The sequence below is a fragment of the Halobellus sp. GM3 genome (genome assembly GCF_052545375.1).
Window position 1 is genome coordinate 283,098 of sequence record NZ_JBQWLT010000003.1, and the last position, 110,223, is coordinate 393,320.

Annotated in this window: 109 protein-coding genes and 3 pseudogenes (2 of these 112 running past the window's edge); 60 read left to right on the forward strand and 52 right to left on the reverse strand. The window is 66.6% G+C overall.

What is annotated here, in order from left to right; translation table 11 throughout:
* The 14 genes from ACT3HL_RS06745 to ACT3HL_RS06810 all read left to right on the forward strand — a co-directional run.
* Positions 1-1,093 carry the 3' portion of a flippase activity-associated protein Agl23 gene (locus ACT3HL_RS06745; RefSeq protein WP_445086050.1) on the forward strand. The gene continues 1,007 nt to the left of window position 1, outside the view, so only the last 1,093 of its 2,100 coding nucleotides appear in the window; its start codon lies beyond the left edge, outside the window; the stop codon is at positions 1,091-1,093.
* Positions 1,094-1,236: 143 nt separating this feature from the next.
* Complete coding sequence (locus ACT3HL_RS06750) at positions 1,237-2,424, forward strand: 5-(carboxyamino)imidazole ribonucleotide synthase (protein ID WP_445086051.1); 1,188 nt, start codon at positions 1,237-1,239, stop codon at positions 2,422-2,424.
* 105 nt (positions 2,425-2,529) lie between these two features.
* Positions 2,530-3,180 carry a 5-(carboxyamino)imidazole ribonucleotide mutase gene (purE, locus tag ACT3HL_RS06755; RefSeq protein WP_445086052.1) on the forward strand — a complete coding sequence of 217 codons (651 nt, stop codon included), beginning with the start codon at positions 2,530-2,532 and terminating at the stop codon, positions 3,178-3,180.
* Positions 3,181-3,271: 91 nt separating this feature from the next.
* Positions 3,272-3,685 carry an NADH-quinone oxidoreductase subunit A gene (locus tag ACT3HL_RS06760; protein ID WP_445086053.1) on the forward strand — a complete coding sequence of 138 codons (414 nt, stop codon included), beginning with the start codon at positions 3,272-3,274 and terminating at the stop codon, positions 3,683-3,685.
* Complete coding sequence (locus tag ACT3HL_RS06765; protein ID WP_445086054.1) at positions 3,682-4,392, forward strand: NADH-quinone oxidoreductase subunit B; 711 nt, start codon at positions 3,682-3,684, stop codon at positions 4,390-4,392. The genes ACT3HL_RS06760 and ACT3HL_RS06765 overlap by 4 nt, the downstream gene beginning before the upstream one ends.
* Positions 4,389-6,059 (forward strand): NADH-quinone oxidoreductase subunit D, encoded by a 1,671-nt coding sequence (locus ACT3HL_RS06770; RefSeq protein WP_445086055.1) that lies wholly within the window; start codon positions 4,389-4,391, stop codon positions 6,057-6,059. The genes ACT3HL_RS06765 and ACT3HL_RS06770 overlap by 4 nt, the downstream gene beginning before the upstream one ends.
* Positions 6,059-7,117: an NADH-quinone oxidoreductase subunit H gene (locus ACT3HL_RS06775; protein ID WP_445086056.1), complete on the forward strand. Its 1,059-nt coding sequence runs from the start codon at positions 6,059-6,061 to the stop codon at positions 7,115-7,117. Before ACT3HL_RS06770 ends, ACT3HL_RS06775 begins: the two co-directional genes overlap by 1 nt.
* The gene (locus ACT3HL_RS06780) at positions 7,114-7,575 is read left to right on the forward strand and encodes a 4Fe-4S binding protein (RefSeq protein ID WP_445086057.1); all 462 of its coding nucleotides are present in this window, start codon (positions 7,114-7,116) and stop codon (positions 7,573-7,575) included. Before ACT3HL_RS06775 ends, ACT3HL_RS06780 begins: the two co-directional genes overlap by 4 nt.
* A gap of 110 nt (positions 7,576-7,685) precedes the next feature.
* Positions 7,686-7,946, forward strand: coding sequence for an NADH-quinone oxidoreductase subunit J (locus ACT3HL_RS06785; protein ID WP_103992159.1), 261 nt, complete (start codon positions 7,686-7,688; stop codon positions 7,944-7,946).
* Entirely contained in the window at positions 7,943-8,299 is a 357-nt protein-coding gene (locus ACT3HL_RS06790) for a proton-conducting membrane transporter (RefSeq protein WP_445086058.1), read from the forward strand. Before ACT3HL_RS06785 ends, ACT3HL_RS06790 begins: the two co-directional genes overlap by 4 nt.
* Positions 8,299-8,601 carry an NADH-quinone oxidoreductase subunit NuoK gene (nuoK, locus tag ACT3HL_RS06795; protein WP_445086059.1) on the forward strand — a complete coding sequence of 101 codons (303 nt, stop codon included), beginning with the start codon at positions 8,299-8,301 and terminating at the stop codon, positions 8,599-8,601. Before ACT3HL_RS06790 ends, nuoK begins: the two co-directional genes overlap by 1 nt.
* Before the next feature lies 1 nt (position 8,602).
* Positions 8,603-10,624: an NADH-quinone oxidoreductase subunit L gene (gene nuoL, locus ACT3HL_RS06800; protein WP_445086060.1), complete on the forward strand. Its 2,022-nt coding sequence runs from the start codon at positions 8,603-8,605 to the stop codon at positions 10,622-10,624.
* Complete coding sequence (locus ACT3HL_RS06805) at positions 10,621-12,147, forward strand: NADH-quinone oxidoreductase subunit M (protein ID WP_445086061.1); 1,527 nt, start codon at positions 10,621-10,623, stop codon at positions 12,145-12,147. The genes nuoL and ACT3HL_RS06805 overlap by 4 nt, the downstream gene beginning before the upstream one ends.
* Complete coding sequence (locus ACT3HL_RS06810) at positions 12,147-13,661, forward strand: NADH-quinone oxidoreductase subunit NuoN (RefSeq protein ID WP_445086062.1); 1,515 nt, start codon at positions 12,147-12,149, stop codon at positions 13,659-13,661. The genes ACT3HL_RS06805 and ACT3HL_RS06810 overlap by 1 nt, the downstream gene beginning before the upstream one ends.
* Positions 13,662-13,683: 22 nt before the next feature.
* Here the strand turns inward: ACT3HL_RS06810 and ACT3HL_RS06815 are convergent, their stop codons facing one another.
* From ACT3HL_RS06815 to ACT3HL_RS06825, 3 genes are all read right to left on the reverse strand, one after another.
* Positions 13,684-14,244 carry a DUF2249 domain-containing protein gene (locus ACT3HL_RS06815; RefSeq protein WP_445086182.1) on the reverse strand — a complete coding sequence of 187 codons (561 nt, stop codon included), beginning with the start codon at positions 14,242-14,244 and terminating at the stop codon, positions 13,684-13,686.
* A 293-nt stretch (positions 14,245-14,537) separates the two neighbouring features.
* On the reverse strand, positions 14,538-14,777 hold the full coding sequence (locus tag ACT3HL_RS06820; RefSeq protein WP_445086063.1) for a DUF2249 domain-containing protein: 240 nt from the start codon (positions 14,775-14,777) through the stop codon (positions 14,538-14,540).
* 60 nt (positions 14,778-14,837) lie between these two features.
* Positions 14,838-15,074, reverse strand: coding sequence for a hypothetical protein (locus tag ACT3HL_RS06825; protein WP_445086064.1), 237 nt, complete (start codon positions 15,072-15,074; stop codon positions 14,838-14,840).
* 141 nt (positions 15,075-15,215) lie between these two features.
* Between ACT3HL_RS06825 and ACT3HL_RS06830 the strand changes: the two are divergent.
* Positions 15,216-16,005, forward strand: a pseudogene (locus ACT3HL_RS06830) (RNA-guided endonuclease InsQ/TnpB family protein).
* A 58-nt stretch (positions 16,006-16,063) separates the two neighbouring features.
* Here the strand turns inward: ACT3HL_RS06830 and ACT3HL_RS06835 are convergent.
* The 5 genes from ACT3HL_RS06835 to ACT3HL_RS06855 all read right to left on the reverse strand — a co-directional run bounded on the left by ACT3HL_RS06835 (position 16,064) and on the right by ACT3HL_RS06855 (position 19,100).
* Entirely contained in the window at positions 16,064-16,675 is a 612-nt protein-coding gene (locus ACT3HL_RS06835; RefSeq protein WP_445086065.1) for a hypothetical protein, read from the reverse strand.
* Between the two features lie 216 nt (positions 16,676-16,891).
* Positions 16,892-17,215: a CGCGG family putative rSAM-modified RiPP protein gene (locus ACT3HL_RS06840; protein WP_445086183.1), complete on the reverse strand. Its 324-nt coding sequence runs from the start codon at positions 17,213-17,215 to the stop codon at positions 16,892-16,894.
* Between the two features lie 260 nt (positions 17,216-17,475).
* On the reverse strand, positions 17,476-17,829 hold the full coding sequence (locus tag ACT3HL_RS06845) for a CGCGG family putative rSAM-modified RiPP protein (protein WP_445086066.1): 354 nt from the start codon (positions 17,827-17,829) through the stop codon (positions 17,476-17,478).
* A gap of 57 nt (positions 17,830-17,886) precedes the next feature.
* Positions 17,887-18,300, reverse strand: coding sequence for an SRPBCC family protein (locus tag ACT3HL_RS06850; protein WP_445086067.1), 414 nt, complete (start codon positions 18,298-18,300; stop codon positions 17,887-17,889).
* A gap of 146 nt (positions 18,301-18,446) precedes the next feature.
* The gene (locus tag ACT3HL_RS06855; RefSeq protein ID WP_445086068.1) at positions 18,447-19,100 is read right to left on the reverse strand and encodes a helix-turn-helix domain-containing protein; all 654 of its coding nucleotides are present in this window, start codon (positions 19,098-19,100) and stop codon (positions 18,447-18,449) included.
* Between the two features lie 1,033 nt (positions 19,101-20,133).
* On the opposite strand from ACT3HL_RS06855, the gene ACT3HL_RS06860 reads away from it, so the two are divergent.
* From ACT3HL_RS06860 to ACT3HL_RS06870, 3 genes are all read left to right on the forward strand, one after another.
* The gene (locus ACT3HL_RS06860; RefSeq protein WP_445086069.1) at positions 20,134-20,487 is read left to right on the forward strand and encodes a DUF7344 domain-containing protein; all 354 of its coding nucleotides are present in this window, start codon (positions 20,134-20,136) and stop codon (positions 20,485-20,487) included.
* 177 nt (positions 20,488-20,664) lie between these two features.
* Positions 20,665-22,131, forward strand: coding sequence for a DHHA1 domain-containing protein (locus ACT3HL_RS06865; RefSeq protein WP_445086184.1), 1,467 nt, complete (start codon positions 20,665-20,667; stop codon positions 22,129-22,131).
* Positions 22,132-22,272: 141 nt separating this feature from the next.
* The gene (locus tag ACT3HL_RS06870) at positions 22,273-23,058 is read left to right on the forward strand and encodes a CBS domain-containing protein (RefSeq protein WP_445086070.1); all 786 of its coding nucleotides are present in this window, start codon (positions 22,273-22,275) and stop codon (positions 23,056-23,058) included.
* An 11-nt stretch (positions 23,059-23,069) separates the two neighbouring features.
* Here the strand turns inward: ACT3HL_RS06870 and ACT3HL_RS06875 are convergent, their stop codons facing one another.
* The 4 genes from ACT3HL_RS06875 to ACT3HL_RS06890 all read right to left on the reverse strand — a co-directional run bounded on the left by ACT3HL_RS06875 (position 23,070) and on the right by ACT3HL_RS06890 (position 27,114).
* Positions 23,070-23,246, reverse strand: a complete 177-nt coding sequence (locus ACT3HL_RS06875; protein WP_445086071.1) for a hypothetical protein — start codon at positions 23,244-23,246, stop codon at positions 23,070-23,072.
* A gap of 93 nt (positions 23,247-23,339) precedes the next feature.
* Entirely contained in the window at positions 23,340-24,542 is a 1,203-nt protein-coding gene (locus ACT3HL_RS06880) for an AAA family ATPase (protein WP_445086072.1), read from the reverse strand.
* Between the two features lie 10 nt (positions 24,543-24,552).
* Positions 24,553-26,715 carry an acetate--CoA ligase family protein gene (locus tag ACT3HL_RS06885; RefSeq protein WP_445086073.1) on the reverse strand — a complete coding sequence of 721 codons (2,163 nt, stop codon included), beginning with the start codon at positions 26,713-26,715 and terminating at the stop codon, positions 24,553-24,555.
* Positions 26,716-26,796: 81 nt separating this feature from the next.
* Complete coding sequence (locus ACT3HL_RS06890) at positions 26,797-27,114, reverse strand: hypothetical protein (protein ID WP_445086074.1); 318 nt, start codon at positions 27,112-27,114, stop codon at positions 26,797-26,799.
* Between the two features lie 306 nt (positions 27,115-27,420).
* Between ACT3HL_RS06890 and ACT3HL_RS06895 the strand changes: the two are divergent.
* Together ACT3HL_RS06895 and ACT3HL_RS06900 are read left to right on the forward strand one after the other, a co-directional pair.
* Positions 27,421-27,954: pseudogene (locus tag ACT3HL_RS06895) on the forward strand (histidine kinase dimerization/phospho-acceptor domain-containing protein); the annotation flags it as partial.
* Between the two features lie 137 nt (positions 27,955-28,091).
* Complete coding sequence (locus ACT3HL_RS06900; RefSeq protein WP_445086075.1) at positions 28,092-28,415, forward strand: ATP-binding protein; 324 nt, start codon at positions 28,092-28,094, stop codon at positions 28,413-28,415.
* Between the two features lie 31 nt (positions 28,416-28,446).
* Here ACT3HL_RS06900 and ACT3HL_RS06905 read toward each other — a convergent pair.
* Positions 28,447-28,910, reverse strand: a pseudogene (locus tag ACT3HL_RS06905) (YbaK/EbsC family protein).
* Between the two features lie 186 nt (positions 28,911-29,096).
* Here ACT3HL_RS06905 and ACT3HL_RS06910 point away from each other — a divergent pair.
* The gene (locus tag ACT3HL_RS06910) at positions 29,097-29,942 is read left to right on the forward strand and encodes a ZIP family metal transporter (RefSeq protein WP_445086076.1); all 846 of its coding nucleotides are present in this window, start codon (positions 29,097-29,099) and stop codon (positions 29,940-29,942) included.
* 45 nt (positions 29,943-29,987) lie between these two features.
* Here ACT3HL_RS06910 and ACT3HL_RS06915 read toward each other — a convergent pair whose 3' ends face one another.
* The 5 genes from ACT3HL_RS06915 to ACT3HL_RS06935 all read right to left on the reverse strand — a co-directional run bounded on the left by ACT3HL_RS06915 (position 29,988) and on the right by ACT3HL_RS06935 (position 33,867).
* Positions 29,988-30,272 (reverse strand): DUF7545 family protein, encoded by a 285-nt coding sequence (locus ACT3HL_RS06915; RefSeq protein ID WP_445086077.1) that lies wholly within the window; start codon positions 30,270-30,272, stop codon positions 29,988-29,990.
* 163 nt (positions 30,273-30,435) lie between these two features.
* Complete coding sequence (locus tag ACT3HL_RS06920) at positions 30,436-31,860, reverse strand: MATE family efflux transporter (protein ID WP_445086078.1); 1,425 nt, start codon at positions 31,858-31,860, stop codon at positions 30,436-30,438.
* Positions 31,861-31,977: 117 nt separating this feature from the next.
* Positions 31,978-32,343: a response regulator gene (locus ACT3HL_RS06925; RefSeq protein ID WP_445086079.1), complete on the reverse strand. Its 366-nt coding sequence runs from the start codon at positions 32,341-32,343 to the stop codon at positions 31,978-31,980.
* Between the two features lie 51 nt (positions 32,344-32,394).
* Positions 32,395-32,634 (reverse strand): hypothetical protein, encoded by a 240-nt coding sequence (locus ACT3HL_RS06930; RefSeq protein WP_445086080.1) that lies wholly within the window; start codon positions 32,632-32,634, stop codon positions 32,395-32,397.
* 123 nt (positions 32,635-32,757) lie between these two features.
* The gene (locus tag ACT3HL_RS06935) at positions 32,758-33,867 is read right to left on the reverse strand and encodes an FAD-dependent oxidoreductase (protein WP_445086081.1); all 1,110 of its coding nucleotides are present in this window, start codon (positions 33,865-33,867) and stop codon (positions 32,758-32,760) included.
* Between the two features lie 203 nt (positions 33,868-34,070).
* Here ACT3HL_RS06935 and ACT3HL_RS06940 point away from each other — a divergent pair, with 203 nt between their 5' ends.
* Positions 34,071-34,358 (forward strand): DUF357 domain-containing protein, encoded by a 288-nt coding sequence (locus ACT3HL_RS06940; protein ID WP_445086082.1) that lies wholly within the window; start codon positions 34,071-34,073, stop codon positions 34,356-34,358.
* A gap of 68 nt (positions 34,359-34,426) precedes the next feature.
* Here the strand turns inward: ACT3HL_RS06940 and cysS are convergent, their stop codons facing one another.
* Positions 34,427-35,917, reverse strand: a complete 1,491-nt coding sequence (gene cysS, locus ACT3HL_RS06945; RefSeq protein ID WP_445086083.1) for a cysteine--tRNA ligase — start codon at positions 35,915-35,917, stop codon at positions 34,427-34,429.
* A gap of 27 nt (positions 35,918-35,944) precedes the next feature.
* On the reverse strand, positions 35,945-36,472 hold the full coding sequence (locus ACT3HL_RS06950) for a DUF7523 family protein (protein ID WP_445086084.1): 528 nt from the start codon (positions 36,470-36,472) through the stop codon (positions 35,945-35,947).
* A gap of 472 nt (positions 36,473-36,944) precedes the next feature.
* On the opposite strand from ACT3HL_RS06950, the gene ACT3HL_RS06955 reads away from it, so the two are divergent.
* From ACT3HL_RS06955 to ACT3HL_RS06965, 3 genes are all read left to right on the forward strand, one after another.
* Positions 36,945-37,772, forward strand: coding sequence for an AAC(3) family N-acetyltransferase (locus tag ACT3HL_RS06955; RefSeq protein WP_445086085.1), 828 nt, complete (start codon positions 36,945-36,947; stop codon positions 37,770-37,772).
* An 86-nt stretch (positions 37,773-37,858) separates the two neighbouring features.
* On the forward strand, positions 37,859-38,752 hold the full coding sequence (locus ACT3HL_RS06960; protein WP_445086086.1) for a CbiX/SirB N-terminal domain-containing protein: 894 nt from the start codon (positions 37,859-37,861) through the stop codon (positions 38,750-38,752).
* 67 nt (positions 38,753-38,819) lie between these two features.
* Complete coding sequence (locus ACT3HL_RS06965; RefSeq protein ID WP_445086185.1) at positions 38,820-39,881, forward strand: DR2241 family protein; 1,062 nt, start codon at positions 38,820-38,822, stop codon at positions 39,879-39,881.
* A 56-nt stretch (positions 39,882-39,937) separates the two neighbouring features.
* On the opposite strand, the gene ACT3HL_RS06970 is transcribed toward ACT3HL_RS06965, so the two are convergent.
* Together ACT3HL_RS06970 and ACT3HL_RS06975 are read right to left on the reverse strand one after the other, a co-directional pair.
* Entirely contained in the window at positions 39,938-40,168 is a 231-nt protein-coding gene (locus ACT3HL_RS06970; RefSeq protein WP_445086087.1) for a DUF7508 domain-containing protein, read from the reverse strand.
* Between the two features lies 1 nt (position 40,169).
* Positions 40,170-40,619, reverse strand: coding sequence for a DUF5796 family protein (locus ACT3HL_RS06975; RefSeq protein WP_445086088.1), 450 nt, complete (start codon positions 40,617-40,619; stop codon positions 40,170-40,172).
* A 169-nt stretch (positions 40,620-40,788) separates the two neighbouring features.
* On the opposite strand from ACT3HL_RS06975, the gene ACT3HL_RS06980 reads away from it, so the two are divergent.
* The 5 genes from ACT3HL_RS06980 (at position 40,789) to ACT3HL_RS07000 (ending at position 43,305) form a co-directional block, all read left to right on the forward strand.
* On the forward strand, positions 40,789-41,277 hold the full coding sequence (locus tag ACT3HL_RS06980; RefSeq protein WP_445086089.1) for a MaoC/PaaZ C-terminal domain-containing protein: 489 nt from the start codon (positions 40,789-40,791) through the stop codon (positions 41,275-41,277).
* 99 nt (positions 41,278-41,376) lie between these two features.
* Entirely contained in the window at positions 41,377-42,237 is an 861-nt protein-coding gene (locus ACT3HL_RS06985) for a shikimate kinase (RefSeq protein WP_445086090.1), read from the forward strand.
* Complete coding sequence (locus ACT3HL_RS06990) at positions 42,234-42,536, forward strand: chorismate mutase (RefSeq protein WP_445086091.1); 303 nt, start codon at positions 42,234-42,236, stop codon at positions 42,534-42,536. Before ACT3HL_RS06985 ends, ACT3HL_RS06990 begins: the two co-directional genes overlap by 4 nt.
* A 227-nt stretch (positions 42,537-42,763) precedes the next feature.
* Positions 42,764-42,916: a hypothetical protein gene (locus ACT3HL_RS06995; RefSeq protein WP_445086092.1), complete on the forward strand. Its 153-nt coding sequence runs from the start codon at positions 42,764-42,766 to the stop codon at positions 42,914-42,916.
* Complete coding sequence (locus ACT3HL_RS07000) at positions 42,913-43,305, forward strand: PIN domain-containing protein (RefSeq protein WP_445086093.1); 393 nt, start codon at positions 42,913-42,915, stop codon at positions 43,303-43,305. The genes ACT3HL_RS06995 and ACT3HL_RS07000 overlap by 4 nt, the downstream gene beginning before the upstream one ends.
* Positions 43,306-43,443: 138 nt before the next feature.
* Here ACT3HL_RS07000 and ACT3HL_RS07005 read toward each other — a convergent pair whose 3' ends face one another.
* The 3 genes from ACT3HL_RS07005 to ACT3HL_RS07015 form a co-directional block, all read right to left on the reverse strand.
* Positions 43,444-43,797 (reverse strand): type II toxin-antitoxin system PemK/MazF family toxin, encoded by a 354-nt coding sequence (locus ACT3HL_RS07005; RefSeq protein ID WP_445086094.1) that lies wholly within the window; start codon positions 43,795-43,797, stop codon positions 43,444-43,446.
* A 3-nt stretch (positions 43,798-43,800) separates the two neighbouring features.
* A complete protein-coding gene (locus ACT3HL_RS07010; protein WP_445086095.1) occupies positions 43,801-44,067 on the reverse strand; it encodes an AbrB/MazE/SpoVT family DNA-binding domain-containing protein in 267 nt (88 codons plus the stop codon).
* A gap of 320 nt (positions 44,068-44,387) precedes the next feature.
* Positions 44,388-44,924, reverse strand: coding sequence for a DUF7344 domain-containing protein (locus ACT3HL_RS07015; protein WP_445086096.1), 537 nt, complete (start codon positions 44,922-44,924; stop codon positions 44,388-44,390).
* 471 nt (positions 44,925-45,395) lie between these two features.
* Between ACT3HL_RS07015 and ACT3HL_RS07020 the strand changes: the two genes are divergently transcribed.
* The 10 genes from ACT3HL_RS07020 (at position 45,396) to ACT3HL_RS07065 (ending at position 58,672) form a co-directional block, all read left to right on the forward strand.
* Entirely contained in the window at positions 45,396-46,688 is a 1,293-nt protein-coding gene (locus ACT3HL_RS07020; RefSeq protein ID WP_445086097.1) for a SipW-dependent-type signal peptide-containing protein, read from the forward strand.
* Positions 46,689-46,819: 131 nt separating this feature from the next.
* Positions 46,820-48,307: a VWA domain-containing protein gene (locus ACT3HL_RS07025; protein ID WP_445086098.1), complete on the forward strand. Its 1,488-nt coding sequence runs from the start codon at positions 46,820-46,822 to the stop codon at positions 48,305-48,307.
* A gap of 156 nt (positions 48,308-48,463) precedes the next feature.
* Entirely contained in the window at positions 48,464-50,224 is a 1,761-nt protein-coding gene (locus tag ACT3HL_RS07030; protein ID WP_445086099.1) for a SipW-dependent-type signal peptide-containing protein, read from the forward strand.
* A gap of 120 nt (positions 50,225-50,344) precedes the next feature.
* Positions 50,345-51,172, forward strand: a complete 828-nt coding sequence (locus tag ACT3HL_RS07035; protein ID WP_445086100.1) for a SipW-dependent-type signal peptide-containing protein — start codon at positions 50,345-50,347, stop codon at positions 51,170-51,172.
* A gap of 126 nt (positions 51,173-51,298) precedes the next feature.
* Positions 51,299-52,945, forward strand: a complete 1,647-nt coding sequence (locus ACT3HL_RS07040) for a SipW-dependent-type signal peptide-containing protein (protein WP_445086101.1) — start codon at positions 51,299-51,301, stop codon at positions 52,943-52,945.
* Positions 52,946-52,978: 33 nt separating this feature from the next.
* Positions 52,979-53,746 carry a hypothetical protein gene (locus ACT3HL_RS07045; RefSeq protein ID WP_445086102.1) on the forward strand — a complete coding sequence of 256 codons (768 nt, stop codon included), beginning with the start codon at positions 52,979-52,981 and terminating at the stop codon, positions 53,744-53,746.
* 259 nt (positions 53,747-54,005) lie between these two features.
* On the forward strand, positions 54,006-55,193 hold the full coding sequence (locus ACT3HL_RS07050) for a signal peptidase I (protein ID WP_445086103.1): 1,188 nt from the start codon (positions 54,006-54,008) through the stop codon (positions 55,191-55,193).
* Entirely contained in the window at positions 55,186-56,223 is a 1,038-nt protein-coding gene (locus ACT3HL_RS07055) for a hypothetical protein (protein ID WP_445086104.1), read from the forward strand. Before ACT3HL_RS07050 ends, ACT3HL_RS07055 begins: the two co-directional genes overlap by 8 nt.
* Positions 56,220-57,383: a hypothetical protein gene (locus tag ACT3HL_RS07060; RefSeq protein ID WP_445086105.1), complete on the forward strand. Its 1,164-nt coding sequence runs from the start codon at positions 56,220-56,222 to the stop codon at positions 57,381-57,383. Before ACT3HL_RS07055 ends, ACT3HL_RS07060 begins: the two co-directional genes overlap by 4 nt.
* A complete protein-coding gene (locus ACT3HL_RS07065) occupies positions 57,380-58,672 on the forward strand; it encodes a hypothetical protein (RefSeq protein ID WP_445086106.1) in 1,293 nt (430 codons plus the stop codon). The genes ACT3HL_RS07060 and ACT3HL_RS07065 overlap by 4 nt, the downstream gene beginning before the upstream one ends.
* Positions 58,673-58,735: 63 nt before the next feature.
* On the opposite strand, the gene ACT3HL_RS07070 is transcribed toward ACT3HL_RS07065, so the two are convergent.
* Positions 58,736-60,019 (reverse strand): HAD hydrolase family protein, encoded by a 1,284-nt coding sequence (locus ACT3HL_RS07070; RefSeq protein WP_445086107.1) that lies wholly within the window; start codon positions 60,017-60,019, stop codon positions 58,736-58,738.
* A 133-nt stretch (positions 60,020-60,152) separates the two neighbouring features.
* On the opposite strand from ACT3HL_RS07070, the gene ACT3HL_RS07075 reads away from it, so the two are divergent.
* Positions 60,153-60,386, forward strand: a complete 234-nt coding sequence (locus ACT3HL_RS07075; RefSeq protein ID WP_445086108.1) for a DUF7385 family protein — start codon at positions 60,153-60,155, stop codon at positions 60,384-60,386.
* 198 nt (positions 60,387-60,584) lie between these two features.
* On the opposite strand, the gene ACT3HL_RS07080 is transcribed toward ACT3HL_RS07075, so the two are convergent.
* The 3 genes from ACT3HL_RS07080 to ACT3HL_RS07090 all read right to left on the reverse strand — a co-directional run bounded on the left by ACT3HL_RS07080 (position 60,585) and on the right by ACT3HL_RS07090 (position 63,440).
* On the reverse strand, positions 60,585-62,099 hold the full coding sequence (locus tag ACT3HL_RS07080) for an RtcB family protein (protein WP_445086109.1): 1,515 nt from the start codon (positions 62,097-62,099) through the stop codon (positions 60,585-60,587).
* A gap of 126 nt (positions 62,100-62,225) precedes the next feature.
* Positions 62,226-62,669 carry a DUF5799 family protein gene (locus ACT3HL_RS07085; RefSeq protein ID WP_445086110.1) on the reverse strand — a complete coding sequence of 148 codons (444 nt, stop codon included), beginning with the start codon at positions 62,667-62,669 and terminating at the stop codon, positions 62,226-62,228.
* 54 nt (positions 62,670-62,723) lie between these two features.
* Entirely contained in the window at positions 62,724-63,440 is a 717-nt protein-coding gene (locus ACT3HL_RS07090; protein ID WP_445086111.1) for a DUF7117 family protein, read from the reverse strand.
* Positions 63,441-64,006: 566 nt separating this feature from the next.
* Here ACT3HL_RS07090 and ACT3HL_RS07095 point away from each other — a divergent pair.
* Positions 64,007-64,303 (forward strand): helix-turn-helix transcriptional regulator, encoded by a 297-nt coding sequence (locus ACT3HL_RS07095; RefSeq protein WP_445086112.1) that lies wholly within the window; start codon positions 64,007-64,009, stop codon positions 64,301-64,303.
* 69 nt (positions 64,304-64,372) lie between these two features.
* Here ACT3HL_RS07095 and ACT3HL_RS07100 read toward each other — a convergent pair whose 3' ends face one another.
* From ACT3HL_RS07100 to ACT3HL_RS07115, 4 genes are all read right to left on the reverse strand, one after another.
* A complete protein-coding gene (locus ACT3HL_RS07100; RefSeq protein WP_445086113.1) occupies positions 64,373-65,662 on the reverse strand; it encodes an AI-2E family transporter in 1,290 nt (429 codons plus the stop codon).
* A gap of 102 nt (positions 65,663-65,764) precedes the next feature.
* Positions 65,765-66,313: a hypothetical protein gene (locus ACT3HL_RS07105; protein ID WP_445086114.1), complete on the reverse strand. Its 549-nt coding sequence runs from the start codon at positions 66,311-66,313 to the stop codon at positions 65,765-65,767.
* 98 nt (positions 66,314-66,411) lie between these two features.
* The gene (fen, locus tag ACT3HL_RS07110; RefSeq protein ID WP_445086115.1) at positions 66,412-67,392 is read right to left on the reverse strand and encodes a flap endonuclease-1; all 981 of its coding nucleotides are present in this window, start codon (positions 67,390-67,392) and stop codon (positions 66,412-66,414) included.
* Between the two features lie 26 nt (positions 67,393-67,418).
* The gene (locus ACT3HL_RS07115; RefSeq protein ID WP_445086116.1) at positions 67,419-68,135 is read right to left on the reverse strand and encodes a GNAT family N-acetyltransferase; all 717 of its coding nucleotides are present in this window, start codon (positions 68,133-68,135) and stop codon (positions 67,419-67,421) included.
* 170 nt (positions 68,136-68,305) lie between these two features.
* Here ACT3HL_RS07115 and ACT3HL_RS07120 point away from each other — a divergent pair, with 170 nt between their 5' ends.
* Complete coding sequence (locus ACT3HL_RS07120) at positions 68,306-68,956, forward strand: methyltransferase domain-containing protein (RefSeq protein ID WP_445086186.1); 651 nt, start codon at positions 68,306-68,308, stop codon at positions 68,954-68,956.
* A 21-nt stretch (positions 68,957-68,977) separates the two neighbouring features.
* Positions 68,978-69,400: a DUF3054 family protein gene (locus tag ACT3HL_RS07125; protein ID WP_445086117.1), complete on the forward strand. Its 423-nt coding sequence runs from the start codon at positions 68,978-68,980 to the stop codon at positions 69,398-69,400.
* A gap of 16 nt (positions 69,401-69,416) precedes the next feature.
* Here the strand turns inward: ACT3HL_RS07125 and ACT3HL_RS07130 are convergent, their stop codons facing one another.
* Positions 69,417-70,799, reverse strand: coding sequence for an MFS transporter (locus ACT3HL_RS07130; protein ID WP_445086118.1), 1,383 nt, complete (start codon positions 70,797-70,799; stop codon positions 69,417-69,419).
* Positions 70,800-70,930: 131 nt separating this feature from the next.
* On the opposite strand from ACT3HL_RS07130, the gene ACT3HL_RS07135 reads away from it, so the two are divergent.
* Both ACT3HL_RS07135 and ACT3HL_RS07140 read left to right on the forward strand, forming a co-directional pair.
* Positions 70,931-71,929 carry an ornithine cyclodeaminase family protein gene (locus ACT3HL_RS07135; protein ID WP_445086119.1) on the forward strand — a complete coding sequence of 333 codons (999 nt, stop codon included), beginning with the start codon at positions 70,931-70,933 and terminating at the stop codon, positions 71,927-71,929.
* A gap of 207 nt (positions 71,930-72,136) precedes the next feature.
* Positions 72,137-73,171, forward strand: coding sequence for an ATP-binding protein (locus ACT3HL_RS07140; RefSeq protein ID WP_445086120.1), 1,035 nt, complete (start codon positions 72,137-72,139; stop codon positions 73,169-73,171).
* Between the two features lie 109 nt (positions 73,172-73,280).
* Here ACT3HL_RS07140 and ACT3HL_RS07145 read toward each other — a convergent pair whose 3' ends face one another.
* From ACT3HL_RS07145 to ACT3HL_RS07165, 5 genes are all read right to left on the reverse strand, one after another.
* Positions 73,281-74,348 (reverse strand): mRNA surveillance protein pelota, encoded by a 1,068-nt coding sequence (locus ACT3HL_RS07145; protein WP_445086121.1) that lies wholly within the window; start codon positions 74,346-74,348, stop codon positions 73,281-73,283.
* 369 nt (positions 74,349-74,717) lie between these two features.
* On the reverse strand, positions 74,718-75,431 hold the full coding sequence (locus tag ACT3HL_RS07150) for a DUF4013 domain-containing protein (protein WP_445086122.1): 714 nt from the start codon (positions 75,429-75,431) through the stop codon (positions 74,718-74,720).
* A gap of 144 nt (positions 75,432-75,575) precedes the next feature.
* On the reverse strand, positions 75,576-76,292 hold the full coding sequence (locus ACT3HL_RS07155) for a DUF4013 domain-containing protein (protein ID WP_445086123.1): 717 nt from the start codon (positions 76,290-76,292) through the stop codon (positions 75,576-75,578).
* A 239-nt stretch (positions 76,293-76,531) separates the two neighbouring features.
* The gene (rqcH, locus tag ACT3HL_RS07160) at positions 76,532-78,649 is read right to left on the reverse strand and encodes a ribosome rescue protein RqcH (protein ID WP_445086124.1); all 2,118 of its coding nucleotides are present in this window, start codon (positions 78,647-78,649) and stop codon (positions 76,532-76,534) included.
* Between the two features lie 155 nt (positions 78,650-78,804).
* On the reverse strand, positions 78,805-79,290 hold the full coding sequence (locus ACT3HL_RS07165; RefSeq protein ID WP_445086125.1) for a hypothetical protein: 486 nt from the start codon (positions 79,288-79,290) through the stop codon (positions 78,805-78,807).
* A 114-nt stretch (positions 79,291-79,404) separates the two neighbouring features.
* On the opposite strand from ACT3HL_RS07165, the gene ACT3HL_RS07170 reads away from it, so the two are divergent.
* Both ACT3HL_RS07170 and ACT3HL_RS07175 read left to right on the forward strand, forming a co-directional pair.
* Positions 79,405-79,995 (forward strand): hypothetical protein, encoded by a 591-nt coding sequence (locus ACT3HL_RS07170; protein WP_445086126.1) that lies wholly within the window; start codon positions 79,405-79,407, stop codon positions 79,993-79,995.
* Positions 79,996-80,012: 17 nt separating this feature from the next.
* The gene (locus ACT3HL_RS07175) at positions 80,013-80,924 is read left to right on the forward strand and encodes a TrmJ/YjtD family RNA methyltransferase (protein ID WP_445086127.1); all 912 of its coding nucleotides are present in this window, start codon (positions 80,013-80,015) and stop codon (positions 80,922-80,924) included.
* Between the two features lie 117 nt (positions 80,925-81,041).
* Here ACT3HL_RS07175 and gatE read toward each other — a convergent pair whose 3' ends face one another.
* Together gatE and ACT3HL_RS07185 are read right to left on the reverse strand one after the other, a co-directional pair.
* Positions 81,042-82,910: a Glu-tRNA(Gln) amidotransferase subunit GatE gene (gene gatE, locus ACT3HL_RS07180; RefSeq protein ID WP_445086128.1), complete on the reverse strand. Its 1,869-nt coding sequence runs from the start codon at positions 82,908-82,910 to the stop codon at positions 81,042-81,044.
* Between the two features lie 111 nt (positions 82,911-83,021).
* Positions 83,022-84,431, reverse strand: coding sequence for an aspartate ammonia-lyase (locus tag ACT3HL_RS07185; protein WP_445086129.1), 1,410 nt, complete (start codon positions 84,429-84,431; stop codon positions 83,022-83,024).
* 121 nt (positions 84,432-84,552) lie between these two features.
* On the opposite strand from ACT3HL_RS07185, the gene ACT3HL_RS07190 reads away from it, so the two are divergent.
* The gene (locus tag ACT3HL_RS07190; protein ID WP_445086130.1) at positions 84,553-86,196 is read left to right on the forward strand and encodes an NAD-binding protein; all 1,644 of its coding nucleotides are present in this window, start codon (positions 84,553-84,555) and stop codon (positions 86,194-86,196) included.
* 25 nt (positions 86,197-86,221) lie between these two features.
* Here ACT3HL_RS07190 and ACT3HL_RS07195 read toward each other — a convergent pair whose 3' ends face one another.
* Both ACT3HL_RS07195 and ACT3HL_RS07200 read right to left on the reverse strand, forming a co-directional pair.
* Positions 86,222-86,485: a BolA/IbaG family iron-sulfur metabolism protein gene (locus ACT3HL_RS07195; RefSeq protein WP_445086131.1), complete on the reverse strand. Its 264-nt coding sequence runs from the start codon at positions 86,483-86,485 to the stop codon at positions 86,222-86,224.
* Positions 86,486-86,854: 369 nt separating this feature from the next.
* Positions 86,855-87,178, reverse strand: a complete 324-nt coding sequence (locus ACT3HL_RS07200; RefSeq protein ID WP_445086132.1) for a hypothetical protein — start codon at positions 87,176-87,178, stop codon at positions 86,855-86,857.
* A gap of 119 nt (positions 87,179-87,297) precedes the next feature.
* Here ACT3HL_RS07200 and ACT3HL_RS07205 point away from each other — a divergent pair, with 119 nt between their 5' ends.
* Positions 87,298-88,278 (forward strand): A/G-specific adenine glycosylase, encoded by a 981-nt coding sequence (locus ACT3HL_RS07205; protein ID WP_445086133.1) that lies wholly within the window; start codon positions 87,298-87,300, stop codon positions 88,276-88,278.
* Positions 88,279-88,312: 34 nt separating this feature from the next.
* Here the strand turns inward: ACT3HL_RS07205 and ACT3HL_RS07210 are convergent, their stop codons facing one another.
* The gene (locus tag ACT3HL_RS07210) at positions 88,313-89,173 is read right to left on the reverse strand and encodes a hypothetical protein (protein ID WP_445086134.1); all 861 of its coding nucleotides are present in this window, start codon (positions 89,171-89,173) and stop codon (positions 88,313-88,315) included.
* A 115-nt stretch (positions 89,174-89,288) separates the two neighbouring features.
* Here ACT3HL_RS07210 and ACT3HL_RS07215 point away from each other — a divergent pair, with 115 nt between their 5' ends.
* A complete protein-coding gene (locus tag ACT3HL_RS07215) occupies positions 89,289-90,527 on the forward strand; it encodes an enolase C-terminal domain-like protein (RefSeq protein ID WP_445086135.1) in 1,239 nt (412 codons plus the stop codon).
* A 111-nt stretch (positions 90,528-90,638) separates the two neighbouring features.
* Here ACT3HL_RS07215 and ACT3HL_RS07220 read toward each other — a convergent pair whose 3' ends face one another.
* Positions 90,639-91,361 carry a rubrerythrin family protein gene (locus ACT3HL_RS07220; RefSeq protein WP_445086136.1) on the reverse strand — a complete coding sequence of 241 codons (723 nt, stop codon included), beginning with the start codon at positions 91,359-91,361 and terminating at the stop codon, positions 90,639-90,641.
* A gap of 160 nt (positions 91,362-91,521) precedes the next feature.
* Here ACT3HL_RS07220 and ACT3HL_RS07225 point away from each other — a divergent pair, with 160 nt between their 5' ends.
* A complete protein-coding gene (locus tag ACT3HL_RS07225; protein WP_445086137.1) occupies positions 91,522-93,465 on the forward strand; it encodes a methyl-accepting chemotaxis protein in 1,944 nt (647 codons plus the stop codon).
* A 57-nt stretch (positions 93,466-93,522) separates the two neighbouring features.
* Here ACT3HL_RS07225 and ACT3HL_RS07230 read toward each other — a convergent pair whose 3' ends face one another.
* The 3 genes from ACT3HL_RS07230 to ACT3HL_RS07240 form a co-directional block, all read right to left on the reverse strand.
* Positions 93,523-93,849 carry a 2Fe-2S iron-sulfur cluster-binding protein gene (locus ACT3HL_RS07230; protein ID WP_445086138.1) on the reverse strand — a complete coding sequence of 109 codons (327 nt, stop codon included), beginning with the start codon at positions 93,847-93,849 and terminating at the stop codon, positions 93,523-93,525.
* 93 nt (positions 93,850-93,942) lie between these two features.
* Positions 93,943-94,407 carry a universal stress protein gene (locus ACT3HL_RS07235; RefSeq protein ID WP_445086139.1) on the reverse strand — a complete coding sequence of 155 codons (465 nt, stop codon included), beginning with the start codon at positions 94,405-94,407 and terminating at the stop codon, positions 93,943-93,945.
* A 164-nt stretch (positions 94,408-94,571) separates the two neighbouring features.
* Positions 94,572-94,955, reverse strand: a complete 384-nt coding sequence (locus tag ACT3HL_RS07240; RefSeq protein WP_445086140.1) for a hypothetical protein — start codon at positions 94,953-94,955, stop codon at positions 94,572-94,574.
* Positions 94,956-95,127: 172 nt separating this feature from the next.
* On the opposite strand from ACT3HL_RS07240, the gene ACT3HL_RS07245 reads away from it, so the two are divergent.
* Both ACT3HL_RS07245 and ACT3HL_RS07250 read left to right on the forward strand, forming a co-directional pair.
* A complete protein-coding gene (locus ACT3HL_RS07245; RefSeq protein ID WP_445086141.1) occupies positions 95,128-97,089 on the forward strand; it encodes a flippase activity-associated protein Agl23 in 1,962 nt (653 codons plus the stop codon).
* Positions 97,086-99,611, forward strand: a complete 2,526-nt coding sequence (locus tag ACT3HL_RS07250; protein WP_445086142.1) for a PAS domain S-box protein — start codon at positions 97,086-97,088, stop codon at positions 99,609-99,611. The genes ACT3HL_RS07245 and ACT3HL_RS07250 overlap by 4 nt, the downstream gene beginning before the upstream one ends.
* Positions 99,612-99,629: 18 nt before the next feature.
* On the opposite strand, the gene ACT3HL_RS07255 is transcribed toward ACT3HL_RS07250, so the two are convergent.
* Positions 99,630-100,583 carry a transcription initiation factor IIB gene (locus ACT3HL_RS07255; protein ID WP_445086143.1) on the reverse strand — a complete coding sequence of 318 codons (954 nt, stop codon included), beginning with the start codon at positions 100,581-100,583 and terminating at the stop codon, positions 99,630-99,632.
* A gap of 122 nt (positions 100,584-100,705) precedes the next feature.
* Here ACT3HL_RS07255 and ACT3HL_RS07260 point away from each other — a divergent pair, with 122 nt between their 5' ends.
* Both ACT3HL_RS07260 and ACT3HL_RS07265 read left to right on the forward strand, forming a co-directional pair.
* Complete coding sequence (locus ACT3HL_RS07260) at positions 100,706-101,680, forward strand: thermonuclease family protein (protein ID WP_445086144.1); 975 nt, start codon at positions 100,706-100,708, stop codon at positions 101,678-101,680.
* Positions 101,681-101,881: 201 nt separating this feature from the next.
* Positions 101,882-102,508 (forward strand): methyltransferase, encoded by a 627-nt coding sequence (locus tag ACT3HL_RS07265; protein ID WP_445086145.1) that lies wholly within the window; start codon positions 101,882-101,884, stop codon positions 102,506-102,508.
* 21 nt (positions 102,509-102,529) lie between these two features.
* On the opposite strand, the gene ACT3HL_RS07270 is transcribed toward ACT3HL_RS07265, so the two are convergent.
* The 3 genes from ACT3HL_RS07270 to ACT3HL_RS07280 form a co-directional block, all read right to left on the reverse strand.
* On the reverse strand, positions 102,530-104,182 hold the full coding sequence (locus ACT3HL_RS07270) for a rhomboid family intramembrane serine protease (protein ID WP_445086146.1): 1,653 nt from the start codon (positions 104,180-104,182) through the stop codon (positions 102,530-102,532).
* Between the two features lie 150 nt (positions 104,183-104,332).
* Positions 104,333-104,611, reverse strand: a complete 279-nt coding sequence (locus ACT3HL_RS07275) for a UPF0058 family protein (protein WP_445086147.1) — start codon at positions 104,609-104,611, stop codon at positions 104,333-104,335.
* A 55-nt stretch (positions 104,612-104,666) separates the two neighbouring features.
* On the reverse strand, positions 104,667-104,876 hold the full coding sequence (locus tag ACT3HL_RS07280) for a DUF7120 family protein (protein ID WP_445086148.1): 210 nt from the start codon (positions 104,874-104,876) through the stop codon (positions 104,667-104,669).
* A gap of 237 nt (positions 104,877-105,113) precedes the next feature.
* Here ACT3HL_RS07280 and ACT3HL_RS07285 point away from each other — a divergent pair, with 237 nt between their 5' ends.
* The 4 genes from ACT3HL_RS07285 to ACT3HL_RS07300 all read left to right on the forward strand — a co-directional run.
* Positions 105,114-106,469: an isochorismate synthase gene (locus tag ACT3HL_RS07285; RefSeq protein WP_445086149.1), complete on the forward strand. Its 1,356-nt coding sequence runs from the start codon at positions 105,114-105,116 to the stop codon at positions 106,467-106,469.
* Complete coding sequence (gene menD / locus ACT3HL_RS07290; protein WP_445086150.1) at positions 106,466-108,244, forward strand: 2-succinyl-5-enolpyruvyl-6-hydroxy-3-cyclohexene-1-carboxylic-acid synthase; 1,779 nt, start codon at positions 106,466-106,468, stop codon at positions 108,242-108,244. The genes ACT3HL_RS07285 and menD overlap by 4 nt, the downstream gene beginning before the upstream one ends.
* A gap of 113 nt (positions 108,245-108,357) precedes the next feature.
* Entirely contained in the window at positions 108,358-109,275 is a 918-nt protein-coding gene (locus ACT3HL_RS07295; RefSeq protein WP_445086151.1) for a 1,4-dihydroxy-2-naphthoyl-CoA synthase, read from the forward strand.
* 228 nt (positions 109,276-109,503) lie between these two features.
* Positions 109,504-110,223: the 5' end (the start) of a PAS domain-containing protein gene (locus tag ACT3HL_RS07300; protein ID WP_445086152.1), read on the forward strand. Its footprint extends 1,038 nt past the window's final position; only the first 720 of its 1,758 coding nucleotides appear in the window; it begins with the start codon at positions 109,504-109,506; the stop codon falls past the right edge of the window.

Here is a 110,223-nt window from a genome sequence, read left to right on the forward strand (position 1 = left end):
GACCACCGGAGCGTCGCTCGGGCGCCTCCTCGGTACCGCCGCCGGCTCGGTCCTCATCTTCCTCGGCATCGTGGTGTTCTTCTACGCGCCGCGGCCGGACCTCTGGCAGGCGCTCGGAAACCCCGCGCAGCTACCGGGAATCCTCGACGCGGGCACCGTCGGCGCGGCCGAGAAGCTCGTCGACACGTGGGGCGGCGGGAGTCACCAAGACCACCCGTACCTGCCGTATCTCGCCGACCTCGCGGAGACGCTCGTGTACGGCGCGCCGGCGGTCCTCGCGTTCGCGCTTCTCGGCGTCGTCGTCGACCGCTACGGGATCCGCGGCGAGGGTCCCCGCGAGATCGTCACGTTCGCGACGTACTGGGCGATCGCGTCGCTGTTCGGCTACCCGATCGCGACCGACATCCAGGCCCCGTGGGCGGCCGTCCACGTCGTCGTTCCGCTCGCCGTCCCGGCGGCGGTCGGCGTCGGGTTCGTCGTCGATGCCGCGCGCGAGGCGCTCGCCGCGCGCGACACTGTGAGCGTCGGTCTCGCGGCGCTCGTCGTCCTCGCGGGGGTCAGCGGGGCGGCCGCCGGGAACGCCGCGTACTTCAACTCGACGGACGAGGCGGACAAGCAGGTGCTGCAGTGGGCCCAGCCCGAGAATTCGCTCAAGCCCACGATCGAGGTCGTCGGCGAGGTGTCGGACGCGAACGACGACGGGGCGGACGTCCTCTTCGTCGGCACGCGACCGCCGAGCGGCGACGGCGAGGTGTTCTACGTCCGCGACGAGTCGTCGCTCCGGACGGCGCCGCCGGGCGGGCCCGCGTGGCACGACCGGCTGCCGCTCCCGTGGTATCTCGAGCGGTACGGCGCGAACGTCACCAGTTCGCCGCCCGACGCCGAGCCCGCCGAGGCGCTCGCCGATCCGCCGCCGGTCGTGATCGCGAAGGACTACGACCGCAACGCGGTGTCCGCGGAGCTGTCGGGGTACGCCGCCTTCGAGCACAAATTCCGCCTGTGGGGCGACAACGTGGTCGTCTTCATCGAGCGCGAAGAGCTGCGGCGCGTCGCGCCCGAACGCGCGGCGGACGCCTCCGGCGAGCGCACCTGACCGCGCGCCGGCGCGGAGGGCACAGCCCCGTCAGCGTCGGACGGAGACACAGACTCGCCGGCGCCTCTGAGATATCCACGTCCGTGGCCATTGACTCGTCAGATTCGGCAAAGCTTATTCACTATCCTCCAGTACGGTCGCCCGTGACCGTCACCGTACCCGGACCGACACTCGGCGTCGTCGGCGGCGGCCAGCTCGGCCGGATGCTCGCCGAGGCGGCCGCCCCGCTCGGCGTCGAGGTTGTCGTCCTCGATCCCACGCCGGAGTGCCCCGCCGCGCCGGTCGCCAGCGGGCAGATCGTCGGCGACTTCGACGACCCCGAGGCGTTCCGCGAGCTCGCCGCCCGCGTCGACGCGTTGACCTTCGAGATCGAACTCGCGGACGCCGAGCTGCTGGAGAGCGTCGCAGCGGAGTTCGATCTGTCGGTGAACCCCGCTCCGGAGACGCTGGAGACGATCGAGGACAAGCTCATACAGAAGCGCGAACTCGGGGAGGCGGGCGTTCCGGTCCCGCCGTTCCGGCGGGTCGACGACGCGGCGGACCTCCGAGCGGCGCTCTCGGAGTTCGGCGACGTGATGCTGAAAGCCCGCACCGGCGGCTACGACGGCCGCGGGAACGTCCCCGTGACCGACCCCGACGACGCCGAGGCGGCGATCGAGGCGGTCGGCGGTCCCGCGATGGCCGAGGCGTTCGTCGACTTCGAGCGCGAGCTCTCGGTGATCGCCGTGCAGGGCGACAGCGAGGTCCGCACGTTTCCCGCGGGCGAGAACGTCCACGAGGCGGAGATCCTGCGGGAGACGATCCTCCCCGCGCGGACCACCGAGGACGTGCTGGCGCGCGCCGACGCGGTCGCCCGCGAGGTCCTCGGGACGCTCTCGGGCCGCGGCGTCTTCGGGATCGAACTGTTCGAGACCGGCGACGGAGAGATACTCGTCAACGAGATCGCGCCGCGGCCGCACAACTCCGGGCACTGGACGATCGAGGGAGCGAGGTGCTCCCAGTTCGAACAGCACGTCCGCGCCGTCCTCGGGTGGCCGCTCGGCTCGACGCGGCTCCGCTGCCCGACGGTGATGGCGAACGTCCTCGGCACCGTCGAGGAGCCGCGGCCGGCGCGACTCGGAACCGTCGAGGCCGTCCTCGGCGATCCGGACGCCTCGCTGCACTGGTACGGCAAAGACGAGGTCCGCCCGCTCCGGAAGATGGGCCACGTCACCGTCACGGGCGACGGCTCGGCGGACGGCGATGCGGCCCGGACCGCCGACAGCGGAGCGCGCCCCGGCGACCTCCTCGCGCACGCGAGAGAGATACGGGACGCCCTCCGCTTCGAGTAGCACGGAACGCCCGCCGCTTGGAGTAACGCGATCGAGACGCACGCCGCTTCGAGTAACACGGGACGCCCCGCCGCGTCGCATTCCGACTAAGACACAGCACACACGATGACTGACTACACGCCCGACACCGACTCCGACGTGACCGTACAGGAATTGATCGACCGTCTCCGCGAGGAGGCCGACGCCGACGTCGACCCCGACGCGACGCCCGACGTCGGGATCATTATGGGTTCGGACTCCGACCTCGACGTGATGCGCGGCGCGCACGAGGCGCTGGACCGCCTCGGCTTCGCCGAGCAGACCGACTTCGCGGACGCGCCCGATGCCCGCTTCACCTACGAGACGTACGTCGTCTCCGCGCACCGGACGCCCGAACTGATGTACGCCTACGGTGAGACGGCCGCGGCCCGCGGCCTCGACGTCGTCATCGCGGGCGCCGGCGGGAAGTCCGCCGACCTGCCGAACATGACCGCCTCGATCGCGTACCCGCTCCCGGTCGTCGGCGTGCCCGTGCAGGAGAAGTCCGTCGACTCCGTCATCGGGATGCCCACCGGCGCGCCGATCGTCGCCGTCGACGCCGGAAAATCGTTCAACGCCGCGCTGTCGGCCGCACAGATCCTCGCTCGCGAGCACAACGAACTGCGCGAGCGGCTGGTCGAGTACCACGAGGCGCTCGTCGGGGAGGTCGCCCGCGACTCCCGCGACCTCCACGACCTCGGGGTCGATTCGTACGTAGAGCGCCGCAGCGACGGATAGCCGCGAGCTCGTTCGTCGGCGCGCGTCCGGCGTATAAATCAACGCTTATGGGGGGGCACTGCTAACTGCCGAACGTCAGGGAGACTACGGAATGAGTGAATGGATCGCAATCGGGGCCCTCGGGCTCGTCGCCGTCGGAATCCCACTGGGGATGATGGCCGTCTCGGCGATACTCCGCCCGTCGGTACCCGAACAAGGTAAACGCGCCACCTACGAGAGCGGCGAGGTGCCGACCGGAACGGCGCGCGTCCAGTTTAACATCCAGTACTACATGGTCGCGCTGCTGTTCCTCGTCTTCGACATCGAGACCGTTCTCATCTTCCCGTGGGCCGTGATCTACCGGCCCGCACTGGAGCAGGGAGTCGCCCTCTCGACGGTGTTGCTGCCGATGCTCGCATTCGTCGGCATCCTCATCGTCGGACTGGTCTGGGCGTGGCGCAACGGCGCAGTCAGATGGGTCAAAAGCCCGCTGGCGAACCGCCGGAAGACGGAGAGAAACGCATGAGTAGCGAACGAGACACACCATTCGTCACGGACGACACGCAGGTACAGACCGAGACGCGGGACGCCCGGATGACGGGCGGCGGCGCGGACGACCGGTTCAACTCGAAACTCCGGGAGGCGTTCGGCTCCACGCCGTTCATCCTCACGAAGTTCGACCAGTTCATGAACTGGGTCCGCGGCTCGTCGATGTTTATGCTGCAGTTCGGGATCGCCTGTTGCAGCATCGAGATGATGCACACCTACTCGGTGAAGCACGACCTCGACCGGTTCGCGGCCGGGGTCCCCCGCGCGTCGCCGCGGCAGGCGGACGTCATCATCGTTCCGGGGACGATCGTCTCGAAGTTCGCCCCGCGGATGAAGCGCGTCTACGACCAGATGCCCGAGCCGAAGTTCGTCGTCGGGATGGGCTCCTGTACGATTTCGGGCGGCCCGTTCCAAGAGGGCTACAACGTCATCAAGGGCGCAGAGGAGGTCATTCCCGTGGACATCCACGTCCCCGGCTGTCCCCCGCGCCCGGAGGCCCTCATCTACGGCGTCGCGAAGCTGCAGCAACGCATCGCCGAGGGCGAGTCGAGCCCGGTGACGGTCAAGCCGTACGAGCTCGAGCAGTTCAACGACCTCGAACAGGACGAGATCGTCGAGAAACTCGCCGAACAGATCGACGAAGACGACCTCGTGATGCGGTACAACTGGGCTGATTCGCCATGAGCCTCGAAGAACCCACCCCCGAAGACGGCGCGGTCGAGGTGCTCCCGACCGGGGGCGACGAGATCGCCGAGCTGCTCGGCGACTTGGTCGTCGACCGCGAGGAGCACGTCAACGCGCCCGGATTCGTCATCCGGCCGGACGCGGTCCAAGAGACGCTCCGCCGCCTCCGCGACGAGGCCGGCTTCGATCACCTCTCGTGTGTGACCGCCGAGGAGCGTGAGGATCGCTACGAGTCGATCTACCACCTCACGAGCTTCGACGACAGACAGCGGGAGGCCAGCGTCGTCGTCCCGACGCCGAAGGACGAGCCCGTGAGCCAGTCCGCAGAGCCGGTCTTCCGGACCGCCGACTGGCACGAGCGCGAGGCCTACGACCTGATCGGCATCGAGTACGACGAGCACCCGGACCTGCGCCGGATTCTGCTGCCGGACACGTGGCAGGGACACCCGCTCTCGCAGAGCTACGACCAGGACCGCCCGCAGATCGTCACGCTCAAAGAGTGGGAGAACCCCCTCGCGGAGGACCACCGCGAGGAGGAGGGGGACACGATGTACGTCAACATCGGCCCGCACCACCCCGCCACCCACGGCGTCCTCCACGTCAAGACGGTCCTCGACGGCGAGCAGGTCGCAGACGTCGATCCGGACATCGGCTACCTCCACCGCTGCGAGGAGCAGATGTGCCAGACGAAGACCTACCGCCACCAGATCATGCCGTACCCCGACCGCTGGGACTACGCGTCGTCGGGACTGCTGAACGAGTGGGCGTACGCCCGCGCCGCGGAGGACCTAAACGACATCGACGTGCCGGAGTACGCACAGATCATCCGGACGATGGGCTCGGAGTTCTGCCGCATCGCCTCCCACATGCTCGCGGTCGGGACGTTCGCGCTCGACGTCTACGGCGACTTCACCGCGATCTTTATGTACGCGATGCGGGACCGCGAGAAGGTGCAGAACGTGCTCGAAGAGCTCACCGGCCAGCGGATGATGTTCAACTACTTCCGGCTGGGCGGCGTCGTCTGGGACCTCCCGGAGCCCCGCGAGGAGTTCTTCGAGATGATCCGTGACTTCCTCGACGACCTCCCGCAGGCGCTCGAGGAGTACCACGACCTCATCACCGGAAACGAGATCCTTCAGGCCCGAACGATCGATACGGGCGTGCTCCCGCCGGAAGTCGCGAAGTCCTACGGTGCGACCGGCCCCGTCGCCCGCGGGTCGGGAATCGACTACGACCTCCGCCGCGACGACCCCTACGGCTACTACGACGAGCTCGAGTGGGACGTCATCACCGAGGACGGCTGCGACAACTTCAGTCGGCTGCTCGTCCGGATGAAAGAGGTCGAGGAGTCGGCGAAGATCATCGAGCAGTGCGTCGACCTGCTCGAGGACTGGCCCGAGGAGGAGCGGACGATCCAATCGAACGTCCCGCGCACCCTGCGCCCCGACGACGACACGGAGATCTACCGCGCCGTCGAGGCCGCAAAGGGCGAACTCGGGATCTACATCCGCGCGGACGGCACCGAAAAGCCCGGCCGCTTCAAGATCCGCAGCCCGTGCTTCTCGAACCTCCAGACGCTGCCTGAGATGAGTGCTGGAGAATACATCCCGGACATGGTCGCGTCGCTCGGGAGCCTCGACATCGTGCTCGGCGAGGTGGATCGGTGATGATTCCGCTGCAGTCGCAGGTCCTCCTCCCCGAGCGCATCGCCGGCCTGCTCGGGCTGTCGGGGACGGTCGGTCAGATCGTCGGCGGTCTGCTCGGCGCGTTCCTGATCGCGAACCTCCTCTTGGTCCAGACGGCCGTCGCCGGCCCGTGGGCCAAGCGGAAGATCACCGCGGCGTTCACCGACCGCATCGCGGTCAACCGGATCGGTCCGTTCGGACTGCTGACGATCGTCACCGACGCCGTCCGACTGCTCTCGAAAGAGCTCGTGATCCCCGAGGGCGTCGACCGCCCGGCGTACGACCTCGGGCCGCTTCTGGTGCCGTTCTCGGCGCTGCTCGGCTTCGCGGTGATCCCGATGGGCAACGGCATCCACCTCGCGGACCCCGAGACGGGGCTCGTCTTCGCCTTCGCGGCGTCTTCGATCGCCTCTCTCGGACTGGTGATGATGGGCTACGCGTCGAACAACAAGTACTCGCTGCTCGGCGGTCTGCGGGCGATCGCATCGAACATCGCCTACGAGATCCCGCTCGTCGTCACCGGGGCGTCGGTGATCATCTTCACCGGCACGCTCCAGATGAGCGAGATCGTCGCACAGCAGACCGACCCGCTCTTGACCATCGCCGGCGTGACCATCCCGCAGTGGTTCGCGTTCGTGAACCCGTTCGCGTTCGTGCTGTTCGTGGTCGCGAACCTCGCGGAGGTCGGCCGCAACCCCTTCGACGTGCCGGAAGCGCCGACCGAGATCGTCGCCGGGTACCAGACCGAGTACTCCTCGGTGTACTTCGTACTCATCTACCTCGGTGAGTTCATCCACATCTTCCTCGGCGGCGCGCTCGCGGCGACGCTGTTCCTCGGCGGGCCGGCCGGACCGGTCCTGCCGGGATTCGTTTGGTTCACGATCAAGATCTGGGCGTTCTATCTGTTCACCCAGTGGGCGCGCTCGGCGATCCCCCGCCTCCGCGTCGACCAGTTCCTCGACGTCGGGTGGAAGGGAATGCTCGTGCTCTCCTTCGCGAACCTGGTGCTCACGGCCGTAATCGTGGGAGTGATAGCATGATCGGCGTACTCAAATCGATGGCGACGACGATGAAGCACGCGCTGGACGGGAAGACGTTCACGGTCGAGTACCCGGACGTCGCCCCCGAGGTGAGCCCCCGGTTCCGCGGGGTCCACAAGTTCAGCCAAGAGCGCTGTATCTGGTGTCGACAGTGCGAGAACGTCTGTCCGAACGACACGATCCAGATCGTCCAAGACGACCAGCGCAACGGCGAGCAGTACAACCTCCACATCGGCCAGTGCATCTACTGCCGGCTGTGCGAGGAGGTCTGCCCCGTCGACGCCATCCTGCTCACGCAGAACTTCGAGTTCGTCGCCGACACGAAAGATGACTTCGTGTACAACAAAGAGCAGTTGAAGAACGTCCCGTGGTACAAGGACATCGACCCGCTCAACTCCCGAGAACCCGACCGCGGCGCGTGGATCGGCGAGGGGGAGGGCGAGGTGGATTACCAGTGAGGTGACCCCTCACTGCGTGGGACAGGCCGCCGATCAAAGTCCGCTCGGGGCGGAATCCGCCCGCGGACTTCTCGAAATCTTCAAAGGGATACCTCAAGGAGACACACACAATGGTTTATGAAACCATCGCGTTCGCGCTGTTCGCCCTCGTGACCGTGGGCTGCAGCCTGGGCGTCGTCCTCGTGCGGGACGTCTGGCACTCCGCACTCCTACTCGGGGGCGCGCTCTTGAGCGTCGCGGTGCACTACGTGATGTTGCAGGCGGAGTTTCTCGCCGCCATGCAGATCCTCGTCTACGTGGGCGGGGTGCTCATACTGATCACGTTCGCCGTGATGCTGACGCGCACACAACCGGAGGTGAGTAGCACATGACCACGAAACCGGAACTGAACCTCGGATCGCACCTCGTTCCCGGTCTCGCCGCCGCGGCGCTGTTCGTCGTGATGGCCGCAGCGATCCTCGCATCGACGTTCCCGGACCCGCAGGGGTTCGCTGAGGGCGCGAACATCACGGCCAGTATCGGCTACGCGATGTTCAACCTCGACCTCGGCGACGTCGCCGGCGAGAGCTTCCTCGTCGCGTTCCTCCTCATGGCCGTCACGCTGGACGTCGCACTCGACGGCGCTGTGCACCTCGCGACGCGCGAGAGCAGCGAGGGCCGGACGCTCATAGCCGACGGCGGCCGAGAGCTCAAACGCACGCTGTTCGGCGGGGGTGAGGAGTGATGGTGCCGCCGGAGTATTACCTGCTCCTCTCCGCGGCCGTCTTCTGTATCGGCCTGTTCGGCATCCTGACCCGGCGCAACGCGCTCTTGTTCCTGATGTCGGTCGAACTGATGTTGAACGCCGCGAACATCAATCTCGTCGCGTTCTCCTACGTCTGGGGCAACGTCACGGGACAGACGTTCGGGCTGTTCGTGATGGCGCTCGCCGCCGCCGAAGTCGCGATCGGGATCGGGATCATCCTGGTGCTGTACCGCAACTTCGACAGCGTCGACGTCACTGAGGCAGCGACGATGAGGTGGTAAGATGGCAGGAATATTCGACTTCGCACCCGCGATCGTGTTGTTGCCGTTCGTCTCGTTCCTCGTCGCGCTCGCGTTCGGCGACCGCCTGCCGAGAGGCGGCGCGGAGGCCGGAATCGCCGCGACGGCGGGGTCGCTCATCCTCGCAATCGCGACGGTGCTGACCGTCGCCGGGGGACAGACGTACGACGCGACCATTTACACGTGGGCCGAGGGGATCGACGCGGTCGATCTCACGTTCGGCATCCTGATCGACCCGCTGTCGGCGATGATGCTGCTCATCGTGACGCTCATCGCGTTCCTCGTCCACGTCTTCAGTCTCGGCTACATGAACGACGACCCCGACGAGACGGGGCTACCGCGCTACTACGCCGGCCTCGGCCTGTTCACGGCGTCGATGCTCGGCTTCGTCGTCGCGGACAATCTGCTGATGGCGTTCATGTTCTTCGAGCTGGTCGGACTGTGTTCGTACCTGCTCATCGGCTTTCACTTCCGCGAGCCGGGTCCGCCGAGCGCGGCGAAGAAGGCGTTCCTCGTCACCCGGTTCGGCGACTACTTCTTCCTCGTCGGCGTCGTCGCGGTCTTCGCGACGTTCGGCACGGCGGCGTTCGCCGGCTCGGAGTCGTTCCCCGCGCTCGCCGAGGCGGCGCTCCGCGGCGAGGCGACGGTCAACACGCTCGGCTTCGCGCCGCAGACGTGGTTCACGATCGTCGGCCTGCTCGTCCTGGGCGGCGTGATCGGCAAGTCCGCGCAGTTCCCGCTGCACACGTGGCTGCCCGACGCGATGGAGGGCCCGACGCCGGTCTCGGCGCTCATCCACGCGGCGACGATGGTCGCCGCCGGGGTCTACCTCGTCGCGCGGATGTACGGCTTCTACGCCATCTCGCCGACCGCGCTCGCGATCATCGCCTTCATCGGCGGCTTCACGGCGCTGTTCGCGGCGACGATGGGGCTCGTCAAGCGCGAGATCAAACAGGTGCTCGCGTACTCGACGATCTCACAGTACGGGTATATGATGCTGGCACTCGGCGGCGGCGGCTACGTCGCCGCGACCTTCCATCTGATGACGCACGCCTTCTTCAAGGCGCTGCTCTTCCTCGGTGCGGGGTCGGTCATCATCGCGATGCACCACAACGAGAATATGTGGGACATGGGCGGACTGAAAGACAAGATGCCCGTCACCTACTACACGTTCCTCTCGGGATCGCTCGCTCTCGCGGGCATCTTCCCGTTCGCCGGCTTCTGGTCGAAAGACGAGGTCCTCTATGAGACGCTGCTCCACGGTCTCGACGGTAACGTGATCCTGCTCGCGGCCTACGCGATGGGGCTGCTCGCCGTCTTCTTCACCGGCTTCTACACCTTCCGGATGGTGTTTCTCACCTTCCACGGGAAGCCGCGGACGCAGACCGCGGAGGATCCCCACGGCGTGCGCTGGAACGTCAAGTTCCCGCTCGCCGTCCTCGGCGTGCTGGCCGCGACGGCCGGCCTCGTGAACATGGTTCCGGTCGCAGAGTTGACCGGACTCCACATCGAGTACCTGCACCAGTGGCTCGAACACGGCATCGCTGGGCTGACGACCGAGCACTACAGTACGCTGCTCCACGACTTCGCCGGGTACGGTGCAGCGGGGCTCCACCTGAGCCCGCTGCTTCCGGGCGCGGTCTCGCTCGGTCTCGCGCTCGCGGGATCGGGCGTCGCGTACCTCCTGTACAACGTCCCCGAGCCGATCCGGCACACCGATCGGCTCGGGCGCATCAAGACGCTGCTGTACAACAACTACTACCAAGACGAGTACCAGGTCTGGCTGGCCAACGGCGTCACGCGCCCGGTCGCGCGCGTCGCGAACAAGTTCGACGGCGGCATCGTCGACGGCGTCGTCAACGGCGTCTCGGGCGTCAGCCTGTTCGCGGGCGGACGCGTCCGTCGCGTTCAGACGGGCGTGGTGAGTAACTACGCGGCGCTCCTCACGCTCGGGCTGACAGCGCTCATTCTGGCCTTCGGCCTCCTCGGAGGGTGGTTCGTATGATTATCGAAGCGCTCATCGCAGTCACGTTCCTCGCCGCGCTGGTCGTGTTCGTCGCTCCCGACGAGTACGCCGGTCGACTCGCGGCGGCACTCAGCGCGCTCCCGGTCCTCGGGAGCCTCTGGATGTGGGCACAGTACGACGCGAGCGGGAACGCCCTTCTGGGGGGTTCGATCGCGTTCGAGACGGACGTCGTCTGGCTGACGCTCGGCGGCCTCGACCTGCACTGGTTCGTCGGCGTCGACGGCATCAGCCTGCCGCTTATCGTCCTCACGACGATTCTCACGACGCTCGCGATCGTCAGCGCGTGGACGCCGATCGGCGACCGCAAATCGCAGTTCTACGGGCTGATGCTCTTCATGGAGGCGAACCTCCTCGGCGTGTTCACCGCGCTCGACTTCTTCGTCTGGTTCGTCTTCTGGGAGGCCGTCCTCGTTCCGATGTACTTCCTCATCGGCGTGTGGGGCGGTCCGAACCGCCGCTACGCCGCGATCAAGTTCTTCGTGTACACGAACGTGGCGTCGCTCGTGATGTTCATCGGCTTCATCGCCCTCGTGTTCGGCCTCGGAGACTCAGTGTCGTCGATGCGCCTCCCCGAGATCGCACAGGCGCTCCGCGCCGGCGACCTCGGCGGCTTCGCGGGCCTCGACGCCGCGACGCTGAAGCTGGTCGCCTTCGTGGCGATGTTCCTCGGCTTCGCGGTGAAAGTCCCCGTCGCGCCGCTGCACACGTGGCTGCCGGACGCTCACGTCGAAGCGCCGACGCCGGTGTCGGTGATGCTGGCGGGCGTCCTCCTGAAGATGGGGACGTACGCCCTGCTGCGGTTCAACTTCACGATGATGCCCGACGTCGCGACCGCGCTGGTCATCCCGATTGCGGGGATCGCCGTCATCAGCGTCATCTACGGCGCGATGCTGGCGCTCGCCCAGCAGGACCTCAAGCGCATCGTCGCGTACTCGTCCGTGTCCTCGATGGGGTACGTCATCCTCGGACTCGTCGCGTACACGACCTACGGGGTCGGCGGCGCGACGTTCCAGATGATCGCGCACGGGCTCATCTCCGGGCTGATGTTCATGGCGGTCGGCGTCATCTACAACACCACGCACACCCGGATGGTCGGCGATATGTCCGGCATCGCAGACCGGATGCCCGTCACCGCCGGCATCTTCGTCGCCGGTGCGTTCGGCTATATGGGACTGCCGCTCATGGCCGGCTTCGCGGGCGAGTTCTTCATCTTCAAGGGCTCCTTCGAGTCGACGGTCCACGCGGGGATGCCGCTGTTCACGGCGGCGGCGATGTTCGGCATCGTCATCGTCGCGGGCTACCTGCTCTTTGCGATGCAGCGCACGCTGTTCGGGCCGTTCAGCTTCGACGACGAGTACGAGATCACGAACGCGCCGTTCCACGACGTCGCGCCGCTGGCGGTGCTGTTGCTGCTCACCATCGTGCTCGGCGTCGCGCCCGACCTCTTCTTCGGGATGATCCAAGACGCGGTTAACCCGATCCTCTCGGGAGGTGGGCTGTGATGGTCGACGCGCTCGCACTGCAGGCGGAATCCGTCGCGGCTTGGACGGCGCTCCTGCCGGCGATCCTGCTCGGACTGACCGGGCTGGTGCTGCTCGGCATCGACACGCTGTCGCCGAAGCGGACGAGTAACGCGCTCCTCGCGGGCGTCTCCGCCGCCGGATCGCTGCTGGCGTTCGGTGTCGCGGCGTGGTTCCTCGTCGCTGGAACCGGACAGGAACACACCGGCGGTGCGATCTCGCTGTTCGGCGACTCGCTCGTCGTCGACGGGATGAGCCTCTTTTTCACACTCATCTTCACGGTCGTCACCGCGATGGTGGCGGTCGCCGCCTACGACTACCTGCGCGGTCACGCACACCAAGCGGAGTTCTACTCGCTGGTGCTCTTCGCCGCCACGGGGATGACGATGATGTCGATGGCGAACTCGCTCGCCACGGTGTTCATCAGCCTCGAACTCGCCTCGCTGCCCTCGTACGCGCTCGTCGCGTTCCTGAAGAAGAACCGCGGCAGCGTCGAGGCAGGCCTGAAGTACTTCCTCATCGGATCGGTCTCCTCGGCCGTGATGGTCTTCGGTATCAGCCTCGTCTACGCCGTCACGGGATCGCTCGTGCTCGGCGACGTGGCCGCGGCCCTCGGCGACACCGAGATGGCCGGCGTCCTCGGCATCGGCGTGCTGATGCTCGTCGGCGGCGTCGCCTACAAGACCGCCTCCGTCCCGTTCCACTTCTGGGCGCCGGAGGCCTACGAGGGCGCGCCCGCGCCGATCTCGGCGTTCCTCTCCTCGGCGTCGAAGGCCGCCGGCTTCGCGGTCGCGTTCCGCGTCTTCGTCGAGGCCTTCCCGCTGGGAGCGATTCCGGCTGGCGTCGACTGGGTGCTCGCGTTCCAGGTGCTCGCCGTCGTCACGATGACGCTCGGCAACTTCGCCGCGGCGACGCAGGAGAACGTCAAGCGGATGCTCGCGTACTCCTCGATCGGACACGCGGGCTACGCGCTCATCGGACTCGCGGCGCTGACGGCGGGCGGTCCGAACGGTGACGTGCTCGGGGCATCGATGGCGCACCTGCTCGTCTACGGCTTCATGAACACCGGTGCGTTCCTGTTCATCGCCCTCGCCGAACACTGGGGCGTCGGCCGGACGTTCGAGGACTACAACGGGCTTGCGTCTGTGGCGCCGATCGCGGCGGTCGCGATGACGGTGTTTATGTTCAGCCTCGCGGGGCTGCCGCCGTTCGGCGGCTTCCTCTCGAAGTACGCCCTGTTCTACTCGGCGATCGAGTCAGGGTTCTGGTGGCTCGCCGCCGTCGGCGCGGTCAACAGCGCGCTGTCGCTGTTCTACTACAGCCGCGTCGTCAAGGCGATGTGGATCGAGTCGCCCGCGGGCGACTTCGAGATCGAGAACCGGCCGGTCGGCCTGTACGCCGCGGTGCTGTTCGCCGGCATCGGAACGATGCTGCTCCTGCCCGGCTTCGGCCCGGTCATCGAGACCGCCCAAGCCGTCGCCGCCGCGCTGTTCTAGGAACCCACCTTTTTTTCGCCGTTCAGAATGGGGCTCCCTCTTCTACGGGGTCTAATGACGCCTCTTCGCCTTCGCCGAGTTTCCCGACGAGCACTCGGAACTCCCCGGGTTCCTTCTGTCGATACTGCCAGTGAAATTCCGGTCCCTCCTCGGCGGCGAACTGATGATACAGCGGCTTCGGGTCGTGGTCGTTGACGAGGGCGAACGCTTCACCCCGTTCGAGGTCGTCGTACGCCTTGAAGATCAGCTCGTGGCGACGAGCGGGCGGATACTCCCTGACATCGAGTTCTTGGCTAACTTCGACGTCGAGGTTCTCGTCGGATTCGGACGCTGCTCTCCCGTCTCTCTCGGCCTCCTCACCGTCGTGGTGTGTGTGCTGGTCGTGACCGTGGTGGTGGGCCTCCTCCCCGGAACAGGAGCCCGATTCGGCGTCTTCACCGTCGACGTCCGTCCGCTTCGTGATCCGGACGGCGACGCGGCCCGGTTCCTGCTCGACGATCCGCCACTCGAAGGCGTCGACGTATCGCTGCTGGAACTCCTGTTTCAGCCAACTGTGGATACTCCGTTCGGGCGCGTTTGTCAGTGATCTTCACGACGAGGACCGACCCGTCGTCGAGGTCGTCGAGCGATTTTTGCACGCGGACGATACCACTCGCGCAGCCGCGACCCCGATTGTCTTCAACTCACGCCGAGAGTCGGTCCCCGAGATCGGCCGAACCGACGACGACCACCTCGTCGTCACCGCCCGCTGAGTGGCGCGATACAACAGTATGCTGCGAGAGTCTGGTCGTTCCCTCATACTGACTTGTTCTCGTCTTGTACCGGTGATTGCCGCCAACCGAGTGGGCGATCACCGGTAAACAGTGAGTACAATCATTATCGGGCGTGTTCAATACGGACGCGCCAGTGATCCGGATCACGCTGCTCAGTCTCGTACTCGAACCCGCGCTCTGTCAGGACCTCATACAGCGGTTCAGGTTCGAAACTGTTGATGAGCAGTAGCGTCTCCGCCTCCGAGAGTTCACCAAGTGCGGTCATAATCGGATCGAACGGCTGACCGTCTATCTCTCGAACATCGAGTACTACGTCCGCGTCAGTGTTCAGGTCGACACTCATAGAGACATATTCACGACCTGTCGTCCAATACACATCCCCGACTATGTTCGGACGAACTCGCTACGCGATGCGACAGCCATCGTCGTCTTGTCTCGTCTGCGGGCAGCGATCGATGCGGGGATGGTTGACCAAGTCACGCAATCGCTTGATAGCCTCAGGAGGAAGCGTATAGCCGATATCGTAGGACTGGTCCTCGTTGAGGTCCGCGGAGGGCTCCGATTCGAAAAAGTCCTCGACGACGCAGAGTCCCCACGCGAGTTCTCGGGCAACCTCCCTGCCTTTATCGGTCAGCTTCACAGAGATACAAGGAGGAAGCCCACGACTTTAGTCGTGGGAGGAATCCGACAACCCTCGACACAATCCACGAGCAATAGCAGTCTGACTCCCCACCGTGAGCTGTAAAATTTATAAAGATTTAATTCTATATGTGAAACACGGATGGAGGACGTGATTCGTACCGTCAAAGTCAAACTCGACGTACCCGACGAGCGGTGCGACGACATCCATCAAACCAAAACCCAGTTCCTCCACTGTGCGAACACCACCGCAGCGTGGGCGTGGAGACACCCGAACGACTACTGCGTGACCTCGAAACAGAAAGCAGAGAACGCTCTCTACGAACAACTCCGAACCGAGACGGAGTTGACCGCGAATCTCGTCCAGAAGGGGATTCGACGGGCTATCGAGGCCACGAAAAGCGGTGTCGCCCGACTCAAAAAAGGCGACAACACCAGCCAACCGCATTTCGATGCGTGGAGCGTCGTCTACGACAAGCGAAGTGCGACATTCCACCGTGACCGACATTCGCGAGCGGATGGCTGGTGCAAAGCGATTCCACGCGTGGGCGTTCCGACGCCTCTACCAGTACACCGAGTACAAGGCTGAAATGTTCGGCATCGAGGGTGAACAGGTGAGTCCTGCGTACACGAGCCAACGGTGTTCATCGTGTGGGTTTACCCACGAGACCAACCGGCGGTCGAAACACCAATTCGTGTGTCAGAAGTGCGAGTACGAACTGAACGCGGATTACAACGCGAGCAAGAACATCGCTCGCAAGTTGTTGAAACGTCTCCATTCGGGGCAGACGTCTTCGGATGGAGGCGCACCCTGTCAGTGTGCGCTAACGTCAGGGACGCTGAACCTGAAGGGCGATTACACCGCCTCCGTCGATTCGACGGCAGAAGGGGAGTCCACTGACAAGCCCACGACTTCAGTCGTGGGTAACTGACGCCGGTGTATGCATACGCAACGAACTCGATGTGGAAACCGATACTCTCGCCTCCCGCTCAGAACGGCGCCTGAGGACCACGGCTGGCCTCCTCTTCTGTCATTGCACGCTCCATCGGGTTCGAGCCGATCTCACGGGCTTCGGTCGGTTCGGCTTCGGGGTCGCCTTCTTCGAGGAACGTCGTTTCGAGTTCCGCGAGCTGTTCGTTGATCGCTTCGCTCTGGTGGTGCATCGGCGCCGACCGGACGCGAACGAGGTCGTACTCGTGCCGATCCGACAGGCCGTTCCAGGCCCTGAACGATCCGATCGTCAGCGTGTGCGTCTGCGGACAGAACGGCGTCGTGGGGGTGAATTCAGCCCGCAAGACGGCGTCGACGTCGATGGCGTCGTCGGCGTCGGGTGATTCCACCGCATACCGATACCCCGCGCCGGGATGGCGCGTATCGAGGTTCAACCGTGCGAGGTTGTAGTTGAACGTCATATCGTACACCTTCCGTTCCTCGAAGAGTTCACGCGTCAATCTGTGGAAGCTGACGTGATCCGGCCCAGCCAAGATGTTGTGTCCGTCGAGAAACGGCCCTGGCCTCGGAACGTTATCAGAGACGAATTCGTCGTAGGAGTCGAAGAGCTCGTCGTCCTCGCCCCCGAACGGGGATGGGAACCCGGGCATAGATTATCGTACGGTCTCGAGTGACGTGGTTAGTACTCCGAATATATTCAAGAACGTAGATTTAGACAGGAAATCGGAAGTAGCTCCATCTTCGTATGCGGAGAAATTGAGCCGGCCGAAAGATCGCTTCTGACGGTCGCTATAGTAGCGTTTGCACGTCTTCACGCATCCGATCGCACGACTGCGTGCGATCGAATGCGCACTCAGTTGCAAACGCTAATAGGGAACGTGAACTCTAATGACGTGTCCCCCGCAGCCACACTGTTCGATGTATTCCCACTCAACGTCGTCACCGCCTTCGCTCTCTAACACGTCGTAGAGGTAGCCCTCTGGATGACCGTGGTTGGCGTGTGTGACGAGGTTCACGTGGTTGCCGGGCGCGGTGTGTTCGATCGCCGAAAGGGCTTGGTCGACTACCAGCTGCCGATCATCGGCGTGTTCCGGTTTCTCGAGGTTCGCCGACCACGAGTTGTCGTGAATCCGGTCGGTGACGGGCTGTGCGTCGTGGTCGTGATCGTGGTCGTCGTGGGTACTAGACATCGTTTCCATATAGACATACAGGAGCAGATGCGATAAATACCAGGCCGAATCCCGCGTGTCAAGACCAAAACGGGATCTCCCAGCGTATATCGATCACCTTGAATAAATCCGGATCACGGTGGTTATCCACCTCTCCTGACCGGCAATTATGCCGGGGATCGACTCGTACGTCGATGAAATCAGAGCGCCCACTGACCGGCAGACTCACACGAGGGGCGATCGATTGTGGGCCACGTATTGGATGGAACGCGCTCATCAGTCTACTCGACTTGACATCCTCCCCGCGCTAACGCGCGAGGCTTTCTCCTCGCACTTCCGTAAGCCCGGGTCACGTGGCCGCCGCATCTGCACTGTTTGACGTACTCCTCTCCCAGATCGCCGCCGAACCCGGTAGTGAGCGCCGGGTACAGGAACCCGCGGGGATGACCGTGAGTCCCGTGCGTGACCAAGTTCACGTGGTGGCCTGCTGCCGTGTGATTCACGGCGTCGATAGCTTTGGCGGCGACGAGGTCGGGACCGTCGGCGTGTTTCGGCTTTTCGATATTCCCCGACCAAGAGTTGTGGGGAAGGCGGTCCGTGACAGATTCGACGTCGTCGCGTGAGACACTCGCCATACTGGCTTGTCGGTCACTGTCGACGGAAAGTAACGCGCCGAATGTATTCGCACGCTCTCACCGCGTGGCCGATTCAAGGTACTCTAACTGCGCTGTGAGTTCGACCCGCCGCTGACGCTTGATTATGGTTGCGTCCAAGAATTCACCTATGAGGGTGAGATCCAAGGCAAACTCCGTCGTCGCTACGGCCTCCGTTCCGTCAGGTCGCTCAGAGAGAACGTACGTCGTTCGCATCGTCTCGAAAATCCCCTCGCGCTGTTCGTACGTGAGGTCCCCTGCGGGGTCGTCGACGACGGAGAACGTGAGTTCAATTCGGATCGGGCCGACCTGATTTGCGACGTCTATGATGTCCCCGTCGACCGTCACTTCATCGAATCCAGCCGAACGTACGAACGGTTCAAGGTCGAACATCGCGTCGCGTACGGTCGTCGTCGGGGCGTCAAGGCGCCGACTGACCGAAACTGAGTTCATACGGAACATTCCCTTTCGGTGGGGATCATTACAGGCCCGAACGAGTTCGGGAGGTTCCGAAATCTTCCGGTGCGAACACGTGCGCGAGTATCCGTTGTCGTAGCAGTTGCAACACGTAACTGACCAGCGGGAAAATGTGTCGTTGGTCAACTGTCTTCAACGAGGGTGGAGATGATTAATCGCTGGATCCCACGTCGCAGAAGACCACTGGCCGCTGGCTTCGAGATGTCGAGCGTGTCCGCAACCTCGGTGAGCGTTACGTCGCGTGGGTCGTTGAAGTACCCAGCCTCGAATGCGACGAGTAACGCCTCGCGTTGCGTTTCAGTCAATCCAGCAGTTGTCTTTCCTAAACTCGCATACTCGTTTACCCGCCGAAGCTCGATGTCGATGCTGTTGTCCTGAGCGTAGTCCCAAATATCGGCCAGTTTGTCTCGATCGGGCATCCACAGCGAGATGAGCCACGCGTTGCCTTCGTTTTCCATCTCAAGCGCGACGCCGTCCGCTTTCGAGATCACCGGCGAGAACGTCTTTGCGTTGTCAGTATACTCAAAGCTGTAGATTGCCCTCTCAGCGGTGGTTTCGATGACTCGATTGAACGCGGCTATCGTGTGATCATTCCGTAACCCATCTTCGAATCGACAGAAGTCCGAGGACTCAACGTGGTATAGAAACCGCCCCGAGTCGGGATCAGTACCGGCTTCCGACACGGGCATAACTTTCGCACTTTGGTCGTGACTAACAGTCCTCGTGAGCACAATATCCGGATTCTCGACTCGGATGACGGCTTTAATATCGCTCATTAGTCCTCTACACGAGTGATTTCTAAGACGTGCTTCTCGCTCTATTTTCGTTTCCGAGGTACTTAATTGAAACACATCTTGTGACATTCACAAAAAACACCCGAGACTCCCGTAAGATGGTCCTTGAACTGGGTCGGTGAGAAGATCCGTGGGAAAACTAGTTGACTGCTTCCCCCACATCGCCACCCTTGCAGCGGTCCTATAGTCGCGTTTGCACGTCTTCACGCATCTGATCGCACGACCGCGTGCGATCGAATGCGCAATCAGTTGCAAACGCTACTATAACTTCTCAGACGCGGTGATTGAATAGGGCCGCCCAGATGCGCTCGATCCGACTCTCTTTGGAAGATGGTATGATGCCGACAGGGAGATAAAATTTTGATTCAGCGTCTTTGCCCGTCTCGCTAGTGCGACTTCTGTGTGCCATACAATTGAATAACGGGCCCAGAATAGCATCGAGATTTAGCTTAATCCGGTAATACATTTATAAGGCAGCTAGAGGGTCCCCCCGTATGTGCCGTCCCACTCTCTTGAACAATACAGATCAATCGCTTGCTTGAGCCTTATGGTATGCCAAAACAGCCCAATGAACGACAGCCCTGTGAGAATACTTGAAACGAATCTCGATGACGACAGAAACGTTGCTGCACCCCTGATACGTAAGTGAGCAGTGCGGGAGTTCCTACTAAGGTGAACCGCTTCGGGGTCAAGCCCCGGGGCATTCTCCTACACCGCTTGTAAACGCCCATTCCGACCGAGATGTCCAGTCAGTATAGTGCCCATATCCGCCGAGATTAGCTAAAACCCCACCTAACATAGTAGTCGTAATTTGAATTGAGGGCCCCTCAAAGCCAATTCATAATGTTTCGTCTCCACTTAGAATTGATGTGTAATTGTTCAGTCTTGGGTGATTTTCCAACTTGGATTTCACGTTCGGTTACGTCGATTTGGCCGAGAGAGCAAGTCTACTCACATATCGGTCGCCTGTGTAGTTCATCAAAGATTATTATATTCTGGCCATAATGTGCGTGTTATGCTGGCACAACGACCTAACACAGAAAAGACGGACTATGCATTGGATGCATTATCTCATATCTGCCGCCGCCGATTGCTGTTCGAACTCTATGAGGAAGTGAACTCGGGGGAAGGAGAGTCTATCAACTACACTGGTATCCCACTGCTCAGGACAGAGAGGAGACGCATACTACTACATCACGCCCACCTTCCCAAACTCGAAGAATTAGGATACATCAACTGGAAGGAAGGGGAACAGACGATACAGAAAGGTCCTCGATGGGACGAAATCGAACCACTTCTCGAACTCATTTACTCTCACCTGGATGAACTCCCCCCGTTCCTCAGGGGAATACCACCCAAGAGGAACTGAACGAAACGCTAAGTCGTTCGTCTGACTTGCACACCTTTTTGGTCCAGCTTTTTGCGAGGAGTGCGAGACGGCTCGCCGTCTCGCTTCCCCACGGGCGACTCATAGGTCGCCCGTGGAGAGCGGTGCGCCGCAGGCGCACCCGACGAAGTAAAAAGGTGGGGGTCCAGAGAGATGGGTATGCAACGGCGGTTGGTCCTCGGGTGCGGAGAGGCCGCGCGCGAGGCCATCGAACGCGTCGCCGAGTGGCCCGGCGAACTGACGATCGTCACTCAGCGGGGCGACGTCGTCGACGAACTCGGCGGTACGAGCGTCGAGACGGTCCGGCGGGCGCCCGACGAACCCGAAGCGCTCCCCGCCGACGTGGATGTCGTTTTCGTGGCGAGCGACGACGCGACGACGAACGCCGACGCCGCCGAGCGCGCGCGTGCGGCCTACCCGGACGCCTGTATCGTGGCGTACCTACACTCCGGATCGTCCACGGGGGCGCGCGAACGGATCGAGGGCGTCGCAGACCGGGTCGTCGACGCCGAGAGAGCCCTCCTCGACCGCCTGCGGACCGTGACGAGCACGCCGGACGCGGATCGCCTGCACCGACTCGCCTCGGCGCTCCGACGAATCGACGGTCGAGTGGCTGTTGTGGCGCACGACAACCCCGATCCCGACGCGATCGCGAGCGCGCTCGCGCTGGCCCGACTCGCCGAGGCGGTCGGCACGCCCGCAGACGCGTGCTACTTCGGGGAGATCTCGCATCAAGAGAACCGCGCGCTCGTGAACCTCTTGGACCTCGAACTCGTCGAACTCGACGAGGAGGGAATCGAGCCCTACGCCGGCGTCGCGCTCGTCGACCACTCCCGACCGGGGGTCAACGACGGACTCCCGGCGGACACCGCCGTCGACATCGTCATCGACCACCATCCGCCGCGCGCGCCGATCGAGGCCGGGTTCGTCGACCTCAGGCACGATATCGGCGCGACGAGTACGCTGCTCGCGGACTACCTCCGCCGGGCGGGCATCCGGCCTACCGAGTCGCTCGCGACGGCGCTGCTTTTCGGGATTCGGGTAGACACCGACGACTTCTCGAGGGAGGTCTCGGCAGCGGACTTCGAGGCGGCGGCGTGGCTCCTCGAGTTCGCGGACCTCTCGCTTCTCGACCGGGTCGAATCACCCAGTATGACCGCCGAGGTGCTTGAAACGCTCTCGCGGGCGATCCGCGATCGCGAGGTCCGTGGCGACGCGCTCGCGTCGAACGTGGGCGCGATACGCGACCGCGACGCGCTCGCACAGGCGGCCGATCACCTCCTGAACATGGAGGGCATCCACGTGGTGGTCGTCTACGGGTTCAAAGACGGGACGATCTACGTCTCCGGGCGAGCGCGCGGGACCGACGTCGACCTCGGCGAGACGCTCCGCGACGCGCTCGGCGCGATCGGCAGCGCCGGCGGACACGCGGACATGGCGGGCGCGCAGGTGCCGCTAGGGATTCTCGCGGAGGTCGCCGACGAATCGACCGACGAACTGTACGACATCGTCACCGAAGTCATTTCGGGGCGCCTCTTCGAGACGCTCGAGAACGCGACGACGCTTCTCGACGTTGGCGACGACGAGATCGAGTGGACCCTCGAGTTCCCCTTCGAGGAGTGGTGAGCGATGCCCGACGAAGAGCCACTGCCGAACGAGACCGGCCGTCAGCGACGCGGTGGGACGGACAGCGCTCCCGACGGCGAGCGGGCGGACGGACGACCACGGGGGAGTACCCTTTTGCGGGGCGACGGTCTACTGTCGACGATGAGCGGGAGACCCAAAGTGAACGAATACATGACGCGGGAGGTGCAGACGGTTTCGCCGACGGACACGGTCGCGGATGTGGCGCGCCGGATCAAAGAGAGCGAGGGCCACAACGGGTTTCCCGTCTCGGAGGGCCGGAAGGTCGAGGGCTTCGTCACCGCCAGCGACCTCCTCCTCGTCGACGACGACGCGCCGATCTTCACGGTGATGACCGAGGACATCATCGTCGCGCACCCGAACATGGACGTCATCGACGCCGCGCGCGTGATCCTGCGGTCGGGGATTCAGAAGCTCCCGGTCGTCGACGACGCGGACAACCTCGTGGGGATCATCTCGAACACCGATGTCGTCCGCTCCCAGATCGAGCGCGCGACGCCCGAGAAGGTGGGCAAACTGATGCGGACGCTCGAGCAGATCCACGAGGTGAGCGTCCACGAGGAGAACCGAACCGTCCGACTGAGCGCGCTCACGCCGACGCAGGGGCGCGTCTACGCCGACGAACTCGAAGGACGGCAGTACGAGCTCGAACGGGGGCTCGCAGAGCCGCTCGTCGTTATCGACAACGGCGGGGAACTCCTGCTCGCGGACGGCCACCACCGCGTGATGGCCGCCAGCCAGCTCGGCATCGAAGAGATGGAGGCGTCCGTGATCGTCCTCGATGAGGCGGTCGATCTCGGGATGCAGAAGACGGCCGAAAAAGAGGGCCTCTTCTCGATCGACGACATCGAGATCTTAGACTACGGTCGCCACCCGCTCGTCGAGACGACGCGGCGGTTACAGCGGTAGCTCGATCCGAATCAGTCCGCGACGCCGCCTTCGACCGCTTCCGCGGCGTCGAGGCTCGCGAGCGGCCCCGTTCGCGCCCCGCACTCCGGACACAGGGGATACCCGAGGTCGTCGTATGCGACCGAAGCCGTCGGCACCGCTGCACCACAGGCGGCGCACTCGAAGAACGTCGGCCAATCGAACTCCATACCCCCACTTCGTCGGCATCGGTAATAGTTAATCAGTGGTTTATTTCGGCGTTGTCCCGGTAGGAAATGGGCCGAACGGCCCGTCTAATGCGTCTAATTACCCCTTTTCGAATTCTTTCGACTATCGTCGTCTCCGGCCTGTGTGTCCGCGTCGTCTCCGGTCTGTGCGTCTCCGGCCGACTGCTCTTCACTCCCGTTCGCTGTCCGGCCGTCACCCGTGGTGGACGCGGTACGGTCCGGCCCGACGAGCGCGTCGATATCCGCGTGGTCGTAGAGGAGTTCGCGCATCCGCGCGATGGTCTCCTCGTCGCGAGCGCGACCGGTGTTGACCACCGCCTCCGCGCGGTCGACGACCGAGAGCGTATCGCCGGTGACGAGAAGGAGGGGAACGCCCTTCGCTTCGGCCTTACCGAGCACCGCTCCGGTCGGCCGGTGCCCGCCGGTCAGGATGACCGCCTTGACTCCCGGGGCCTCGAGCGCCGCGGCGATGATCTCAGAGCGGTCGCCGCCGGTGATGACCGCGGCGTTCTTCGTACGCCGAAAGTGCCTGAGCGCGGCGTCGCCGCCCATCGCCCCGACCAGAAAGCGCTCGATGTAGGCGTCGCCGTCGCCCTCGGTGAGGCGGTCGCCGCCGAGTTCCGCGGCCAGTTCCGAGACGGTGACGCCCGCGAGGTCGCGCTCGCGGGGCACGACGCCGAGGACGGGGATTCCGCGGTCTTCGAGGAAGGAGACGGCCTCCCCCTCGAGGCCGTCGAAGGCGGTGTCGCTCACGCCGTTGAACAGGATTCCCAAGAGCCGGTCACCGAACGCGTCGGCGGCCGCGAGGACCGCGTCGAGATCGCCGGGCGTCTCGTAGTCGGCCACGAGCAGGACGTCGGCGTCGAGCAGCGCCGCGACGTCGGCGTCGGTCAGGTCGACGATACCGCCGGTGGTCCAGTCGCCGCCGCCCTCGACGAGCATCAGGTCGGTTCCGGCGGCGAGGTCCTCGAAGTGCCGTCGGACGACAGCGGCCAGTTCGTCGGGGGACTCTCTGCCCCGGACCGCGCCGTCGACGAACGTCGGCGAGTAGACGATCGGCTCCATCTGGTGGATCTCGCTTTCGAGCCCGAGGAGCTCGCGGGCAAGAAGCGGATCCTCATCGAGGGTCTTCCCCACGTTCGACTGGAGCCGCGTGCCCTTCGGTTTCATGTATCCCACGGTGAGGCCGCGTTCCTGTGCGAGCCGACCGAGCGCGAGTGTGATTGCCGTCTTGCCGGTGCTTTCCGCGATCGAGGTGACGAGTAGGGTGTCGTGCATTGGTGGTACCTCAGTGGTGTTCGCCGGTCGCTTTCCGGGGGTCGTCGCGGTCACCGTGGGCGCGCCCGTCGCTGGCCCGTCCCAGTTCGTCGGGGTCGACGGTGAGCCGTACGTCCACGGCGCTGACGCCCTCGGGCGCGGCGACGAGGGGGTTGATGTCGAGTTCGAGGATCGCCGGGAAGTCGGTCACGAGCTGTGAGAGCCGCTGTATCGTCTCGACCACGCCGTCCACGTCGACGGGCTCGCGGCCGCGAGCGCCTCGCAGAAGCGGCGCGGCGTCGATCTCGCGCGTCATCGCCTCCGCCTCGGACCCCGAGACCGGCGCGACCCGGAACGTCGTGTCTTCGAGCGTCTCGACGAAAATGCCGCCGAGACCGAAGAGCAAGAGCGGTCCGAACTGCGGGTCGCGGTTCACCCCGACGATGGTCTCGACGCCGGCGTCGAGATCGACCATCTCTTGGATCTGTACGCCGAGAATCCTCGCGTCGGGCTGGTAGTTCCGCGCGCGCGAGACGAGGTCCTCGTAGGCGTCGGCGACCGACTCGTCGGAGACGCCGACCTTCACGCCGCCGATGTCGGACTTATGCAGGATGTCCGGACTGACGATCTTCATCACGACGTCGCCCTCGATCTGTTCGGCGGCGTCGAGGGCGTCCTCGGGCGACTCGACGATCTCGCCGTCGGGGACGTCGATGCCGTAGGCCTCGAGCAGCCCCATCGCCTCGACCCCGAGCCGCGCGTCGTCGCGTTCGACCACCGAGGAGAGGATCGCGCGGGCGCGCTCGCGGTCGACGTCGAACGACGCCGGCGCGTCGTACTCGCGCTCGGCGATGTCGCGGAAGCGCGAGAGGGCGTCGAGTCCCTGCACCGCCCGGGAGGGATCGAAGTAGTTGGGGATGCCGGCGGCCGAGAGGACGTCCTCCGCGGGCGCGACCCGCGCGCCGCCCATGAAACAGGCGGCGACGGGCTTCCCGTGTCGCTCCTGTAGCCGCGCCGTGTCCGCGGCCAGCCGTTCGTAGTCGAGGACCGCCGTCGGGCACGCGAGGACGACGACGCTGCCGACGTGGTCGTCCCCGAGGACGACGTCGACAGCGTCACGGAACCGCTCGTTGTCGGCGTCGCCGACCACGTCGACCGGGTTGTAGACGTTCCCCTCCGGCGGCAGCGTCTCCGAGAAGGCCTCGAGCGTCTCGTCGGTGAACGACGCCAACGAGAGCCGGGAGTCGCCGACGGCGTCGGTAGTCATCACGCCCGGGCCGCCCGCGTTGGTGACGATGGCGACGGCGTCGCTCTCGGGGAGTGGCTGGCTCTCGAGGACGCGCGCCGCGTCGAACAGCTCTTGGACGGAGTCGGCGCGGATGACGCCGGCCTGTTCGAGGCCGGCCTCGTACGCCTGCTCGGCGCCGGCGATGGTTCCGGTGTGGCTGGAGGCCGCCTGCGCGCCGGCGTCCGTGCGTCCGGACTTCACGAGGACGATCGGCGTCTCCCGCGTCACCTCGCGGGCCGTCTCGATGAACGTCCGCCCGTCGTCGATCCCCTCGAGGTAACCGATGATGACGTCCGTGTCGGGATCGTCGCCCCACGCCTCAACGAAGTCGGACTCGTCGAGTACGGCCTCGTTTCCAAGCGAGACGACGTCTTTGAAACCGATTCCCTGATCGTTCGCCCAGTCGAGGACGGCCGTGATGAACGCCCCCGACTGGCTCATAAAGGACATCCGTCCGGCCGTGGCGTTCTCGGGCCCGAACGTGGCGTTCAGCCCGACCGGCGTCGACATGATCCCGAGGCTGTTGGGACCGACGAGACTGGTGCCGTACTCGGTCGCGACGTCGATCAGGTCGCGTTCCCGTGCGGCCCCGTCGGCTCCGGTCTCGCTGAACCCCGCCGTGATCACCACCGCGTTGCGGATCCCGGCTTCGCCGGCCTCGCGGACGACGTCGACCGCGATCCCCGGCGGGACGACCACGACGGCGAGATCGGCGGCGGCGGCGCCGACCCCGTCGACGGCGGGGATGCCGAGGACCGACTCGTAGTTCGGGTTCACGGGGACGACGTCGCCCTCGAAGGACGCGAGTAGGTTCTCCATAATCGCCCGCCCGACGGATCCCTCGCGCTCTGTCGCGCCCACGACGGCGACGCGGTCGGGCGCGAACAGCTCGGATAGCTCACCCATCGACGGTGACTACGTCGCCTCGACGGTTAAATTCGGGTGGGCCGCACCCGGACGTGCGACGGGGAACGGTTTGTGGCGCCGCTAAATCGTCTCGTTCGGCCCGTACTGCTCGCGCGTACGCTGCGCCTCGGCCGCGTAGCGCTCGCGTTCGTCCGCGTCGGTAACCTCGCCCAGACTCGACTCCCGCGGGCGCAGCGACGCCGTGGTGTCGCGGGCGTCGTCGAAACTGGTCAGCGCGCGCTCTTTTCTGAGGTACCGAGAGCCGTCGGGGGTCGCGTACACGAGGATGACGATGTTCTGCTCGTCGTCGGAGTACGTCCGCTCGACGAGCCAGACGCGTTCACGGTCGGCCGCGTCGGTTCCGGCGCGTCCGCCGTCGGCGGTGGTATCTCGGCTCATCACACCGGAGGGTACGGTCTTGTGAGGGATATACTATTGTGTTGGGAACAACCCGGTGGAATGTCGATCGCACGCTGTCGGCGACCGCGTAGGTGAACGTGCGCGAACCCCCCGGAATCCCCCGAACGGGGCGATACTCGATACGCACACACGAAACCGATTCCGTCCGAACCGGGACACCGGTCGGGTCAAATCGAACCAAAACCGGTGGGAAATATGCGTGCGATTTACATAACGGAGCGCTGTACGCAGCCCATGGCCCGAGACGACGGTCCGATCGACCTCGAAACCGTCTCTCGAAACCAGATGGAGCCGGTGTTCGCGATCGACGCCGAGGGGACCATCGCGTTCGCCAACGAGCGCTTCTACACCATCTCGGGAACCTCCCCTGAGGACGTACTCGGCGCTGAGTACGGGCGGTTCGAGGCGGTCGTCGAGTACGGCTTCGAGCTGTTTCGATCGGCCGTGGAATTGGTCCTCGCCGGGGAGTCGATCGAGGAGCGCGTGGAGCTGTCGATGATCCACCCCGAGGGTGCCCCCGTGCCGCGCCGGCTCCCGGCCGAGACGCGGATCACGCCGATCGAGTCCGGCGGGCAGTTGGTCGGCGCTCTCGTCTCACTCCGGACGATCCGCACCCGGAAGAAGTACGAGAAACAGCTCAAACAGCAGAATGAGCGGCTGTCGGAGTTCGCGAGCGTGGTCGCGCACGACCTCAGAAACCCGCTGAACGTCGCGGAGGGACATCTCCGGCTCGCCGCCGCGGAGTGTGACTCTGCGCACTTGGAGTCGATGGACGACGCGATAGCTCGGATGTGGGCCATCATCGAGGACACGCTCACGCTCGCGAAGCAGGGACGACACGTCGGCGAGAAAGAGCGCGTTCCCCTCGACGCGTTCCCCTCGACGCGTTCGTCGACCGGTGTTGGACCACCGTGGGGACCGCCGACGCGACGCTGGAAAACGACGCTGGTGCCGCGGTGCTGGCCGACTCCGACCGCCTCCAGAACCTCTTTGAGAACTTGTTTCGGAACGCGGTCGAGCACGCCGGCGAGTCGGCGACCGTCCGCGTCGGCCTCCTCGACGGACGCGGCTTCTATGTCGAGGACGACGGGGCCGGCATCCCGACCGAGGAGCGCGATCGCGTGTTCGATCTCGGTCATTCGACGGCCGATCGGGGCACCGGATACGGCCTCGCGATCGTCAAGTGGATCGCCGACGCCCACGGCTGGGAGGTCTCAGTGACCGACGGGACAGAGGGCGGGGCGCGCTTCGAGTTCACCGACGTGGAGTTCGCCCGGTAGCGACGCCGCCGGCCGTCAGAGGTCGCGCTCTTCACATCTCGACCGGGGTGGCCGAAGCGACGCGCCGGAGCTCGTCGGGGTCGATCGGGAACACCGCGGTCGGCGCGCCGGCGGCGGCCCAGACCGTCCCGCAGTCCAGGAGCGACTCGTCGAGGAGGAGGGGAACGTCGGCGTCGTGACAAACCGGCGGCACCCCGCCGATGCTCCACCCGATCACCGAACTGATCTCGTCGGGGTCAGCCATCGCGACGCTCTCGGCGTCGAGGTGCGCCGCGAGTCGCGATGGCTGACTCGGTTGGCGCCGCTCGTCACCACCACGACCAGTTCGTTGTCCGCCTCGAAGACGAGACTGCTCGCGATCTGTCCGACGTCGCAGCCGACCGCCGCCGCCGCGTCCGCCGCCGTCTCCGTGCCTTCGGGGAACTCCTCGACGTCGAGATCGAGGTCGTAACGCTCCCGCGACCGTTCGAGGAATTCGAGCGCTCGTCGGTGCACACGCTCTCTGTGCGGACGATCCAAAAGAGTGCTTCGACGGTGCGCCAGAAACCAATCAAAATTAATATCATTAATCATCGTGCCACCACTGATAGGTCGCTGAACGGGAGATTATCCACCGATTTAGGCTGGCCAAAACAATCAGAAATGTGAAATATTTATGGTCGTCGCCGCGCTAGCGTTCGTATGGTCGAACTGTGGTCGTTCGCGTTCGTCTTCGTCGCGGGCTTTATCACCGCGCTAGCGACGGGGCTGGGGGCGCTACCGTTCTTTTTCGTCTCGGACGTGAGCGACCGGTGGAACGTCACGCTGTGGGGGATCGCCTCGGGGATCATGCTCTCGGCGTCGGTGTTCGGACTCGTCTTAGAAGCGCTCGGGGCGTACGTGGAAGTGACGCTTTCGGGGATCTCCGCCGAGCCGATCCCGCAGCGGCAGCTCGCGCTCCTCGTGGTCGGGCTACTGGCGGGCGTCGTCCTCGTCTACGTCGCCCACGACCTCATCGAGGCGGCGGAGGTCGACCCGAAGCAGTACGCCGAGGCGGACTTCAAGAAGCTCGTGCTCATTCTCGGCGTGCTGACGATCCACTCGTTCCCCGAGGGCGTCGCCGTGGGCGTGTCGTTCGCGGACTTGGGCATCGAGGGCGGGACGCAGATCTTCGGGTTCGTGGTACCGCTGCTGGCGATTTTCATGACGATCGCGATCTCGATCCACAACATCCCCGAGGGGGTCGCGATCTCGATCCCGCTGCGCTCGATGGGGGTCGAAAACTGGAAGCTCGTGTGGTGGTCGGTCTTCTCCAGCCTCCCACAGCCCGTCGGCGCGGTGCTGGCGTTCTACTTCGTCCGCACGGCGCGGGAGTTTCTCCCCGCCGGATTCGGCTTCGCGGCGGGCGCGATGATCTATCTCGTGTTGACGGAGTTCATCCCGGAGGCGCTGGACGTCGGCCGGCGGCTTCCCGGCGGCGGTCGACGCGAACTGCTCGGCGGGATCGCGGCGGGCGTGCTCGCGATGGTCCCGCTCGCGTTCGTCTGAGGATACGCTCGCGAAAAAGGCGACGCCGGACGGGGGCGTACGCGTTCAGTGACTGTGGCCCATCGCCTCGCCGAGGGAGACGCCGAAGCGCTCCTCGAAGAGCGCTTCCATCTTCTCGTTGAGTGCCTCCAGATCGGCGGGTGTCTCGCCCTGGCTGTGGTGGACGACGCCGTGTGCCTGCTGGGCGAACGACTGGATGAGCAGGTCCCCGACGACGACCGTCGGCGACTCGCCCTGTTCGGTGAAGACGTCGACGAGCCCCGCGGGGAGCTCGATCTCCTCGACGTCGCCGTTCGGCGCTTCGACTGTGTAGGTCTCAGTGTCGACCATACGCCCTCTCCGGCGGCTCGACATAAGGGTCTGTGGGAATCGGGCGGGATTCCGTCGAGGAGCGGCGACACCCGACTGTCTCATACTGAGTTTGCTCACTTTTTACCGGTGAGCGCCGTCACCGGGGTGGGCGCTCACCGCTACGAGACGAGAACACGCAGTATCAGTCGCCGACGCTCGGCCGGTAGCTTCGGCTGATCGCCTTCCAGCGGTTCGACCGGAAGCGCCAGAGGTTCACCACCATCGGCACGGCGGTCTCCGCCAGCAGCGCGAGGAGGAGGCCGCCGATCCCCAGCGCCGGGACGACGGTGCCGAGCCACGCCGCCGGAAGGGCGACGAGATACAGCCCCGCGAGCGCCGCGAGGAACGGAACCTGCGTGTCGCCCGCGCCGCGCAACGCGCCCGTGACGGACCCGTCGACGCCCATCGCGATCACGCTGATGGCGGCGACGCGAACGAACTGGGCCGACAGCGCCCGGTCGGCGGGGCGGTCGACGAAGATCCCGGCGATCGGGTCCGCGAAGGCGACGACGGCGGCGGCGGCGGCGACGTAGATCACCGCGGACAGCCGGACGATCCCCCAGCCGATCGCCTCGGCTTCGCCCTCCGCGCCCGCGCCGAGCTCCTGGCCGACGAGCGTCGACGCCGCGATCGAGAAGCCCCACGAGAAGCTCTCCAGCAGGGCGCGGACCTGACGGCCGACGCCGATCGCGGCGACGGCGATGGGGCCGAACGTCGCCGCGATCGCGAGGAGCGGAAAGACCACCAGCCCCTGTGCGGCCCGCCGAGCCACGAGCGGCGTCGAAACCCGAGCGATCTGACCGAGCAGTTCGGGATCGAAGAACGGCCGCGCGAGCGTGAGCGGAACGGGGCTCGCGCCGCGGCCGCGGAGGTAGGTCCGGCCGGTCATCCCCCACGTGAACACGACCGTCACGAGGGCGGTCGCCAGCGTGGTCCCGAGTGCGGCCCCCGCGACCCCCATTCCGAGGCCGAGGACGAACGCCGCCGACAGCACGATGTTGGCGACGGCCCCGCCGGCGCGCACCGCCATCGGCGTGAGCGTGTCGCCGATGCCCGCGTACGTCCGACTGGCGATCAGGTTCAGGAACTCGAACAGGAGCGCGGGGCCGACGATGGCGAGATAGGTCGCCCCGTGACCGATGCTCTCGGGGTCGTCGCCGACGAGTCCGACGAGCGGCTCCGCGGCCGTCCCGTAGAGCAGGGCGACCGGCACCCCGAGGGCGACCGCGAGGAGCACGCTCAGGCGGACGACGGCCGCCGCGCGAGCGCTGTCGCCGCCGCCGTAGTTCTGTGAGACGAGCGCGACGGTTCCGCCGGCGAGGCCGATCGCCGAGAACTTCGCAACCATCCAGAAGGCGTTGGCGATCGTCAGCCCCGCGACGGCGGTCGGGCCGACGACGAGGCCGACAAGCGCGAGGTCGACCGTCCGCTTCGACATGATCGCGAAGCCGGTCACGATCCGCGGCCACGCCAGATCGACGGTCGGGCGGAGCCGGGACTCCTCGATGACGCCCGCCTCCTCCAGCGTTCTCGCGAGCGCGGAGCCGCTACGACGAAGCCGTGACACGGTCTCCCTGACGGCGCCCCGGTGCTAATCGTTTCCGCTCGCCGACGGTCCTGCCGGGAGGCGAATCGGTCGGCGCCGACAGGGCGGCTCCGCTCGGCGAGAGCGTGGCACGCGGCCTCACTCCGAAAGCGCCGAGCCGATCGCGTCGATGAGGTGCGCTCGGTCGTACGGTTTCGTCAGGTAGCCAACGGCCCCGGCCGTGAACGCCTCGAAGCGTATCCCCGCGTCCGTATACGCGGAACTGATGATCACCGCGGTCTCCGGGTGGGCGGACTTGATTCGGCGGGTCGCGTCCAAGCCGTTGCCCTGCCGGAGGTTCAGATCCATCAACACGACGTCCGGGCGGTTCGCCGCGACCGCCCGGTACGCTTCGTCTGCCGACTGCGCGGTCGCGACGACGCGGTGATCGTCGCCGATCAGAAACCCGATCAACCGTTCCTGTAACCCCTGGTCTTCGACGATCACCACGGTCCCTGATCCCATCGGCTGCGACTTCGTTGTCCTCGATCCGCGTCCAGCCGTGCGGTCGGGCATTTACTCGCTGGGTTCGATTCCGTTGGTCGGTAGTTCGTCGAGTTCGTCGAGTTCGTCGAGTTCGTCGAGTTCGTCGAGTTCGAGGGTGATGTCCCGATCCAGTTCTTCGAGTCGTTCCTGAACGACAGCCAACAGCTGACGAGCGCTGCGGATCTTGTAGTGAGCCTCCGAGTCGACCGTCTCTTCGAGTGCCGCCGCGAGCAGTCCGTCGATCGTCTCGAGCGTCGGATCCGACCTCATTGCCTCACGGTAGCGCGTACAGACGGATATGTGTGATGCCATCATATGTCGGGTTCGTCGAACACGACAGCCAGAGCGCCCTCCGCGTCTGAAATCGAATACCGGTCCCCGATAGGTCCCCGATCAGTCGCTCTCTGCGGTCGCGACCTCGCCGCTCGCGGCGGCTTTCTCCTCGCGCTTCAGTTCCTCGAGGTAGTCGTCGGCGTCGAGCGCGGCCTTCACGCCCATCCCGCCGGCGGTGGCCGCCTGCTGGTAGTGGGAGTCGACGACGTCGCCCGCGCCGAAGATGCCGTCGACGTCCGTCGCGGTCTGATTGCCGCCGGTGCCGCCGTGCGTCCGCAGGTAGCCCTCGTCGTCGAGTTCGACGCCCGTCCCCTCGAGATACGCCGTGTTCGGCGTGTGTCCGATGGCGTAGAACACCGCCCCGACGTCGAAGTCGGACTCCTCGGTCTCGGGATCGTCGATCTTGGCCGTGGGGTGGCCCTCGGGGTGGCTGACCAGCGTGACGTGGTCGACGCCCTCCTCTTTGCTCCCGTGGAGTTCCGTCACCTCGGTGTTTCGCATAATCTCGATCTCGCCCTCCTCGACTTTCTCCATCACGCGGTCGATCCAGTAGTCCTCCGCGCGGAACTCCTCGCGGCGGTGGACGAGATAGACCGTGGACGCGAACTTGGTGAGGAAGTTCGCCTCCTCCATCGCGGCGTCGCCGCCGCCGACGACCATTATTTTCTCGTCGCGGAAGAACGCGCCGTCGCAGGTCGCACACGTCGAGAGCCCGTAGCCCATCAAGTCGTCCTCGCCGGGGATTCCGAGCGTCCGCGCGGACGCGCCCGAGGCGGCGATGAGCGCGTCGGCCGTGTAGACATCGCCGTTCTTCAGCCGGACCGTGAAGGGACGCTCCTCGGTAGTACCAGACTGCGTCTGGTCTCCTGCCGAGCTTTGCTCGGCAACGTCGACCGACTCGACGATGCCGTTTTTGATCTCCGCGCCGAAGCGCTGGGCCTGCTGCTTCATGTTCTGCACGAGCTCCGGCCCGGAGATGCCCTCGGGGAAGCCGGGATAGTTGTCGACTTCAGTCGTCAGCGTGAGCTGTCCGCCGGGTTCGTCGCCCTCGAAGACGAGCGGTTCGTTGTTCGATCGCCCGGCGTAGATCGCCGCCGAGAGCCCCGCGATTCCGGAGCCAGCGACGATGAGCGGGCGGTGTTCGACGGCCTCGTCGGCGTTACCTGTCATACCCGTTCCTTTGTTCGACCCATCCTTTTAGGTTCCGCTGTCGTGCGCGCCGCCTGCCATACTGTATTGCTATATACCCACAATACTGATTGGTAGAGCGCAATCGCTCTCGGTCGTCGAACGTCGGCAGGTGCTGTCGCGAGCGGCAGCCGCCACTGGAGCCGAGGGACAGACATACGTATCGAGGGTCACTCTCCATAGCCATGCCCGCGGATCTGATCGAGAAGACGGACCGCTACGAGGGGATGTTCGCCGACGCGCTCGCGGAGGCGGAGATCGCGGTCCCCGAATCGACGCCGCTCGGCGAGGCGGCCGCAGAGATCCGGGAGATGGCGCGCTCGTACCTCGAAGACGGCCGGCACTTCCGCGAGAACGACGACCCGGTGAACGCGCTGGCGTCGTTCTCGTACGGCTACGGGTGGCTCGACGCCGGCGTCCGGATCGGGCTGTTCGAGATCCCCGACGAGACGCACCTGTTCACGACGGCGTAGGATCGCCACCGCGGCCGGAGAATGAGCCGCCACTGAGACGGGGACCTCTCCGTGAAAGCCTTCCCCAGCTACTCGAACCGGAACGTCGGGCCGTCGTCCCCGTCCTGTACCTCCACGCCGAGCGCCGCGAGGCCGTCCCGGAGCTCGTCGGCGCGCTCGTAGTTGCCGGCCGCACGCTCGGCCTCGCGGACGTCGAGGACGAGTTCGACCAGCTCCTCGGCGAGCGTGACGGTCCCTTCGCCTGCGTCGTCCCCGCCGAGCGAGAGCCCGAACACCCCGCCGCCGAGGTCCTCGAACGTCTCCACCGCCTCGCGGAGCGCCCAGTAGTCGTACGTCTCGCGCCCGTCGACGTGTCGGTTGACGGCCGTCGCGAGTCCGAGCAGCGCAGCCATCGCCTCGCGGACGTTGAAGTCGTCGTTCATCGCCTCGCGGAAGGACGCGCGCGTCTCTTCGACGGCGTCGCGGAGGTCGCCGTCCTCGACTTTCGCGTACGCGTCGGTACTGTCGCAGGCGTCGGTGGCTGCCTCGTAGGCGCGTTCGAGGCGTTCCCAGCGCTCCTCGGCCTCGCGCATCTCCTCGGCGCCGAACGTCTGCTCGCTGCGGTAGGCCGTCGAGGCGTAGAACGTCCGGACGACGTCGACGCCGTAGCGATCGAGGGCCTCCTCGACGGTCAGGAAGTTGCCGAGACTGGAGGACATCTTGTCGCCCGCGGTCTGCAGCAGGCCGACGTGGAGCCAGTAGCGGGCGAACTGCTGTCCCGTCGCGGCCTCGCTCTGGGCGATCTCGTTTTCGTGGTGCGGGAACACGAGGTCGCGGCCGCCGACGTGGATGTCAATCGTGTCGTCGAGGTGCGTCATCGACATCGCCGAGCACTCGATGTGCCAGCCGGGGCGGCCCTCGCCCCACGGCGACTCCCACGTCTGCCCGCAGGCGTCGTCGACGGGATCGAGCCCCTCGTGGCGGTGCTCGGCGACGTCGTCGGGATCGACCGCGCCGGCCTTCCAGAGCGCGAAGTCGGCGGCGTGGCGCTTCTCGGACCGTTCCTCCTCGAGCGCCTGCGACTCCATCTCCTCGAGGCGCTGATTCGAGAGTTTGCCGTACTCCTCGAAGGCGGTGACGTCGAAGTACACCGAGCCGTTCGACTCGTAGGCGTACCCCCGGTCGACCAGGGTCTCGACGAGGTCGACGATCTCGGGAACGTGCTCTGAGACCCGCGGGTAGACCTCCGCGCGCTTGAGGTTCAGCCCGCGCATATCGCGGATCACGTGGGAGACGAAGTGCTGTGCGACCGCGTCCTCGCTGTCGCCGAACGCGTCCTCGCCGATCCGCGCGACGATCTTCTCGTTGACGTCCGTGAAGTTCTCGACGTGGCGGACGTCGTAGCCCTCGTGGGCCAGCCAGCGGTGCATCACGTCCGCGTGCGCCCACAGGCGGGCGTGACCCAGGTGCGCGTCGTCCGAGACCGTCAGCCCGCAGACGTACAGCAGGACTTCGTCGTCGTTCCGCGGCTCGAACTCCTCGCGTTCGCCCGTCAGGGTGTTGGTCACGGACAGCGTCATCGCCAGTCCGTACTCGCGTCGTGGTTGTTAAATCGTCGGAACCGCCGCCAGCGCGTCCTCGACGAGGCGGAGCGCGTTCGGCCCGTCAGAGCGGGGCACGACGACGACGAGTTCGCCGCCCGCGACGCCCGCGGCGTCGACGACGACTTTCTCCGCGGCGAGGCGGTCGACGACCGACGCGAGCGCCCCCGCGTCCACGTCGCCGTCGGCGACGATGGCGGTCAGGCTCCCGTCCGCGGTCACGATCGACGCGTCGCCGACCGAGAGGATCGCCTCGGCGTCGCCGTCGACACCCGCACCGTCGGCGTCCGCGCCGACGTCGACGCCCGCGAGGCCGACGCCGCTCCGCATCCGGACGACGACGTCGCGATCGGCGGTCGCCGCGGGATCGAGGTCCTCGGAGAACCGCCGCAGCGCGGTCGCGATCGAGTCCGCGTCTCCCTCCACGTCGAGCGACTCCGCGGCGGCCGCGAAGTTCACCACGCCGGCTCGGAGCGCTCGGAGCAGCCACGGGCGGGCCCGGACGGCGGCCCGCGTCTCGGCGGCCAGTGACATATCCCATCACTCGCGGGACGGGAAGAAAAGTGCGGGGGTCGCTCGGGCACACACCCGATCGGGAGTGGGTTCGACCCGGGAGCAGCGGAGTATCCGGACGTTACTGCCAAACACCCACCACACCGGTGTGGCGAGGTGCTCCTCCCGCCGAGAGCGGCCGTCCCCCTCGATCTGCTCTCGTTTAATAGACCGATAACGCGACTCCGGCTCGGTAAACGGGGTATTCACCGATTTACAAACGGCCTACGTCCCGTTCGAAGCCTGTGCTCACCTTGGCAGCGTTCGCGAGGAGGGAACGCGGACCGTCGATTAGGGAGCGGCTCCAGCTGGCATCACGGGCCGGACGGAGCGTACCCGTCGTGTCACGACTCCGCGACCCGCGGCCCGCGGGTCGCCGAACTGACGTTTCCGCTGCGAACCGTTGCGCCCGGACGACGGACAACGCCGTATCGGGGTTCTCGGAGGGACGCGGATGGATATGACCGGCGGCATCGACCCGCTTCGGGAGCTCAACCGGTGGCAAGCGGTCGCGAGAGAGCAGTACGTGCGCCGAGTCAGAGAGCAGATCACGGACACGTCCGCGTCACCGTTTCCGTTCGCCGAGCTACAGTCGATTCTCGGGGACTACGACGACCCGGTCGTCTTTCTGCATATCGGACTGAGCGACGTGGCGGCCGCGTTCGGGAGCCAGTCGTACGACCGGCTCCGTTCCGAACTGGCGAGACAGTTCGAGAGCGTCTTAGTGCCGGGATTCACCCCGAGCTTTCGGGCCTCGGGAGTGTACCACAAGCGGTACTCGAAACCACAGGTGGGGGCGTTCTCCAGACTGTTTCTCGCCGACGCCGAGTACCGCACGGACGATCCGATACACTCGATCCTCGTCGGCGGCGATTACCGGTTCGAGGGCTGCGACCACCGCGATACGTTCGGAGAGAACGGCTGCTACGCACAGCTCGATTCGGATAACGTCCTGATCGCGAACATCGGCACGAACCGCCTCGTCTCGACGCCGTATCACTACATCTCCCTTCAGGCAGAGACGCCGTATCACACGACGGAGACCCACTCCGGCGTGATATACTACGACGAAGACACCCACGAGCGAATCACCCAGCGGAACGATACGTTCACCGGGATCTACAACTGGAGCCGCTGGAAGATGGAGACGTACCTCGAAGAACAGGGCGTCCTCGATAGCCGCGACAGAAACGGACTGAAGCTGTCGTTCTTCAGAGCGAACGACATGAGAAACGCGCTGGAACCGATGATCGAGCAGGACCCGTTCTATATGGTCGCCTGAGCGAGTCGCATGTGTCGTCTCGCGGTCCCGACGCGACCACCGCGCGGTGCGAAGTCCCTAAGGCCGCTCCGTCCCGAGCCCCGGGTATGCAAGCGCTGGTCATCGTGGCTCACGGGTCGCATCTCAACCCCGACTCGTCGGCGCCGACGCACCGCCACGCGGACACGATCCGCGAGACGGGCGCGTTCGACGAGGTGAAGACGGGGTTCTGGAAGGAGGAACCGTCCCTCAGGGAGGTCCTCCGGACCGTCGAATCCGAGGAGGTGTTCGTCGTCCCCCTCTTCGTCAGCGAGGGGTACTTCACCGAACAGGTGATCCCGCGGGAGCTCCGCCTGTCTGGCTGGGACGTCTCGGCGTGGGGTTCCGACGGACTGAGCGCGAACACGGCGACGCTCACCGCGGCGGACACCGGCCAGACCGTCCACTACTGCGGGCCGGTCGGCACGCACGAGGCGATGACGGACGTGATCGTCCGACGCGCGGAGACGGTGACGGGCGATCCCGACGTGGGTAAGGGCTTCGGCCTCGCGGTCGTCGGCCACGGCACCGAGCGAAACGAGAACTCCGCGAAGGCCATCGAGTACCACGCCGAGCGCGTCCGCGAGACGGGGCGCTTCGAGGAGGTGCAGGCGCTCTATATGGACGAGGAGCCGGAAGTCGACGACGTGACCGACTACTTCGAGAGCGGGGACGTCGTCGTCGTGCCGCTGTTCATCGCCGACGGTTTCCACACCCAGGAGGACATCCCGGAGGATATGGGGCTCACCGACGACTACCGCACGGGGTACGACGTCCCCGCCGACGTCGGCGGCCACCGCATCTGGTACGCCGGGGCCGTCGGGACCGAGGGCCTGATGGCCGACGTCATCCTCGAGCGCGCCGCGGACGCCGGCGCGGACATCGAGGCGGCCATCGCGACCGTCCGCGAGGCGACCCGCGAGACTGACGGCGTCGGGGAGACGCCGACGGCGGGTGACTGACGTGTCCGAGACGGGGTCCGATCGGGAGCGCTCCGGTCCCGAACGAGACAGTGTGACCGACGAGCAGATGGAGGCGCTGCTGGACCGCATCGAGTCCGGAGCGGACCCGGTCGATTTCGACGGTCTGCGCGCGGGCACGGACGATGCGGGCTACGCGCTGGAGATCCCGGAACGGGACGTGGGGCACCGCGGTCTCGACGAGTCCGCGTTCCGCGAAATCGCGCGCGGGGACGAGGCCGCGCCGTACGTCACCAACTGGCACTACTGGGAGGTCGCGGTCGGCCGCCGCGGCCGGCACCGGCGGGCGTTCCTCCGGCACGCCGAGGCGGCCGACGAGCGCTCCGTTCCGAGGCGGTATGCGGAACTCCGGTCGGGCGTGCGGACCGAGTGGGGACAGGTCGTCGTCACGGCGACGCTCGGCGAGCACGGGGCGCGACGCTACGAACTGCGCCACGTCGACGACGTGGGTGCCGACCCGGACGACCTCGACGACTACGAGGACCCACTCGACGCGCGCGAGATCGCGACCGAGGACGACCGCGGGCGCTATCGACCGCTGAAGACCGCGCCGACGCTCGTCCCGGGGTGGCGCTTCCCCGACCTCGACGGCCGCGACGCGGTCGGGGCGCTGGACGTGTTCTACCCCGCGTCGGTCGCGAACTGGAACCTCGAACGCGAGGGCGAACTCGACGTGACGCACTGGCGGGAGACCGCCGAGCGGCAGACGGGGATCTACGACGTCGTCGAGGACCTGCCGCCCGAGGCCGTCGAGTGGATGGCGGAGGCCTGTTGCGTCGACTCGCAGTGTCTCAAACGGCGGGAGTGGGAGTACGACGAGAGCCGGGAGCTCGGCGTCGACGGCGGGGCGGGGCCGTTCCCCTGCAGGGAGCCCTGCTCGCTGGTCGTCGCGGCCGCGCGCAAGTGGACGAGGCTCGAAGCGGAGGAGACCCGAACCTACGAGTTCGACCTCACGCCCTCGGAGAGAGAACAGATCGAGGAGATCGTCGACGCCGTCGCCGACGGCCGGGTCGACGAGATCCGCGAGGCGGACGTCGGCGAGGGCGCGAACCGGTATCGAGCGCGCTACCTCCGGGCGAAGCGCTTCGACGGCGACCGGTCTGGCGATTGATCGGGCGACTGATCCGGCGATCAACGGGGCGGCCGCGAGGCGGCTTTCCCCCTACCCTACCGCTCTTCGAGCAATCGCTCGGCGTGTTCGGGCGACTGCGCGCGCTCCCACCGGACGCGCTCGGCGTCGCCGTACGCCAGCTCCTCGCGCAGCGTATCGGGGAGGAAGCCGGCGACGGCGCGGGTCACGTCCCCGTCGGCGTCGCCGAACTCGACGAGCCCGTACGCGTCGGGAGCGGATCCGACAGTCGACCGCGTCAGCGGCTTCCAGCGCTTTCTGAGCGCCATCTCACTGCTCGTCCGCTTCGGGATCCCCGGACACGAACTCGTAGGACCGCTCGCTCCAGTCGTCCTCGACGAAGACGAACACGCGGCCGCGGGCCACCTCGGGGTCGGCCTCGATCTCGGTCCGCATCCCGCCGACGCGGCGGACGGTGACGCCCGGAAAGACCTCCTCCGTCTCGCCCTGTTCGAGGACGACCCGCCCGACGCCGGTCGACTCGAGGATGTCGTCGTGGGTCTTCAGGTCGTTCACGTACAGCATCACGCCCTCCGTCTCGGTGGGATCAGTCACCAAGACGTGGGTCTCCTTCTTCGGCGGCGTGGTGAGCGTGTCGGTGACGGCTTCGGGGACGCCCCGGTACAGCGTCGTCCGGCCGTCGGTGTACTCGACTTCGACCCCGTGATCGAGGAGTTCGACGCCGACGGTGCTCGGCGGGACGTCGTTGCGCGCGCTCATATCTCCGTGTTCGCGCGGGGCTCTCAAAAGCAACGCGATAGGACCTACAGGACGCGAGAGAACGCACTCGACCCGCGGGACGAACCGCTCGTCGCGCGGCACGAACCGAGACGCGTCGACCCGCGGCGCGAACGGAGCGGCTTTGGCGCGGGGGCGTCTGCGCGGACGTATGAGCGACCGCGACCCGACACCGTCGAATTCGGACGAACAGCTGGCCTACGAGGACCTCTCTGTCGGCGACCGCTTCGAATCCGATCGAACGGTCGAACTCACCCGCGACTCGATCGTCGAGTTCGGGCGAGAGTACGACCCTCAGCCGTTTCACGTCGGCGACGACGCGCCCGCGGCGTCCCCGTTCGACGGCCTCGTCGCGAGCGGCCTCCACAGCTTCGCCGCCTGCAACCGACTCGCGACCGAGGCGTTCTTCGGTCGCGTCGCGTTTCTCGGCGGCCGCGGCGTCGACGACCTCAGGTGGTATCGACCCGTCCGGCCGGGCGATGCGCTGTCTGCCGACGTCGAGGTCGTCGAGAAGCGCGTCTCCGCGTCCGACCCTCGACGCGGGTACGTCGACGTCGACGTCACGGGGCGGGCGCCGGCGGGCGATCGGGTCCTCGGCTGGCGCGTCTTGGGGATGATCCAGCGACGGGATCCGGAGTGACCGCTCGGCCCTGCAATGGGGCCCAGAGCGACCGAACAGCGACAGACGCCACCGACCGTCGATCGCTACACCTTTCACGTCGGTCGATAGCGTACGAGTATGTACGGCCGCGCTGTCGCACTGGGGGCGGGGACGGTGCTGAACGCCCTCGCGACGGAGACCGGCTCGGCGTTCGCGATCGACGCCGAGACGACCGCCACCGTCGAACTCGACGACTCCGAGGGCGTGACCGGGTCGGTCGCCGAGGACGCCGACGCCGACACCCGACTGATCGAGCGCTGCGTCGAACTCGCGATCGAGACGTACGGCGACGACGCCGCCGTGACGGGCGGCACCGTTCGGACCGAGAGTGACGTCCCGATGGCGGCCGGCCTGAAGAGTTCGAGCGCCGCCGCCAACGCTGCCGTGCTCGCTGCCGCCGACGCCCTCGGGGCGGACCCGGACCCGCTCGAGGCGTGCCGGCTCGGCGTGCGGGCCGCCCGCGAGGTCGGCGTCACCGTCACCGGCGCGTTCGACGACGCCTCGGCGTCGATGCTCGGCGGCGTCACCGTCACCGACAACGACGCGGACGAGCTCCTCGCCCACGGCGACGTCTCGTGGGACGTTCTCGTCTGGACGCCCGCCGAGCGCGCCTACAGCGCCGACGCGGACGTCGAGCGCTGTGGGAACGTCGCGCCGATGGCCGAACTGGTCGCCGACCTCGCGCTCGACGGCCGCTACGCCGAGGCGATGACGGTCAACGGCCTGGCGTTCTCCGCGGCGCTCGGGTTCTCCGCCGACCCGGCCGTCGAGGCGATGCCGCACGTCGCGGGCGTCTCGCTCTCGGGGACCGGCCCGAGCGTCGTCGCGGTCGACGGTCCTGGCGGCGAGGGTCTCGACCGCGTCCAAGAGTTGTGGAGCGAGCGGAGCGGGCGGACGTGGCGGACGACGACGCGGAACGACGGAGCACGAATACTATGACGCGAGAATACGATTCCGACGCCGAGGAAGAGCCCTCGCTGGAGGAACTCCGCGAGGAGATCGAAGACATCGATCGCGAGATCGTCGACCTGATCGCGCGACGGACCTACGTCGCCGACTCGATCGCGCAGGTGAAAGACGAACGCGGCCTGCCGACGACGGACGAGGGCCAAGAAGAACGCGTGATGGAGCGCGCCGGTCGAAACGCCGAGCACTTCGATCTGGACTCGAACATCGTCAAGGCCGTGTTTCGGCTGCTCATCGAGTTGAACAAGGCCGAGCAGCGGGAGAGTCGGTAGCCTATAGAACGGCTGGTATGAGAGTTCTAGCCGCGTATTAGGGGATTAGTTTGTCGGTTCTCGACGTTGCCTTGCGAATTTTGGATTCGATTAGCAGTCGGAAGATTTGATCACGTCTTTGACCCCTGAACAGGTGACACGCCCGGTGGGTCGCTCCCTACCGAACGAGCGATCTCATCTCCCGTACTGTCCGAAGGGATTTACGTCAGTCAGTCGTATTCGGATTTATGGGAAGCTATGCGACTCCGCCGGACTGGGCAGACTCTGGCGACGAGGCCGACAGCACGGCGGCAAAACTTGGAGACGTACTCTCGGGACGGCTGGCGGACGTTGATATCGACTCCGTCGAAGTGGTTCGAGACGTGCGCGAGCGCCGATGAAAGTCCTGGTTGATACGAACGTCTTCATCGCCAGTTTGACCGAAGAACCCGCCCGAGGAGACGTTGCGACCGAGTTTCTGAATCAGGATCACGACTTCTGTACGTCCATCCTGAATCTTATGGAAATTCGATCGGTGATGACGAAAAAGAAGCGAGTCGAACAGGATAGGGTCGAGGACGTACTCTCCGACATTTACACGCAGGTCGATATTTACGCACCAGAAATCAGCGACCAGATTTCCGCGTACAGTCTTCAACAGGATACACTGTTGTACACACTCGATTGCGTCCTCCTCTCTCTGGCCGATGACCTCGACGCCACGCTGGCCACGTTTGATGGTGAGCTACTCGATAACGGAGCCGTCGAACCAAGCGACCTTATCGCGTAGAATTGCGGCTGCTGGTTCACGAGAACGGTGACGAGTGTGCATGCTCGCCAAGCTTGGCACGATTGATCGGTAGTTCGATTCTCCACTCCGTATGGTGGATTTTAGCGAGTTGAACAAGGCCGAGCAGCGGGAGAGTCGTTAGAGTTCTTTCAGACCGAGGCTGTATTCGAGCGCCGCGTCGACTTCCTCCATACGGGTATCCGGGATGGGGCCGATATTGTCGGTGATGCGGTGCTCGATTGAAACCGTCCGAATCTGGCTACAGAGCACGACCGAATCCTCTCGAAGCGGCGACTCCGCGGCCGAGACGAGCACCTCGAACGGATACAGCTTGTCCCCCTGCGACGTCGTGAAGGGAACGACGATCGTCGTCGGAGCGTTCTCGTTCCCAACGTCGTTTTGGACAACTAGACACGGGCGGGTTCCTCGCTGTTCGGAGCCCTCTGTCGGGTCAAGCTCTACGATAACGATGTCACCGTGGCGAACGGCCATCAACTACCACTCAGGGGAATCGCCGAGGTACTCGTCGGCTTCGCGAGACACGCCAGCCATCTCCGCTGAGAGCGCTTTGGCCTCCGCCGCACGTCGCCGGTACCCCTCGGCGAGTTCCTCTCGACTTGCGGGTTTCTCGATGGTGATTTTTCCGTCTTCTTCGTGAACAAGCACTTCGTCACCACCGTGGATGTTCAGTTTCTCTCGCAGTTCTTTCGGAAGGGTGACCTGCCCCCGTTCACCGACTTTTCGCTCTTGACTCTCACTCACACATATTCATATCATATTCATATTCATATCTCTTTCGGCCCGGGCGCGGAGGTGAGATAGGAGGGATCTCAACCGATACTGGGTGAGTTTCGATTCGGTCGGATACTATAGTAGCGTTTTCAACTGATTGCACATCCGACCGTACGCCGTCGTGCAATCGAGTGTGTAAAGACTTGCAAACGCTACTATAGATTTCAGCTACCTGAACAGTGCCGAACAGAGGGGTTTCATCGTTTGATGGTGTATTCTATAGCAGCGTTTGCGCGCTACTCGCTGTCGTTGCTTGCGCCGCCGATCCGTCTGTGAGAACCGTGATTCGTTCACGACAGCTGCGTGAGGTACAGCCAGCGCCGGGACCAGAGCTGATACAGCGTGGACCCCGCGATCAGCGCGAGAAACGCGCTGGCGAAGATGAGTGGATCCACCGCTGCGACCCCCGGAACGCCCGTCAGCGACAGGACGATCAAAAACAGCGAGACCGTCCCGAGCGCGCGGTAGTACGTCGCCCACGGAACCCCGTACTTCGTCACGACCTCCATGTACACGTCGACCTCCCGGGCGGACTTGCGGAGTTCGATCGTCTTTCTGTCGCGGTCGTAGTCGACGACGCCGGCGTCGTCGAGTTTCGGGAGGTGATTCTGGTGCAGCGAGATGTACACGCTGTCGCGGATGTTTCGCGGCGGCGGCGACTCGCCGGTCTCGCGCGCCGCGATCTCCTCGGCGAGATCTCGGAGCATCACCTCGCGGCCCTGCTCTTGCAGGCACTTGATCGTCTGGCGTCGCCGGTCGTTCCTGAGGAGATCGTGGATGTCCGTCTCGGATAGCTTCCGTCCCCCTCCAGTTGATCGATAGCTCATTGGTGGCCTCGCGACCTTCTGTCAATGAGATAACCTCATAGTAATTGAGTCGGTTAACGCCGGAGCAATTGTCTGAATTAAACGTTAAGCGAATCGCTATCATCTGGTAACAACAGTTCTCCGTCGAAAGCTCACCCATCTCGAGGGCCGAGAGCGCTAGGCGGTTCCTACCGCGGTCGCGTTCGGGTAGTCAGCGGGACCGACGCGCCACGGGACGTCCCGGCCTCAGTCGCCGACTCGGCCGTAATCCGTTTTGTGAGCGGGTAATCGGCGATTAATCCCCTGATCCGGCCGTTAGCGCCGCAAACTCCCGGTTAGAACGTCGAAACTCGCGATTAGCTATGGGGCTCTCCCCGGTGGGGTTTGAGTGAGGAAACACCCACGCAGGGCTCGGATGCCGCCGCGACGGCGGCTCCGCTGCGGCGGTTCGACTCCGTCGGTGGGCGTCCCCCGGACGGGGGAGAGAAACCCATGACAGAACGGTTTGAAATCTCACGGCGGAAGGCATTGGCTGGTCTCGGAACCATCGGCGTTGCGTCCGCGGGCGCCGGGCTCGGGACGAGCGCGCTGTTCAGCGACGAGGAATCGTTCGAGAACAACGTGGTCACGGCGGGAGAACTGGATCTCCTCGTCGATTACTACTCCTACTGGGACCAGGGATCAGCCGGTGACGGAAGCGTCTCCGGAACCGCCGACGGCGAGGCAGTCACAGCCACACTCGGCGACGTGAAACCGGGCGACAACGGGATAATCGCGTTCTGCCCGCGCATCCAGACGAACCCCGCGTACCTGTGGCTGTGCGGCGAACTGACGTCTTCGCAAGAAAATGGCTACACAGAACCCGAGCCAGAGGACAATAACGGCGAAGGTGAGCTCGAAGAGAACATCCACGTCGACGTCAACTACTGTAACGTCGGGGAAATCGGTGACACGTTCGGCCCCGAGGACGTCACGACGGAGGCGACCGCGTGGTCGGGATCACTCGCCGAACTTCTCGCGATGATCCAAGCTGGGATTCCGCTCGATGGGGGTGCGATCGTCCCCGAGGGTGGTAGCTTCCCGATGCCGGGCGAGCAGGCCGAATTCGACCCGGACGGAAACTACTGTCTCTGTCTCGATTGGAAGGTGCCAAAGACGGTCGGAAACGAGATTCAGGGAGACAGCCTCCAGTTCGATATCCAGTTCTACGCCGAGCAGGCCCGGCACAACAACGGTACCGATAATCCGTGCAGCGAAACGTTCCGGATTGAACGCGCGTTTAGCGGTATCGATTCCCAGAACTGCGACTTTAGTAACCCGATCGCCCTCCCGTACGGTGACCTCGGTAGCGAGCAGGTGATGAACGTCGCCCTACTCGGTGATCCAGTTATCATCGAGATCGATCTGGCTAAAGAACTCGTCGGAGGGCAGTATCCCGACAACTTCGGACTAGCTTTCGACACCGACGACGACGATGTCGGAGACTTCCAAGTCATATACACTGCAGGTACTGGCTTCGAATTCGAAGAACCAGTCGCCTCTGGAAGCTCCAGCTCACTCCCGAGCGATATCAGTGGTTCTGCGAACGGAAACGGTCAGTACACTATCGAGATCGCTCGAAGCCGTCTGGGGAGCAACTTCTCGATTGGTGGAAAGGCAGGGTACGCCAGCGAAACACCGCCGAGCGGTTCCGGCAACGTCGTTGTCAACCTGACTCCGGAATTCTGCTTTGGTCCGGATGGGTTCGACGACGCGAGCACCTACGCGGATGTGACACTCGAATAGCACAGCAGTCATATAATCTGACCCACGCAGGCGCCCGCCCCGCGCGGCGGCGGTTCGATTCCGCCGGTGGGCCTCCCCTATGTGGGGGCAACGACCGCGGCGAAGACGGTCACAAACGCGAGGAAACAACGATGACAGAACCCGAATTCGATCTGACGCGGCGCAAAGTGCTCGGCTCCATCGGAGCCATCGGCGCGGCTTCGGCCGGTGCCGGCCTCGGCACGAGCGCGCTGTTCAGCGACACGGAATCGTTCGAAGACAACACGCTCACGGCCGGAGAGCTCGATTTAAAGCTCGACTACAAGGCGACGTACGCGGGCGGTCCCGGTCGGCTCAGCGAGGTGGATAGCTGGTACAGCGAGAGCGGCCCCGGAGAGCCGTTTACCGTCGAGGAAATCGAGGACGGAACGTACCTCATCGGAGAGGTTCCGAGCCCCGGAGAAAACGAGGACTGGCCCAGTGTGGTTCAAGAGCAGGACTTCTGTGCTCCTGAGGCGGGACTCATAAACGGCGACGAGATCCCGGTGTTCACGCTGGACGACGTCAAGCCCGGCGACTCCGGCGAGGTCACCGTCAGCCTCCACATCTGTGACAACCCCGCGTGGATGTATATGAACGGGGAGCTGACGGCCAACGACGAGAACGGGCAATCCGAACCAGAAGCCGAGGTCGACGGTTCCGGCGGTGACCCCGGTGAGGGCGCTGGCGAACTCGCCGACGCGATCGAGACGACGCTGTGGTACGACGAGAACTGCAACAACGTCCTCGACGGCGGCGACGACGAAACCAGCTCGGACGCGTCGTGTGTCCAGCTCGTACTCGACACCTCCGGTTCGATCGGCGGTGACATCGGTACGGTCCAAGACTCGGCGAACGGCTTGGCAAACGACATTCTGGGCGCCAACGACGACAACGAGGTCGGGGCGACGCTGTTCTCCAGCAGCGCCGACGTCGTAAACAGCGTGGCTGTTGATTGGGAAGACCTCACTGGCCTCAGTTCCAGTGGCAGTACCGGGATGGCCGACGGGATCAGTGATGCCGGGGACGACCTCGACAACTGTACAGACGGCCACAATCGGATTATGGTCATCTTCACCGACGGAGTGCCAGACAGCGAGTCGGACGCGCTGGACGCCGCGGATAATCTCGACGACGATATCGAACTCTACGCGATCGGTGTCGCCGGGGCTGACGAGGAGTTCTTGAACAACCTCACCGGGAACTCGGACAACGTCTTCGTCGTCACCGGCGACACGAGCGCCGAGGACGCGATCGAGCAGGTCTTCTCGCAGGTGGGCCAGACGATCACCGGCGGCGAGGAGATCATTTTGGAAGGCACGCTCGCCGAAGCGATGGACGCCCTCGAAGACGGAATCGCCCTCGACGGCAACCGCTCGACCGAAGAGCGCGAGCCATTCGCGGGTGCCATGACCCACTGCCTCGGCTTCGAGTGGGAGGTCCCCGAGGACGTCGGCAACGAGATCCAGACCGATTCGGTCGGATTCGACCTCGGGTTCTACGCGCTCCAGAGTCGCAACAACGAGAATCCGCCAGCGGAGCCGTTCAACGGCACCTACCAGGACGATAACGGCCTCCCGTCCAACGGGGTGGCGGACTGAACCCGACCACGCAGTCGGTCGGCTCTCCGGACGCTCCGGGTTCCGAACGGTGACTTCGACCCACACGGTGTACGGCGGTTCGACTCCGCCGGTGGGTTTTCCCCCAGAGGGGGCAGCGACCGCGGCGAAGACAGACACGAACGCGAGGACACGACGATGACAGAACACGAATTCGACCTCACGCGGCGCAAAGTGCTCGGCTCCATCGGCGCCATCGGCGCGGCTTCGGCCGGAGCCGGCCTCGGCACGAGCGCGCTGTTCAGCGACACGGAATCGTTCGAGAACAACACCATCACAGCCGGCGAACTCGACCTGAAGGTCGACTGGGAAGAGCACTACTACGACGGCTCCAGCGGGGATCAGTACGTCAGCTACAGCGACCCCGGCGAAGGCACCGTCGGCTTCCCCGATCCGGACGACCCGCAGGTCTGGATCGCGGAGGAGGATATCCCGGCGTTTATGCGGGACACGTCTATCGAGGCGTTCCCGGACCCCAACAACGACGGAGTCCAAGAGGTGAACACGGAGAGCTTCGAGTATGCTCCCTGTGAGGACGGTGCTGACCTCCCGAAGCATCTCGATCCGAAGGCCGACGGAGCGCTCCGAACGGATGACGACGACACCTGGGACGACGAAGAGGGGTATAAACCACTCGTCAGCCTCGACGACGTCAAGCCCGGCGACTTCGGCGAACTCACGCTGAGCTTTCACCTCTGCGACAATCCCGGATACGTCTGGCTGCAGGCGGCGAACGTCGCCGAGTCCGGCGGACCGAATCCCGAACCGGAACAGGTGGCGGAGGGCGACGACGACAACGACGCCGATCTCGCCGAGAACATCGAGACCGTCTGGTGGTACGACTCCCGCGGCGACAACGTCCTGCAGACCGACTGCGAGGAGAAACTGTACCTGACCGACAGCGGGACCAACCCGACGACGCTGTACGAGGTCACCCTGACCAAGGGATCGGCCGAGCTGACCGAACTCCTAGGTCCGGGCGACTACGGCGGCGATGGAAACTTCGATCAGACCGACGCGATCGCCGCCACGCCGAACGGCGACCAGATCCTGTTCTACGACAAGGAGTCCGGACACCTCGGGACGTACGACATCGATGGCGACTCGTTTACCGACGAGGGAGAGATCTCGGGAGATCCCGGCGGCATCGTCCTCGCCGGCTACTCGCCCTCGGGGACGCTGTGGGCGGCGAGCCAGGATACCAACGAACTCTACACCGTTGATCCGTCCGGACCGTCGGCCACCTCACAGGGCGACACCGGAATCGACCTCTCCGGCGCGGACCTCGTGTTCTCGTCCGACGGAACGATGTACATCTGGACGGCGAACACCGACGCGGACGGGCTCTACAAGGTCGACGATCCGAGTAGCGACCCCACGGCGGTCCCAGTTGATTCCAGCAACATCGGCGAGAAGGACGAGCGAATAACCGGCCTCGCCATTCGCGACGCCGGCACCGGCGATCTCGTCGGATCCGATCGGGATAACGACGAAATCGTCGTCATCGACCGGACGGACGGCAGCATCTCCGATCGATACCCGATGACGCTGGGCGGTGAGGACTACAGCTACGACTTCGGCGATATGACGTCCGGAGCGTTCTGCGGCGAGGTGTTCCGACGGGGGACGCTCGCTGATGATCTGGAGACGCTCGCCGCCGGAAACGGCGTTCCCCTAGACGGCAACCGCGCCAGCCCGTTCGACGAACTTGACGACGATCCGGACAGTGACGACCGCGAGTGCTTCCCGCCGAGCGTCAATCACTTCGTCGGCTTCGCTTGGTGGCTCCCACGGGACGTCGGCAACGAGGTCCAAGGCGATACGGTGAGCTTCGACCTCGGTTTCTACGCGGAACAGTGCCGCCACAACGACGGATCCCGACAGGAGCAACCGACCTGATCGGCCTCGGTCCCCGGAGGCGCTCGACCTCCACCTCTCGCTCACGCCGGTGCGACGCGGCGACGCGTCGAGCGGTTCGAATCCGCTCGTGAGTGTCCCCCGGTGAAGGGGGCGATGCACATGACTGACGAACGACTCACACTGACGAAACGAAAGCTGCTCGCGGGCGTCGGCAGCGTCGGCTTCGCGTCCGTGGGCGCTGGGCTCGGGACGACCGCACTGTTCAGCGACACCGAATCCTTCGAGGACAACAGCCTGACCGCGGGCGCGCTGAACATGCGCGTCACCGTCGACAACATCGCGCATAGCACGACTATCGTGCGGGACAACACCACCGTCACGCCGGCGGACACGGCCGACGGCGACGCGGTGACGGTCGCCGTGGACGATATGAAACCCGGCGACTGGCTCATCCTCGAGTGGAACCCCGAGATAATCGCGAACCCGGGTTACGTCCGAGTCACGTCCGTGGACGAGGACTACAGCAACGACGAGGGTGCGACCCCCGAACCCGAAGGGGCTACCGCTTCTCCGGGAGATCTGGGGGACGCGGTTTTGTCGACAATCTGGCAGTCCTACGATGATCTCAGCGGCGGCAGCAGCCCGCAGGATCTCGAAGGCCTCGACCAGACGACAGACCGCAACGATTCCGGACTCGGGAGCTACGAGGAACCGACGAATCTGAACGGCGAGACGCCCGGTGGGGCCCACTACACGACGATGAACGAGGCCCACGACGTCTACAAAACGGGGGTGTTGCTCCGGGATCCGTCGACTGGGGATCCGCTCGAAGTCGGATCGAACTCCGACGCCGCGTGGTTCTACCAGTTGCTGGAGCTCCCGCTCGGCGTCGGCAACGACGTCCAGGGCGATTCGGTGACGTTCACGCTCCGATTCGACGCCCAGCAGGTCCGCCACAACGACGATCCGTTCAACAACAGCGCGTAGCGATGCCAGCAGTCACCCACACGGGCGTTCGTCGCCTGACTCGCGTCCCGCGTCCGGGATTCGACGCCGAGGCGACGCGGCGGTTCGACTCCGCCGGTGGGTCGTTCCCCCGCGAGGGGACCACCTATGACCGACGAAAAAGAGATCTATCGGCTCTCACGCCGGAACGTACTGGCTGGTATCGGCGGGATCGGCGTCGCCTCCGCGGGCGCCGGGCTCGGAACGAGCGCGTACTTCAGCGACACGGAATCGTTCGAGAACAACACCCTCACGGCCGGCACGCTCGATCTAAAAATCGACTGGCAGGAGCACTACTACGACGGCTCTAGCGGGGCCGAGCACGTCAGCTACAGCGACCCGGGCGAGGGGTACGTCGGGTTCCCCGATCCCGAAAACCCGCAGGTCTGGATCGAGGACAGCGAAGTGGGCGTCGGCGACTTTATGGACGCGACGGCCATCGAGGCGTACCCCGACCCAAACAACGACCGCCTTCAAGACGCCTTCGCCGCGAACCGCGACCAAGAGACCGAGCAGGGCGTCGGCTACATCTGCGAGGACGGCGCCGATATGGACGCAGACCTCGATCCGACCGGCGACGGACTGCGGACGGAGAACGACGATACGTGGGACGGCGACACCGGGGAGGCGAAGCCGCTCGTCAGCCTCGACGACGTCAAGCCCGGCGACTTCGGCGAACTCACGCTGAGCTATCACCTCTGCGACAACCCCGGATACGTCTGGCTGACCGGCGCCTTCCGATCCAACGCCGAAAACGGACTCACGGAGCCCGAAGCGGAGTCAGACGCCGAGAACGGGACGGTCGAGAGTCCGGGCACCGACGGCGAACTCCTCAACGCGATTCAGACCCGCGTTTGGTACGACGACGGCGACAACGTCGCGGAAGTCGGCGGCGACGACGCCGGCTATCTGACCCCGGAGCTCTCGCTGGGCGAACTCCTCCTATTCCTCGAGGGCGGCGACGGCGTGCAGCTCTGTCCCGGGGGCGGAGACGGACCGGTCATCGAGCCGCCGTCCGGCGAATGCGACGAGACGAGATCGGACTACGACAGCCTGCACGTGTCCGACGAGACGGTCACGGTGGACACCCCGCTGACCGACGGCCCGGTAGAGCACACGATCTCCGACAATCCGCGATGTACCGACTTCGGACTGATTCAGGGCGTCAAGACCGACGAGGCCCCCGAAGGTACGCTTCCGGAGACCGGCGAGACGACCTACAGCACCCCCTACGGCGATATCACGGTGACGACTGCGCTCGTCGACGGCAGCCAGACAATCACCGAGTGGTCGATCGAGAGCCGAGAGGGACAGCCGGAATTCTGCGTCGCGAAGGTCATCGTGAAAGGCGGCGGCGGCTCCGGCGGGTCCGCCGGAGCGAACGTCTATAGTTTCGACAATGACAACAACAGCGGCGGCCCGAGCAGCGACCCGACTGACCCCTATAACGACTTCACGGACGACGAGACGCCCGGCGCGTTGGAGTATGGGGCCCCGGAGGGAGACGGACTACAAACTCCAACTGGCCAAGACATCAGCCACGTCGGCTTCTGCCTCGCCGCCTCGACCGATGGCGGCGGAGACAACGGAAACGGCGTTGACTGCTGCTTCGAGCCGTCGACGGACCACTACATCGGACTCGCGTGGTGGCTCCCGCGAGACGTCGGCAACGAGGTCCAGGGAGACAGCGTCGCCTTCGACCTCGGCTTCTACACTGAACAGTGCCGGCACAACGACCCGTCCACTGAGGCGTGAGGACGCCTCGCCCCTCTCTTAAGGTACCGACGTATGCGAACTCCCTCACGTCGACAGGTGCTCTCCGGGCTCTCCGGCGCCGTCCTGCTGGCGGTCGGTGCGGGATCGGTGCGTCGAGCGGCCGCACTGGCGACCGTCGAACTGGATCAGTCGACGCAGATTGACACCGAGAGCGCTCTCCCGCCCGTCGCACTCGACTGGCGCGAGACCGTCAACGGCGAGGTCCGCGAGGATACGGACCTGACAGCCGCCTCTGATGGCAACACCGGCGACGTCGGGGTTATCGTCGACGAAGCCGTTCTCCCCGGGGACACGGGTGCGGTGACGCTGCGGGCGGCGATTCCGGACGAGGCCGATCTCAACGGCGGCGAGAGAGACTCGCAGTCCGCCGAGCTGTTGCTACGCTATTCGCTCACCGAGACCGCCGAGAACGGGCTCACCGAGCCCGAACGAAAGGCGGGCGACGATACGCCCGACCGGGGGGAGCTTCAGGACGTCGCGACCGTCGACATCTGGCGGGACATGGGGCTCGGGACCGGGAACGGCGCGGTCGAATCGGTCCCACTCGTCTCAGGCGGCGACGAGATGATCGCGTCTGGAACGCTCGCCGCGGTCGGGGAGAGCCCCGCGTTCGAGGACGGCTATCGGCTCACCCGGAACGGCGAGACGTGTCTCTCCCCGGGCGACGCCGTGTACGTGTCGTTTCGGTGGTCGATCCCGACCGACGTCGGGAACGTCATCCAGGGCGACTCGGTCCAGTTCGCCATCGGGGTCGAACCGCGGAGGTGCGACGGGCGATGAGCGCGATCGCACGGGACGCCGATCGTCGCTGCGCCTGCGACTCACCGAAACCGGCGTTTAACGCGCTATTAGCGGGGGAGACGGCACAGGCTTCCATCATCCCGATATTCGCCAGAGTCGGTTATCCGCCGATTACGAGCGAGGCGATCCCTGATAACCGGTCGATAGCTAAGACAACAAACACGTATCTTCGCCCTGTGAACGGGGAACATCGCATCCGCCGGGGGCGCAACGGTACGTCAAAGCGGGGTGTCGCTCGATGACGCTGCGCGATCGCGACGCGCTCCGCACGGCGGCAAACATCGTCGGAGTACTGCTCCTGATCGGCGTCGTCGCGCCGTTCGTCGTCTACGGCGCGCCGCAGGTCGTCGGCGCGGACCACGGCTTCGTCGTCCTCTCGGGGAGTATGGAGCCCGAGATGAGTCCCGGCGACGCCGTCATCGTCCGCGACGCCTCGCCCGATTCGATCACGCGGGGCGACGTCATCACCTTCGGAACCGACGGCGAGACGCCGACGACCCACCGCGTTATCGAGGTCGTCGAGCGCGACGGAAGCGCCGCGTACGTGACGAAGGGCGACGCCAACGAGGACCCCGACGCCGGGACCGTCCCGCACGAGCGGGTCATCGGCGAGGTGATACTCGTCATCCCGGTGATCGGATACGTCGTCCAGTTCGTCAACACGCCTGTCGGATTCGCCGCGGTCGTCGTGGTTCCGATGGGCCTGTTCGTCATCTCTGAGTTGTGGTCGCTCGTTCGGTCCGTCGAGGGCGACGGCGGTTCGTCCCGCGGCGGCGGCGGCGGGGACACGCACATCGCCGACGGGGGCGCGAGCGCCGCGGACGAGAGGTCCCACGCCCACGGAATTGGTGAACCGACGAGCCACGCCCACGGAATCCGTGAAGGAACTGTCGAGCACACCGCCGCCAGCCCTGCCACCGGCGGGGAGACGTCCACCGGGAGCGACACGGGGTCATCGCTCACGCTGACGCGGTCGAGCCTCCAGCTGCTCTCGTTCGTCTTCGGCGTGTACGTTCCCTACAGTGCGTACGTCGCGTACACGACCGTCGAGGCGTGGTCGATCACGGTGGCCGTGGCCACGGGTATCGGGTTCCTGTTCTGTGTCGGGCTGTACGTCGGGAGCGGTCGAACGCTCGACGGCGGAACCGAAGGCGAACGCGACGCACCGGCGGTCGGTTCCGAGGTCGAACGCGACGCACCGGAAGTCGGTTCTGCCACCCCCTCGTCCGCGGACGTCCAAGCGGTCGAGGCGGGCGATCCGGCCGCCGACGGCGGCACGGACGCGGCGGACGCGTCCGCGCCGAGCCCGTCGGGAGACGCTCGCTCCGAGACGGGGACCGACGCCGGCTCGACCACTCTGACGCGTACCCCTGGCTCCGATTTGGATCGAAACGACGACCCGACCGGAGGCGGTTCCGATGCCTGAGAGATCGACCCCGGCGAGCGGCCTGTCGCGGCGGCGCGTCCTCTACGGCATCGCGACGGCGGGTGCCGCGGCCGCGTCCGGCAGCGGCGTCGCGGCGGTGCTCACAGACGCCGAGCGAACGGAAGCGACGCTCGCGGCGGGATCGCTCGACCTCGACGTCGACGTGCTCTCGCCGACCAGCTGGAAGAACGACGCGTACACCGGGTCTGTCGGGCTACACTCGACGCAGACCGCGGAGTTCGAGTTGTCGGTCGACGACAACCCGGCGTACGTCTGGCTCGTGTCGGACTGCCCGGCGTGCGAGGCGATCGAGGAGAAACTACGGATCACCGTCGAACTGCGCGGTGACGGCTCGGGGGCGACGGAGCTGTTCTCCGACGGAACGCTCCGTTCCTTCCGCGAGCGGTACGGTTCGGGCGGTCTGCTCTCCGAGACCGCGCTTCCGACCGGCGGGGAGACGTGGACCGTCTCGTTCACGTGGTCGCTGTCGGATCCCGTTCCGAACAGCGCCGACGTCGACTTCGGCTTCCGGTTCTACGCGGTGCAGGAACGCCACCTCGCTGATCCCCAGTCGTTCGATCTGAACCTCGATCGAGAGGCCTGCGGTGACTGTGAGGACGACAACGGCGGCGACGAGCAGCCCTGCGGAAAGGAGATCAGCTACGTCGCCTTCTGCAGCGACGAAACGCTCGACAGCGACGACGTCTCCTTCGAGCGGCAGGCCTGCGGTGACGGCGGCGACTTGGCGACACTCGAGATCACGGCGATTCCGGACCACGTGAACGCGGTCCTGCTCAAATACGGGCGGAATCTCGACGTCTTCACCTACGACGCCGAGGACGCGTCGCCGGGGTTCAGCGTCACCACCGGCGGGGCGAACTCCGACCTCGATCTGGCCGCGACCTACGAGCAAACGGGCGGAAGTGAGTTCCCCGGAAGCGGCCCACCGACGCGATCGAACAGCGATCCGTGCCCCGGCGAGTACGGATACAAACACGAGTTCGACGGAGGGGAGGGAGAGGGACAATGACTGGCGAACCGACTGACGGCGGAGACGAAAGCGCGACGAAAGCCCCCCGGCTGCCGTTCGACGGCGAGCGGATACTCGCGCTCGCGCTCGTGTTCGTCGTCGTCGCCTCCCTGACCGGCGGCGCGACCACCGCGCTGTTATCCGACCGCGAAGCCGTCGCCGTCGATCTGACAGTCGATAACGCGGCGAACGGAGAGGTCTCGAAAGTCGGCGTGGAGCCGGTGGAATCCTGCGATCCCGTCCCCGAGAGCGCCGATACGGACACGATGCAGCTCGCAGAGCGCTTCGATGTCGAGGGGGACGGCTGCGCTCGGATCTCCGTCTGGATCGCCGCGTCGTGGTTCGATCGCATCGGCGCGGACGCCGACAACGTGATGATCGGTCACAACGACGACGGCTGGGCGTTCCTCGGGACCGACGTCGAGGAGCCGATCGACGGCTGGTACGTGCTGACGGCGACGACCAACGGATTCAGCCCGTTCGGCCTGTTCGTTCCGAACGAGTCGGGGGCGACGAACGCGCAGTCGACAGAGCAGTTCGACGGCGGACCCGCCGAGAACCCGGACGCGAAAGGCAACGGAACTGTCGGTGCCGGCACAAACGGCCCGAGCGGCGGGAACGAGAGCGCACAGAACGCGGGCGTTCACAACGAGAGCGCACAGAACGAAACCGACCGCGCCAACGAAACCACCCCGACCGGTGGGCAGCCCGAAGGCGGCGGCGCCGCGGAGGCGGGGCAGAACGAGACGGCGGCGAAGCCGGACCTAGGGCCGGGAGCATCGAACGAGTCGCGGACCGACCCCGGACCGGGTGGTTCCGAGACGGCGAACGGAACGGACACCGGCGGGTCGGACTCGGCTCCGGACTCGGATACCGACTCGAACGCTGATTCGGAGTCGGCCGGGAATTCGACCTCGGAACCCGGAGAATCAGGCGACGACGAGTCGGCACCGGAGCCGTCTGAATCGGGTTCGGAATCCGACGGAGAGAGTGAAACGGACACCGAGACCGGAACGTCCACGCCGACCACTACGACCACGCCGACCACAACGTCCACGCCGACATCGTCGGAGACGGCGACACCATCGGGTACAGAGACCGACACGCGGACCGACACCGAGGAAGCGACATCGACCGACACGCCGGAGGACGACCAATGAGTGCCGTCGGCGTACCGGTACAGATCAGCCGGACGCAGCTGCTGGCGATCGTGGTCACGATCGCGGTCGGCGGCGTCGCCGCCGGGCTCCTGACGAACGCGCCGATCGCGGCTGATGGCCAGCCGTCTCCGATCGGCTCCACCGCCGAATCCGTCCCGGGGGCCACACTGGAGATCACGGCCGCCGATCCGGCGAACGTCCGAAACGAGGCCGGCGACGCGGGCGAGGTGTCGGGGACTCTCGACGGGACGCTCGCGGTCGAACGACCGGTCGATCGGGTTGCGTTCGTCGTGTGGGGCCGCCTCCCCAACGGCACGTGGTCGGTCCTCGAGCGCGACTCCGTCGAGTCGGTCCCGCCGGGGACGATCAGCGTCGGCGACGCCGTCGGCGGGCCGGGAACGACGTATCTCGGGGCCGAGCTATCGGACGGCTTCGACGTCGACGTCCCGGGGTCAACGGCGCGTCGCGAGGGGTTCGTCTCCGTCACCGCGCGGCTCTACGTCGACGGCGAGCGAGTGGCGACTGTCACCGATACCGACGGCTACGCGTTCCTCGTCGATCGTCCCGCCGAACGGACGACCGTCGCCGGCGACGGCGGGGTGGCCTCCGGGGCATCTGCCACCGACGTCGAGACGGGTGACGACACCGGATGGGGCATCGCCGGCGCATCGACTGCCGGATCGGCCGGTTCGACTGCCGGACCCGACGAATCGTCCGACGGTGACACCAGTCCGCAGAACGGGGCCGACGGCTCGCTGGACGGCCCCGGTGAGGACGACGCACGGTCCGAAACCGACACCGGTGGCGATGAGGATGCCCAAGCGGACCGAACGACCGCGCTGTTCGGTACTGGGAACGCGGTTCCGGGCAGCAGCGATTCGAGTTCCGCTCGCCTCGCCAACCCCGCTGACGACGCGGTGACGGCCCAATTCGCCGTCGGCGCGCCGCTCGATCGGGAAAACGGCCTGACCGAACCGGAATCGGACGTCGACGACACGCCCGACGTCGGCGAACTGTCCGACAACCTCGACGTTCGGATCACGCTCGAACGCGAGGACGGCGAGCGGGTGGCGCTCGTCGGCGGCGACGGAGCGTACGTCCCGCTCGCAGACGCCGCCGGATCGACCCGTTCGGTCGACCTCGACCCCGACGAGGCCGTCACGGTGATCGTCGAGTGGCGGATCGACGGAGACGTCGGTAACGAGATCCAGTCCGACAGCACGACGCTCTCGGTGCACGCCACGTTCGAGTCGTCGAGTGAGCTGTCGCTGTCCGCCGTGCTCCGCTGATCGCGCGTCTCGCCGCGGTGGTCGCCGAGCTCTGTCCGTTTTTCGTCTCTGTCGTTCGGCCGCCTACCACTCGCCGAGGCGGTTGAGCACCGACACGACCCGCAGTACCGATCCCGCGTCGCCGGGCTCGTACACCAGCTCGTCCGTCGATCGGACGTGCGAGAGCACCGACTCCGAGGCGTGTCTCGGCGCGGCGGCGATACCGGCGTCCGCCGACTCGGCCCACGTCATCACGCGGAGGTCCGACTTGCTGTCGCCCATCACCAACACGAAGGGGTTCTCGATCCCCAGCACGTCCAGCGCCTCGCGGACGCCCGTGGGTTTATCGAGGTCCAGCGATCCGATCTCCGCGGCGTCCGCGTGGTAGTAGCCCACGTCGATCCGGTCGAAGAGCGTGCGGACGGCCTCGGGAGCCGACGCGGCCGCCCGGGTCGGCACCGCGCCCGCCGTTTTGAGGACGGCCTCGATCTCCGGATCGGCGGCGGCGTAGTACGCCCGCGCCCACTCGGCGGACGGTTGGGGGTCCCCGGAGTCGTCGCCCCGCGCCTCGATTCCGACGTCACCGACTCCCTCCACCGTCTCGGCGACCGCCCGACCGAGCAGGTCGATGAGGTAGACCAGCCCCTCGTCGATGACTGCCTCGGCGTCCTCGCTTCCGACGTCGAAGTTCGGCTTCAGCGTCACGTTGAACTCGTTGCCCTGCAAGTGGACCGATCGCCGGAGCTCCTCGGGCGCAGCGGTGAGCACGCGGGAGCGAACCAGCGAGAACACCTCCCGAACGTCCTCGTCGAGTGAGTCGTACAGCAACCGCTTGGTGTCCGAGCCGTGACCGGGCGTGAACACGCCGGTCCCGGCCTCGTAGACGATGCTGAACGACCCCGAGTGGACCAGTTCGGTGCCGAGCCCCTGAATCATGAATCCCTTGACGTTCTCGAGCGTCTGCCCCGTACAGATGACGATCGGGACGCCCGCCTCGTGCAGTTCCGTCAGGAGGTGCAGCGTCTCCCGCGGGATTTCGTTGTCGGTCCGCCCCGCCGACCGGAGCGTCTCGTCGACGTCGAGCACGAGCGCGTTCACCGATTCCCGGTACTTCGTGTGGAGGTCGAGCGCGGTGAACGTCTGCTCGCGCGTGGCCCGAGCGGCGATCTCTGCGACCGCGTCTCCCGCGTCGAAATCCGCCGCGATGTCGCGTTTGCGTGCGGCGAGTTCGTCGCTCGCGTCCTGCCAGTATTCGAGCGCCACGCGGGAGTCGACCGGCGGGAACAGGTCGACGAAGTTCTGCAGATCGCGGAGCGTGTCCGTCTCGTACTCCTCGTAGAGGCGATACAGGAGATCGTACCGATCCATACGTAGTGGCCGTCCCCCGCCGGTAAAAACACACCTTCTGGTTGCTCGCTGCAACCGATTTCGAGCTTCGACGACGCGCGTTCCGGGCCGGACGGACGCCAGATTCTTCTCGGCGGACGGCGCATTCTCTCCGATGGCCGACCGATTCGACCAACACGCCGTCCGCCACCGGATGAAGCTACTCCGCGACGGCGGCGACGTCACGCTCTATGAGAACCGCGACGGCGTTCCGTGTCCCGCCTGCGGCGATCCCTTCGCCCGGGTTCTCCTCACCGAGCGTCACAGCCACTCCTTCGGCCTCGCTGACGCCGAACGGCTCTGTGTTACCCGAGATAACGACCGACTCGTTGTCTGTACGCACGGGTAGCGGGGTTGCGGCCGACATCGACGCTCCGAGACTTCTTACCCGATGCCGGGGCCAGCGAGCGTGTGACCTGAACGTCGACCGCGACGGTCACGGCGGGTGCGCGGCGCGCCGTCGCGGTCAAGCCGTATGCGCCGCCTGTACGCCCCCCTCGCAGATCTGTCCCCGACAGCGACGCCGCTCTCCTCGTCAGCGACGCCGCTACCCCTTGATGTTGCAGACGGGGAACGTTCGAGCGACCTTGTCGCCGATCCCGAGTTCGTCTGAGACGCGAACGACCTCGTCGACGTCCTTGTAGACGCCGGGCGCCTCCTCGGCGACGGTCGCCCCCGACTGCGCTTTGACGTAGATCTTCTGTTGGTCGCGGAGCTCGTCTCTGACGGTCTCGCCCCAGTACTCCTGTTTCGCCTGCGTTCGGCTCATCGTGCGCCCCGCCCCGTGCGCCGTCGAGCCGAACGAAACCTCGAGGGAGTGCTCGCCACCGCGGAGGACGTACGATCCCGCGCCCATACTGCCCGGGATGATGATCGGCTGCCCGACGTTGCGGTACGCCGACGGCAGCTCCGGTCGCCCCGCGGGAAACGCGCGCGTCGCGCCTTTGCGGTGGACGTAGAGCTCACGCTCCGTGCGGTCGACGGCCTCGTCGGGAGCGACGGGGCGGTCGCTCTCGTCGACGGGAACTTCGTGGACTTCCTTCTTGCCGATGTTGTGGGCGACGTCGTAGAGCAGTTCCATCTCCATCGCCTCCCAGTCGCGGTCGAACACGCGCTCGAAGACGCGACGGGTCCGGTGCATTATCAGCTGTCGGTTCACCCACGCGAAGTTGATCGCGGCGCACATCGCGCCGTAGTACGCCTGGGCGAGCTCCGATCCGGCCGGAGCGGCCGCCAGCTCCTTATCCGGGAGCTCCGCCAGCAGGTCCCCGTGTCCCTGCTCGATCTTCCGGAGGTAATCCGAGCATACCTGATGGCCCAGCCCGCGGGAGCCGCAGTGGATGAGCACGACGATCTGATCGGGTTCGAGGCCGAACTCGGCGGCGACGTCCGGTCGGTAGATGTCGGTCACGCGCTGGACTTCGAGGAAGTGGTTGCCCGACCCGAGGCTCCCGATCTGGTTCTTCCCGCGGTCTTTGGCCTTCTGTGAGACCGCGTCGGGATCGGCGTCCGGGCGCGTCCCCTCGTCCTCGCAGTGAGCGAGGTCGCCCTCGACGGCGTACCCGTGTTCGAGCGCCCAGTCGACGCCTCTGTCGAGTATCTCCTCGATCGTCTCCCGACCGGATTCGACGATGCCGCCGCCGCCGAGCCCGGAGGGAATATTCGCAAAGAGGGCGTCGACGAGTTCCTCCTCGTGGCCGCGGAGGTCCTCGTACGTCAGGTTCGTCCGCATCATCCTGACGCCGCAGTTGATGTCGTAGCCGATCGCTCCCGGGGAGATACAGCCGGTCTCGACGTCCGTCGCTCCGACGCCGCCGACCGGGAAGCCGTATCCCTGATGACCGTCGGGCATACAGACCGCGTGGTCGGCGATTCCCGGGAGGTGCGTCGCGTTCCGGAGCTGCTGGAGCGTCTTGTCCCCGCTGATCTGTTCGAGGAGCGACTCGCTCGCGAGTACCCGAGCGGGAACGCGCATCTCTCCCTCGCGTGGGATCTCCCAGACGTGCTCGCGGACGCGTTCGAGGCGAATCCCACCGAACTCACGGACGTCGTTATCGGTCATACGCGAACCATCGGCGGCCGGAGACGAAAGCGTTCGCTTCGACGTCGACGCATCCGGTCCGCTCGCGCGCCCCCTCGATTACGGAAGTGCGAGGAGAAAGCCTCGCGCTTCAGCGCGGGGAGGATGTCAATCCTGATAGGCGATTCGGACCTGCTCCCACTTGTTCTTCGATTCGAGGTGCCGCTGTAACTCGTTCGCGTAGTCCTGCGTCAGCCGTTTCGCGTCGTCGAGCCGTTCCTCGTCCGATCCGCCGCCGGCGCTGATTCCGAGCGCTCCCTTGAGCGAGTCGACGAATCCCCCGCCCGAGGAGCCGTCATCGCCGTCGGGGCCCCCCATCTGCGGCATCTGTGAGCGGATGTTGTCCAACTCGGGCATTATCTGCGGGAGCTTGTCCGTGTCGGCGACGAGCTGTGCCCGCTCGGGATCGTCGGCGTTCTCGATCTCCAGTTCCGTCGCCGTCATGATGAGCCCCCACTCCTGATTGGAGAATCTCGAACTCTCGACGCGGTCGTTGAACTCCCTGTCGACAGCCATCCGATCTCCGACGATGCTGTCGGTCCAATCTGCCATACGGCGGACTACGCCGGTCGTCGGTTTGAGCGTTTCCCTCGGCGTATCGGCGTCTCAACCCCCCAGTCGCGAGAGCCGGTCGCGGGCGCGAGCCAGCGCGGACTCGTCGCCCGCGGTGAGATACGCGACCAGCTCCCGGGCGGCTCGGACGATCGCCTCGGACTCTTCGGTCGGGACGTCGCCGTAGACCGCCTCGATTCGCGTGACGTGCGTATCGAGGGTCTCGCGGGCGTCCCTCGCCGACGAATCCGGATGGTCGGTGAGCCACGTCCCGAGGTCCGCACAGAACCGGCCGGTGACTTCGGCGTAGGCGAGGCCTCGCGCGTCCCGCATCGACTCCGGAACCGACGACGCCCGCGGGCGTTCGCCGCTGTCAGCGCCGCGAAGCAGTTCGAGAACGTAGAGCCGCGCCTCCTCGCTCGGATCGCGGGTCCGCTGGAACACGTCGGACGCGTGAAGTAACTCTGCCGCGGCCAGCAGCGTGTCGTCGACCGGTTGCAGTTCACCGCCTCTCACGAAGCCGCGCTGTCGGACGTACGCTCGCAGCGTCTCCTTCAGGTCGTCAACGACGTCGCGGAGTTCCGTGGCCCCGCCCAGTTCGTTACGGTGGGTCGAGAGATCCAGCGTGACGGCGCTGTCCGTGTGTCGCTTCCGATCGCCGAGCCCCGTGCTTCGGAGGCTCCCGCAGTCCGGACAGTCGACCGTCCCAGTGTCGAAATACGACCACTCACGACCGCAGTCGGTACAGCGCCGGCGCCCCCGAACGAACATATCCACGCGTTATCGCCCGGCGGAAAAAAGCGCGTCGTGACTGACTGTCCCACAGTCGATATATTTATGTGGGGCAATCAGCAATGGTCGGGTGACGCTTCGTCTGGAGGGCCGAAGCGTCAGCGGGGACCAATTCAGGGCGGCAAGCATCCGCGTGGTTTTCACGCGGCTTGCTTCCTTTTCCGGCCGTAACGGACGTCGTCGAGAGCGGCGGGCATCCGCATCGGTGTCGCGTTCGAGACGAACTGTGTGAGTTCCATCAGTCACCGCACCGCCGTGTCGCCACCGCGTCGCTCCGCGTCGTCGCCGCGTCGCTGCCAAGTCGCTGCCGCGTCGCCGGATCGTCTACCGTGCTTTCGAACCGCGGTTTCTCTCCGTGGACGAGTGGGATCCGCGTCCCTCACGGACATATTAGAGAACCGACTTAGAAGTAGTAATCCGGCAGATATGTTGTTCCCTTTCATTTCCGGCACCGCGGTCGTACTGTCGATATCTGGCCTCCATAGCCGGTTCACGGGTCGATATGTTTATTTTGGAGAACACTAATATACGAGTAGAATTCACCGATGTATGACCTGACAGGATTCCAGCGCGACCTGCTGTACGTGATCGCCGGACTCGACGAACCGCACGGGCTCGCGATCAAAGACGAACTCGAGGAGTACTACGAGAAAGAGATCCACCACGGCCGGCTCTATCCGAATCTCGACACGCTCGTCGAGAAGGGGCTCGTCGACAAGGGCCAGCGCGACCGACGGACGAACTACTACACGCTCACCCGGCGCGGCCGGCGCGAGATCGCCGCTCGCAAAGACTGGGAGGGAAACTACATCAACGTCTCTTTCGACGGCATCGACGATTGAGCGGACGGCCGTCGCCCCCGCTCGACCGTCCGGCACTGTCGCCCGGGTGACGGCCCGTCGACAGTCGCTTCACTGCCTCCCCGTCTCCGGTCCTGTGGATTCGCCGCTCGCTCCCGTTTCGGGGTCGCTGTCGCTGCCTCCGGCTGACTCGGTGAGGGCCGTGCCGAACTCGAAGCCGCCGGTCGTCTCCGCCGAGGGCCGCCCGTCCCCGTCGGCCGCGACGTGCGGGTCCCCTTCTGCCACCGGTTCCGACAGGTCTGCGACCGCCGGATCCACCGTGTACGGCACGAGCGGCTCGCGGCTGATCAACACCGGGACCACGTGCTTGGCGAAGTTCATAATGAGGACGAGCAGAATGGGACCGAGGAAGATGCCGTACCAGCCGAAGAGCAGCGGTCCGAACGTGTACGCGATCATCACCGCCCCCACGTGGAGGTTGCGCCCCGAGACGTACGGTCTGAGCACGAGGTCGGGGATCGTGTCGACGACGACGAACGAAACGGCGACGAAGGCGACGGTGAACCACAGCGTTGTCGGATCGGACAGATACGACGTCGCCCCGAGATACACCGCGACGGGGACGTACACGAGCTTCATCCCGACGATGGGTACGAGACTCGCCACGCCGGCGATCAGGCCGATAAGCGCCGCCGCGGGGATCGCGACGCCCGGCGGCGAGACGAGATTCAAGAGCGTGTACGCGATGACGCCGATCGTTCCGGTGAGAACGGCGTTGAGGATGTTCCCGAAGAAGATGTTCGTGAAGTCGTTGTCGACGGCCCCGAGGAACGTCTCGAGGACCCCCCGGTCGTCCGCGAGTTGGGACCGAGCCCATCGCGAGAGCTTCTGGTCGTCTCGGAGCAGGTAAAACGCCAGGGCGATCATCGCGAACAAGTGGACGAGGCCGACGCCGACGAACGCGAGGACGTCGCTGGCGGAGCTCACCGACGACAGCAGCTGCGAGAGTCGCTCGGGGGTCACCATCTCCGGGTCGAGAGCGAGCACCCGCTCGATGTCGGTGAACCGTTCGAGCTGTGACTCCGAGATCGGGTACTGGCTGATGTCGAAGATCCCCTCGTTGGTCAGTCGTAACAGCTCGCTGACGGCGATCGCTCCGGTGTAGGCGACGATCGCCAGCGCGGGGAGTGCGAGAACGAAGAGCGCCACGGCGGCGGCGAGGCTCGGCGGGCGGATCCGCTTTTTGATGCGACGGTAGATCGGGCGGGTCGCGTAGTAGATGAAGACGCCGAAGACGAACGTGCCGACGAAGGAGTACACGACGTACGAGAGGGCCGCCGCGAGGGCGATTCCGACCCCCCACCACGAGAGCCGAGAGCGACCCATCTCGAGAACAGACATACCGAACGAGGGAGGGCCACGGAAAAAAAGGTACCGCGGAGAAACGACGGTGAAGGCGACGTACTCGCGTCACGCCGGATGTTCACCACCCGTTTGCGCCGCCTACCCCTCTGTCGATGTGGCCGGGACCCCCGCCGCCTCCTCACAGGCCATCGCGGTCGAGATCACTCGGGCCCTGACGCTCCCGTCGGGTCTGACGGCCACGTGCGTCTCGGAGTCGTTGCAGTCGACGAACTCCCGGCGGATGCCCAGTCGCCGGTCCGACTCCGTCGGCGGGAACACGTCGAGCACGTAGTCGGCCGGGCGGAACACCTCGACGCGGAAGGTGCCGTAGGCCGGGAACGTCGGCGCCGCGTCCACGAGCCTCTCCCCGGTGCCCGCCGCCACGAGTCGGACGCCGATCGCTCGGCTGTCGGCGTCGTCGTTCCAGACGATAGCGCGGTGGTGGGTCGCCTCGGACGGATCGCCGACCCGACGCGTCTCGAAGGGGTCGCCGGCGTCGAACTCCGTGAGCGACGCGTCGCCCGGCGGCGGCAGCGTGTCGGGCGTCGCGGTCGTCTCCGACGGCGACGTCCGGACGGCGGAGAGACAGCCGGGCAGACAGCCGAACACGAGCGCGGGGACCAATGAGAGGAGCCGACGGCGGCGCATTGTCGAGGGCTACGACGCGGGGTATCAAACCGGTTGGGATAGGTCGAATGCGCCTTTGAGTTACCCGCTGTCGTCCGGATCTCCGCGCCCCGCCGGAGCTACGTCCACTCGTCGAGACCGGTCTGCACGAGCGAGGATTCGATGCGCTCGAACCCGCGCGCGACTTCGTCGGCGTCGACCTCCCACTCCTCGGTGACGTACGCGCGCGCGGCCTCGATGTCGGGGGAGACGTCGGTGTCGAACGCGTAGTCGTCGGTCACGGGCGGATCCAAAAACAGCTCCCGTATCCGATCGGCGTGCTCGATGTACTCGCCGCGGGCGTCGAGCACCGCCCACAGGTCGCCGTGTTCGTGGACCGCAGACAGCGCGGTCTTCGGGCCGACCCCGGAGATCCCCTCGTTGAAGTCGGTCCCACAGAGGATCGCGACGTCGACGAGTTGCTCGCGGGTGATCCCGCGCGCTTCGAGCGTCGCCTCGAGGTCCATCAGCTCCGGGTCGCCCTTCGAGGTGAGCTGTCGGAGCGTGTACGGCGCGCCGAAGAGCAGCGTGTCGTAGTCCTCGCTGCCCACGTAGTCGGCGTCGCCGCGGATCGCCAGATGCGAGGCCTGCGCCTCGCCCTCCGCGGGGGCCTCGACGACCGGCACGTCGAGCAGTTCGAGCAGTTCCCGCGTCGTCTCGTGGATGACGTCGGTGAGCCGCTGGGTCCGCGCCTCCAGCCGGGCGGCGGCGACGGCGTCGCCGCGCTCTTCGGCCGCCTGACGCTGTTCCTCGGCCCGCTCCCGCGCCTCGCGCCGCTCGGCCACCTCGTCGTCTTTCAGTTCGGTCACGCCGCCGTCGAAGACGAACACCGGGACGAGATCGTGCTCGAAGAACTTCGGCAGCCCCTGGACGACGCCGATGAGGTTCGCGACCTCATCGCCCGCCGCGGTCGTATACGCCTCCTCGCGGGTGAATTTGACCGTCGTCGTCAGATACCGGTACAGCCAGTTGTGGGCGTCGACGGCGACGACGCTGCCGGCGACCTCCTCGAACGTCACCTCCGAGAGTACCGCCAGACTCCGCAGATCTGCGTTTCCCATCGCCCGGAGTTCGGTCGGCAGTCGATTTAACCGTCGGGGTTGGCGAGCGGTTCGGGCGGGTCCGAATCGAGCCGGTCGGCCAGAAACGACGCCTCGGGGTCCCCGGGGTCGCGCTCGCGGAACCGGTCGAGACCGGCCCGGTACGTCTCTGCGTCCTTATGCGACTCCGCGGCCGTCTCGCTGTTGTTTGCGTCCGACTCGCTGTCGTCCGCGGCCAGTCCGCTGTCGTCCGCGGCCGCGCCGTTCGGCTCCGGCCCCGCGGCGGGGCGTTCGAGCACGAGCTCGGCGAGCCCCGTCTCCCGCCCCGTCCACGCGAAGCCGGCGCGGTACATCGCTTCGTACGCGAAGGGGTTGTTGACGGCGATTCTGAGCCGCTCGTAGCCGCGGCCCGCGGCCCGCTCGGCGACGAACGTCGCCAGTCGTGGGCCGAGACTGTGCCCCTTCGCGTCCGACCGGACCGTGACGTACCGATACCAGAGCGTCGCGTCGTCGGTGCGGTCCTCGTTGAACGCGAGCGCCGCCACGACGTCGGTGTCGAACTCGGACTCGGCGACATCACCGTCCGGTCCGTCGTCGAACGTCGGTGGCGTCGCGTCGCCGGCGACGACGTCGGGGGCGGTGGCCCCGCGAGCGACCGCCTTTCCGGTGTTCGACATCACGAACTTGCCGGCGTAGGCGAACCGCCGGTAGTCGAGTCGGAGCGTCGGTCCGTCCGGCGGCCAGCCGAGGCAGACGAACTCCATCGCGTGCGTCTACGTCGGCCGACGAGAAGAGTTCGGCGGTGAGGCGGCGTCGACCGATCGCTTTCGCCCCCGTCGAGTCGGACGGCGTCGAAGCGCTCATCTTCCCCACCAACCCCGTGGTACTCCTTTGCCCCGACAGCCCCTTGGCGCTCACCGACGAACACCGGCGTATGTCCTCGTGGTTCGGTCCCGGCGACGTCCGCTTCTTCGATCGGATCGCCCGCCTCTACGATCTCGCGATGCCGCCGGCGAAGACGGGGGCGCTCCGGGACGGGTTCGCCTTCGCCGACCGGCCGATCGACCGGGTGCTCGACCTCGCCGGCGGGACCGGACGGGCCTCCAGCGGGCTCGCCGGTGCCGGCTTCGACCCGGTCGTCGTGGACGCCTCCTCGGGGATGCTCGCGCGCGCCCGGGCGGCGGGCCACGCGGTCGTCCGCGGCGACGCCGGCTCGCTCCCGATCGCCGACGACGCGGTCGACGCCGCGGTCGTCGTGGACGCGCTTCATCACCTCCCGGACCCGGCCGCCGGGCTTTCCGAGGCCGCCCGCGTCGTGCGTCCCGGCGGCGTTCTCGTCGTTCAGGAGTTCCACCCGCGGACGCTCCTCGGTCGCGGTCTCGTCGCCGCCGAGCGGACGGTCGGCTTCGACTCGGCGTTCTGGACGCCGACGGAGCTCTGTGGACTTCTCTCGGCTGCGGGGTTCGATTCTCGGATCGTCCGCGAGGGGTTCGAGTACGTCGTCGTGGGGCGGGTTCCGCGCTCGGACAGCGACGGTGACGACGGCCGAGCGAACGTCGACAGCGCGAACCGAGAGAGCCATTAGGGAGCGTCCGAATCGACGCGTATGGCATCCACCGAGGAGTCGTTCCTCGCACGACGCATCGACGCGGCGGCGGTCCCGCTGGTCGTCGTCGACGTGCTGGCGCTTTCGGCCGTCCTCACGTTCGGCGTGATCAACCACAACGGCGTCGACTACCTCTCGACGTCGCCCGTCGCGTGGCTTTTGACCCTGCTACCGTTCCTGCTCGGGTGGGCGGTCGCCGCCCCGCTCATCGGCGCGTACTCCGCCGGCGCCGCCGAGTCCGCGAAGGCCGCGATTCCGCTTGCGCTCCGTGCGTGGATTCCGGCCGCGGTCATCGGGTTCGTCCTCCGCGCGTCGCCGCTGTTTTCGGGCGGCTTCCAGGTGACGTTCGGCGTCGTCGTCTTCCTGACGGGCGCGGTGGCGCTCGTCGCGTTCCGCTGGCTGTTCTTCAAACTTCTCGGCTGACAGCGGCGTTCGGCTGTCACGGTAGTTCCGCGCGTTCCGCCACCTTCCGCCGTCGCCGGAGCAGGTAGGCGCCGACGCCGGACCCGACGGCCCCGAACCCGGCGAGCGTCGCGAACAGCGCTGCGGGGGTCGCATACGTCAGGATCGCACCGGCGATCGCCCCACCGAGCGCGCCGACGCCGAACACGCCGAGGTAGGTGTAGCCGTACGAGAGCCCGCGCGCGTCGGCCGGGGTGTACTCCGCGACGGTGGCCTGATAGAACGGCTGGACGAAAAAGAGCGCACAGCCGAGCACCGCGCCGACGGCGAGTAACGGGCCGATGCCCGCGTCAGCGGCGGGCAGGAAGGCGACGCCGAGCACCGCGAGCAGCCCGAACCCACCGGCGAGTCCGAGTTCCACGGGGATCCGGTCGGTCAGCTTCCCGCCGAGGTACTGCCCGAGGACGCCGACGATCAACAGCCCCGAGTAGAAGTAGCGCTCGGGGTTGATCGCCCGCCCGGAGCCGGCTCTGACGCCGAGCGCGTCGGTGACGGCCGGCGGGAGGACGGATATCAGCGGGATCGGATCGAAGCCCGGCAGCGACTCGAGGAGGTTCGGCATGAACGTGAGCACGCCCCGGTAGTAGAGCCCCGACGCCATCACCACCACGAAGACGAGGGCGAAGCCGCCGGCGAACAGCCGACGCGACTCGACGCCGAACTCGGCCAGCGACGCGACTCCGGCGTCGGCGCGGCCGTCGCCGCCGGAACCTCCGTCGACGGCGGACGCCGCGCCCCCCGCGGAATCGGACGGGACGGGGTCCTCGTCGACGGCCGCCGTCTCGTCGAACTCCGCGCGCATCGCGTACGCACCGGCGACGAGCGCGGGGACGGCGAGTAGGACCGCGACGGCCGTCCAGTCGACGAAGAGCAGCAGGATCGCGGTCACGAGCGGCCCCAGTCCGGTCCCGACGTTGCCGGCGATGCCGTGGTAGGCGAAGCCGGTTCCCCGCTCTGCGACGCCCTTCGAGAGGAGCGCCAGCCCGGCGGGGTGATAGACGCTCGCGGCGGCCCCCCACAGGAGCAGCGCGAGCGTGACCACGAGGAGGTTCGGCGAGAGCCCCAAGAGGACGAACGAGCCGGCCATCCCGAACAGGCTGGCGGTGATGAGCCGGTCGGAGCCGATGCGATCGACGAGCACGCCGCCCGGGAGCGCGCCGACGCCGAAGAGACCGTACCCCGCGGTCACGACCAGCCCCAGCGTCGCCGCGGTGACCTCCAGTTGAGTCAGCCCCAGGGGTAGGACGTCGAACTCGACCAGCCAGATCGAAACGAAGATCGGGATCGAAAGCTCGTAGGTGTGGACCATCCCGTGGGCGACGCTCACCAACGCCACGATCGCCCGGTCGTTCGAGTTCACGACCCCACGTGCGTCGAGCGGGCAGTTCAACGCTCCGATGTGGCGCCCTCGAATCCGAGGCCGGCCCGGGCCGTCCGTTCACAACCGCCTCCTTCCGCACGTTCTTGTCGGTGGCGCTCGAATCCGAGTCCATGACCGAGACGCTGTTCCTGACGAGCGCGGACGTAGACGGCCTCGCGACCCCGGCGGAGTTCGTCGAGGCGGTTCGCGACGGCTACCGACAGCGGGGCGAGGGCGCCCCCGCCGAACCGCGAACGAAGCTCACGAACGCCGACCCGCCGGGGTTTCTCACGACCTACGCGGCCGTCCTGCCGGACACGGGCGCGATGGGCGGCTATATGTACTCCGCCGGGTTCGGCGCGGGGGACGCGTGGTTCACCACGCCGCTTTTCGACGCGGACTCGGGCGCACCGCTCGCGATGCTGGACGGCGCCAGTATGAACCCCTTCAAGACGGGCGCCGCCGGGGCGGTCGCGGCCGACGAACTGGCCCGAACGGACGCGTCCTCGGCGGCGATCATCGGCAGCGGTCCGCAGGCGCGCGGACAGCTTCGCGCGCTGGCGACCGTCCGCGATCTGGAGACCGTCTGGGTCTACTCGCCGACGAAGGAGAACCGCGAGTCGTTTGCCGGCGAGATGGACCGCCGCCTCGACGCGAGCGTCGCGGCCGTCGCCTCCGCGGCGGCGGCGATCGAGGGCGCGGACGTCGTCGTGACCGCGACGAGCGCGAGCGAACCCGTCTTCGACGGCGACGCCCTCGAACCGGGAACGCACGTCACGGCGATGGGACAGTACGACCCCGCAAAGCGCGAGCTCGACGAGACGACGATCGAGCGCGCGACGTACGTCCCCGACCTCAGAGAGCGGGCGCTGCAGGACGCCGGTTCCTTCCTCTACGCGGTCGAGGCCGGCGTCGTCGACGAGGATCACATCCACGCCGAACTCGGCGATGTCGTCGCCGGCAACGCCCCCGGCCGCCAGTCCGACGACGAGATCACCGTCTTCGACAGCGGCGGGACCGGCATCGAGACCGTCGCCGGCGCGTACCTCCTCTACGAGAAGGCCCGCGAGGCTGGGCTCGGATCCTCTGTCGACTTCGCGCCCGGCAGCGAGGCGCTCACGGGGGAGTGAGGATCGGATTCACCGACGTTCTCCTTGGCGGCCGGTCCCGCGAGTCGGGCACGTATCGAGGGGTCGCGAGCGAAATCGCGAGGCGGAGGGCGATGATGGGCGCCAGAGACCGACGGATTGTCAGCGCGGTATCTGTCCGCTCCCAGATACGACAGCCATCTATTCAGAGGTTTTTTGAGCCGTGCTGTAGGCTATCTCACACAGTTTATGAGCTCAGCAGAACCGGATTTCCGATCACTGATTGACTATCTCGACGGCATAGCGATCTGGATCGTTTCCGAGCCGGAAGAGTTCGAGTACATCAGCGCCGGCGCCGAGGGAATCTGGGGAATTTCTGCTGAAGCCATCCAGAACGACCCCTCTGCACTACTCGACCGAATCCATCCGGACGACCTCGATATGGTCCTGTCGTATATGGACACCGCGCCCGAGAAAGTGTCAGAGGAATCGTACGAGGCCCGTGCGGTCCATCCGGATGGGACAGTACGGTGGGTCCACACGCGACAGATTCCGGTACGGGACAGTGACGGGACGCTTCGGAGAATCGTCGGGATCTGTACGGATATCACGGACCAAAAGCGCCGCGAGCAGGAGTTCGAAGCGCTCAACCGCGTTCTCCGCCACGACATCCGGAACGATCTGGGTATTCTCCTCGGATGGGGCGAGTTCCTCGAACAGCACGTCGATGAGGAGGGTGAAGAGCTGTTGGAGAAGGTGCTGTCGGCCGCAGATCACGTCGTGGAACTCACTGAGATCGCCCGCGATTATGCCGAGACAATCGCAAGCGGGACGCAGATGGACACCAAACCGGTTTCACTCCGTGCCAGCCTCGAACAGGAGGTCGAACTCCGACGCGAATTCTTTCCCCAGTCGGAGTTCAGGATCGTCGGTGACATCCCGGACGTCGAGGTGATCGCGAACGAGATGCTCTCGTCGGTGTTCCGTAATCTGCTGAACAACGCTGTCCAGCACAACGATACAGACGAGCCTGTCGTCGAGGTTAGCGGGGAGGTACGCGACGAGAGCGTGGTCGTTCACATCGCGGACAACGGCCCGGGAATCCCCCCCGAAATGCGGGACTCCCTCTTCAAAGAGGGACGGAAGGGAATCGACAGTTCCGGGACTGGTATCGGACTCTATCTCGTGAAAACGCTACTGGAGCAGTACAACGGCGCTATCGATGTCACGGACAACTCTCCGAAGGGATCGGTGTTTCACGTCGAATTCGCCCAACATCGGTAACGTCCCCCCGAAAGCACCGCCCGGCGAGGAAGGGGGCCGAACGGCTCTTTTTTCTCTGGTCTTCCCGAGCGGGTTACATCACCAAGGGCCCGCTCGGGAAACGGTGGGGCTACTGCAGCCGATACCGCAGCAACGCCGCGATTCCGCCGAGGTTCCGAAGCTGCTGTCCGGGGTCGAACTCGCCGGAGAAGACCGTCACGTCGCCGCCCTGTCGCTCGACCGACTGGATGACCTCGTTGACGTCGACGTCCCAGTCGCCCTCGCCCTGTCGCTCCTGCCGCAGGCGGTCGTCGACGACGAGCAGTTCCTCGACGGCGCCGAAATCGGCGGCCTCCGCGACCTCGTCGATGCCGTACGCCACCTTCTCGCCCGTCGCGATGCCCTCCATCAGGTCGTCGAGGAGTTCCGCCTCCTTCGAGATTCGTGTCTGCGTCTGTACCTCGTCGACAGCGCCGCGTTTCAGCACCTCGTGGACGCCCCGGTCGCCGACGCCCGCGGTGTCGACGACGGTGAGCAGATCCGCGACCTCGGCGTGGTTCTCCGCGATGTAGTCGCGGGCGTCCTGCTTCGTGAAGCCCGGCCCGGCGAGGATGATCGCGTCGACGTCCATCCGCGCGAGGGCCTTCCCCAACTCGGCGAACAGCTCCGAGCGGGGGCGGGCGTACTCGCCCTTCCCGGTCGGCGCGGTGAAGGAGAATTTCTCCTCGGTGCCGTACTGCGCGACCGTGTGGATGTGCGCTTCGCCCTCCTCGACGGTCGCGATCGCGACGTCTGCGTTCTCGGCGGCCTGCTCGGCCTCCTCGATGCGCTCGATCTGATCTGGCTTGAAGTGCTTCTCGATCGTGACCTCGTCGTGCTCCTCGACGTTGAGCGTGTGGTGGTGGCCGAGTTGGTCCTCGCGGGAACAGCCGACGATCTCGCCGCCGACGCGCAGGCGGTTCGCGAAGCGCGCGAACTCGACGTCGTCGACGGCGATCGTCACGAACAGGTGCTCGCGCTGGCCGCCCGTATCGCGGAGGTTCTCCTCGTTGCGCTGGATGCGGCGGGTGGTGTCGCCGGAGACCAGATCGCCCGATTCGAGGACGTGTGAGAGGTGCCAGAGGTCGTCGACGTTCTCGGGGACGAGGGTCATCCGCTCGCGACCCTCCTCACCGTGGCCGCGACTCGAAATTCGCATACGTGGTGTCACGGGAGCAGAGAGAAAGGTCCTGCTATCCCACCTTTTTACTTCGTCGGGTGCGCCGGAGGCGCACCCTCCTCGCAAAAAGCTGGACCAAAAAGTGGCCGCTCGCTCGGCCTCCGGCCTCGCTCGCGGTACGACAGAGTGGCACGGTTCAATCAATACAGATGAACCAAATATTGCTCTCCACTAACATTATGTGGAACAATAGGTGCGTGAAGTACCTCGGGGGACAAGCCCCGAGGCTTCACCGTTTTGTCTGTGCCGTCCAGAAACGGACGGACAGACGCGGGCAAATTTAATTCCCTCAACCTCCCCCGTATGGAGTCGGTCGGAAATCCGACTTCGCAGCGGAGCGAGATCCGACTAGGCGGTCGTCGCAGTCGTGCGGTCGCGGGTCCCGTTGTCGTGGTTCTTCGCCAGTCCGTCGGCGAACCCGCGGCCGAACAGGTAGTACGTCACGACCTGCACGTAGAAGAGCCCGAAGATCCCGACGACGACGAGGCTGAGCATACTCGCGACCGATCCGAGAACGATGCCGACGACGATGGCGAGGACCCACGCGGTGAGGTACTCGCTCGTCGTGACGCCCGCGAGAATCGTCGAGGCGTCGAACGCTGCCGCGATGGAGTCCTCGCGGGCGAAGTTCGCGAACATCGCCGGCGCGACGTAGCCGAGCAGCAGCGCGACGGCGACGAAAATCAGGAGCCCCAGTACGCCGAACACGGCCACGATGCCGCCGCCCCCCGGCCCGGGATCGGCGGCGGGCCCGCCTCCCGCGAGGAGCGATCCCGCGCCGAAAAGCGCGCCGACGAGAAGTAGCACGGCCAACAGAGCGATCGAGACGATCAGGTTCACCGCGAACAGTTTCAGCCCGTCGACGAGCAGGTCGCCCCAGTCGTCGAACCCGGGTGCGTCGGTCTCCCCGCGTGCCGCGCCCCGGAGCACCCGCACGAAGTACCCCTGCAGGAGGAAGATCGGAACCACGAACACCGTCAGTACGCTCAGCAGCCCACCGATGACGATGGTCCGAAGCCAACTGTCACCGTTCAGCGGATAGTGGAGGGACTCTGAAAGCATCGGCTCGGAGGTCTCCGGGCATACGGGTAACTCTTACGCCGCCGCGAGTCCGACAGCGTGACTCACCTGACCGCCCTCACGATGATCCGGTGATCGCCACCCACGGTGTGGGCGGTCGTCGGGGCGAGACGGGACCAGTCAGTATCAGACCGCCGCCGACTCGTCGATCGGGTCCCCGCGTTCGCCGACGTCGAGGTGGCGCAGTTCGCCCCACGCGTGGCCGATGAGGTAGTACGCCGATACCCCGGCGTAAAACCCGACGAAGGCCCCGGCGATCGTCCCGATCACCGGAACGGCGTTCAAGAGCCCGGCGATTACGCCGGCCCCGATCAGGACGGCGACCCCCGAGAGCCACGCCGTGGCGTACGCTCCCGAGGTCAGCACGGGACGGAGTTCACCGAGCGAGAACGCCGCGCCGAGGCGGTCGGTCTCGGCGAAGGCCGCGATCGCTGCGGGGGCGACGTACGCCGCCAGCAGACTGAGCGCGAACGCGGCTAGCCCGCCGACGAAGAGACCGACCATCCCGAGTCCGAGGAGGCTGGTCGACTCCGCGCTCCCGCCGGCGACGAACGAGAGGACGCTCCCGCCGACCACGACGGCCGCAATGATCCCCGGGACGAGGCCGTAGACGAAGGCGACGACGAACGCTTTCAGCCCGTCGACGAACAGGTCGCCCCACTCGTCGAATACCGGGGGCTGCTCGTCGCCGTGCATCGTCCCGCGGGCGACGCGAACGAGATAGCCCATCACGAGGAACGTCGGGACGAGCAGGACGCTCAACAGGCTGAGGAACCCGCCGATGAGAACGGTTGTGACCCAGCCGTCGTCGGTTCTGAGGTACTGGAGTGACTGTTGTATCATTGTGTTCACCGAGCGGCCCGGGATCCGACGGCGGAACCGAACTCGGCGGGGTCGTCTATCGACCCCCGCCACCGACCATAATATCGGTGTCGGCCCTGACATCGCCGCCGGTCGGGACACCGCGGAACCGGGGTGATCGCTCAGGCGAGTCACTACGATGTCTCAGGAGATAACTATATACGCCACAAACGGTGGTACGCGGCGATTAACCCCGTTGACGACCGCGGGGACGGTCGAGGTTACGGTTCGACGAGCTCGCTCCCGCCGGGCGGCAGGAACTCCTGTATCTTGTCGGGGCTCGCGACCTTCCGGAGGAACGACTGGTCGCTGAACCGGTCTCGGAACTCCCGGTAGATCATCTTCGCGGCGTCGTTCTGCGCGTAGCGGCCGGGCCGCACCCGGACGGCCGTCGCGACGCGGTCCTCGATGGCCGACGGCGGGCCGCCGAGCACGCGCGTCTCACCTTCGCACTGGATGCCGACGGCGACTTCCGCGGCGACGTCTCGGAAGTACGTCCGCTCGCCGCGGATGACGAACGATCCCTTCTCGATGTACTCGCCGGACTCGGGCGTCTTCGACACCTGATCGGGCGTCACCATGTACGCGTCCCCGGCGTATCGGCCGTCCTTCCAGATCGACGAGTACGAGACGGCGAACTGCGCGGCCTCCGAGAGCGTGGACTCGGGGAACTCGACCGGCTCGGAGGGCTCGGAGGGCCCGGTCGCCTTCAGGACCGTCACCGGCCCGCCGTGCGCCTGCGTGTGGAAGAAGCGGTCGTGTTTGTTCAGGTACTTCGTGACGATCTCCTCGTTCTGGTCGGCGTTGCGGCCGCCGATGACGAGGAAGCCCTCGGAGGTGCGGAACCACCGGAAGCGCTCGTACCATTGCTCCGACGTCCGAAGCGGAATCGACTCCATCGCCAGCCAGTCGCGGTCCTCGAACTCGTCGTCCTCCGCTTCGGCCTCGTCTTCCCCGTCGTCGGCCTCCCACTCCTCGCGCCGCTGTTCGACCGCCTCCAGCTCCTCGCGGGTGTTCTCGATGGCGGCGAGCGCGCCCTCCTTCTTCTCCTCGATCCGCTTGGCCTCCGTGTACAGCCGGTCGGCGTTCTTCTCGACGCCGGTGTCGGCGACGACCTCGACCTCGGTGCCGTCGAGTTCGACCGTGACGGTCCCCGCCGCCCCGTCGACGTCGCGGACCGCCTCCGCGGCGGGGATGCCGCGCTCGGCCCCCGCCGCGAGCGTCTCGCGGATCTCGTCCCACGGGACGCCGTTCTCGCGGGCCTCGCGGACCGTCGAGAGGATCTCGTCGACGAGGTCGTAGTGGGCGTACAGCAGCTCCGCGCGGCGGCGCTCGGTGTCGGCCTGCGATTCGAACTCCCCGATCGCGCCCTCCTGCTGATCGATGATGCGCTTTTTCTTCTCAATCTCGGCCTCGAAGTCGGGGCGGGAGCTCCCCGCCTCCTCGGCGTCCGGGGACTCGGCGTCTCGCTCAAGCCGGTAGAAGTACTCGTCGAGCGCGTCGTTGAACGTGTCGGCGGCCTCGCTGTCGAGTCCCTCCCGCTCGTGTTCCTCCAGCGGGAACGGCGTCGCGTCGACGACCGCGCCGTCGTCGCCGGTGTAGACGCGCGGGTCGAACTCCCCGGCGCGGAGCCGCGTTCGCAGCTCCTCGATCGCGTCGTGGAGCGCCCGGTACTCCTCGTCGCCGGCGTCCGCGATCGGCATCGTCTTCTCGACGCCGGCGCGGGTGCAGAGCTCCTCGGCGTAGAGGCCGCCGAGGTTCAACTGCGTGGCGAGCGTCCGCACCACGTCGGTGTCGGAGTCGTCCATGTTCCGGGCGAACGCGTCGTAACTGACCGTGAGCGGATTGAGTCGCGAGGCGGGGAATTCGTACTGCGCGCCGGGCGCGACGGTCCGAGACTTCAGTCGGACCGTCTCGAGGCTCTGGACGACCTCGCCCGTCTCATCGAGCACCGCGACGTTCCCCTGCCCGAACAGCTCGACGACGATTCGGGTGTTCTGGTCGTCCCGCTCGAACTCGAAGACCAGAATCCGGTCGAACTCGAACTGCTCGACGCCCGCGAAGTCCGCGCCCGAGAGGCGGTTCCGCAGCATCATCGCGAAGTTCGGCGGTCGCCCCGGGGCGTCGGGGACGCGATCTGGGTCCGCCACGTGCGCCCGCTTGACGTCGCCGACTTCGAGGATGAGCTCGACGCGTCCGCGGTCGAAATCGCGCATCTTGAAGCGGAGCAGGTCGTCGCCGTAGAGGTAGGCCTTGTCGACCTTCGCCCCCTCGTACCGGTTCAGTTCGGTGACGAGGGCGGCCAGGTCGACGCTCGTGAGCTCCCGCTTCGGATCCATATCCCCCCGTTCTCGCGGGGGAAGGAAAAGGCGCACGTTCCGTGCGGCGCGACGGCGTGGGGCGCTTCCGCGTAGGGGCGGCACGGGACGTGTCAGCGGTGCGGCGGCGTGAGGCGCTGCTGCGGTAGGGCGGCGTCCGCTCGGGAGCGGTCAGTTCACGGGCTGTGACGCCTGCCACGGACGCGTTCGACCGCGCGCCGCGCGCCAGCCCCGGCGATGAACCCGGTGCTGCCGCAAACGACGGCGACGGCCGCACCGATCGCCAACCCCGCCAGCACGGTGGAACTGGGGTACGTGAGCTCGAACAGTCCGAGTGGGAGATAGAACCCGAAACTCGGGCCGCCTGCGAGCGCGAGACTGACGAAGAGGCCGTCGTTGAGGTACGCACCGGTGGCGGCCGCGAGGAAGGCGACGGTGACGAGAAGCGGCAGAAACAGCCCGAACGGGACCGATAGACCGCCGACGAGCCGCGGCGGCAGGTGAAGGAGGAAGGTCACAGCGAAGAGCGTCCCGGCGAGGGCGGAGAGTCGAACGGCGGTCGCGGGGTCGCGCCCGAGAAGCAGGACCTCCGCACGCGGGGACAGCGGCGAGGCGCCCGGATACGGCGACGAGGGGTTCGTCGACGACTCGTCCGCGGACATACGCGATTATTTTCCGCGCCGTCTCTTGATAGTTCCCCCGTGGACCTCCCATCGATCCCCCGAAGCACGTCCGAGACACGCTCTTTTTATCCGCTGGCCCGCTACCGACCGCTAATGGCTAAAGTCAGCATCGGCCTCCGCGGCTGGCGGTTCGACGAGGAGGAGGTGTTCACCGACGAGGGGGAGTTCCGCCCGCTGGATTCGGTGCCCGACGAGACGCGGAAGCGGCTCATCCGCCTGACGTACCTTCAGGAAAAGCCCTGCGACGCCTGTTATCTCGTCCACGGCGAAGCCGAGAAGCGACGCTGCAACCCCGCCGAGATCGTGTACGGCGAACCGATGGAGGAGGTCCTGCTCTGTGCGGACCACGAACCCGACTTCCTCTATTGGTTCCGGGAAGCGGGCGGGCGGGACGCCGCCGGAACGGAGACGTTCCGCGACGAGTTCCACGAGTGGTTCCTCGACGGAAACCGCGCGCCGGAGGGGTACGCCGGCCTCGAGCACGTCGACACCGACCCCGACACGCTCCCGACGCCGCCGGACCCGGCCGAACTCAACCGCCGGCTCAACGAGAACTACGACGGCGAGCGAAAGCGGATCGACCTCCGCACGGGCGAGATCACGACGGTCGACGAGGACGAGGCAGAAGACGACGCGCCCCCGCTCGGCGACGTCGACCTCGGGCGCGAGTACCCGACGAAATAGCGCTCTGGACTGTACTAATGACAGGACGGAACTTCGAGCCGATCGTCGTCGTCGTCGAACCGGAGACGCCGGGGAACGTCGGGACGATCGCCCGCGCGATGAAGAACTTCGGGCTCTCGGAGCTGAAGCTGGTGGACCCGCCGGAGATAACCGAGGACAGCGAGGCGTACGGGTTCGCCGGCCACGCCCGCGAGGACGTGCTCCCGAACGCCGAGGAGGTCACCTTCGAGGAGGTCGTCGAGCGCTATCACACGGTCGGGACGACGGCGATCACGGGCGAGGACAGCCGCAGACACGTCCGGTTCCCGTACAAAACGCCGGTCGAGGTCCGAGAGAGTCTGGAGGCGGTCGACACCCGGACGGCGCTCGTCTTCGGACGGGAGGGGACCGGACTCGACAACGCGGAGCTCTCTCGGCTGGACGAGGTGTGTTCGATCCCCGCGAGCGAGGGCTATCCCGTGTTGAACCTCGGGCAGGCGGCGACGATTCTCTTCTATGAGCTCCGGACGCTGACCGTCGAGGAGACCCAACTTCCTGACGTCGAGCGAGAGCGCGCCTCGGAGCCGGACATCGACCGGTTTTACGACTTTTTCGAGACGTTCCACCGCTCGATCGAGAACCGCGAGCACAAACGCGAGAAGACGCGGGTGATGATGCGGCGGCTCCTCGGCCGCGCGCACCCGACGGAGCGAGAGATCACCACGCTCACCGGGATCTTCCGCCGGGCGAACGAGCTGATCGGCGATCGATCCTTCGGCGACCACGCCGCCGGCTCGACCGACGGAAACGGGAGCGAGGCCGGAAGTAAAAACCGGAGCGAGGCCGGAAGTAAAAACCGGAGCGAGGCCGAGAACGGGGCCGAAAGCAAAACCGGAGCAGAGGGCGAGGACGGAGCCGAGTCCGAACCGCGAGCCCGGACCGACGGATAGGGAAGTATCGCCCCCGTTCAGAGACGCTCGCTGTCCCGTCCGGCGGGAATTGACGCGAACGTGCGATGATCCCTCTAAGCCCGCGTCGATGGGCCCGTCAGAGAGTTGCGTGGACCGCTAGGCGCGCTTTTGGATCTCCTCGCGGAGGACGTCGCTGACGACTTCGCCGTCGGCCTTTCCGCGGAGCGCGCCCATCGCCTCGCCCATCAGCCCAGAGAACGCCGCCATCCCCTCGTCTTCGACCTGTGCGGCGTTTCGCTCGACGACCTCGACGACGGCGTCGCGGACGTCCGACTCGGAGACGCCGGACAGCCCGGCCTCCTCGACGGCCTCCTCGGCGGTGAGCGACGGGTCCGTCGCGAGCGTCGCGAGCACGTCGCCGACGCCCTCCTTTGCCAGGTCACCGCCTTCGACGAGGTGCATCACCGCGAGGAGGTGCTCGTCGGTCAGGACGCCGACGCCGACGTCGTCCCGCCGGAGTTCCGTCAGCGTCGATTCGAGCAGACCGGCGGCGAACGTCGCGTCGATTCCCTCGTCGACGGCCCGCTCGAACAGCGGCATCCGGCGGCCGTAGGCGACCTGCTCGGCCAGCCCCGCGTCGAGGCCGAACATCGACTGATAGCGCTCGACCTTCTCGGTCAGGAGCTCGGGGGCTTCGACCTCCGAGGGGTCGAGTTCGACCGGCGGGACGTCCGTCTCGGGGTACATCCGGGCCGCGCCCGGGAGCGGGCGGAGATAGCGCGTCGTCCCGTCGTCGTTGGCGCCGCGCGTCTCCTCGGGAATCCCCTCGATTGCCGTCTGGGCGCGCTCGGCGGCGGCTTCGATCGCCAGTTCGGCGGTCTCGGCGTCGGCGGCGACGATGGCGACGGCGTCTTCCGGGCCGGCGCCGACCGCCTCGCGCAGGGCGTCGACCTCCTCGTCGGTCACCCCGTAGGCCGGCAGCTCGTCGGTGTGGAAGATGCCGCCCGCGCCGTGACGTTTCGCGTGATCGGACAGTTCGGTGCCGAGGCGTCGATCGGGCTGTATCTCGCGGCCGACGAGGCCGTCGAAGCCGTACAGCGGGACCGCCGTCACGGCGCCGCCCCCTGAGAGCGCCCCGGAGATGACGCCCGAGTCCGTCCCCTCGAACACGTCGCTCACGTCGCGCACGTCGCCGACGGACGCGTCGCGCTCGCGCAGTTCCGCGCGAATCTCGAGGAGTTCGACCTGTCTGCCCACCTCCCGGCGGACGATCTCGTCGATCTGATCGAGCGCCTGCACGCCCTTGATCTCGACGCGGGCGCCCTCGGCGATGGAGACGTTCACGTCCTGGCGGATCGTCCCGAGGCCGCGCTTCACCGCGCCGGTCGAGCGGAGGAGCATCCCGATTGTCTCCGCCGCCTCTCGCGCCTGCGCGGGCGAATCGATATCGGGTCGGGTGCCGATCTCGACCAGCGGCACCCCGAGGCGGTCGAGCGAGAACGTGACGCCGCCGTCGCGCTCTTCGACCCGCTGGGCGGACTCCTCTTCGAGGAGCAGGTCCTCGACGCCGACCGGGCCGTCGCTCGTCTCGATTTCGCCGTCTTGGGCGACGAGCGACGTTCGCTGGAAGCCGGAGGTGTTCGAGCCGTCGATGACGAGCTTACGCATCACGTGCGCCTGATCGACCGGTTCCATATCTAGGAGCGTCGCGATCTGGAGGGCGACCTCGCGGGCCTCCCGGTCGAGTCGGTGCGGCGGCTCTTCGTCCTCCTCGACGAGGCAGGTCGTGTCGTAGGCGAGGTACTCGAACTCGCGCTCGACGCGGCTCTCTTCGAGCGCCGCCTCGTCGAGTTCGCCGAGTTCGCTCTTCGTCGGGTGGAGATAGCGCGTGAACGAGCGCGTCGACGAATCGGGATCGCGCTCTTCGGTCGGACACCGGCAGAACAGCTTCGTCGCGGTGTCGAGTTGCTGGTGGATCTCCAGCCCGGCGACGAGGCCGAGACCGTCGTAGTCGTAGGCAGCCATTAGGAGTGAGTGCGTGCCCCCGGCGTAAAAAATGATTCAGTCCGCGCCGACGAGCGCGGTCGCGTCGCCCCGCGCTACAGCCGTCGCAGTCTGTCTCCGATATCGGCCGCGCTAGTCCTCGCCGAGGATGCCGCGGTGAGTCATCGACTCGGGGTCGAGCACCTCGTCGGCCTCGTCCTCGCTGAGATAGCCCTTCTCGACGACGACCTCGCGGACGGTCTTGCCCTCCTTCAGCGCCGTCTTGGCGACCTCGCTGGCCTTGTCGTAGCCGATCGTGGGGTTCAGCGCCGTCGCCAGCGCCATCGATCGCTCGACCTGTTCCTCACAGACGTCCGCGTTGGCCTCGAGTTTAGCGACGAAGCGCTCGCCGAACACCTCGGCGGCGTTCGAGAGCAGTTCCGCCGACTGCAAGAAGTTGTGGGCGAGCACGGGCTTGTAGAGGTTCAGATCGATCTGCCCCTCTGCGGCGCCGGCCGCGACGGCGGCGTCGTTGCCGACGACCTGCTTGTGGACCTGATTCACCGCCTCCGCGACGACCGGGTTGATCTTGCCGGGCATAATCGAGCTCCCGGGCTGGTTCTCCGGCTGTTCGATCTCGCCGAGGCCGTTTCGCGGCCCCGACGCCAGCAGTCTGAGGTCGTTCGCGATCTTGTTCAGCGAGCCCGCGACGGTTCGGAGCGCGCCGTGCGCCTCGCTCATCGCGTCGTGGGCGGCCTGCGCCTCGAAGTGGCTGTCGGCGGGGCGGAACGACAGTCCGGTCTCCTCGGAGATGTACTCGGCGGCGCGCTCGGGGAACTCGGGGTGCGTGTTCAGCCCCGTTCCGACCGCGGTGCCGCCGAGCGCGAGCTCGCCGAGGTGATCGCTGACGCTCTCCGCGCGGACGATTCCCTTCTCGATCTGTGTCCGGTACGCGTCGAACTCCTGTCCGAGCCGGATCGGCGTCGCGTCCTGCAGGTGGGTCCGGCCGGTCTTGACGACGCCGTCGAACTCCTCACCCTTCGCTTCGAGCGCGGTCGCGAGCGATTCGAGTCCCGGGATCAGGTCCTTCTGGACGGCTTCGAGCGCCGAGACGTGCATCGCCGTCGGGATCACGTCGTTCGAGGACTGCCCGAAGTTGACGTGGTCGTTCGGGTGGACGGTTCGGTCGCCGATCGACTCGCCCATCAGCTCGGCCGCCCGGTTGGCGATCACCTCGTTGGCGTTCATATTCGAGGAAGTCCCCGAGCCGGTCTGGAAGACGTCGACCGGGAACTGCTCGTCGTGCTCGCCGGCGATCACCTCGTCTGCGGCCTCGACGATCGGGTCGGCGACGTCGTCGTCGACGAGACCGAGATCGCGGTTCGCTTTCGCGGCCGCCTTCTTCACGACACCGAGCGCGCGGACGAACCGGCGTCCGAAGGCGATCCCCGAGATCGGGAAGTTCTCGATGGCCCGCTGGGTCTGTGCGCCCCAGTAGGCGTCTTTCGGCACCTGCATCTCTCCGAGGCTGTCCCGCTCGATACGGTACTCGTCGTCGGACATACTCGGATCGACGACCGGCCGTCGCGTAAAACCCGTCGGTTCGATCGCGGACGGTGATCGGCCGCCGTTCGTCGGGCGCTTTCCCGACTGTTTAAGACCGTACCCCGTCTGCCACGAAACCGTGAATACGTGGCATCGTCGCGTCGTCGGGTACACCGCGTTTCTGGGTGTCGTAATGATCCTCACCGCGGTGTCGTACCAGTGGGGGATGCGGACGTACGAGGGCGACCCGGTCACGTTTCTCCACTCGATGCAGGTCGTCGTCGAGATGTTCACGACCACCGGGTTCGGCGGGGATTCGCCGTGGTCGAGCCCGCAGATGAACGCGTTCATCATCGTGATGGACCTCGTCGGGATGGCGCTCCTGATCGGGACGCTGCCGGTGCTTGCGACCCCGCTTCTGGAGAACGCCTTTTCGACGACGATCCCCAACGCGGTCGACGACGCGCTCGCCGACCACGTCGTGATCTGCTCGTACACGCCGCGGGCCGACGCGCTCACCGCGGAACTCGACTCGCTCGACGTGCCGTACGTGATCGTGGAGCCGGACCGCGATCTGGCGGCCGAACTCTACGAGGACGGCCACCGGGTGATTCGAGCGGACCCGGAGTCGACCGACGGGCTGGAGCGCGCGGGGTTGCCCGCGGCACGGGCGCTCGTCGCCGACGGCGACGATCAGGTCGATGCGAGTATCGTCTTAGCGGCGAAGGAGCTCGCAGAGGACGTCTCGGTCCTCAGCGTCGTCGAAGAGCCCGACCGGGCGAGATACCACCATTTGGCCGGGGCTGACCAAGTCCTCTCACCGCGGTCGATGCTCGGACAGAGCCTCGCGGCGAAGGTGACGACGGCGTTGACAGCGGAGATCGACGAGGCGATCGAGATCAGTGACAACCTCGAACTCGCGGAGCTGCCGATCCACCACGGGAGCGCGCTCGTCGGTACCACACTCGCCGACAGCGGAATCAGAGAGGAGACCGGCGTCAACGTGATCGGCGCGTGGGTTCAAGGCGAGTTCACCGCCACGCTGCCACCGGACACGACGCTGACGGCCGGAACTGTGCTTTTCGTCTCCGGCGACCAATCGCAGCTATCGAGGCTCCTCGAACTGACCCAAGCGGGCTTTCGACCCTTCGGTACGGGAGAGACGATCGTCGTCGGCTACGGCCAAGTCGGGCAGTCTGTCACCGCTGCGCTCGACGACGCCGGCGTCTCGTATACGACCATTGACGAGGTCGAAAACGAGAACGTCGACGTGGTCGGCGACGCGACCGACCCGGAGACGTTCACCGAGGCCGGCATCGGAGCGGCCCGGACGGTCGTCCTGGCGTTACCCGACGACACCACGACGGAGTTCGCGACGCTCGTGATCCGGGATCTGGCCCCGGAGACGGAGATCATCGCCCGGGTCGAAGAACAGCCCAGTATCCCGAAGACGTTCCGCGCAGGGGGCGATTACGTCCTGTCGCTGGCGACGGTCACGGGCCGGATGATCGCGTCCAACGTGCTCGAAGACCGGGACGTCCTCTCCTTAGACCGGCAGGTGGAAGTCATCCGGATGCGCGCTCCGAAGATAACCGGCCGAACGATCGGAGACGCCGACATCCGCGCGAAAACGGGCTGTACCGTGGTCGCAATCGACCGTGACGGCACCATCGTGACCGATGTCGGCCCCGACACCCGAATCGAAGCGGACGACAGGCTCGTCATCGCCGGGATCGACGAGAAAATCCGCACGTTCGAGCGCTTGTTCGGATCGGCTCAGTGATCCGGTAGTCGCTGTCCGGATCCGATCACGCCGAGTTGCCGTCGTACTCCGCGGGCGTGTACGTCTTCATCTCCAGTGCGTGGATGTCGGTCGTCATCGCCTCGCCGAGGGCGTCGTAGACCATCTGGTGCTGCTCGACGAGCGTTTTCCCCTCGAAGGCGGGCGAAATCACGACTGCTGCGAAGTGAGCGTCCTCGTGATCCTCATCGGGAACGCGAGGGAGCGTCACGTCAGCCTCTGCGTCCGGAATCTCCGATTCGATGCGTCGTTCGACCTCGTCGGTGTCCATACGTGGATCCGACGTGCGCGGGCGAATAAAGCCCTGCGCTCGCGGCATGCACTCGCCGACCGTGGCGTACACTCGCCGACACCGCACAGCCCGTCAGACGGCCGGCGTCGGAACTGGGGAAGACTGGCGAACAGCCGGCACCCGCACGCGGGAAGTCTCCGCGGGTCAGTCGCCTACACGGACCAGCCACCTCCCGCGTCGACGTGCCGGACAACCGCGACCCGACGCGGGGTGTCGTTCAGGTCACGCCGGGTGTGGTCCCGCTTTCCTATATAAACGCTCAGACGACGCGACAGCCTCCCTCTGCTGTCAGTAGGCCGCTTACAGCCGGTCCGTCGTGGTCGCCTCCCTCCGCTCCGACGCGGCCGCTTACATCTGATACCGGCGTTCGTCGTCGCGCTGAGGATACTGGCTCTGTCCGGTCATCTCCTCGAAGGTCATTCCCGACAGGTACTCGTCGTAGGTGACGTCGTAGTCCTGCCGCAGGTGGAAATCGAGCGTCCCGCGATCCACGGTCGTCTGAAACAGGAGGTGGACGCCCCGCCGGAGCAGTTCGTCGGTGTCCTCGGTCCCGAACGCCGCAGCGAGCATCGCCAGTTCGTGTCGCGTCTCTCGGTCGAGGGCTACCGCCTGTTCCTCGTCGACGTCGGCGTAGGCGGACCCGACGTCTTCGGTGAGTTCTTCGAGGCTCATACCCGTGCGTCGGGTGGCGCGGGCAAACGGCTTTCGCATCGATACGCTCCGACCCTCCCGTCTCCGCGACAGATGCCCGGATCAGAATCCAAAAGCCCGTGGGGGTCCACCAGCCGACGATGACCGACCGCGAGGCACCCCGCGCCGACGATGGCGGGCCGCCGACCAGCGCCGACGCTGCGAGCGCCGCTCCGCAGGTCCCCGGAACCGACGACGTCGACGCCGTCCGCGACGCCCTCGTGTCGTGGTACGAGGCCGACCACCGCTCGTTCCCGTGGCGCGAAACCGACGATCCCTACGCGATCCTCGTCTCGGAGGTGATGAGCCAACAGACGCAACTCGACCGCGTCGTTGACGCGTGGCGCGACTTCTTGGACCGCTGGCCGAGCGTGGACGCGCTCGCGACCGCCGAGCGCGGGGCCGTCGTCGCCTTCTGGAGCGAGCACGCCCTCGGATACAACAACCGCGCGAAATACCTCCACGAGGCGGCCCGACAGGTCCGCGACGAGTACGGCGGCCAGTTCCCGCGGACGCCCGAGGAGCTCTCGGAGCTGATGGGCGTCGGACCGTACACCGCGAACGCGGTGGCCTCTTTCGCGTTCAACAACGGCGACGCGGTGGTGGACACGAACGTCAAGCGCGTGCTGTACCGCGCCTTCGACGTCGCAGACGACGACACCGCCTTCGAGGAGACGGCGCGGGCACTGATTCCCGAAGGTCGATCCCGCGTATGGAACAACGCGATTATGGAACTCGGCGGCGTCGCCTGCGGGAAGGTGCCGAGCTGCGACGAAGCGGGCTGCCCGTGGCGGACGTGGTGTCACGCCTACGAGACGGGCGATTTCACCGCTCCCGACGTCCCGACGCAACCCAGTTTCGAGGGGAGTCGACGGCAGATGCGCGGTCGGGTGATATCGGCGCTCAGAGCGTACGAGGAGCTCTCTCTGGACGAACTCGGGCCGCGGGTCCGCGTCGACTACACGCCGAAGGGAGAGTACGGTCGGCAGTGGCTCTCGGGACTGCTCTCGGATCTGTCCGACGACGGCCTCGTCGAGGTTGACGACCGAGGTGACGGGTCGACCGCCCGCCTGCGGAAGTAGCATCGATCACCCCTCGGGTCGGACTCCCACGACCTCACTCGGGCGCCAGCCCACCGTCGGGCAGGCGCGCCTCGAACAGTCGCGTCCCGCACTCGTTGCAGGTGGAGGCGGCGACCTCGTAGGATCGACAGCACGACTCGACCGTCTCCTCGTCGAGTTCGACCGCCCCCTCGCAGTCGGGGCACCGATCGAGCCACAGCCTGAGCGCGCCGAGAAGACCCATCCGTCGGTCGTACGGGAGGTCCCGCCACGCCGACGACCGATCGCGGAGGACCGAATCGGCGGCGACGTCCGCGACCGCAGCGGCGCTCGACTCCCAGCGTGCAAGCGTGGTCGAGCCCAGACGTGCGACGAACGCGTTGTGTCGAACCTCCGTCTCGATGCCGCCCTCGTCGATATCGAGGTCCGCGAACAGCGGCGCGACGATCGCAGCGTCGGCGTCACCGTCAGCGTCGGAATACCGGTCGATCCGGGTCGCCCACGCGTCGCGGAACGTCGCGGTCAGACACAGGTCCGCGCCGTCGTGACACGGTTCGAGCGCGCCGACCGCGGCGAAGAACGCCTCGACGTCGGCCGCGTCCTCCGTCTCGCTCGGATCGACCGCGTTCGCGTCGAACGCGGCGAGTTCGTCGTGCTTGTCGAACAGTCGCAGGATCCGGTCGGGAAAGTACCGCTTCGTCAGCGCCGGCGTCCCTGGGACCAGATACCCCCTGGAGTAGATCGCCGCGATACCGACGACCGCGACGCCGACGCCGGCCGGCGCCCAGATCGAACCGAAGGCGATTGCGAGGGCGACGGTGAGGACGAGATTGACCGCGGTACACGGCAGACAGCGGTTCTCGCCGACGTACTCCGGGCGTTTCCACCTGATCGTGCTCCCATCACTGGCGATCATCGGCGCGATATCCGCGGGCGACCCGGTTAGGTAATCACCGATTAACCTCGGTCCGCCGCCGAAATCCCACTGTCTCGCTCCAAAGGTTTTCCCCGCACCGAGTCGACTCGATCGTATGGGAATCAACTACGCCGACCTCCACGACCCGAACGCGGAGTACACGATGCGGGAGCTCTCCGCGGAGACGATGGGGGCCACGGCGAAGCGCGGCGGCGGCCGCGACGTCGAAATCACCGACGTTCAGACGACGATGGTCGACGGCAACTTCCCGTGGACGCTCGTGCGCGTCTACACCGACGCCGGTGTCGTCGGCACCGGCGAGGCCTACTGGGGCGCCGGCGTCCCCGAGCTCATCGAGCGGATGACGCCGATGATCGTCGGTGAGAACCCCTTGGACATCGATCGGCTCTACGAGCACCTGATCCAGAAGATGTCCGGCGAGGGGTCGATCGAGGGCGTCACCGTCACGGCGATCTCGGGCATCGAGGTGGCGCTGCACGATCTGGCCGGGAAGGTCCTCGAACTCCCGGCGTATCAGCTCCTCGGCGGGAAGTACCGCGACGAGGTGCGCGTCTACTGCGACTGCCACACCGAGGAGGAGGCCGACCCCGAGGCCTGCGCGGACGAGGCCGAGCGCGTCGTCGACGAACTCGGGTACGACGCGCTGAAGTTCGATCTCGACGTGCCCTCGGGGCTCGAAAAGGACCGCGCGAACCGCCATCTCCGCCCCGGCGAGATCAGACACAAAGCCGAGATCGTCCAGAAGGTCACAGAGCGCGTGCGAGACCGCGCGGACGTCGCCTTCGACTGCCACTGGACGTTCTCGGGAGGCTCCGCAAAGCGCCTCGCGGCCGCCATCGAGGAATACGACGTCTGGTGGCTCGAAGACCCCGTGCCGCCGGAGAACCTCGACGTGCAGGCGGCGGTCACGAACTCGACGACGACGCCGGTAGCCGTCGGCGAGAACAGATACAGGGTGACCGAGGCGCGCCGGCTGATCGAGAAACAGGCGGTCGACATTGTCGCGCCGGACCTGCCGAAAGTCGGCGGGATGCGCGAGACGCGGAAGATCGCCGACGTCGCGAATCAGTACTACGTCCCCGTGGCGATGCACAACGTCTCCTCGCCGGTTGCGACGGTGGCCGCCGCGCACGTCGGCGCGGCCATCCCAAACGCGCTCGCCGTCGAGTACCACTCCTACGAGCTCGGGTGGTGGGACGACCTCGTCGAGGAGACCGTCATCGAGGACGGCACAATCGAGGTCCCCGAAGCGCCCGGACTGGGGGTGACGCTCGACATGGACGCCGTCGAGGCGCACATGGTCGACGGCGAGGAGTTGTTCGATTCGGCGTGAGCCGAATCGAGCTCGCCGGACAGTGTCCGGCGGCGTTCGACGAAGCGTAGCTTCGTCGGGCCAGCGAATCTCCGATTCGAACCGGCCGGTTCGGCGCGAGCCGAACTGGGATCACGTGTCGGCCGCGTCCGGGTCGATCCCCTGCGCTCTGAGCGCGTCGGCCGCGTCGTCGCCGGCGAGCCGGATCGTGTAGGCGGCGACGGATTTCGCCGTCTCCCACTCGTCGTCGGTCTCACAGCGGTTCTCCAGCAGGTCGATCCCATCCCTGAGAACGTCGGCCGTCTCCGCCCGGAGCTCCGAGAAGAGCGCCGCGCGTCGGGACGCGTTGTCGTCGATGGTCTCGCCCTCGCGTGAGCGGTCGCCCCCGTCTTCGCGTTCATTGTCGCCTCCGCGTTCATTGCCGTCTCCGCGCTCGTCCCCGAAAAACGAGACGAGTCGCTCGTGGGTTCGGAGCGTGACGAGCGGGCGGCCGACCATCCCGCCGGCGATCCGCGCCGTCGTCGCCTCGCGCCCGCGAAGGTAAGCGTGCATCGGGCCCGCCCCGTCGTCGTCCGGCGTCCAGCCGTCGAGTTCGGCCGCGACGCGCTCTCGGTGGGTGGCCTCCTGCTCGGCGACAGACGCGAACGCCGAGTGGGCGAGAGGGTCGGACTCGCTGTCGGCCCACTCCCGAAACGTCACCAGCGCCGCGTGTTCGCTCGCCGCCGCGGCGTCGAGGAGCGTCGGCGGCGCGGGCTCTCCGGCGGCGATCGCTCGGAGGAACGCCGTCGAACCGAGGCGGGCGAGCGCGGTCGACTCGTCGGTCTCGAGCTGTCTTCGCAGCTCGTCGCTGTTCACCGTCTGCCACCTCTCGCGGTCCCGTCCATAGCGGTGCTGGACTCGCGAGCTCCCTAACGGTTGCTCTCGGACGGTGAGCCGAGCGCGATGTGCACGACGTAGTATCAATCGTGATACCGCGGGGAGAACAATCTTATGCGGCGGTCGCCGCAGTCACCGTATGGACGACCGAGGCGTCGTGGTTACCGACGAAACGCGTGGACTCGTCGACGGCGACGAACTGATCGACGCGTTGGATATCGACGACGCAGAGATCGAGTGGCGGAAATCGTTTCTCAGGCTCGAAGACGAGGACAGAGAGCGGATGGAGGATCTCGAACCGGTGTTCGACGACGTCGCCGAGGAGGTGGTCGAAGAGTTCTACGACCACCTGACGAGCGACGACAACGCGTCTGATGTACTCGGCCGATCGAGCAAGGGGGTCGAGCGGCTGAAGACCGACCAGGCGAGCTACCTCCGATCGCTCACCGACGGCGAGTACGGCCGCGAGTACTTCGCGCGCCGCGCCCGAGTGGGGAAGGTCCACGACATGCTGGACATGGGGCCGAAGTTCTACATCGGCGCGTACAGCATCTACTACGAGGGACTGCTGGACGCCATCGGCGAGGAGGTCAAATCGTTGTTCGACGACGGGAGCGAAGACGTGCGTTCCGACCGCGTAGACACGGGTGAACGGAGCGGCGTCGACGGAGACGCCGATCGCTCAGACGACGGCGGGAGGGGGCTTCTCGCGCGAATCCTCGGTGGGCGCCGCGGGACAGAGGACCCCGATCGTCGAGATTCCGGAAGTTCCGGTGGGGACAACGCCGCCGACAGCGGTGGTGCCGAGAGCGATGTCGACGCCGCCGTCGACGACGTGATCGAGCGGGCCACGTCGCTCCTGAAAGTGCTCGCGCTCGATCAGCAGATCGCGATGGACACGTACATCCACTCTTACAGCGAGGAGGCGCGTCGCGAGGCGGCCCACCGGGAGGAGCTGACGCGGGAGGTAGAACGGGATCTCAGAGAGCCGATCGACGACGTCTCGGCCGCGTCGTCGGTCGTCTCGGAGCGCTCGGCGGCAATCCAAGAGATCGCAGACGAACAGGCGGCGGACATGGACGATGTCGCCGCGGAGATCTCGCAGATGAGCGCGACCGTCGAGGAGATCGCGGCGACCGCAGACGGGGTCGAGGAAACGAGCGACGAGGCCGCCTCTCGCGCGCGGACCGGAGAGGAAGCGGCCGACGAGGCCATCGACGTGATGGAGGAGGTCGCCGACGCCGCCGGCGAGGCGTCCGCTGACCTCGAACAGCTCAGGTCGCGGATCGGCGAGATCGACGAGGTGATCGAGGCCATCGACGACATCGCCGAGCAGACCAATCTGCTCGCGCTGAACGCCTCGATCGAGGCCGCGCGCGCCGGCGAGGCGGGCGACGGCTTCGCGGTCGTCGCCCAGGAGGTGAAACAACTCGCCGAGCAGTCCCGAAAGCGCGCCGCGGACGTCGAAGAGACGGTCGACCGCGTCCAGACGGACGCCGACGACACGATCGAGAGCCTCGCGGAGACCACCGAGAAGCTCCACGAGGGGATCGACCGCGGCGAGGACGCGATGGACAGCCTCGATGAGATCGTCGACGCCGTCGAGCGGACGACCGAGGGGATCGCCGAGGTCGCCGTCGCGACCGACGAGCAGGCGGTCAGCGCCGAAGAGGTGACCGCGATGGTCGAAACCGCGCGAGAGCGCTCGGAGAACATCGCCGACCGCGTCGAGGACGTCACGGCGGCGAGCCGCGAGCAGACGCGGGAGATGGAGGCGATTCAGGCCGCCGCAGACAGGCTCACCGCGCTCGAGGACTCCGACGACGGGGGGCCGCCGATCGACCGCGACTCGCCCCCGGACGGCATCGAGTCCCTGTCGGGGATGGATGGCGGGCCGCCGGCGGGGATTGAGACCGGCGGGGGCGAGTCGGTGACGGATGAATCGGCGACGAGGGGATCAGTGACGAACGGGTCGGCGACGAACGGCGCCGCGACGAACGGTGAAGGAGACGAGTTCTCCTTCGTCGGCGCCGACGGCAGCGCCTCGGTGTCGGAGTCGGACGCCGGGCGCGATCGGTCCTAGCGGACTGCCGACGGCAGCGCCTCGGTGTCTGAGTCGGACGCCGGGGGCGACGCTCGATCAGTCGTCGTCCGCTGCGGCGGGTGCGTCCGCCGCGTCGGCCTCGATGCTCGGCGGGTACACGCCGCGGTCCAGTTTGAGATCGCTCTGCGGGCGGGCCATACAGGTCAGCGCGTAGTTCTCGCGTTCCTCGTCGGTGAGCGCTCGCGCCGCGGGCTGGACGACCTCGCCCTCGATAATCTCCGCGGAGCAGGCCAGACACATCCCGACGCGGCAGGAGTACTCCTGAGCGATCCCCGCTTCGATGCAGGCGTTGAGAACCGTCTGCTTGTCCGACACCTCGATGGTCTCGTCTGTGCCCACGAACTCGACGGTGTATTCGGTCATACCACTCCGTTCGACAGAACGGTGCAAAACTCTTTGCGAACCGGTCGACGCGCGAGTCGTCGGTCCCGCGACTCGCCTCTCGGCTGCCGGTGTCTACGCGTCGGATGCGTCCGCGGCATCGGATTCGTCTGTCGGCGTCGCGCGGACCGTCAGCACGGGCGCGTTAGCGGTCCGAACGACCTTTTCGGTGACGCTGCCGAGGAGGAAGCGACCGACGCCCGTGCGTCCGTGGGTCCCCATCACCACGAGGTCGATGTCCTCGTCGTCGACGTAGTCCACGATCGCTCGGTGGGCGATCCCGGTTTCCACGGCCGTTTCGACGGCAATACCGGCGGATTCCGCCTCCGATTTGACCTCCTCGACCGCCTTTGTCCCCTCCTCTCTGAGCGCCTCGACGACGATGTCGGAGCCGACTTCCAGCGAGGAGTACGCGCCCGTGTCGACGACGTACAGGGCGTGCAGCGTCGCGTCGTACTGTTTCGCGAGTTCGATGGCGTGGTCGACGGCTCCCTCGGTGGCATCGCTTCCGTCTGTCGGAACGAGAATGTTGTCGTACATCGCCTCACGCCGGCGTACGCGCCGGAGGGTTATAGAATGTATCCTCGGATGTCACGACCCGGCAGCGACTCCGACCGCGCCCGGTCGCCGGAACGGGAGGCCGTCTCGAACGGCGAGCCGATGGCCGTCTCGAACGGCGAGTCGATAGCCCAATCGGCAGCGGCTCACGCGTCGTCGTCGATGGGCGTCCCGTCGTCGGTGACAGGTGCCCCGTCGTCGACGGTCGGCTCGTAGGTCCCCGGCGCGTCCGCCGCGGTCACCTCCTCGGGATCGTCCCCTCGAAACCGGATAATCTCTGCCTCACAGGTCTGCATCCCGTCGATCCGTTCGCTGTCGCCGTCGAGGGAAACGGTCTCGACGACCGTCCACGACCCCGCGGCGGCATCGAACGCGAGGCCCTTCACCCACTCGGTCGTCGCGACGAGCACGCCGGAGGCGCGCCCCTCGTCTTCGATGGGAACGACGAGTTCGAGCGCGTCGGCGGCGTTGAGTCGGAGCAGTTCCTCGGGTGCGAGCGGGCGCGGCGGGAGCGACTCGACGATAGACATATCGGATGTGGGTCGCGGCGGCGCTTGGGCGTTGCGGATCGGTACCCCGACGATGCCGGTGAGACGTCCCAAGCCGGCAGCGTACGTCGAAGCCGTCGCCGACCGCGACACTGCCACCCCGCACCCGATTGCGATCACAAAGCTTCTATCTCCCGGGAGAGAGGGACCGACGATGTCACGCGAGAGCGACGACGGAAGCGTCAGTCCGCATCGGGGAGACGCCCGGAAGCGGACGCCCCAGCGGCGCTCCGCGGAGTCGACTCACCGCTCGCGGCCGCTCGGTGAGGCGTCCGCTCGCCTCGGCCGCGCGCTCGTTCCGGACCGCGTCACCGCCGCCGTCCTCGCGATCGCGCTCGCCGGAGCCGGCCTTCGACTGTTCGGGCTCGGCTCGCGGCCGTTTCACTGGGACGAGGCCCGCGTGGGCTACTGGGCGCTCCGCTATCTCGACACCGGCGCGTTCCAGTACCGCCCGGTCGCGGGCGGGCCGCTTTTGTATCTCCTCGATCGGGCGCTCTTTTCGCTTCTCGGCGTCTCGGAGTTCATCGCCCGTCTTCCGGTCGCGCTCCTCGGCGCCGCTCTCCCGCTCGTTTCGCTCCTCTTTCGCGATCGGCTCGACGACGCCGAAACCGTCCTCTTCGCGGCCGCCTTGGCCGTCCAGCCGCTCGTCCTCTACTACTCGCGGTTCCTCCGCGGCGACGTCCCGCTGGCGCTCTTCGGGCTCGCGTTCGTCGGCTTCGCCCTCCGATCGTGGGACCGCCGAAGCCGGCGCGACGCGTACGCCGCCGCCGTGGTGCTCCCGCTGGCGGCGTCGGCCTCGGGGTTCGTCGTCGGCTATCTCGTCTGTTGGCTCGCGGCGTGGGTCCTCGTGATCGAACAGCGACGCGTCGCCGCCGGCGACACCGCAGCCGTTCGGCGGACCGCCGCCTCGCTCCGCGACCGGCTGAGCGGGCAGGCGACGCCGGCGGCCCGCGCCGGCCTCCTCGCGACCGCCGCGACCGTGTTCCTGTTCGCGCCACGGTCCGGTCCCGGCGTCGACGTCGGCCTCTACGATCCGACGAAACTGTATCTCGCGATCTACGAGGGAACAGTCGGCGCGCTCGGACGCTTCATCGGCGTGCGCGTGGTCGACCGATTCCCCGACGGGACCCACGCGATTCTCCCGTACGTGAGCGACGCGGCATCGCTCCTGCTCGCGCTCGCGGCCCCCGTCGTGGTCTTCGGCGTCGCGGCGACGCTCCGGGCGCGATACGCCGCGAAACGCCGGCCGCTCGTCGAAGGCGTCGGCTACTGGGGACTGCTCGCCGCCGCCGTGTTCCCGACCATCGCGGAGGTCTCCGCGCCGTGGACGCTCGTGCACGTCGTCGCGCCCCTGTCGCTTCCGGCCGCGGTCGGCCTCGTCGCGTTGCTCCGGTGGGGCGCGACGACCGCGGGCGACGCGACCGGTCCGAACGATGCGCGCCCCGGAGCCGCTCTCGGCGCCGAGTCCGGCGGCGCCGGCGTACGAGCGACGATCGACGCCGGAACCGTCGTCGCTGTCGTCCTCGTCATCCTCGCGATCGCCGCCCAGGGAGGCGCGGTCGCGGCCGGCGTCTACGCCCCCGCCGACCGGGATACCGAACTCGCGCAGTTCGCCCAGCCGAGCGACGATCTGGAACCGTTCGCCGCGGCCGTCCGCGCTGCCGCCGACGTCGATTCGGAGACGGTCGAGGTCCTGTACGTGGGATCGACGTATCACGTCCCCGAGGGCCGCGACACCGGGTCCCCGCCGTCGAGCGACGCGTGGGGGAACCGACTCCCGCTACCGTGGTACGTCGAGGCCGCGGGCGCGGACGCCACGAGCGCGGAGAACGTCTCGGTTGTCGAAGCGGCGGGGGACGCGCCCGCCCCGCCGGTCGTCGTCTCGGAGCCGAGACACCGCGACGCGCTCGTGACCCGTCTCGGCCCCGAGTACCGGGCGGCGACGTACCGACTCGGACTGTGGAACCGCGAAGTGGTAGTGTTCACCCGATCGGCCGGTGTCGCGACCGGGGCGTCCGGGACCGACCCCGCCGTCGACGCGCTCGCGTCCCGGCGACCGCGCCCGAGCGCCGTAACCCAATCTATAACCGCGAGGCAGGTTACATCGCCAGTATGACTGGTGGGACTCGGCTGCTTCACGTCGACGACGACGCCCCCAACTCGCTGTCGGAGTTCCTCGCGGCGACGGTTGAAGACGTTGAAGTCGTACCCGAAACCCACCCCGACGACGGCCTCGATCAGCTTGCGGACGGGGCCGATCGGTTCGATTGTGTCGTCTCCGGCTATCGGCTCCCGGGAATGGACGGCGTGGAGCTGCTGGAACGCGTGCGCGAATCGCGTCCCGAACTGCCGTTCGTGCTGGTCGCCGACGACGGCGGTGAAGCGGTCGCGAGCCGCGCAGTCGATGCCGGCGTGACGGCCTACCTCAGCTCGGGGGCGGACTCCGAGCGGTACGAACGGCTCGCAGACAGCGTTCGAGACGCCGTCGAGACGTACCGGACGGCCCGACGCGACGCGGCGCACGAGCGGCTGCGTCGAACCTGTGAGACGGCCGAGGAGGCCGCCGTCCGCGCCGAGTCGCGGGCAGCGATCGAGCGGCGGGTCTGTGAGGTCCTCGGCGAATCCGATCACTACCGGACCGCCCGAATCGACGATACCGCCCGGATCCACGGCTCTGGTCCGGAACCGGCCGCCTCAGACGGTGGCGTGGGTCCGCCCGTGCAGATCGAGCGAGCGCCGGCGGACGGCGTGTCGAGCGCGGCCGTCCAAATCGACTACGACGGCGACGAGTACGGCATTCTGACGGTCGAAACCGACCGGACGGAACCCTTCGACGAGCGCGAGCGGGCGCGGCTGGCCGAGCTCGCCACTCGCGTAGGACACGCACTCTCGCGCGCGGAAGCGACGACGCACAGAGAGCGCTACGAACGGCTGCTGACCGCTCTCGACGTCGGGTCGTTCCGAACCACGATCGGAAGGGAGAGCCGGATCGTCGAGGCGGACGCGGCGCTCGCGGACTTCCTTAGCGCGGACGGCCCCGACGCGCTCCGCGGACGGCCGGTGTCGGAGTTCTACCGGGGGGCGACGAGCGACGCGGACTGCGACCGACGGCTCGAGCGGGACGGCGTCGTTCGGAACAGAGACGTGCGGGTCGAGACGCTGGCCGGCGAGGAGCGATGGGGATCGATGACCGCGGTCCTGACCGACGCGGACGGCGAGACCTACGTCGACGGGATCCTCCGAGACGTAACCGACCGCCGGAGACAGACCCGACAGCTCCGCCGCTCCCGGAAGGCCATCGAGGCGTCGGGTCACTCGGTCTACTTCACCGATCGGAACGGGAAGATCCGGTACGTGAACCCCGCCTTCGAGGAGGCGACGGGATACGCGGCCGAGGAGGCGATCGGGCAGACGCCGGCGATTTTGAAATCGGGCGAACACGACCGCGAGTTCTACGAGCGGCTGTGGGATACGATCCTCTCGGGGGACGTCTGGCGGAGCGAGATCGTCAACAAGCGGAAGTCGGGCGAGCGGTACGTCGTCGATCAGACGATCGCCCCCGTCGACGGCGACGACGGCACCATCGAGGGGTTCGTCGCCGTCAACGCCGATATCAGCGAACTGAAGCGCCGCGAGGCGGAACTCGAGCGCAGCCGAGAACGGCTGCGGGCGCTCTTCGAGCACTCGCCGGATGCGATCATCGTCCACGACGCCGAGGGGGACGTCTCCCAGGTCAACAGGCAGTCGATCGAGAACCTCGGCTACTCGCGTGAGGAACTGCTTTCGATGAACGTCTCGCAGTTCGAGGTCGAACACACGCGCGAGGAGCTGCAGTTGATGTGGACGACAGCCAGCGTCGGTGAGCGGATCCAGTTGGAGGGGAGCCACCGCAGGAGCGACGGGACGACGTTCCCGGTAGAGGTGTGGGTCACGAAAATGGAGCTCGACAGCGAACAGCGGTTCATCGCGTTCAGCCGCGACATCACCGAGCGAAAGGCCGACGAGCGGGAGCTCGAACGGCAGATCGACCGGCTCGAGCAGTTCGCCACGGTCGTCAGCCACGACCTCCGAAACCCGCTGAACGTCGCGGAGGGGCGGATCGATCTGGTGCAAGCGGAGTACGAGAGCGACCACCTCGACGCCGCCCGCGACGCGCTCGACCGGATGGAGGAGCTGATCGAAGACCTGCTGATCCTCGCGCGCGAGGGCGGTCGCACCAGCGGAACCGAGCCGATCGCGCTGGATTCGATCGCACAGAGCTGCTGGCAGACCGTGTCGACGGCGGACGCGACGCTCATCGTCGACACCGAGCGGACGATCCGTGCGGACCGCTCCCGGCTCCAGCAGCTACTCGAGAATCTCCTCCGGAACGCCGTCGAGCACGCCGGTAACGCCGTCACGATGACGATCGGCGATACGGACGGCGGCTTCTACGTTTCCGACGACGGCCCGGGAATCCCCGAAGACGAACGCGACCGCGTGTTCGAGACCGGGTTCACCACCGCGGACGACGGGACGGGGCTCGGACTGAACATCGTCAAGCAGATCGCCGACGCCCACGAGTGGGACGTCGCCGTGATCGAGAGCGAGACCGGCGGCGCGCGCTTTGAGTTCACGAGCGTCGACGTCGTCGAGTGAGCGGCCCGTTCGGCGGTCCTACCTGAACCCCATCGCTTCGATCTGCTCCTGATAGCGGTTGCGGATGGTGACTTCCGTCACCTGCGCGACGTCTGCGACCTCGCGTTGGGTCTTCTTCTCGTTGCAGAGCAGCGACGCCGCGTAGATCGCCGCGGCCGCGAAGCCCGTCGGCGACTTCCCCGAGAGCAGTCCCTGCTCGGCCGAGACGTCGATTATCTCGGTCGCTTTCGACTGGACTTCCTCGCTCAGCCCGAGCGATGAGGCGAACCGCGGCACGAACTGCTTGGGGTCGACCGGTTTGAGTTCGAGACCGAGTTCTTGGGAGATGTAGCGATACGTTCGGCCGATCTCCTTCTGGGGGACGCGCGAGACCTCTGCGACCTCGTCGAGCGAGCGCGGGATGCCCTCCTGCCGGCAGGCGGCGTAGAGCGCGGAGGTGGCGACGCCCTCGATCGATCGCCCGCGGATGAGGTCCTCGTTGAGCGCGCGTCGGTAGATCACGGACGCGACCTCACGTACTGAACGCGGCACGCCGAGCGCGGAGGCCATTCGGTCGATTTCGGAGAGCGCGAACTGGAGGTTGCGCTCGCCGGCGTCCTTCGTCCGAATGCGCTCTTGCCACTTCCGCAGCCGGTGCATCTGCGAGCGCTTCTCCGAGGAGAGCGAGCGCCCGTAGGCGTCTTTGTCCTTCCAGTCGATCGTCGTCGTCAGCCCGCGGTCGTGCATCGTCTCCGTGATTGGTGCGCCCACGCGGGACTTCGACTGCCGCTCTGAGTGGTTGAACGCCCGCCACTCCGGTCCCCGATCGATCTGCTGTTCGTCCAAGACCAGCCCGCAGTCGTCACAGACCAGCTCGCCCTGATCGGCGTCCGTGACGATGTTGGACGACTCGCATTCCGGGCAGACGACCCGCTCGTCGTCTGTCTGTTCGGTCTCCTGCTCTCGCTGGCGCTGACGACGCGAACGTTCCATTATAAGGTTTGTGGTGAACGGTGAATTTAAACCTTTGTGACAGAATATAAATATGTCGGGTGGAGACGGACCCGAAAGGCGCGTCCCGATCGGTATATGCCCCGCACGGCCGAAGTGTCAGTATGCGCTGGCTGACGCTCCTCGTCGTCGTTTCGCTCGTTTTCGCCGGCTGTCTGTCGGGCGTCCCGGACGCCGAGTCGCGGACGACGGAGCGGGCTTCGGTCGAGGAGGCTACAGTCGAGGAAGCGTCGATCGAGGGGGTACGCGTTTCCGTGACCGATGTGGTCGACGGCGACACGGTGAAGGTCGCGTACCCGAACGGCACGCGGGAGACCGTCCGACTGCTCGGCGTCGACACGCCGGAGGTCTACGGGGAGACCGACCCCGGCGACTTCGCGGGCGTACCCGCCACCGACGCCGGCGCGCGGTGTCTCGACCGCGCCGGCGAGGACGCCTCAGCCTACGCGAAAGATCGACTGACGGGGGAGTCGGTGACGCTCGTCTTCGACGAGCGGTCGGACCGGCGGGGCTACTACGGCCGCCTGCTCGCGTACGTCTACGTCGGTACCGAGTCGTTCAACCACGCCCTGCTTCGGGAGGGGCACGCCCGCGTGTACCCGAGTACCTTTACCGAACGTGAACGCTACGAGCGGGCGGAAGCGGACGCCCGCGACGCCCGGCGCGGGCTCTGGTCGTGCATCGACGCGCCGGCGGACGCCGGATCCCCGTCGACGGCCGCCACCGGGACCGCCCTCGCCGACGGCGGCGGCCCGCTCGCAGTCGCCGAGATCCACGCCGACGCCGCGGGCAACGACCACGAGAACCGCAACGACGAGTACGTGGTGTTCCGGAACGTCGGCGGGGAGCGCCTCGACCTCTCGGGGTGGACCGTCAGCGACGACGGCGGTCACACCTACGCGTTCCCGGCGGGAACGCGGGTGGCGCCCGGCGGGGAACTGACTCTTCGGACCGGAGCGGGCCGCGATACGAACGCGACCGTCCACTGGGACGCCGACGGCGCGGTGTGGAACAACGCCGGCGACGTGATCACCGTCCGCGACGAGACCGATTCGGTGGTCCTCCGGCGCGCCTACTGACGTGACATATCGCAGACGATACAAACCCGGACGGGGATTACCGGCCGTATTCGAGAAGGCTTTTTATATTATCGGAGGGAATTATCTCCCGATGAAACGGATCGGTGCACCCGCGCGTCACACGGACGGGTCCCGAGCGGCGGGCGAGCCTCTCGGTCCGTTGCGTGTCCCCGGTTTCCGGATCGCGCGGAGGTTCCGCTGATGGCGACGAAATCGGCGCTGGAGACGCAACTGGCGGTCGTCGCCGGGTTCGAGGACCCGCGGGCTGATCTCGAGCAGTACCCGACGCCGCCGGAACTGGCCGCGCACGTGGTTCACGTCGCCGATTTGAACGGTGACGTGGAGGCGCGGACCGTCGTCGACCTCGGTACGGGCACCGGGATGTTGGCGCTCGGGGCCGCGCTTCGGGGGCCGGCCCGGGTGGTCGGCGTCGATGTCGACCGATCGGCGCTGGAGACGGCCGTCGCGAACCGTCGGCGCGTGGGGACGACCACCCCGGTCGGGTGGGTGCTCGCCGACGCGACGCGCGCGCCGCTCTGCCCGGACGGGCCGACGACGGTGTTGATGAACCCGCCGTTCGGGGCCCAAAACGGCAACGAACACGCCGATCGGGCGTTCCTCGCGACGGCCGCCGACCTCGCCGACGTGTCGTATTCGATCCACAACGAGGGCTCACAGTCGTTCGTCGAGTCGTTCGCCGCGGACCGCGGCGGCGAGGTCACGCAGGCGTTCCGCGCGACGTTCCCCATCGACCGGCAGTTCGACTTTCACGAGGCCGATTCCGAAGTGATCGACACCGAGGTGTACCGGATCGAGTGGTCGGCGTGAGCCGGCTCCCGAGTCGGTCGCCTACTCGTAGGTCTCTTTCTCGAGCAGTCGCAGTCGGGTCCGATCGTAGGTGACGAACACGCTGGAGTTGTCCCGGGTGAACGTCAGGCCGTCGACCGTCACCGACTCGTTGTGCGCGGGGAGCCCCGAACTGAGCGTGTCGTTCCCCCGCTCGACGCGCAGGTAGTACCCGCCCTCGCCCGGGACGACCGTCACGTTCCGGCCGGCGAGCGTCGGCGCGGCGGTGACGGGGTCGGACGTGTACACCACGCGGCCGGATTCGGCATCGCCGAGCGCGACGCGGTAGGCCGTGTCGTTGCCGAGCACCTCCCAGCCGTCCCGCTGCGCGTAGACCGTCTCCCGCCATCCCACGCCGCCGAGGCGGACGGCGACCTGCCCGTCGAACGCCAGCCGACCCTTCGTCACCGCCGTCGTCCAGATGCCGCGCTCCTCGCTGCGGACGATGACCCCGGAGGTGTTGACCGCCGTCGTCTCGCCGAACGCCTCGACGTCGACGACCGCGACGAGGCCGTTTCTGACGTCCTCGGCGTAGGTCACCTCGTAGTCGCGGACGGTCAGTTCATCCCCCGGGAGCGCCCCGGAGTCGGCGGTGTAGAGGTTCGCGGGGACGGCGGGACCGGCGATCGCAGCAGTCGTGAACAGGAGCACGCCGGCGGCGACCTGCCAGTGCCGGACGACGCCGCTGTCACCGGCGAGCGACCACGTGAGAAGCGGCTCGTCGCGGGCGACGACCGCGAAGACGATGACGAGCGCCAGCGCGGTGACGAGTACGACACCGACGGCCCGGTAGAGTACGTACGTCTCGCCGCCGCGGTACCAGTAGACGGCCCACAGCGACTGCTCGACGGAGAACAGCGTCGCACCGAGCCAGAGGCGTCGGGCGCTCGGCCGATCGCGGTGTCGGCGGGCGCGGACGATCTGGACGCCGACGAGGACCCCGATGAGCAGGCCGAGCGCGTGACCCTGAATAGCGATGTCGGCCCACCACGGCGTGATGTAGGCCGGGCGCCCGCTGGCGGTGAGCACCGGCGTCAAAAGCGCGTTGTACACCAATCGGAGCGCGCTTCCGACGGCCAGCGCGACCACGGTCCCGATCGGGTAGTTGACGAGCGCGACGCCCGCGAAGGCGAAGACGACGCCGGAGAAGCCGATGATCGGCCCCAGCGCGAACACGGACGTGAGGAGGCCGACGACGAAGACGGCCGCGGGGAAGGCGACGAACGCGCGGACGTATGGGTTGGTGCGGAGCGACGAGAACGACTGCGAGCCCCGCTCGCGGGGGAAGTGACCCCACGCGTACTCCGCCAGCGGCGCGAGCGTGAGCGTCCCGACGAGGTTGCCGACGAGGTGTCCGGCGCCGCCGTGTGAGAACGCCGCCGACGCCATCCCGAGCGGGTAGAGGTACGACCACGCGCGGAAGGGGATCGTCACGGGAGAGTACCAGTGACGAAGCCCTCCCTGCACGAAGAGATACACGGCGAGAACGCCGACCCCGGCCACGAGCGTCCCCCAGGGCACACCGAGGACGAAGCGTCGTCGGAGTCGCGCCCCCGCCGGCGACGGCCGGTCGACGACAGCGACGACGGCGAGGGACCCGAGGAGCGCGGCCGCGACGGCGGCGCGCTGGAGGAGATCGACCGGCAGTGAATCCATCGTCAGCGACCACACCCCCGACGGTTAAGAAACCACGCCGTTTCCGGTCCGTCGATTCCGCCGCATCGGGATGTCGGAAACCATCCGTATGCGGTCGCTATCCACTGCGGAGAGCCGGTAAGCGAAGACTATCGGAGCGCTGTCAGCCTCTCAGATCTTCCGTTCCGCGTCGTCGGCGAGTTCCTGCATCCGCTTCCCGACGCGGCCGGCGTTGGAGAACTCGTCTTCGCTCATCGCCGTCGCGAGCGCGTTACCGAGGACGAAGACAGCGTGCTTGTGCTCGCTCTTGGACTTGTGGACGTGAGAGGGGTCGACGCTCAGCTGCTCGTAGGGGTCGAAAATCGTCTCGTCGACGTCTTCCCGCGCCGCGAAGTTGTCCTTGATAATAACCATCTGTTCGTGTAACTCCAAGAGCTCCTCTTTGTGCATAGACGTGGATACGTAAGAGGCCGATTTAAGGATTATTGGTGGGGGCTGACACGGTCTAGAAGACGTACTCGTCCTCGTGTCCCATCATCCCGTCGTCCTCGAGGTGATCGTCTTCGTCCAGCGGCCCGCTGGTCTTGAACGCGCGGAGCCCGGTCGAGAGCAACTCTTCGATGGCCTCTTCGCGGTTAACGAACTCGCCCTGGTCGACGAGTCGGGCGATCTGCATTTCGAGGTGTTCGGGGACGTTGATGTTCACCTTGGGCATTTGAACACGAGGGGGTTTGGATCCGGGTTATTTAAACCCTGCGGCGAAGTTTCACCATATCGGGAACTATACTTTTCTTAATGCAGAGCTAAATTTTGCACAATCTATATATTTATTCCAGTATAGCGTATTTTTTCACGCCCCGCCCGGTAGGCGCGTCGATCACCCGCCGAACGTCCGATTGATCGTGCCGGGCGTATAGTCAAATAAAAGAGTATGGCGTCCCGAAATTCACCAATGGAATCGCTGCGGACCGATCCGACGGCGGGGCGGCTCGTCAGTCGGTCGGTTCCGATCGAGACGCCGTCGTTCCGTGCGATACTCGGCGAAGCCGACGGGCCGCGGACCGTCTGGAGCGCGCCGGACGAGGCCACCATCGTCGGCAGCGGGTCGGCGGCGACGCTCACGGCGTCCGGGCCGGATCGCTTCGATGAGGTCCGAGCAGCGGCCGAGGAACTGTTCGCCGCCGGCGACGTCCACGCCGGGGCGGAGGCGGCGCGTCCGCGACTCTTCGGCGGATTCGCCTTCCACGCGGAGAGCACATCGGGGGACCCGTGGGCGGGCTTCCCCGGCGCGCGATTCGTCTTCCCGCGCGTGCAGGTCACGTGGACGGACGACGGCGCGTGGTTGACCGTCAACGCCGTCGACCCCGATGCGACGCCCGAGGCGGTCGAGTCCCGACTCGCAACGGCCCGCGAACGGATCGCGTCGGTCCCGGACCCGGGCCCGATCGCCGAACCGCCGGGGGTCCGTTCCCGCCGCCGGACGACGCCGCGGTCGGAGTGGCGCGCGGGCGTCGAAGCCGCAGTCGATCGCATCCGCGCGGGCGACCTGCGGAAGGTCGTGCTGGCGCAGGCGCTCGAGGTCGACCTCGCGAGCGACCTCTCCCTGCCGGACGTACTGTCGCGGCTCGGCGAGCGGTACCCGGGCTGTTACCGGTTCCTGGTCGAGCCCGAGCCGTCCGCGGACTCGACGGTCCCCTCGTTCTTCGGCGCGACGCCGGAGCGGCTGGTCTCCGTCCGCGGTCGGACCGTCGAGACCGACGCGCTGGCGGGCACGACCGGCCGCGGGGAGACGCCGGCCGAAGACGAGTGGCTCGCACAGGAGCTCGCACGGGACGACAAGAACGCCCACGAACACGAGCTGGTCGCCGAAACGATCGAGAAACAGCTCTCGCCGTTCGCGGCGACAGTGGGTAGCGGGGCCCGACGGATCAAGCGCCTCGCGACGGTCCAGCACCTCTGGACCCCGATTACGGCGACGCTGGAGCGCGACGAGCACGTGCTCTCGCTGGTCGAGGCGCTGCATCCGACCCCGGCGGTCGGCGGTCTCCCCCCGACGGCGGCGCTGGCGACGATCCGGGAGACGGAACCGTTCGACCGCGGTTGGTACGCCGCGCCCGTCGGCTGGATCGACGCCGCCGGCTACGGGACGTTCGCGGTCGCGCTTCGCTCGGCGGTCGCCCGCGGGGACGCCGCGACGCTCTTCGCGGGCGTCGGCATCGTCGCCGACTCGGACCCCGACCGCGAGTGGGACGAGGTACAGCTGAAGTACCGACCGATCCTCGACGAGCTCGAATCGGAGGGCGAATGACCGAACGCGACCGACCCGCGGACCCGAACCGGAACACGCTCTGGGCGCGCGCCTTCGTCGATGAACTCGCCGCCGCGGGGATCGACGCGGTCTGCATCTCGCCGGGAAGCCGCTCGACGCCGCTGACGGTGGCATTCGACCGCCACGACGATATCCACGTCTTCTCGCACCTCGACGAGCGCTCCGCCGCGTACTTCGCGCTCGGCCGCGCCCGCCGAACGGGCGAGGTGACGCCGCTCGTCTGCACCTCCGGGACCGCCGCGGCCAACTTCCACCCGGCAGTGATCGAGGCGTCGCAGTCGCGAGTGCCGATGCTGCTCTTGACGGCGGACCGGCCCCCGGAAATCCGCGACTCCGGCGCAAACCAGACGATCGATCAGGAGAAGCTCTTCGGCGACGCCGTGCGGTGGTACCGCGACGTCGCGGAGCCGGAGGCAACGCCGCGGAAACTCCGCTCGCTGCGGACGACGGCCGCCCGAGGGGTCGCCCGGGCGAGTGGCACGCCGGCGGGACCGGTCCACCTGAACTTCCCGTTCAGGAAGCCGCTGGAGCCGACGCCCGTCGAGGGCGACGTCCCGGACACGCTCCCGCCGACGGCGGCCGACGGACGGGACGGCGCGTTCGTCACGACCGAGCGCGGCGTGCCCGAGCTCGACGAGAACGCGCTCCGGGGACTCGCCGAAGACCTCTCAGAACCGCGCGGGCTGCTCGTCGTCGGTCCCGCCGACGCCCCCGGGATCGATCCCGAGGCGGTCGCCGCGTTCGCGCACGCGAGCGGCTTCCCCGTCCTCGCGGATCCCCTCTCCGGCGTCCGCTACGGGGGACTCGTCCGCACGACGCCGGTGATCGGCGGCTACGACGGCTTCCTCGGCGACCGCGTCCGCGAGGCGTGGCCCGATCCCGACGTCGTCGTCCGCGTGGGCGCGTCTCCGACCTCGAAGCCGCTGCGGGAGTATCTCGCTCGCACCGACGCCCGACAGTACGTGGTCGATCCGGCCTCCGGCTGGCGCGAGGCGGCGTTCACCGCGACCGACCTCGTCGTCGCGGATCCCTCCCGCCTGCTCGGCCGGCTCTCACGGCACCTCGCCGGCCCGGCGAGCCCCGCGTGGCGTGAGCGCTGGACGGCCGCCGACTCGGCCCACCGGGCGGTTCTCGAGGAAACCGACTCGTTCTGCGAGGGCCGCGTCCTCGCGGACATTCTCGATCTCGCGCCGGACCCGTCGACGCTCTTCGTCTCGAACTCGATGCCGGTCCGGGACCTCGATCGCTTCGGCGCGCCGGCGACGAAGTCGCTCACGGCGCTCGGCAACCGCGGCGCCTCGGGCATCGACGGCATCGTCTCGACGGCGCTCGGCGCCGGCTCGGCGACGACGGACGACCTGACGCTCGTCACCGGCGATCTCGCGTACTACCACGATATGAACGGCCTCTTAGCGCTCGATCGCTGCGACGTCGAGGCGACGGTCGTACTCGTCAACAACGACGGCGGCGGTATCTTCCACATGCTTCCGATCGAAGCGTACGACCCGCCGTTCACCACGCAGTTCGTGACGCCGCACGGCCTCGACTTCGCGCCGACGGGGGACCTCTACGGCCTCTCGTTCGCGCGCGTCGAGGGGGGCGATCGATCCGCCTTCCGCGACGCCTACGCGGAGGCGACGACGAGCGAGGGCTCACACGTCATCGAGGTGCGGACGGACGCGGCCTCGAGCCACGGCGTCCGCGAGGACCTCCGCGACACGGTCACCGCGCGGGTACTCGAGGAGACGACCTGACCGCGCGAGGAGACGACCTGACCGCGCGAGGAGACGACCTGAGAGGGGCGCCCCGGTCGTCCGCGCCGCCGAGCAAACGAATCTTTTTGCGGGGTCCGACCCCTCGTTCCGATATGGTCTCAGAGATCTTCGACGCCTCGCGTTGGGAGCGCGTCGACGGCGCGGACGCCTTCGACGATATCACCTACCACCGCGCGGTCGACGTTCCGGCCGTGCGGATCGCCTTCGACCGACCGGAAAAGCGGAACGCCTTCCGCCCGGGGACGGTGGATGAACTCTACGCGGCGCTCGATCACGCGCGGAAGCAGGCGGACGTCGGCTGCGTGCTCCTGACCGGGAACGGCCCCTCAGAGCGAGACGGCGGCTGGGCGTTCTGCGCCGGCGGCGACCAGTCCGTCCGCGGCGACTCCGGCTACGAGTACCGCGACGACGACGAGGCCGACGACTCCGACGACTCGCTCGTCCGCGAGGCGAAGGCGGGGCGGCTGCACATCCTCGAAGTCCAGCGGTTGATCCGGTTCATGCCCAAGCCCGTCGTCGCCGTCGTTCCCGGCTGGGCGGTGGGCGGCGGTCACTCGCTGCACGTCGTCTGCGACCTGACGCTCGCCTCCGCCGAGCACGCGAAGTTCCTCCAGACCGATCCCGACGTGGCCTCCTTCGACGCCGGCTTCGGATCGGCGTACCTCGCGAAGCAGGTCGGCCAGAAGAAGGCCAGAGAGGTGTTCTTCCGCGGGAAGACCTACTCCGCCGAGGAGGCCGTCGAGATGGGGATGGCGAACGAGGCGATCGCTCACGACGAACTGGAGGACGTCGCTCTCGAGTGGGCCGAGGAGATGACCGATAAATCTCCGACCGCGATACGAATGCTCAAGTACGCGTTCAATATGACGGACGACGGCCTCGTCGGCCAGCAGGTGTTTGCCGGCGAGGCGACGCGACTGGGCTATATGACCGACGAGGCCCAAGAGGGCCGCGACGCGTTCCTCGAGAAGCGCGATCCGGACTTCTCGCAATTCCCCTGGCACTACTAACCCACCTTTTTCCACGGAGGGGTCCTGCGGACCCCTCCGCGCAAAAACCTGGAGGGAAAAAGTGCCGCGGCTCGCTGCGGCGAACCTTCCGGTGAACGCCGCGCGGAGCGTGGCGACATCCCGTAATCAGCAACCACTACTATTGTTCTCAACCGAACAACCACCCACAGACCGCTTCGACAGCGCGATTCCGCAACTCTCTCCCCAGTCGACCGAGTAGGGAGGAGTATGTCCGCAGAGACGATGCCGGAATCTTTTCTCATCCACTCCGGCATAGAGATCGTCTATACGAACCCCGCGTTCTGTACACTCGTCGGGGCAGAAACCCAAGAGCGACTCATCGGCGCTTCGCTCACAGATCTCGTCACGCCGGACTATCACGCGCCCCTCCGTGAACAGGTGGCCCGCATCGAAAATCAGGACGCAGCCGCCCTCGGACTGTCCGTCGAGTTGCGGACGAACACTGACCAGCCACAACACGCTATCGTCGTGAGTTCGTTGCTCGAGTGGGACGGCACAGAGCGGGTACAAACGTCAGTGTTTCCGATCGCTGAGTTGCATTCTCCCGACCGTCAGCAGCTCGATCACCGAGCGATGGACGAGGCACCGATCGGCATCACGATCGCAGATCCGTCCGAACTCGACGATCCGCTTATCTATGTCAACGACGGGTTTTGTAAACTCACCGGCTATCCTCGAGACGAGATTCTCGGTCAGAACTGTCGGTTTCTCCAGGGAGAGAACACACGCGAGGAACCAGTGAGGAAGATGCGAGCCGCGATCGAGGCAGAAGAGCCCGTCACTGTCGAGTTGCGGAACTACCGGAAAGACGGGTCGATGTTCTGGAACCGCGTCACGCTCGCCCCGATCCGATCCGACACGGGAACGGTGACGTACTACCTCGGTTATCAGCAGGACATCACCGTTGAAAAACGACACGAACAGGAC

What these genes read in the sequence shown, in the direction of transcription:
- purE (WP_445086052.1), top strand. Translation starts at nt 2,530, where the DNA reads ATGACTGACTACACGCCCGACACCGACTCCGACGTGACCGTACAGGAA.
- ACT3HL_RS06760 (WP_445086053.1), top strand. Translation starts at nt 3,272, where the DNA reads ATGAGTGAATGGATCGCAATCGGGGCCCTCGGGCTCGTCGCCGTCGGA.
- ACT3HL_RS06765 (WP_445086054.1), top strand. Translation starts at nt 3,682, where the DNA reads ATGAGTAGCGAACGAGACACACCATTCGTCACGGACGACACGCAGGTA.
- ACT3HL_RS06770 (WP_445086055.1), top strand. Translation starts at nt 4,389, where the DNA reads ATGAGCCTCGAAGAACCCACCCCCGAAGACGGCGCGGTCGAGGTGCTC.
- ACT3HL_RS06775 (WP_445086056.1), top strand. Translation starts at nt 6,059, where the DNA reads ATGATTCCGCTGCAGTCGCAGGTCCTCCTCCCCGAGCGCATCGCCGGC.
- ACT3HL_RS06780 (WP_445086057.1), top strand. Translation starts at nt 7,114, where the DNA reads ATGATCGGCGTACTCAAATCGATGGCGACGACGATGAAGCACGCGCTG.
- ACT3HL_RS06785 (WP_103992159.1), top strand. Translation starts at nt 7,686, where the DNA reads ATGGTTTATGAAACCATCGCGTTCGCGCTGTTCGCCCTCGTGACCGTG.
- ACT3HL_RS06790 (WP_445086058.1), top strand. Translation starts at nt 7,943, where the DNA reads ATGACCACGAAACCGGAACTGAACCTCGGATCGCACCTCGTTCCCGGT.
- nuoK (WP_445086059.1), top strand. Translation starts at nt 8,299, where the DNA reads ATGGTGCCGCCGGAGTATTACCTGCTCCTCTCCGCGGCCGTCTTCTGT.
- nuoL (WP_445086060.1), top strand. Translation starts at nt 8,603, where the DNA reads ATGGCAGGAATATTCGACTTCGCACCCGCGATCGTGTTGTTGCCGTTC.
- ACT3HL_RS06805 (WP_445086061.1), top strand. Translation starts at nt 10,621, where the DNA reads ATGATTATCGAAGCGCTCATCGCAGTCACGTTCCTCGCCGCGCTGGTC.
- ACT3HL_RS06810 (WP_445086062.1), top strand. Translation starts at nt 12,147, where the DNA reads ATGGTCGACGCGCTCGCACTGCAGGCGGAATCCGTCGCGGCTTGGACG.
- ACT3HL_RS06820 (WP_445086063.1), bottom strand. Translation starts at nt 14,777, where the DNA reads ATGAGTGTCGACCTGAACACTGACGCGGACGTAGTACTCGATGTTCGA.
- ACT3HL_RS06835 (WP_445086065.1), bottom strand. Translation starts at nt 16,675, where the DNA reads ATGCCCGGGTTCCCATCCCCGTTCGGGGGCGAGGACGACGAGCTCTTC.
- ACT3HL_RS06840 (WP_445086183.1), bottom strand. Translation starts at nt 17,215, where the DNA reads ATGTCTAGTACCCACGACGACCACGATCACGACCACGACGCACAGCCC.
- ACT3HL_RS06845 (WP_445086066.1), bottom strand. Translation starts at nt 17,829, where the DNA reads ATGGCGAGTGTCTCACGCGACGACGTCGAATCTGTCACGGACCGCCTT.
- ACT3HL_RS06850 (WP_445086067.1), bottom strand. Translation starts at nt 18,300, where the DNA reads ATGAACTCAGTTTCGGTCAGTCGGCGCCTTGACGCCCCGACGACGACC.
- ACT3HL_RS06855 (WP_445086068.1), bottom strand. Translation starts at nt 19,100, where the DNA reads ATGAGCGATATTAAAGCCGTCATCCGAGTCGAGAATCCGGATATTGTG.
- ACT3HL_RS06860 (WP_445086069.1), top strand. Translation starts at nt 20,134, where the DNA reads ATGCTGGCACAACGACCTAACACAGAAAAGACGGACTATGCATTGGAT.
- ACT3HL_RS06865 (WP_445086184.1), top strand. Translation starts at nt 20,665, where the DNA reads ATGCAACGGCGGTTGGTCCTCGGGTGCGGAGAGGCCGCGCGCGAGGCC.
- ACT3HL_RS06870 (WP_445086070.1), top strand. Translation starts at nt 22,273, where the DNA reads ATGAGCGGGAGACCCAAAGTGAACGAATACATGACGCGGGAGGTGCAG.
- ACT3HL_RS06875 (WP_445086071.1), bottom strand. Translation starts at nt 23,246, where the DNA reads ATGGAGTTCGATTGGCCGACGTTCTTCGAGTGCGCCGCCTGTGGTGCA.
- ACT3HL_RS06880 (WP_445086072.1), bottom strand. Translation starts at nt 24,542, where the DNA reads ATGCACGACACCCTACTCGTCACCTCGATCGCGGAAAGCACCGGCAAG.
- ACT3HL_RS06885 (WP_445086073.1), bottom strand. Translation starts at nt 26,715, where the DNA reads ATGGGTGAGCTATCCGAGCTGTTCGCGCCCGACCGCGTCGCCGTCGTG.
- ACT3HL_RS06890 (WP_445086074.1), bottom strand. Translation starts at nt 27,114, where the DNA reads ATGAGCCGAGATACCACCGCCGACGGCGGACGCGCCGGAACCGACGCG.
- ACT3HL_RS06910 (WP_445086076.1), top strand. Translation starts at nt 29,097, where the DNA reads ATGGTCGAACTGTGGTCGTTCGCGTTCGTCTTCGTCGCGGGCTTTATC.
- ACT3HL_RS06915 (WP_445086077.1), bottom strand. Translation starts at nt 30,272, where the DNA reads ATGGTCGACACTGAGACCTACACAGTCGAAGCGCCGAACGGCGACGTC.
- ACT3HL_RS06925 (WP_445086079.1), bottom strand. Translation starts at nt 32,343, where the DNA reads ATGGGATCAGGGACCGTGGTGATCGTCGAAGACCAGGGGTTACAGGAA.
- ACT3HL_RS06930 (WP_445086080.1), bottom strand. Translation starts at nt 32,634, where the DNA reads ATGAGGTCGGATCCGACGCTCGAGACGATCGACGGACTGCTCGCGGCG.
- ACT3HL_RS06935 (WP_445086081.1), bottom strand. Translation starts at nt 33,867, where the DNA reads ATGACAGGTAACGCCGACGAGGCCGTCGAACACCGCCCGCTCATCGTC.
- ACT3HL_RS06940 (WP_445086082.1), top strand. Translation starts at nt 34,071, where the DNA reads ATGCCCGCGGATCTGATCGAGAAGACGGACCGCTACGAGGGGATGTTC.
- cysS (WP_445086083.1), bottom strand. Translation starts at nt 35,917, where the DNA reads ATGACGCTGTCCGTGACCAACACCCTGACGGGCGAACGCGAGGAGTTC.
- ACT3HL_RS06950 (WP_445086084.1), bottom strand. Translation starts at nt 36,472, where the DNA reads ATGTCACTGGCCGCCGAGACGCGGGCCGCCGTCCGGGCCCGCCCGTGG.
- ACT3HL_RS06955 (WP_445086085.1), top strand. Translation starts at nt 36,945, where the DNA reads ATGGATATGACCGGCGGCATCGACCCGCTTCGGGAGCTCAACCGGTGG.
- ACT3HL_RS06960 (WP_445086086.1), top strand. Translation starts at nt 37,859, where the DNA reads ATGCAAGCGCTGGTCATCGTGGCTCACGGGTCGCATCTCAACCCCGAC.
- ACT3HL_RS06965 (WP_445086185.1), top strand. Translation starts at nt 38,820, where the DNA reads ATGGAGGCGCTGCTGGACCGCATCGAGTCCGGAGCGGACCCGGTCGAT.
- ACT3HL_RS06970 (WP_445086087.1), bottom strand. Translation starts at nt 40,168, where the DNA reads ATGGCGCTCAGAAAGCGCTGGAAGCCGCTGACGCGGTCGACTGTCGGA.
- ACT3HL_RS06975 (WP_445086088.1), bottom strand. Translation starts at nt 40,619, where the DNA reads ATGAGCGCGCGCAACGACGTCCCGCCGAGCACCGTCGGCGTCGAACTC.
- ACT3HL_RS06980 (WP_445086089.1), top strand. Translation starts at nt 40,789, where the DNA reads ATGAGCGACCGCGACCCGACACCGTCGAATTCGGACGAACAGCTGGCC.
- ACT3HL_RS06985 (WP_445086090.1), top strand. Translation starts at nt 41,377, where the DNA reads ATGTACGGCCGCGCTGTCGCACTGGGGGCGGGGACGGTGCTGAACGCC.
- ACT3HL_RS06990 (WP_445086091.1), top strand. Translation starts at nt 42,234, where the DNA reads ATGACGCGAGAATACGATTCCGACGCCGAGGAAGAGCCCTCGCTGGAG.
- ACT3HL_RS06995 (WP_445086092.1), top strand. Translation starts at nt 42,764, where the DNA reads ATGGGAAGCTATGCGACTCCGCCGGACTGGGCAGACTCTGGCGACGAG.
- ACT3HL_RS07000 (WP_445086093.1), top strand. Translation starts at nt 42,913, where the DNA reads ATGAAAGTCCTGGTTGATACGAACGTCTTCATCGCCAGTTTGACCGAA.
- ACT3HL_RS07005 (WP_445086094.1), bottom strand. Translation starts at nt 43,797, where the DNA reads ATGGCCGTTCGCCACGGTGACATCGTTATCGTAGAGCTTGACCCGACA.
- ACT3HL_RS07015 (WP_445086096.1), bottom strand. Translation starts at nt 44,924, where the DNA reads ATGAGCTATCGATCAACTGGAGGGGGACGGAAGCTATCCGAGACGGAC.
- ACT3HL_RS07020 (WP_445086097.1), top strand. Translation starts at nt 45,396, where the DNA reads ATGACAGAACGGTTTGAAATCTCACGGCGGAAGGCATTGGCTGGTCTC.
- ACT3HL_RS07025 (WP_445086098.1), top strand. Translation starts at nt 46,820, where the DNA reads ATGACAGAACCCGAATTCGATCTGACGCGGCGCAAAGTGCTCGGCTCC.
- ACT3HL_RS07030 (WP_445086099.1), top strand. Translation starts at nt 48,464, where the DNA reads ATGACAGAACACGAATTCGACCTCACGCGGCGCAAAGTGCTCGGCTCC.
- ACT3HL_RS07035 (WP_445086100.1), top strand. Translation starts at nt 50,345, where the DNA reads ATGACTGACGAACGACTCACACTGACGAAACGAAAGCTGCTCGCGGGC.
- ACT3HL_RS07040 (WP_445086101.1), top strand. Translation starts at nt 51,299, where the DNA reads ATGACCGACGAAAAAGAGATCTATCGGCTCTCACGCCGGAACGTACTG.
- ACT3HL_RS07045 (WP_445086102.1), top strand. Translation starts at nt 52,979, where the DNA reads ATGCGAACTCCCTCACGTCGACAGGTGCTCTCCGGGCTCTCCGGCGCC.
- ACT3HL_RS07050 (WP_445086103.1), top strand. Translation starts at nt 54,006, where the DNA reads ATGACGCTGCGCGATCGCGACGCGCTCCGCACGGCGGCAAACATCGTC.
- ACT3HL_RS07055 (WP_445086104.1), top strand. Translation starts at nt 55,186, where the DNA reads ATGCCTGAGAGATCGACCCCGGCGAGCGGCCTGTCGCGGCGGCGCGTC.
- ACT3HL_RS07060 (WP_445086105.1), top strand. Translation starts at nt 56,220, where the DNA reads ATGACTGGCGAACCGACTGACGGCGGAGACGAAAGCGCGACGAAAGCC.
- ACT3HL_RS07065 (WP_445086106.1), top strand. Translation starts at nt 57,380, where the DNA reads ATGAGTGCCGTCGGCGTACCGGTACAGATCAGCCGGACGCAGCTGCTG.
- ACT3HL_RS07070 (WP_445086107.1), bottom strand. Translation starts at nt 60,019, where the DNA reads ATGGATCGGTACGATCTCCTGTATCGCCTCTACGAGGAGTACGAGACG.
- ACT3HL_RS07075 (WP_445086108.1), top strand. Translation starts at nt 60,153, where the DNA reads ATGGCCGACCGATTCGACCAACACGCCGTCCGCCACCGGATGAAGCTA.
- ACT3HL_RS07080 (WP_445086109.1), bottom strand. Translation starts at nt 62,099, where the DNA reads ATGACCGATAACGACGTCCGTGAGTTCGGTGGGATTCGCCTCGAACGC.
- ACT3HL_RS07085 (WP_445086110.1), bottom strand. Translation starts at nt 62,669, where the DNA reads ATGGCAGATTGGACCGACAGCATCGTCGGAGATCGGATGGCTGTCGAC.
- ACT3HL_RS07090 (WP_445086111.1), bottom strand. Translation starts at nt 63,440, where the DNA reads ATGTTCGTTCGGGGGCGCCGGCGCTGTACCGACTGCGGTCGTGAGTGG.
- ACT3HL_RS07095 (WP_445086112.1), top strand. Translation starts at nt 64,007, where the DNA reads ATGTATGACCTGACAGGATTCCAGCGCGACCTGCTGTACGTGATCGCC.
- ACT3HL_RS07100 (WP_445086113.1), bottom strand. Translation starts at nt 65,662, where the DNA reads ATGTCTGTTCTCGAGATGGGTCGCTCTCGGCTCTCGTGGTGGGGGGTC.
- ACT3HL_RS07105 (WP_445086114.1), bottom strand. Translation starts at nt 66,313, where the DNA reads ATGCGCCGCCGTCGGCTCCTCTCATTGGTCCCCGCGCTCGTGTTCGGC.
- fen (WP_445086115.1), bottom strand. Translation starts at nt 67,392, where the DNA reads ATGGGAAACGCAGATCTGCGGAGTCTGGCGGTACTCTCGGAGGTGACG.
- ACT3HL_RS07115 (WP_445086116.1), bottom strand. Translation starts at nt 68,135, where the DNA reads ATGGAGTTCGTCTGCCTCGGCTGGCCGCCGGACGGACCGACGCTCCGA.
- ACT3HL_RS07120 (WP_445086186.1), top strand. Translation starts at nt 68,306, where the DNA reads ATGTCCTCGTGGTTCGGTCCCGGCGACGTCCGCTTCTTCGATCGGATC.
- ACT3HL_RS07125 (WP_445086117.1), top strand. Translation starts at nt 68,978, where the DNA reads ATGGCATCCACCGAGGAGTCGTTCCTCGCACGACGCATCGACGCGGCG.
- ACT3HL_RS07135 (WP_445086119.1), top strand. Translation starts at nt 70,931, where the DNA reads ATGACCGAGACGCTGTTCCTGACGAGCGCGGACGTAGACGGCCTCGCG.
- ACT3HL_RS07140 (WP_445086120.1), top strand. Translation starts at nt 72,137, where the DNA reads ATGAGCTCAGCAGAACCGGATTTCCGATCACTGATTGACTATCTCGAC.
- ACT3HL_RS07145 (WP_445086121.1), bottom strand. Translation starts at nt 74,348, where the DNA reads ATGCGAATTTCGAGTCGCGGCCACGGTGAGGAGGGTCGCGAGCGGATG.
- ACT3HL_RS07150 (WP_445086122.1), bottom strand. Translation starts at nt 75,431, where the DNA reads ATGCTTTCAGAGTCCCTCCACTATCCGCTGAACGGTGACAGTTGGCTT.
- ACT3HL_RS07155 (WP_445086123.1), bottom strand. Translation starts at nt 76,292, where the DNA reads ATGATACAACAGTCACTCCAGTACCTCAGAACCGACGACGGCTGGGTC.
- rqcH (WP_445086124.1), bottom strand. Translation starts at nt 78,649, where the DNA reads ATGGATCCGAAGCGGGAGCTCACGAGCGTCGACCTGGCCGCCCTCGTC.
- ACT3HL_RS07165 (WP_445086125.1), bottom strand. Translation starts at nt 79,290, where the DNA reads ATGTCCGCGGACGAGTCGTCGACGAACCCCTCGTCGCCGTATCCGGGC.
- ACT3HL_RS07170 (WP_445086126.1), top strand. Translation starts at nt 79,405, where the DNA reads ATGGCTAAAGTCAGCATCGGCCTCCGCGGCTGGCGGTTCGACGAGGAG.
- ACT3HL_RS07175 (WP_445086127.1), top strand. Translation starts at nt 80,013, where the DNA reads ATGACAGGACGGAACTTCGAGCCGATCGTCGTCGTCGTCGAACCGGAG.
- gatE (WP_445086128.1), bottom strand. Translation starts at nt 82,910, where the DNA reads ATGGCTGCCTACGACTACGACGGTCTCGGCCTCGTCGCCGGGCTGGAG.
- ACT3HL_RS07185 (WP_445086129.1), bottom strand. Translation starts at nt 84,431, where the DNA reads ATGTCCGACGACGAGTACCGTATCGAGCGGGACAGCCTCGGAGAGATG.
- ACT3HL_RS07195 (WP_445086131.1), bottom strand. Translation starts at nt 86,485, where the DNA reads ATGGACACCGACGAGGTCGAACGACGCATCGAATCGGAGATTCCGGAC.
- ACT3HL_RS07200 (WP_445086132.1), bottom strand. Translation starts at nt 87,178, where the DNA reads ATGAGCCTCGAAGAACTCACCGAAGACGTCGGGTCCGCCTACGCCGAC.
- ACT3HL_RS07205 (WP_445086133.1), top strand. Translation starts at nt 87,298, where the DNA reads ATGACCGACCGCGAGGCACCCCGCGCCGACGATGGCGGGCCGCCGACC.
- ACT3HL_RS07210 (WP_445086134.1), bottom strand. Translation starts at nt 89,173, where the DNA reads ATGATCGCCAGTGATGGGAGCACGATCAGGTGGAAACGCCCGGAGTAC.
- ACT3HL_RS07215 (WP_445086135.1), top strand. Translation starts at nt 89,289, where the DNA reads ATGGGAATCAACTACGCCGACCTCCACGACCCGAACGCGGAGTACACG.
- ACT3HL_RS07225 (WP_445086137.1), top strand. Translation starts at nt 91,522, where the DNA reads ATGGACGACCGAGGCGTCGTGGTTACCGACGAAACGCGTGGACTCGTC.
- ACT3HL_RS07230 (WP_445086138.1), bottom strand. Translation starts at nt 93,849, where the DNA reads ATGACCGAATACACCGTCGAGTTCGTGGGCACAGACGAGACCATCGAG.
- ACT3HL_RS07235 (WP_445086139.1), bottom strand. Translation starts at nt 94,407, where the DNA reads ATGTACGACAACATTCTCGTTCCGACAGACGGAAGCGATGCCACCGAG.
- ACT3HL_RS07240 (WP_445086140.1), bottom strand. Translation starts at nt 94,955, where the DNA reads ATGTCTATCGTCGAGTCGCTCCCGCCGCGCCCGCTCGCACCCGAGGAA.
- ACT3HL_RS07245 (WP_445086141.1), top strand. Translation starts at nt 95,128, where the DNA reads ATGTCACGCGAGAGCGACGACGGAAGCGTCAGTCCGCATCGGGGAGAC.
- ACT3HL_RS07250 (WP_445086142.1), top strand. Translation starts at nt 97,086, where the DNA reads ATGACTGGTGGGACTCGGCTGCTTCACGTCGACGACGACGCCCCCAAC.
- ACT3HL_RS07255 (WP_445086143.1), bottom strand. Translation starts at nt 100,583, where the DNA reads ATGGAACGTTCGCGTCGTCAGCGCCAGCGAGAGCAGGAGACCGAACAG.
- ACT3HL_RS07260 (WP_445086144.1), top strand. Translation starts at nt 100,706, where the DNA reads ATGCGCTGGCTGACGCTCCTCGTCGTCGTTTCGCTCGTTTTCGCCGGC.
- ACT3HL_RS07265 (WP_445086145.1), top strand. Translation starts at nt 101,882, where the DNA reads ATGGCGACGAAATCGGCGCTGGAGACGCAACTGGCGGTCGTCGCCGGG.
- ACT3HL_RS07270 (WP_445086146.1), bottom strand. Translation starts at nt 104,182, where the DNA reads ATGGATTCACTGCCGGTCGATCTCCTCCAGCGCGCCGCCGTCGCGGCC.
- ACT3HL_RS07275 (WP_445086147.1), bottom strand. Translation starts at nt 104,611, where the DNA reads ATGCACAAAGAGGAGCTCTTGGAGTTACACGAACAGATGGTTATTATC.
- ACT3HL_RS07280 (WP_445086148.1), bottom strand. Translation starts at nt 104,876, where the DNA reads ATGCCCAAGGTGAACATCAACGTCCCCGAACACCTCGAAATGCAGATC.
- ACT3HL_RS07285 (WP_445086149.1), top strand. Translation starts at nt 105,114, where the DNA reads ATGGAATCGCTGCGGACCGATCCGACGGCGGGGCGGCTCGTCAGTCGG.
- menD (WP_445086150.1), top strand. Translation starts at nt 106,466, where the DNA reads ATGACCGAACGCGACCGACCCGCGGACCCGAACCGGAACACGCTCTGG.
- ACT3HL_RS07295 (WP_445086151.1), top strand. Translation starts at nt 108,358, where the DNA reads ATGGTCTCAGAGATCTTCGACGCCTCGCGTTGGGAGCGCGTCGACGGC.